General features: G+C 67.5%; 107 protein-coding genes, 1 tRNA gene and 2 pseudogenes (2 of these 110 only partly in view). 46 read left to right on the forward strand and 64 right to left on the reverse strand.

Annotated features, from left to right (window positions below; all coding sequences use genetic code 11):
- From lpxA to XAN126_RS0114445, 12 genes are all read right to left on the reverse strand, one after another.
- Nucleotides 1-790 carry the 5' portion of an acyl-ACP--UDP-N-acetylglucosamine O-acyltransferase gene (gene lpxA / locus XAN126_RS0114390; protein ID WP_024279292.1) on the reverse strand. The gene continues 17 nt to the left of window position 1, outside the view, so 790 of the gene's 807 nt are visible here — the first part of the coding sequence; its start codon is at nt 788-790; the stop codon falls past the left edge of the window.
- On the reverse strand, nt 790-1,296 hold the full coding sequence (gene fabZ, locus XAN126_RS0114395; protein WP_024279293.1) for a 3-hydroxyacyl-ACP dehydratase FabZ: 507 nt from the start codon (nt 1,294-1,296) through the stop codon (nt 790-792). The genes lpxA and fabZ overlap by 1 nt, the downstream gene beginning before the upstream one ends.
- Nucleotides 1,293-2,390, reverse strand: a complete 1,098-nt coding sequence (gene lpxD, locus XAN126_RS0114400) for a UDP-3-O-(3-hydroxymyristoyl)glucosamine N-acyltransferase (protein ID WP_024279294.1) — start codon at nt 2,388-2,390, stop codon at nt 1,293-1,295. Before lpxD ends, fabZ begins: the two co-directional genes overlap by 4 nt.
- Nucleotides 2,391-2,848: 458 nt before the next feature.
- A complete protein-coding gene (bamA, locus tag XAN126_RS0114405) occupies nt 2,849-5,344 on the reverse strand; it encodes an outer membrane protein assembly factor BamA (protein WP_024279295.1) in 2,496 nt (831 codons plus the stop codon).
- 206 nt (nt 5,345-5,550) lie between these two features.
- On the reverse strand, nt 5,551-6,708 hold the full coding sequence (gene rseP / locus XAN126_RS0114410) for an RIP metalloprotease RseP (RefSeq protein ID WP_024279296.1): 1,158 nt from the start codon (nt 6,706-6,708) through the stop codon (nt 5,551-5,553).
- Nucleotides 6,709-6,812: 104 nt separating this feature from the next.
- Entirely contained in the window at nt 6,813-7,982 is a 1,170-nt protein-coding gene (gene dxr / locus XAN126_RS0114415) for a 1-deoxy-D-xylulose-5-phosphate reductoisomerase (protein ID WP_024279297.1), read from the reverse strand.
- A gap of 10 nt (nt 7,983-7,992) precedes the next feature.
- Nucleotides 7,993-8,805: a phosphatidate cytidylyltransferase gene (locus XAN126_RS0114420; protein WP_024279298.1), complete on the reverse strand. Its 813-nt coding sequence runs from the start codon at nt 8,803-8,805 to the stop codon at nt 7,993-7,995.
- 5 nt (nt 8,806-8,810) lie between these two features.
- Nucleotides 8,811-9,623 (reverse strand): isoprenyl transferase, encoded by an 813-nt coding sequence (locus XAN126_RS0114425; RefSeq protein ID WP_029877199.1) that lies wholly within the window; start codon nt 9,621-9,623, stop codon nt 8,811-8,813.
- A 112-nt stretch (nt 9,624-9,735) separates the two neighbouring features.
- Complete coding sequence (gene frr, locus XAN126_RS0114430; protein ID WP_024279300.1) at nt 9,736-10,299, reverse strand: ribosome recycling factor; 564 nt, start codon at nt 10,297-10,299, stop codon at nt 9,736-9,738.
- 278 nt (nt 10,300-10,577) lie between these two features.
- Nucleotides 10,578-11,348 (reverse strand): UMP kinase, encoded by a 771-nt coding sequence (pyrH, locus tag XAN126_RS0114435; protein ID WP_024279301.1) that lies wholly within the window; start codon nt 11,346-11,348, stop codon nt 10,578-10,580.
- A 23-nt stretch (nt 11,349-11,371) separates the two neighbouring features.
- The gene (gene tsf / locus XAN126_RS0114440) at nt 11,372-12,295 is read right to left on the reverse strand and encodes a translation elongation factor Ts (protein WP_024279302.1); all 924 of its coding nucleotides are present in this window, start codon (nt 12,293-12,295) and stop codon (nt 11,372-11,374) included.
- A gap of 121 nt (nt 12,296-12,416) precedes the next feature.
- Nucleotides 12,417-13,421 carry a 30S ribosomal protein S2 gene (locus XAN126_RS0114445; RefSeq protein WP_024279303.1) on the reverse strand — a complete coding sequence of 335 codons (1,005 nt, stop codon included), beginning with the start codon at nt 13,419-13,421 and terminating at the stop codon, nt 12,417-12,419.
- A 284-nt stretch (nt 13,422-13,705) separates the two neighbouring features.
- Here XAN126_RS0114445 and XAN126_RS0114450 point away from each other — a divergent pair, with 284 nt between their 5' ends.
- Nucleotides 13,706-15,496, forward strand: a complete 1,791-nt coding sequence (locus tag XAN126_RS0114450; RefSeq protein ID WP_024279304.1) for an amidohydrolase — start codon at nt 13,706-13,708, stop codon at nt 15,494-15,496.
- 30 nt (nt 15,497-15,526) lie between these two features.
- Here the strand turns inward: XAN126_RS0114450 and XAN126_RS0114455 are convergent, their stop codons facing one another.
- Together XAN126_RS0114455 and XAN126_RS0114460 are read right to left on the reverse strand one after the other, a co-directional pair.
- Nucleotides 15,527-17,176: a long-chain fatty acid--CoA ligase gene (locus tag XAN126_RS0114455; RefSeq protein WP_024279305.1), complete on the reverse strand. Its 1,650-nt coding sequence runs from the start codon at nt 17,174-17,176 to the stop codon at nt 15,527-15,529.
- 186 nt (nt 17,177-17,362) lie between these two features.
- Nucleotides 17,363-18,715, reverse strand: a complete 1,353-nt coding sequence (locus XAN126_RS0114460) for an outer membrane protein transport protein (protein WP_024279306.1) — start codon at nt 18,713-18,715, stop codon at nt 17,363-17,365.
- A gap of 400 nt (nt 18,716-19,115) precedes the next feature.
- On the opposite strand from XAN126_RS0114460, the gene XAN126_RS0114465 reads away from it, so the two are divergent.
- The 6 genes from XAN126_RS0114465 to XAN126_RS0114490 all read left to right on the forward strand — a co-directional run bounded on the left by XAN126_RS0114465 (nt 19,116) and on the right by XAN126_RS0114490 (nt 26,019).
- Nucleotides 19,116-19,517 (forward strand): MerR family DNA-binding transcriptional regulator, encoded by a 402-nt coding sequence (locus XAN126_RS0114465; protein WP_024279307.1) that lies wholly within the window; start codon nt 19,116-19,118, stop codon nt 19,515-19,517.
- 210 nt (nt 19,518-19,727) lie between these two features.
- The gene (locus XAN126_RS0114470) at nt 19,728-20,873 is read left to right on the forward strand and encodes a thiolase family protein (RefSeq protein WP_024279308.1); all 1,146 of its coding nucleotides are present in this window, start codon (nt 19,728-19,730) and stop codon (nt 20,871-20,873) included.
- 10 nt (nt 20,874-20,883) lie between these two features.
- On the forward strand, nt 20,884-23,214 hold the full coding sequence (locus tag XAN126_RS0114475; protein WP_024279309.1) for a 3-hydroxyacyl-CoA dehydrogenase/enoyl-CoA hydratase family protein: 2,331 nt from the start codon (nt 20,884-20,886) through the stop codon (nt 23,212-23,214).
- 125 nt (nt 23,215-23,339) lie between these two features.
- Nucleotides 23,340-23,747: a hypothetical protein gene (locus tag XAN126_RS0114480; protein WP_155982310.1), complete on the forward strand. Its 408-nt coding sequence runs from the start codon at nt 23,340-23,342 to the stop codon at nt 23,745-23,747.
- Nucleotides 23,748-23,817: 70 nt separating this feature from the next.
- On the forward strand, nt 23,818-25,608 hold the full coding sequence (locus XAN126_RS0114485; RefSeq protein ID WP_024279311.1) for an acyl-CoA dehydrogenase C-terminal domain-containing protein: 1,791 nt from the start codon (nt 23,818-23,820) through the stop codon (nt 25,606-25,608).
- Between the two features lie 99 nt (nt 25,609-25,707).
- Nucleotides 25,708-26,019 carry an SCP2 sterol-binding domain-containing protein gene (locus XAN126_RS0114490; RefSeq protein ID WP_024279312.1) on the forward strand — a complete coding sequence of 104 codons (312 nt, stop codon included), beginning with the start codon at nt 25,708-25,710 and terminating at the stop codon, nt 26,017-26,019.
- A gap of 34 nt (nt 26,020-26,053) precedes the next feature.
- Here XAN126_RS0114490 and XAN126_RS27205 read toward each other — a convergent pair whose 3' ends face one another.
- From XAN126_RS27205 to XAN126_RS0114525, 7 genes are all read right to left on the reverse strand, one after another.
- On the reverse strand, nt 26,054-28,105 hold the full coding sequence (locus XAN126_RS27205; protein WP_024279313.1) for an acyltransferase family protein: 2,052 nt from the start codon (nt 28,103-28,105) through the stop codon (nt 26,054-26,056).
- A 215-nt stretch (nt 28,106-28,320) separates the two neighbouring features.
- Entirely contained in the window at nt 28,321-30,405 is a 2,085-nt protein-coding gene (locus XAN126_RS0114500) for an acyltransferase family protein (protein WP_024279314.1), read from the reverse strand.
- 197 nt (nt 30,406-30,602) lie between these two features.
- Complete coding sequence (locus XAN126_RS0114505) at nt 30,603-33,752, reverse strand: efflux RND transporter permease subunit (protein WP_024279315.1); 3,150 nt, start codon at nt 33,750-33,752, stop codon at nt 30,603-30,605.
- Between the two features lie 4 nt (nt 33,753-33,756).
- Nucleotides 33,757-34,932, reverse strand: coding sequence for an efflux RND transporter periplasmic adaptor subunit (locus XAN126_RS0114510; protein WP_024279316.1), 1,176 nt, complete (start codon nt 34,930-34,932; stop codon nt 33,757-33,759).
- Between the two features lie 161 nt (nt 34,933-35,093).
- Nucleotides 35,094-36,293, reverse strand: coding sequence for an aminotransferase (locus tag XAN126_RS0114515; RefSeq protein WP_024279317.1), 1,200 nt, complete (start codon nt 36,291-36,293; stop codon nt 35,094-35,096).
- 50 nt (nt 36,294-36,343) lie between these two features.
- Entirely contained in the window at nt 36,344-36,667 is a 324-nt protein-coding gene (locus XAN126_RS0114520; RefSeq protein ID WP_024279318.1) for a hypothetical protein, read from the reverse strand.
- A 121-nt stretch (nt 36,668-36,788) separates the two neighbouring features.
- Entirely contained in the window at nt 36,789-38,567 is a 1,779-nt protein-coding gene (locus tag XAN126_RS0114525) for a potassium/proton antiporter (protein WP_024279319.1), read from the reverse strand.
- Between the two features lie 145 nt (nt 38,568-38,712).
- Here XAN126_RS0114525 and XAN126_RS0114530 point away from each other — a divergent pair, with 145 nt between their 5' ends.
- The gene (locus tag XAN126_RS0114530) at nt 38,713-39,000 is read left to right on the forward strand and encodes a hypothetical protein (RefSeq protein ID WP_024279320.1); all 288 of its coding nucleotides are present in this window, start codon (nt 38,713-38,715) and stop codon (nt 38,998-39,000) included.
- A 10-nt stretch (nt 39,001-39,010) separates the two neighbouring features.
- Here XAN126_RS0114530 and XAN126_RS0114535 read toward each other — a convergent pair whose 3' ends face one another.
- The 5 genes from XAN126_RS0114535 to XAN126_RS0114555 form a co-directional block, all read right to left on the reverse strand.
- Complete coding sequence (locus tag XAN126_RS0114535) at nt 39,011-39,232, reverse strand: hypothetical protein (RefSeq protein WP_029877203.1); 222 nt, start codon at nt 39,230-39,232, stop codon at nt 39,011-39,013.
- A gap of 49 nt (nt 39,233-39,281) precedes the next feature.
- Nucleotides 39,282-39,524 carry a hypothetical protein gene (locus tag XAN126_RS0114540; RefSeq protein WP_024279322.1) on the reverse strand — a complete coding sequence of 81 codons (243 nt, stop codon included), beginning with the start codon at nt 39,522-39,524 and terminating at the stop codon, nt 39,282-39,284.
- 41 nt (nt 39,525-39,565) lie between these two features.
- Nucleotides 39,566-40,537 (reverse strand): L-histidine N(alpha)-methyltransferase, encoded by a 972-nt coding sequence (gene egtD / locus XAN126_RS0114545; RefSeq protein WP_024279323.1) that lies wholly within the window; start codon nt 40,535-40,537, stop codon nt 39,566-39,568.
- Complete coding sequence (gene egtB / locus XAN126_RS0114550) at nt 40,537-41,847, reverse strand: ergothioneine biosynthesis protein EgtB (protein WP_024279324.1); 1,311 nt, start codon at nt 41,845-41,847, stop codon at nt 40,537-40,539. Before egtB ends, egtD begins: the two co-directional genes overlap by 1 nt.
- A 153-nt stretch (nt 41,848-42,000) precedes the next feature.
- Nucleotides 42,001-42,825 carry a LysR family transcriptional regulator gene (locus XAN126_RS0114555; RefSeq protein ID WP_051460607.1) on the reverse strand — a complete coding sequence of 275 codons (825 nt, stop codon included), beginning with the start codon at nt 42,823-42,825 and terminating at the stop codon, nt 42,001-42,003.
- Nucleotides 42,826-42,913: 88 nt separating this feature from the next.
- On the opposite strand from XAN126_RS0114555, the gene XAN126_RS0114560 reads away from it, so the two are divergent.
- From XAN126_RS0114560 to XAN126_RS0114585, 5 genes are all read left to right on the forward strand, one after another.
- Nucleotides 42,914-44,044: a nitronate monooxygenase gene (locus XAN126_RS0114560; RefSeq protein ID WP_029877206.1), complete on the forward strand. Its 1,131-nt coding sequence runs from the start codon at nt 42,914-42,916 to the stop codon at nt 44,042-44,044.
- A gap of 100 nt (nt 44,045-44,144) precedes the next feature.
- Nucleotides 44,145-45,104 carry a PDR/VanB family oxidoreductase gene (locus tag XAN126_RS0114565; RefSeq protein WP_024279327.1) on the forward strand — a complete coding sequence of 320 codons (960 nt, stop codon included), beginning with the start codon at nt 44,145-44,147 and terminating at the stop codon, nt 45,102-45,104.
- Nucleotides 45,105-45,153: 49 nt separating this feature from the next.
- Nucleotides 45,154-45,354, forward strand: a complete 201-nt coding sequence (locus XAN126_RS0114570; protein ID WP_024279328.1) for a hypothetical protein — start codon at nt 45,154-45,156, stop codon at nt 45,352-45,354.
- A gap of 204 nt (nt 45,355-45,558) precedes the next feature.
- Nucleotides 45,559-45,635, forward strand: a tRNA-His gene (locus XAN126_RS0114575).
- Between the two features lie 474 nt (nt 45,636-46,109).
- The gene (locus XAN126_RS0114585) at nt 46,110-46,295 is read left to right on the forward strand and encodes a hypothetical protein (RefSeq protein WP_024279329.1); all 186 of its coding nucleotides are present in this window, start codon (nt 46,110-46,112) and stop codon (nt 46,293-46,295) included.
- 20 nt (nt 46,296-46,315) lie between these two features.
- On the opposite strand, the gene XAN126_RS0114590 is transcribed toward XAN126_RS0114585, so the two are convergent.
- From XAN126_RS0114590 to XAN126_RS0114600, 3 genes are read right to left on the reverse strand one after another with little or no spacing between them, the layout of a single operon-like run.
- Nucleotides 46,316-47,014, reverse strand: a complete 699-nt coding sequence (locus XAN126_RS0114590) for an ABC transporter ATP-binding protein (protein WP_024279330.1) — start codon at nt 47,012-47,014, stop codon at nt 46,316-46,318.
- On the reverse strand, nt 47,007-48,233 hold the full coding sequence (locus XAN126_RS0114595; protein WP_024279331.1) for an FtsX-like permease family protein: 1,227 nt from the start codon (nt 48,231-48,233) through the stop codon (nt 47,007-47,009). Before XAN126_RS0114595 ends, XAN126_RS0114590 begins: the two co-directional genes overlap by 8 nt.
- Nucleotides 48,230-49,441, reverse strand: a complete 1,212-nt coding sequence (locus XAN126_RS0114600; protein ID WP_348550921.1) for an efflux RND transporter periplasmic adaptor subunit — start codon at nt 49,439-49,441, stop codon at nt 48,230-48,232. The genes XAN126_RS0114595 and XAN126_RS0114600 overlap by 4 nt, the downstream gene beginning before the upstream one ends.
- A gap of 329 nt (nt 49,442-49,770) precedes the next feature.
- On the opposite strand from XAN126_RS0114600, the gene XAN126_RS27795 reads away from it, so the two are divergent.
- Nucleotides 49,771-50,034: a TRAP transporter large permease subunit gene (locus tag XAN126_RS27795; RefSeq protein WP_197024041.1), complete on the forward strand. Its 264-nt coding sequence runs from the start codon at nt 49,771-49,773 to the stop codon at nt 50,032-50,034.
- On the opposite strand, the gene XAN126_RS0114615 is transcribed toward XAN126_RS27795, so the two are convergent.
- The 5 genes from XAN126_RS0114615 to XAN126_RS0114635 all read right to left on the reverse strand — a co-directional run bounded on the left by XAN126_RS0114615 (nt 50,025) and on the right by XAN126_RS0114635 (nt 55,277).
- On the reverse strand, nt 50,025-51,164 hold the full coding sequence (locus tag XAN126_RS0114615) for a mandelate racemase/muconate lactonizing enzyme family protein (protein ID WP_024279333.1): 1,140 nt from the start codon (nt 51,162-51,164) through the stop codon (nt 50,025-50,027). The two genes, XAN126_RS27795 and XAN126_RS0114615, sit on opposite strands and share 10 nt — an antisense overlap.
- A 33-nt stretch (nt 51,165-51,197) precedes the next feature.
- Nucleotides 51,198-52,166, reverse strand: coding sequence for a hydroxyacid dehydrogenase (locus tag XAN126_RS0114620; RefSeq protein WP_024279334.1), 969 nt, complete (start codon nt 52,164-52,166; stop codon nt 51,198-51,200).
- Nucleotides 52,156-53,058 (reverse strand): fumarylacetoacetate hydrolase family protein, encoded by a 903-nt coding sequence (locus XAN126_RS0114625; RefSeq protein WP_024279335.1) that lies wholly within the window; start codon nt 53,056-53,058, stop codon nt 52,156-52,158. The genes XAN126_RS0114620 and XAN126_RS0114625 overlap by 11 nt, the downstream gene beginning before the upstream one ends.
- Before the next feature lie 3 nt (nt 53,059-53,061).
- The gene (locus tag XAN126_RS0114630) at nt 53,062-54,204 is read right to left on the reverse strand and encodes a mandelate racemase/muconate lactonizing enzyme family protein (protein ID WP_024279336.1); all 1,143 of its coding nucleotides are present in this window, start codon (nt 54,202-54,204) and stop codon (nt 53,062-53,064) included.
- A gap of 71 nt (nt 54,205-54,275) precedes the next feature.
- Nucleotides 54,276-55,277, reverse strand: coding sequence for a tripartite tricarboxylate transporter substrate binding protein (locus tag XAN126_RS0114635; RefSeq protein ID WP_024279337.1), 1,002 nt, complete (start codon nt 55,275-55,277; stop codon nt 54,276-54,278).
- Nucleotides 55,278-55,359: 82 nt separating this feature from the next.
- Here XAN126_RS0114635 and XAN126_RS0114640 point away from each other — a divergent pair, with 82 nt between their 5' ends.
- Nucleotides 55,360-56,076: a GntR family transcriptional regulator gene (locus XAN126_RS0114640; RefSeq protein WP_024279338.1), complete on the forward strand. Its 717-nt coding sequence runs from the start codon at nt 55,360-55,362 to the stop codon at nt 56,074-56,076.
- A gap of 59 nt (nt 56,077-56,135) precedes the next feature.
- Here XAN126_RS0114640 and XAN126_RS29365 read toward each other — a convergent pair whose 3' ends face one another.
- Together XAN126_RS29365 and XAN126_RS0114650 are read right to left on the reverse strand one after the other, a co-directional pair.
- Nucleotides 56,136-56,858 carry an ABC transporter substrate-binding protein gene (locus tag XAN126_RS29365; RefSeq protein WP_081762643.1) on the reverse strand — a complete coding sequence of 241 codons (723 nt, stop codon included), beginning with the start codon at nt 56,856-56,858 and terminating at the stop codon, nt 56,136-56,138.
- A gap of 86 nt (nt 56,859-56,944) precedes the next feature.
- Entirely contained in the window at nt 56,945-57,664 is a 720-nt protein-coding gene (locus tag XAN126_RS0114650; protein ID WP_029877210.1) for an SOS response-associated peptidase family protein, read from the reverse strand.
- Nucleotides 57,665-57,984: 320 nt separating this feature from the next.
- Between XAN126_RS0114650 and XAN126_RS0114655 the strand changes: the two genes are divergently transcribed.
- The 4 genes from XAN126_RS0114655 (at nt 57,985) to XAN126_RS0114675 (ending at nt 61,283) form a co-directional block, all read left to right on the forward strand.
- On the forward strand, nt 57,985-58,224 hold the full coding sequence (locus tag XAN126_RS0114655; protein WP_024279340.1) for a hypothetical protein: 240 nt from the start codon (nt 57,985-57,987) through the stop codon (nt 58,222-58,224).
- A gap of 449 nt (nt 58,225-58,673) precedes the next feature.
- Complete coding sequence (locus XAN126_RS0114660; protein ID WP_024279341.1) at nt 58,674-60,362, forward strand: FAD-binding protein; 1,689 nt, start codon at nt 58,674-58,676, stop codon at nt 60,360-60,362.
- Nucleotides 60,362-60,736: a 2Fe-2S iron-sulfur cluster-binding protein gene (locus XAN126_RS0114665; protein WP_024279342.1), complete on the forward strand. Its 375-nt coding sequence runs from the start codon at nt 60,362-60,364 to the stop codon at nt 60,734-60,736. Before XAN126_RS0114660 ends, XAN126_RS0114665 begins: the two co-directional genes overlap by 1 nt.
- A gap of 304 nt (nt 60,737-61,040) precedes the next feature.
- A complete protein-coding gene (locus tag XAN126_RS0114675) occupies nt 61,041-61,283 on the forward strand; it encodes a hypothetical protein (protein WP_024279343.1) in 243 nt (80 codons plus the stop codon).
- A gap of 46 nt (nt 61,284-61,329) precedes the next feature.
- On the opposite strand, the gene bla is transcribed toward XAN126_RS0114675, so the two are convergent.
- The 6 genes and pseudogenes from bla to XAN126_RS29050 form a co-directional block, all read right to left on the reverse strand.
- Nucleotides 61,330-61,821 carry a class A beta-lactamase gene (gene bla, locus XAN126_RS29370; RefSeq protein ID WP_348550909.1) on the reverse strand — a complete coding sequence of 164 codons (492 nt, stop codon included), beginning with the start codon at nt 61,819-61,821 and terminating at the stop codon, nt 61,330-61,332.
- A gap of 64 nt (nt 61,822-61,885) precedes the next feature.
- Nucleotides 61,886-62,221: pseudogene (locus XAN126_RS29375) on the reverse strand (serine hydrolase); the annotation flags it as partial.
- 96 nt (nt 62,222-62,317) lie between these two features.
- Entirely contained in the window at nt 62,318-62,986 is a 669-nt protein-coding gene (locus XAN126_RS0114685) for a hypothetical protein (RefSeq protein WP_024279344.1), read from the reverse strand.
- A 96-nt stretch (nt 62,987-63,082) separates the two neighbouring features.
- Nucleotides 63,083-63,460: a DUF5615 family PIN-like protein gene (locus XAN126_RS28350; RefSeq protein WP_155982311.1), complete on the reverse strand. Its 378-nt coding sequence runs from the start codon at nt 63,458-63,460 to the stop codon at nt 63,083-63,085.
- A complete protein-coding gene (locus XAN126_RS27805; protein WP_081762644.1) occupies nt 63,460-64,104 on the reverse strand; it encodes a DUF433 domain-containing protein in 645 nt (214 codons plus the stop codon). The genes XAN126_RS28350 and XAN126_RS27805 overlap by 1 nt, the downstream gene beginning before the upstream one ends.
- Nucleotides 64,105-64,345: 241 nt before the next feature.
- Nucleotides 64,346-64,423: pseudogene (locus XAN126_RS29050) on the reverse strand (transcriptional regulator); the annotation flags it as partial.
- Nucleotides 64,424-65,083: 660 nt separating this feature from the next.
- Here XAN126_RS29050 and XAN126_RS0114705 point away from each other — a divergent pair.
- Together XAN126_RS0114705 and XAN126_RS28360 are read left to right on the forward strand one after the other, a co-directional pair.
- Nucleotides 65,084-65,680, forward strand: a complete 597-nt coding sequence (locus XAN126_RS0114705) for a hypothetical protein (RefSeq protein ID WP_024279347.1) — start codon at nt 65,084-65,086, stop codon at nt 65,678-65,680.
- Nucleotides 65,673-65,984 (forward strand): hypothetical protein, encoded by a 312-nt coding sequence (locus XAN126_RS28360; protein WP_155982312.1) that lies wholly within the window; start codon nt 65,673-65,675, stop codon nt 65,982-65,984. Before XAN126_RS0114705 ends, XAN126_RS28360 begins: the two co-directional genes overlap by 8 nt.
- Here XAN126_RS28360 and XAN126_RS27210 read toward each other — a convergent pair.
- The 7 genes from XAN126_RS27210 to XAN126_RS0114740 all read right to left on the reverse strand — a co-directional run bounded on the left by XAN126_RS27210 (nt 65,965) and on the right by XAN126_RS0114740 (nt 69,999).
- Nucleotides 65,965-66,393 (reverse strand): hypothetical protein, encoded by a 429-nt coding sequence (locus tag XAN126_RS27210; RefSeq protein ID WP_024279348.1) that lies wholly within the window; start codon nt 66,391-66,393, stop codon nt 65,965-65,967. The genes XAN126_RS28360 and XAN126_RS27210 overlap by 20 nt on opposite strands.
- A complete protein-coding gene (locus XAN126_RS0114715) occupies nt 66,390-66,746 on the reverse strand; it encodes a hypothetical protein (RefSeq protein ID WP_155982313.1) in 357 nt (118 codons plus the stop codon). Before XAN126_RS0114715 ends, XAN126_RS27210 begins: the two co-directional genes overlap by 4 nt.
- A 61-nt stretch (nt 66,747-66,807) precedes the next feature.
- Nucleotides 66,808-67,242, reverse strand: coding sequence for a hypothetical protein (locus tag XAN126_RS0114720; protein WP_024279350.1), 435 nt, complete (start codon nt 67,240-67,242; stop codon nt 66,808-66,810).
- The gene (locus XAN126_RS0114725; RefSeq protein WP_024279351.1) at nt 67,242-67,457 is read right to left on the reverse strand and encodes a hypothetical protein; all 216 of its coding nucleotides are present in this window, start codon (nt 67,455-67,457) and stop codon (nt 67,242-67,244) included. Before XAN126_RS0114725 ends, XAN126_RS0114720 begins: the two co-directional genes overlap by 1 nt.
- A 283-nt stretch (nt 67,458-67,740) precedes the next feature.
- Nucleotides 67,741-68,508 carry a KilA-N domain-containing protein gene (locus tag XAN126_RS0114730; RefSeq protein WP_024279352.1) on the reverse strand — a complete coding sequence of 256 codons (768 nt, stop codon included), beginning with the start codon at nt 68,506-68,508 and terminating at the stop codon, nt 67,741-67,743.
- Between the two features lie 257 nt (nt 68,509-68,765).
- On the reverse strand, nt 68,766-69,026 hold the full coding sequence (locus tag XAN126_RS0114735) for a hypothetical protein (protein ID WP_024279353.1): 261 nt from the start codon (nt 69,024-69,026) through the stop codon (nt 68,766-68,768).
- Nucleotides 69,027-69,108: 82 nt separating this feature from the next.
- On the reverse strand, nt 69,109-69,999 hold the full coding sequence (locus XAN126_RS0114740) for an AraC family transcriptional regulator (protein WP_024279354.1): 891 nt from the start codon (nt 69,997-69,999) through the stop codon (nt 69,109-69,111).
- A 133-nt stretch (nt 70,000-70,132) separates the two neighbouring features.
- Between XAN126_RS0114740 and XAN126_RS0114745 the strand changes: the two genes are divergently transcribed.
- A complete protein-coding gene (locus tag XAN126_RS0114745; RefSeq protein ID WP_024279355.1) occupies nt 70,133-70,888 on the forward strand; it encodes an SDR family oxidoreductase in 756 nt (251 codons plus the stop codon).
- Between the two features lie 108 nt (nt 70,889-70,996).
- Here the strand turns inward: XAN126_RS0114745 and XAN126_RS0114750 are convergent, their stop codons facing one another.
- On the reverse strand, nt 70,997-72,430 hold the full coding sequence (locus XAN126_RS0114750; RefSeq protein ID WP_024279356.1) for an amidohydrolase family protein: 1,434 nt from the start codon (nt 72,428-72,430) through the stop codon (nt 70,997-70,999).
- Between the two features lie 278 nt (nt 72,431-72,708).
- The gene (locus XAN126_RS0114755) at nt 72,709-73,689 is read right to left on the reverse strand and encodes a quinone oxidoreductase (protein WP_024279357.1); all 981 of its coding nucleotides are present in this window, start codon (nt 73,687-73,689) and stop codon (nt 72,709-72,711) included.
- Between the two features lie 102 nt (nt 73,690-73,791).
- On the opposite strand from XAN126_RS0114755, the gene XAN126_RS0114760 reads away from it, so the two are divergent.
- Nucleotides 73,792-74,643, forward strand: a complete 852-nt coding sequence (locus XAN126_RS0114760) for a LysR family transcriptional regulator (protein ID WP_024279358.1) — start codon at nt 73,792-73,794, stop codon at nt 74,641-74,643.
- Between the two features lie 171 nt (nt 74,644-74,814).
- On the opposite strand, the gene XAN126_RS0114765 is transcribed toward XAN126_RS0114760, so the two are convergent.
- From XAN126_RS0114765 to XAN126_RS28365, 4 genes are all read right to left on the reverse strand, one after another.
- Complete coding sequence (locus XAN126_RS0114765; protein ID WP_024279359.1) at nt 74,815-75,252, reverse strand: hypothetical protein; 438 nt, start codon at nt 75,250-75,252, stop codon at nt 74,815-74,817.
- Complete coding sequence (locus tag XAN126_RS0114770; RefSeq protein ID WP_024279360.1) at nt 75,249-75,551, reverse strand: hypothetical protein; 303 nt, start codon at nt 75,549-75,551, stop codon at nt 75,249-75,251. Before XAN126_RS0114770 ends, XAN126_RS0114765 begins: the two co-directional genes overlap by 4 nt.
- Nucleotides 75,552-75,898: 347 nt before the next feature.
- Nucleotides 75,899-76,111 (reverse strand): helix-turn-helix domain-containing protein, encoded by a 213-nt coding sequence (locus XAN126_RS0114780; RefSeq protein WP_024279362.1) that lies wholly within the window; start codon nt 76,109-76,111, stop codon nt 75,899-75,901.
- Between the two features lie 126 nt (nt 76,112-76,237).
- The gene (locus XAN126_RS28365) at nt 76,238-76,525 is read right to left on the reverse strand and encodes a hypothetical protein (protein ID WP_155982314.1); all 288 of its coding nucleotides are present in this window, start codon (nt 76,523-76,525) and stop codon (nt 76,238-76,240) included.
- A gap of 5 nt (nt 76,526-76,530) precedes the next feature.
- On the opposite strand from XAN126_RS28365, the gene XAN126_RS0114785 reads away from it, so the two are divergent.
- The 10 genes from XAN126_RS0114785 to XAN126_RS0114830 all read left to right on the forward strand — a co-directional run bounded on the left by XAN126_RS0114785 (nt 76,531) and on the right by XAN126_RS0114830 (nt 85,371).
- Nucleotides 76,531-77,352, forward strand: a complete 822-nt coding sequence (locus XAN126_RS0114785) for a GntR family transcriptional regulator (protein WP_081762645.1) — start codon at nt 76,531-76,533, stop codon at nt 77,350-77,352.
- 92 nt (nt 77,353-77,444) lie between these two features.
- The gene (locus XAN126_RS0114790; RefSeq protein ID WP_024279364.1) at nt 77,445-78,635 is read left to right on the forward strand and encodes an ABC transporter substrate-binding protein; all 1,191 of its coding nucleotides are present in this window, start codon (nt 77,445-77,447) and stop codon (nt 78,633-78,635) included.
- A gap of 28 nt (nt 78,636-78,663) precedes the next feature.
- Nucleotides 78,664-79,617, forward strand: coding sequence for a hypothetical protein (locus XAN126_RS0114795; RefSeq protein ID WP_024279365.1), 954 nt, complete (start codon nt 78,664-78,666; stop codon nt 79,615-79,617).
- 1 nt (nt 79,618) lies between these two features.
- Entirely contained in the window at nt 79,619-80,554 is a 936-nt protein-coding gene (locus XAN126_RS0114800) for a hypothetical protein (protein ID WP_024279366.1), read from the forward strand.
- 181 nt (nt 80,555-80,735) lie between these two features.
- Nucleotides 80,736-81,617 carry a branched-chain amino acid ABC transporter permease gene (locus XAN126_RS0114805; RefSeq protein WP_024279367.1) on the forward strand — a complete coding sequence of 294 codons (882 nt, stop codon included), beginning with the start codon at nt 80,736-80,738 and terminating at the stop codon, nt 81,615-81,617.
- 4 nt (nt 81,618-81,621) lie between these two features.
- The gene (locus XAN126_RS0114810; RefSeq protein ID WP_024279368.1) at nt 81,622-82,623 is read left to right on the forward strand and encodes a branched-chain amino acid ABC transporter permease; all 1,002 of its coding nucleotides are present in this window, start codon (nt 81,622-81,624) and stop codon (nt 82,621-82,623) included.
- Nucleotides 82,620-83,411, forward strand: a complete 792-nt coding sequence (locus XAN126_RS0114815) for an ABC transporter ATP-binding protein (protein ID WP_024279369.1) — start codon at nt 82,620-82,622, stop codon at nt 83,409-83,411. Before XAN126_RS0114810 ends, XAN126_RS0114815 begins: the two co-directional genes overlap by 4 nt.
- Entirely contained in the window at nt 83,404-84,117 is a 714-nt protein-coding gene (locus XAN126_RS0114820) for an ABC transporter ATP-binding protein (protein WP_024279370.1), read from the forward strand. Before XAN126_RS0114815 ends, XAN126_RS0114820 begins: the two co-directional genes overlap by 8 nt.
- A gap of 15 nt (nt 84,118-84,132) precedes the next feature.
- The gene (locus XAN126_RS26390) at nt 84,133-84,978 is read left to right on the forward strand and encodes an alpha/beta hydrolase (RefSeq protein ID WP_024279371.1); all 846 of its coding nucleotides are present in this window, start codon (nt 84,133-84,135) and stop codon (nt 84,976-84,978) included.
- Nucleotides 84,979-85,371, forward strand: coding sequence for a RidA family protein (locus XAN126_RS0114830; protein ID WP_024279372.1), 393 nt, complete (start codon nt 84,979-84,981; stop codon nt 85,369-85,371). It begins immediately after the preceding gene.
- 5 nt (nt 85,372-85,376) lie between these two features.
- Here XAN126_RS0114830 and XAN126_RS0114835 read toward each other — a convergent pair whose 3' ends face one another.
- Complete coding sequence (locus XAN126_RS0114835; protein WP_029877218.1) at nt 85,377-86,009, reverse strand: response regulator transcription factor; 633 nt, start codon at nt 86,007-86,009, stop codon at nt 85,377-85,379.
- Entirely contained in the window at nt 86,006-87,385 is a 1,380-nt protein-coding gene (locus XAN126_RS0114840) for a histidine kinase (protein WP_024279374.1), read from the reverse strand. The genes XAN126_RS0114835 and XAN126_RS0114840 overlap by 4 nt, the downstream gene beginning before the upstream one ends.
- A gap of 185 nt (nt 87,386-87,570) precedes the next feature.
- On the opposite strand from XAN126_RS0114840, the gene XAN126_RS0114845 reads away from it, so the two are divergent.
- Nucleotides 87,571-88,074: a DUF2380 domain-containing protein gene (locus XAN126_RS0114845; protein WP_051460608.1), complete on the forward strand. Its 504-nt coding sequence runs from the start codon at nt 87,571-87,573 to the stop codon at nt 88,072-88,074.
- A gap of 219 nt (nt 88,075-88,293) precedes the next feature.
- Nucleotides 88,294-89,853 (forward strand): DUF1254 domain-containing protein, encoded by a 1,560-nt coding sequence (locus XAN126_RS0114850; RefSeq protein ID WP_245272377.1) that lies wholly within the window; start codon nt 88,294-88,296, stop codon nt 89,851-89,853.
- A 56-nt stretch (nt 89,854-89,909) separates the two neighbouring features.
- On the opposite strand, the gene XAN126_RS0114855 is transcribed toward XAN126_RS0114850, so the two are convergent.
- On the reverse strand, nt 89,910-90,236 hold the full coding sequence (locus XAN126_RS0114855; RefSeq protein ID WP_024279377.1) for a hypothetical protein: 327 nt from the start codon (nt 90,234-90,236) through the stop codon (nt 89,910-89,912).
- Between the two features lie 143 nt (nt 90,237-90,379).
- Between XAN126_RS0114855 and XAN126_RS0114860 the strand changes: the two genes are divergently transcribed.
- Nucleotides 90,380-90,682: a DUF397 domain-containing protein gene (locus XAN126_RS0114860; RefSeq protein ID WP_029877221.1), complete on the forward strand. Its 303-nt coding sequence runs from the start codon at nt 90,380-90,382 to the stop codon at nt 90,680-90,682.
- Nucleotides 90,683-90,686: 4 nt separating this feature from the next.
- Here XAN126_RS0114860 and XAN126_RS27215 read toward each other — a convergent pair whose 3' ends face one another.
- Entirely contained in the window at nt 90,687-91,430 is a 744-nt protein-coding gene (locus XAN126_RS27215; protein ID WP_024279379.1) for a VIT1/CCC1 transporter family protein, read from the reverse strand.
- Nucleotides 91,431-91,585: 155 nt separating this feature from the next.
- Here XAN126_RS27215 and XAN126_RS0114870 point away from each other — a divergent pair, with 155 nt between their 5' ends.
- The 3 genes from XAN126_RS0114870 to XAN126_RS0114880 all read left to right on the forward strand — a co-directional run bounded on the left by XAN126_RS0114870 (nt 91,586) and on the right by XAN126_RS0114880 (nt 94,523).
- Complete coding sequence (locus XAN126_RS0114870; RefSeq protein WP_051460609.1) at nt 91,586-92,632, forward strand: ABC transporter substrate-binding protein; 1,047 nt, start codon at nt 91,586-91,588, stop codon at nt 92,630-92,632.
- A 170-nt stretch (nt 92,633-92,802) separates the two neighbouring features.
- The gene (locus XAN126_RS0114875) at nt 92,803-93,621 is read left to right on the forward strand and encodes an ABC transporter ATP-binding protein (protein ID WP_024279381.1); all 819 of its coding nucleotides are present in this window, start codon (nt 92,803-92,805) and stop codon (nt 93,619-93,621) included.
- A 23-nt stretch (nt 93,622-93,644) separates the two neighbouring features.
- The gene (locus XAN126_RS0114880) at nt 93,645-94,523 is read left to right on the forward strand and encodes an ABC transporter permease (RefSeq protein WP_038194778.1); all 879 of its coding nucleotides are present in this window, start codon (nt 93,645-93,647) and stop codon (nt 94,521-94,523) included.
- 433 nt (nt 94,524-94,956) lie between these two features.
- Here XAN126_RS0114880 and XAN126_RS0114885 read toward each other — a convergent pair whose 3' ends face one another.
- Together XAN126_RS0114885 and XAN126_RS0114890 are read right to left on the reverse strand one after the other, a co-directional pair.
- Nucleotides 94,957-96,363 carry a sensor histidine kinase gene (locus XAN126_RS0114885; RefSeq protein ID WP_024279383.1) on the reverse strand — a complete coding sequence of 469 codons (1,407 nt, stop codon included), beginning with the start codon at nt 96,361-96,363 and terminating at the stop codon, nt 94,957-94,959.
- A complete protein-coding gene (locus XAN126_RS0114890; protein ID WP_024279384.1) occupies nt 96,353-97,021 on the reverse strand; it encodes a response regulator in 669 nt (222 codons plus the stop codon). Before XAN126_RS0114890 ends, XAN126_RS0114885 begins: the two co-directional genes overlap by 11 nt.
- Nucleotides 97,022-97,274: 253 nt before the next feature.
- Here XAN126_RS0114890 and XAN126_RS0114895 point away from each other — a divergent pair, with 253 nt between their 5' ends.
- From XAN126_RS0114895 to XAN126_RS0114905, 3 genes are all read left to right on the forward strand, one after another.
- Complete coding sequence (locus tag XAN126_RS0114895) at nt 97,275-102,401, forward strand: autotransporter outer membrane beta-barrel domain-containing protein (RefSeq protein WP_024279385.1); 5,127 nt, start codon at nt 97,275-97,277, stop codon at nt 102,399-102,401.
- Nucleotides 102,402-102,404: 3 nt separating this feature from the next.
- Nucleotides 102,405-104,498 (forward strand): tetratricopeptide repeat-containing sulfotransferase family protein, encoded by a 2,094-nt coding sequence (locus XAN126_RS0114900; protein WP_051460610.1) that lies wholly within the window; start codon nt 102,405-102,407, stop codon nt 104,496-104,498.
- 115 nt (nt 104,499-104,613) lie between these two features.
- Complete coding sequence (locus XAN126_RS0114905; protein WP_024279386.1) at nt 104,614-105,555, forward strand: NAD(P)/FAD-dependent oxidoreductase; 942 nt, start codon at nt 104,614-104,616, stop codon at nt 105,553-105,555.
- Nucleotides 105,556-105,561: 6 nt separating this feature from the next.
- On the opposite strand, the gene XAN126_RS0114910 is transcribed toward XAN126_RS0114905, so the two are convergent.
- From XAN126_RS0114910 to XAN126_RS0114920, 3 genes are read right to left on the reverse strand one after another with little or no spacing between them, the layout of a single operon-like run.
- Nucleotides 105,562-106,356, reverse strand: a complete 795-nt coding sequence (locus XAN126_RS0114910) for an ATP-binding cassette domain-containing protein (protein ID WP_051460611.1) — start codon at nt 106,354-106,356, stop codon at nt 105,562-105,564.
- 2 nt (nt 106,357-106,358) lie between these two features.
- Entirely contained in the window at nt 106,359-107,156 is a 798-nt protein-coding gene (locus tag XAN126_RS0114915; protein WP_024279388.1) for an ABC transporter permease subunit, read from the reverse strand.
- 8 nt (nt 107,157-107,164) lie between these two features.
- A complete protein-coding gene (locus tag XAN126_RS0114920) occupies nt 107,165-108,163 on the reverse strand; it encodes an ABC transporter substrate-binding protein (RefSeq protein WP_024279389.1) in 999 nt (332 codons plus the stop codon).
- Nucleotides 108,164-108,443: 280 nt separating this feature from the next.
- Here XAN126_RS0114920 and XAN126_RS0114925 point away from each other — a divergent pair, with 280 nt between their 5' ends.
- The 4 genes from XAN126_RS0114925 to XAN126_RS0114940 all read left to right on the forward strand — a co-directional run.
- Nucleotides 108,444-109,343, forward strand: a complete 900-nt coding sequence (locus tag XAN126_RS0114925; protein WP_197024043.1) for an amino acid ABC transporter substrate-binding protein — start codon at nt 108,444-108,446, stop codon at nt 109,341-109,343.
- Nucleotides 109,344-109,434: 91 nt separating this feature from the next.
- Complete coding sequence (locus XAN126_RS0114930) at nt 109,435-110,823, forward strand: ethanolamine ammonia-lyase subunit EutB (RefSeq protein ID WP_024279391.1); 1,389 nt, start codon at nt 109,435-109,437, stop codon at nt 110,821-110,823.
- Nucleotides 110,820-111,596 (forward strand): ethanolamine ammonia-lyase subunit EutC, encoded by a 777-nt coding sequence (gene eutC / locus XAN126_RS0114935; RefSeq protein ID WP_024279392.1) that lies wholly within the window; start codon nt 110,820-110,822, stop codon nt 111,594-111,596. Before XAN126_RS0114930 ends, eutC begins: the two co-directional genes overlap by 4 nt.
- Before the next feature lie 92 nt (nt 111,597-111,688).
- On the forward strand, nt 111,689-112,481 hold the 5' portion of the coding sequence (locus tag XAN126_RS0114940; RefSeq protein ID WP_024279393.1) for an amino acid permease. 710 nt of this gene lie beyond the right edge of the window; 793 of the gene's 1,503 nt are visible here — the first part of the coding sequence; its start codon is at nt 111,689-111,691; its stop codon lies off the right edge, out of view.

Here is a 112,481-nt window from a genome sequence, read left to right on the forward strand (position 1 = left end):
CGCCCCGCGCGGGATGGCAGATCGGGCGCTTGCGGTCGGCATCGATGAAGGCCACCACCGCCGCCGCGAACGCCGATTCCCCGACCATCTGCCGCACCTTATCGAGGCGCTGGTCGAACGTGCCCTCGCCAAAGAAGAGGTCGCGATAGACCGCGCGGGCCGCATGCAGGTCGGACCTGGTGAAGCCGCGCCGCTTCATGCCCACCACATTCAGGCCGACCAGCTTGCCGGCCTGCCCGAGCACGTTGGCGAAGGGGATCACGTCCTCGCGCACGCCGGTGAGGCCGGAAATCATGCACTGGGCGCCGATGCGGGTGAACTGGTGCACCGCGCACTGGCCGCCGAGGAAGGTGAAGTCACCGACGCTCACATGGCCGCCGAGCACGGCATTGTTGGCGAAGATGACGCCGTTGCCGACCGTGCAGTCGTGGCCCACATGGGAGCCCGTCATCATCATCACGCCATTGCCGATGCGCGTGATGCCGCCGCCGCCCACCGTGCCCGTGCTGGCGGTGGCGTGCTCGCGGAGCATGCAATCCGTGCCGATGACAAGCTTCGTCGGCTCGCCCTTGTAATGCACCGACTGGGGCGCGGACCCCAGAGAGGCGAAGGGAAAGACCTGCGTGCGCGCGCCGATGGTGGTGACACCCTGGATGACCACATGGGCGTGGAGCTTCACCCCTGCTTCGAGCACCACATCAGGACCGAGGATGGCATAAGGACCGATCTCGACATCATCCGCGAGCCCCGCCGGGTTTTCCACCCGGGCGGTGGGATCGATCTTCGCCACTAGTTGTTCTCCACGATCATTGCGCCGACCTTGGCCTCGGCCACCAACTCGCCGCGCACCTTGGCCTCGCCGCGGTACCACCACATGTTGCGGCGGCGGCTGATGCGGGTCATGTGGTATTCAAGCACATCACCCGGCACGACGGGCCGGCGGAACTTCGCCTCGTCGATGGTCATGAAATAGACCAGCGCGGGCTTCTCCTTGTTTTCCTTGCCCAGCACGCAGACGACGCCCGCGGTCTGCGCCATGCCCTCGATGATGAGCACGCCCGGCATCACAGGATTGCCCGGGAAATGGCCGAGGAAGTGCGGCTCGTTGGCGGTGACGTTCTTCACACCGATGCAGGAGAGATCGCCGTCGATCTGCTCCACGCGATCCACCATCAGGATGGGATAGCGGTGCGGCAGGCAGGCGAGCACCCTCTGGATGTCCGCGCTGCCAAGCACCTTGGGGGCCTCGGCCTGGGAGGCGCCGGCTTCGCCGGCTGCGCGCGTGGTGTCGTTCATTCCTGCGGTCCTTCCCCTTCCTCGTCGTCCTTGCCCCGGCGAGCGCCGGCTGCGGCGATGCGCCTGAGCGTCGCCACCTCGCGGAACCACTCACGCACAGGTTTAGCCGGCGAACCGCCCCAGCGCACGCCGGGGGGCACGTCGCCCTTCACGTTGCTGGAGGCAGCGATCTGCGCACCGGTGCCGATGGTGACATGGCCGACCACCCCCACCTGCCCGCCGAGCATCACGAAATCGCCGAGCGTGGTAGAGCCCGAGATGCCTGTCTGGGACACAACGATGCAATGGCGGCCGATCACCACGTTGTGGGCAATCTGCACCAGATTGTCGATCTTGGTGCCCTCGCCGATCACCGTGTCGGTGATGGCGCCGCGATCGATGGTGGTGTTGGCGCCGATCTCGGCATTGTCCTGAACCACCACCCGGCCGAGCTGGGGCACCTTCACATGGCCCGCAGGGCTCGGCTGATAGCCGAAGCCGTCGGAGCCGATGCGCGCACCGGCATGGATGATGACGCCGTTGCCCAGATAGGCGTGGATGACGCTTGCATCGGGTCCGATGGCGCAGTTGCGGCCGATGCGCACGTTCGGACCGACAACGGCGCCGGCGCAGATGACGGTGCCCGCGCCGATCTCGGCACCGGGGCCGATGACGGCGCCCGGATCGACCGTTACCCCATCCTCCAGCCGCGCCTTCGGATGGACCTGAGCGCCGGGCGCGACACCCTCATGGCCGAAGATCGGCAGCGGACGGAGCGCGGCCGGAAACATGCGCCGCGACACGGCAAGGAAGGCGGCGGCCGGACGCGGGGCAATCAACAGGGGCAGGCCGGCCGGAGCCTTGGGGGCAAAGCGATCGGAGGTGATGAGCGCGCCGGCGCGCACGCTGCCGAGCTTCTCCGCGAACAGGAAGGAATCGCAGAAGGCGAGTTCGTCGGGTCCGGCGGTTTCCAGCGTGCCGAGGCCGCTGATGCGCCGGGCACCAAGCTCAGCCTCCTCCGCGGAGCTCGAAGCGGCGAGCCGCGCTCCCGAGAGGGCTGCCACTTCCGCGAGGGTCAGCGGCTCCGGAAGCGGGAAGAAGAGGTCGTGACTCATGACGGATACGCCCAGACGCCGGAGGACGGAACAGGAGGTTTCACGTACGCGCCAAGGAGGCCTCCGGGCAAGCCCCAAGCACGTGCAAATCCCAGCTGGAGGTTGCCCTCAACCGGCTGCGGGGTCTGTCCTGAGTAAGACATTCCACCGGGCATGTGCCCCGCTGCCTGCGCCGCTCTGCTGCGCGGCGTTCTCCCACTCGGATGGTTCTTGGGGCAGCGCGCTCGGGGCAAGCAACGCGAACCAACGACGAAGGCGCCGTAACGCGGAAGATAGCGCGAGGGGAAAAACCTCGCAGGAGAGGCCGTGCTTGCAGGAAAGGGCTCGCGCGGTCGAAATGCGCCTCTCGCATAACGAGACCGCCTCCCCGACGCAATGCACCGGAGAGGCAGGGAGAAAATCTCATCCCGTTGGAGCTTCGGAAGCAGACGCCGCCGCAGCTCCTCCGTAGAGCCCGATCAGAAGCGGGTACCGCCCGAGAAGCGGAACGCCTGGGTCTGGTCGTAGGTTGCCTGCGAGAGCACCCAGGCATAGTCGAAGCGCAGAGGTCCGAACGGCGACTGCCAAATCAAGCTCACGCCGACCGACGAGCGGATGGTGTCGTCATTATAGACGCAGACGTTGCCCTTGGCATTCTGCGATCCAACGGGGCAGGTCACGTAGTTCGGGTTGCCGTAAAAGTTGTCGCCCTTGTAGTTCAGCACGTTAGGGAAGACGGTCGGGCCGGTGTAATCAAAGAGCGAACCGGCATCCGCAAAGATCGCACCCTTCATGCCAATATCCTTGGGCAGGAAGGCGAAGGGGAACTGGATTTCCGCAGACACACCCCAGTAGGTGGTGCCACCGAGCGCATTCAGCTGTTGGTCGGCGCAATTGTAGGCAAGGGGAGTGCCGGCATTCGTCTTCGCGCAGGGTGCAATATCGCGAGGACCAATGCCCGAGGGTGCAAAGCCGCGGACCAGATTCGGGCCCATGTAGAAGTTGTCTAGAACGTCCAGATCCTGATCGCCCCAAGACGAGACATAGCCAGCCTGTGCGCGCAGGATGAGCACGCTGTCGTACGGCAGCGGGGTGTAGTGGCGAATGTCACCCGTGGTGCGGATGAAGTTCACATCACCGCCCACGCCCGCCAGATCCTGCTTCAGCTCGGCATAGATGCCTTGTGTCGGGCTCTGGTTGTTGTCGAGCGAGTTGAAGGACAACGTGTAGCCCAACGCCGAGGTAATGGTCGCGCCCTGAGCTTCGGCATCACGAATGGCCCAGGAAATCGAGGTCGCGCAGTAGTTGTAGTAGGAAGTACCCGGATCACCATAGCCGCTGCAGAGGTTGATCGAGCGCTGATAGAGGTTGTAGCGCAGGGCCAGCGTGATCTCGTCGGTGATGGGGAGGCCGAAGCGTAGGCCGCCGCCGATCATGTTGGTGCCGTAAGGCGTGTAGCTCGTGGTCTCGGTGTTCTTCCAGTAGAGGTCGAAACCGGCCGCGAGGCGATAGCCGAGGAAGTAGGGCTCGGTGAAGGAGAATTCCGCACCCTGCGAGTACTGGCCCAGCGTACCGGAGACCTTCACGTACTGGCCGCGGCCGAGGAAGTTCTTCTCGCCCAGCGAGACCTCGCCGATGATGCCGTCCGCAGTCGAGTAACCGCCGGAGATAGAGAACTCGCCCGTGGGCTGGTCTTCCACGTCCACCGCGAGGATCACGCGATCAGGCGCGGAGCCGGGCTCGGTGGTGATCTTCACGTTCTTGAAGTAGCCGAGGTTGCGCAGCCGGCGCTCGGCCCGATCGACGAGCACGCGGTTGTAGGCGTCGCCCTCGCCGATATCGAACTCACGCCGGATGACGTAGTCGCGGGTGCGGGTGTTGCCGCGGATCTCGATGCGCTCGATGTAGACCCGCGGGCCCTCCTCAAGCACGAACGCGACGTTGATGAGCTTGGCCTGGAAGTCGCGATCGCCGCGCGGACGCACCTGGGCGAAGGCGTAGCCGGACTTGGACGCCTCAATGGTCAGGTTCTCGACCGACTTCTCGACGAGTTCGGCGTTGTAGATCTGGCCATCCTGCGCACGCACCACGCGCTTCAGGGAGTCCGCGGAGAGATCGCGGATGTTGGAGATCACGTCGACCTTACCGAAGCGGTACTGGTCGCCCTCCTCCAACGTGAACGTGAGGACATAGCCGCCGCCAGCGGGGTCGAGCTCGGCGGTCGCACCTATGATGCGGAAGTCGGCATAGCCGTTCTTCAGGTAGAAGCGGCGCAGCAACTCCTGGTCAGAGTTCACCCGGTCTGGATCATAGGCGTCTGTGGACTTCAGGAACGACAGCCAGTTGGTCTGGGTCGTAGAGATGACGTCCTTCAGCTTCCAGTCCGAGAAGGCCTTGTTGCCGACGAACTTGATGTCCTTGATGCCGGTCTTGTCGCCTTCCTTGATCTCGAAGACCAGATCGACGCGGCCGTTGCCGCGGTCGATGGTGACCGGGTTGACGCGCACGTCGCTGCGGCCCGACCGGCGATAGATCTCGATGATGCGCTGGGTGTCAGCCTGAACGACCGACTTGTTGAACGGGCCACGGGGCTTGGACTGAACCTCGCCCTCCAGCACTTCGTCCTTGATCTTCTTGTTGCCCTCGAAGACGACGCGGTTGATCACCTCGTTCTCGGCCACCCGCACCACGATGCGGCCGCCGGACTGATTGATCTGCACGTCGGAGAACAGGCCCGTGGCGTAGAGCGCCTTCCAGGCCTCGTCGATCTTGGCGGCCGTATAGGGACCGGAGCCGAAATAGGAGCGAATGGTATCCGCATCCACACGGCGGTTGCCCTCAACCACGATGGAGCTGGACTGGGCTGCGGCGGGGGACGCCACGACGAGAGAACCGGCCACCGAACCCGCCGCAACGCAGGCGGCGAGACCAAAGGCGGCGGCCAGATTTCTCAGGACCCGGAGCTTAGCAGTCATATGGTGCGCAACCTTGAAATTTCGTTGTTCTCGAACCCGCCGCCTTCCCCGGACAAACGCACCGGGCACAGGGACGGATTCTCACCCTGCGTTGCCGCTTGTACAGGCTTTTACCGCAGGTGCAAACCAAGCCGCGGCTGAAGACTGCCCTTTTCCGGGGACCGTTGCGCGCTCGCCACGACCCCGGTGCGACAAATCAAAATCCCTTACATTGCAGCAATATGCAGCACGTCGTTCCAGGTGGCGAAGATCATCAGCATAAGCACCAGCGCAAGGCCGATACGGAAGCCGATGTCCTGCGTCCGCGCACTCAGCGGGCGGCCACGGATCGCCTCGAAAGCGTAGAACAGAAGGTGTCCGCCATCCAACAGCGGGATGGGAAAGAGGTTAAGCAATCCGATAGACACAGACAGCACCGCCGCCAGGGAAAGCAGTGCTCCGATACCAAATGTCGCGACCTGCCCGGAGACCTGGGCGATGCGGATGGGGCCGCCGAGCTGATCGGCCGACTCGCGCCCGGCCACGAGGCCGCCGAGGTAGTCGAAGGTGCGGGCCACCACGAACCAGGTTTCCTGTACGCCCATGCCGATGGCCTCAACCGGGCCGAACCGCTGAGTCGTCACGTCGCCCGCCGCCAGCGAGCGCGAGATTCCCAAAAGGCCGGTGCGATGACTGTTGCCGAAGGGATCCTTGACCTCCTTCAGCTCGGGCGTGGCCGTGAGCGTGACCTGCCGATCGCCACGCTCGACGGTGAAAGCGAGCGGCTGGCCGGCGTGGGAGCCGACGATGCGCTGCATGTCGGAGAAGCTGTCCACCTTGGCGCCGTCGATCTCCAGGACGAGATCGCCGGGCTTGAACCCGGCCATTTCCGCGGCGCTGCCGGGATTGATTTGGTCCACGCGCGGTGCCGTCACCTGCTTGCCGAACACCATGAAGACGATGGCGAAGATCGCGATCGCCAACAGAAAGTTAGCGACGGGCCCGGCGGCGACGATGGCAGCGCGCCAGGCGACCGGCTTGTAGAAGAAGCTTTCGTTGCGCTCGGCGGCGGTCATCTGGGAGAGGCGCGCGGCATCGGGCGTGGACGCAGCGTCTTCATCGCCGAAGAAACGCACATATCCCCCGAGGGGCACCGCGGCGATGCGCCAGCGGGTGCCGTGCCGGTCGTTGAAGCCGACGATCTCCGGTCCGAAGCCCAGCGAGAAAGTGACGACCCGGATGCCGGCGCGGCGCGCCACCCAGAAATGGCCGAGCTCGTGGAAGAACACCACCAGCGTCAGGACGAACAGGAAAGGGATGACGTAACCGAGAAGAGTGGAGGACAGCGTGCCAAGGTTCGCACCGAGACCGGAAATCACGTCCATCATCGTTCCTCTTCTCCCGGGCGCCCGCAGGCGGGCTAACCCTACACACTTATCCCGCGCTCGCCAGCCTCGGGACACCGGCCCCGAGCGGCCGAAGACCGCTCTTAGGACGCCTTTGCGGCAAACTTGGGCAGGAGTCCGGAGGCCGTGCGGCGCGCAAGCTGGTCGGCCTCCAGCGCATCGGCGATGCTCGAAGGTGCCGGACCACCATTGATGCGGTCGAGGGTCGCCCCGACGATATCGGTGATGCCGTAAAAGCCGATCCGCCCGTCCAGATAGGCCGCGACGGCGATCTCGTTCGCCGCATTGAGGACGGTGGCGGCCATGCCGCCCTGCTTCAGCACCTCGCGGGCGAGGGCCAGCGCCGGGAATCGGGTGACGTCGGGCGCTTCGAAGCTGAGGCGGCCGAGGGCCACGAGGTCGAGCTTGCGGCAGGAGGTGGCCACCCGCTCGGGATAGGCGAGGCAGTGGGCGATGGGCACGCACATGTCGGGCAGTGCCAGCCCTGCGGTCACCGATCCGTCGATGAAGGAGACGAGGCCGTGCACCACCGACTCGGCATGCACCACGGCATCCAGCTGGTCGGCGGTGACGGAGAACAGGTGCTGGGCCTCGATCAGCTCCAGCCCCTTGTTCATGAGCGTCGCGGAATCGATGGTGACCTTCGCGCCCATGTTCCAGTTGGGATGCTTCAGCGCGTCCAGCGGCACGGCGCGGGCGATCTCCTCCCGGCTCTTGAGGCGGAAGGGGCCGCCGGAGGCCGTGAGGGTGATCTTCTCCACCGCCTTGTGGGGACCGGCCGCCAGCGCCTGGAAGATGGCGTTGTGCTCGGAATCCACCGGGAGGATTTCGGTTTCCAGCCGCGCCGCCTCGGCCATGAAGAAGGCGCCGGCGGCGACGAGGCATTCCTTGTTGGCAAGAGCGATGCGCCGGCCGGGCGCGAACGCGGCGACCGTGGGGGCAAGGCCGGCACAGCCGACGATGGCGCTCACCACCACGTCGGTATCCCGCTGCGCGGCTTCCAGTACCGCCTCGGGGCCCGCGCCGCACGCGATGCCGCTGCCGGAAAGGGCATCCTTCAGCGCCGCACCGCCAGCGGGGTCCGCCAGCGCCGCGAAGCGGGCGCCCAGGGCTCGCGCGGTCTCGGCAAGGGCTGCGGCGTCGCGTCCGCCGGCCACGGCCTCGACCCGGTAGAGGTCCGGCGCATCCGCGAGGACCTTGCGGACACTGTGGCCAATGGAGCCCGTGGCCCCGAGCACGGAGAGACGTTTCATGGGGAGCGTCCTACCACAAAAGCAGACCGGCCGCCGGATAGCCCGCATTGCGCAGCACCGCGACGACGACCGCCACCAGTGCGGCGGCGGCGAAGCCGTCCAGCCGGTCGAGCAGGCCGCCATGGCCGGGAATGAGCCGGCTCGCATCCTTCACGCCGAACAGGCGCTTAACCGCCGATTCCGCGAGGTCGCCAGCCTGGCTGACGATGCTGAGCAGGAGGGAAAGGCCGGTGAGCGGCAGCAAGGCCGGCGCGCCGGAGGCGTAGGCGACCGCGAGGCCGCAGAGGGTTCCGAGCAGCGTTCCGCCGATGGCGCCCGACCACGTCTTGTTCGGCGACACCCGCGGCCACAGCTTCGGGCCACCCAGCGCACGGCCGGTGAAATAGGCGAAGATGTCCGTCGCCCAGACGATGGCGCACAGATAGAGCACCGCGGAAAGGCCCAGCGACGAGGTGCCGCGCAAGACCACCACCGGAAGGGCCGCGCTGGCCGCCGCGAGCACCCCGAGCATGGCCCACGCGCTCTGCCGCGGCACAGCGAGGCTGCAGGCTGCAGCCCCCATCACGGCGACGCTGAAGGCCCAGGTGGGCTCGGCCATCACCGCCAGCACACCGCCGGCAACGATGCCGAGGCCGCCAAGGCCGAGATAGACCGGGCGATGATCGAGGCGCGCGATCACCGCCCATTCATTGAGAACGAGGAGGCCGGCCGCCACCCACAGCACGGCGAAGGGGATGCCGCCATACCAAGCGGTGGCGAGCACCACCGGCACGAGCACGAGGGCGGAAAGGGTGCGATGTCCGAGATCGGAGCCGAAATGCACGTGGGTCAGGGTCCGGGGCGAGGCGTCACGCCGCCGAACCGCCGGTCGCGCCGGGCATATTCGTCGATGGCCGCGATGAGGGCGGCCTTGTCGAAGTCAGGCCAGTAGATGGGCAGGAACACGAATTCCGAATAGGCGGCCTGCCACAGCAGGAAATTCGACAGCCGCTGCTCGCCGGAGGTGCGCACGATGAGGTCGGGATCAGGGATGCCGGCGGTTTCGAGCCGCTGGGAGATCATCTCCACGTCCACGTCCTCGGGCTTCACCCGCCCGGCCGCCACATCCGCCGCGATGCGCGCCACGGCAGAGGCAATCTCCTGCCGCGCGCCGTAGTTGAAAGCGACGACCAGCGTCAACCCGGTATTGGTAGAGGTCAGCGCCTCGGCATCGTCCAGAAGCTGGCGGATGTCGGGGGCAAGGCCCGCCCGCTCGCCGATCACCTTCACCCGCACGTTGGCGGAATTGAGCTCGGCGAGATCGTGCCGCAGGAAGAACTTCAGCAGGCGCATCAGCTCCGTCACCTCGGTGACGGGACGCGACCAGTTCTCCGAGGAGAAGCTGTAGATGGTGAGGAAGCGGATGCCGATTTCGCGAGCGGCGCGCACGCACCGGCGCAGCGCTTCGACGCCCCGGCGATGCCCTTCCACACGCGGCAGTTTGCGGGACGTGGCCCAGCGGCCGTTGCCGTCCATGATGACACCGACGTGCACCGGGACGCACCGGGGCGCCGCGGCGGGCGTCGGCTGACCAGCCGCCACGGGGACGGCCGACGACGTCCGGCCGGGAACAGCGGCTTCGCTCGCGGCGCGCAGGGTCATGGCTTGCTCAGGGCTCACACCTTCGTCCTCAAACCGCGTTGGCTCTCAAACCGTCGCGGCCGACCGGCTCCGGTCAACCGCGTCCCTGGCCTCCCGCCGCCGCTGTCCCCGCTCAGACGGACAGGATTTCCTTTTCCTTTTGGGCGAGCGTCTGATCGATCTCGGCGATGGTCTCGTCGGTCGCCTTCTGGACGTCCTTGGACAGGCGGTCGAGTTCATCGGAACCCATCTCGCTGTCCTTTTCCAGCTTCTTCAGCAGGTCCATCCCGTCGCGACGCACATGACGTACCGCGACCCGGGCGGCCTCGGCATACTTGTGCGCAACCTTGACGAGTTCCTGCCGGCGCTCCTGGTTGAGTTCGGGGATGCGCAGGCGCAGCACCTGGCCTTCCGTCGCCGGATTGAGGCCGAGATTCGAATCGCGGATCGCCTTCTCGACGGCGTTCACCATGCCGCGGTCCCACACCTGCACGGAGAGCATGCGGGCCTCGGGCACGGAAACAGTGGCAACCTGGTTCAGCGGCATCCGCGCGCCATAGGCCTCGATCGTGATCGGCTCGAGAAGGCTGGCCGAGGCACGGCCGGTGCGCAGGCCGCCCAGCTCGTCCCTGAGCACGCCGACCGCGCCATGCATGCGGCGCTTGAGATCGGCCATGTCGAAGGTCCCGGTGGTCATGACTATCCTCTGTCTTCAAGATCGCGGGCACGCTTCATTCGCACGGAAACGTTTCTGATTCCATGCGAATGCGCGGTTCCTGGCGGGAAAGGCGCGGCGGGAGGAACCCTGGTCGAGGTTGCGGCTTGCGCGGACATGACAGGACGGCACGGCAATTCGGTGGCCATGCCGCACGCGGCGAGACCAGGGCGATGCCCGGGCCCCAGCCTTCTGCCTGCATCCGTCGACAGCGCCCCCTGTCCTTCCGGAAAACTCAAGCCGCGATCCGTCTCGCCGGATCAGGGCGCGACGACCGTGACGCGCCCTTCTCCCATCGCCGCCGTGGCGATGGCGCCCGGCTCGCGGATGGAAAACACGATTATCGGCAACGCCGCTTCGCGGGCAAGCGCGAACGCGGCCGCATCCATCACCTTGAGGTCGCGGGACAGCGCCTCGTCGTGGGTGATGCGGTCGTAGCGGGTGGCCGAGGGATCGAGCTTGGGATCGGCGGAATAGACGCCGTCCACATTGGTCGCCTTCAGTACCGCATCGCAGTCCAGCTCGGCCGCGCGGAGCACGGCGCCGGTGTCGGTGGTGAAATAGGGATTTCCCGTTCCACCGGTGAGCACCACGATGCGGCCGCGCCGCAGGTGCCGCATGGCCGGCTGGCGGGCGTAGGGCTCGCACACCGTCGGCATGGGAATGGCAGAAAGCGTGCGCGCGGGCGCGCCGGCGGCCTCGATGGCCCGCTCCAGCGCGAGGCCGTTCATGACGGTCGCCAGCATTCCCATGTGGTCCGCGGTGGCGCGATCGAGATTCTCGTCCGCCACCCGCGCGCCGCGCAGGATGTTACCGCCGCCGACGACCACTGCCACCTCGCACCCCGCCGCGCGGGCGGCGACGAGGTCACGGGCGATGCGGGCGACGGTGGGGGGATGCAGGCCGAAGGGCTCGGCGCCCATCAGGGCCTCGCCCGAGACCTTCACCAGAATGCGGGGATAAGGCAGTCCCGGCGCCGCGAAGGGCGCCGGGGGTTCCGGATAGTCCGAGTCGTCGGAGATGGCGGTCATGGGAGCCCCCTCCCCGCCTGCGATCAGGACTGGCCGGCGGCGGCGGCCACCTCGGCCGCGAAGTCGGTCTCTTCCTTCTCGATGCCCTCGCCGAGCGCGTAGCGCACGAACGCGGTGAGCTTGACCGGAGCGCCGACCTGGCCCTCGGCCTCCTTCAGCACCTGCGCGACGGACTTGGAGCCGTCATGCACGAAGGGCTGGTCGAGGAGGGTGTTCTCCTTGAAGAAGCTCTTCATGCCGCTTTCGGCGATCTTGTCCTGCACGTTGGCGGGCTTGCCCTGGTGCTTCTCGAGCAGGATGGCCTTCTCGCGGGCGATGGTGGCCTCGTCGATGCCAGAGGCGTCGAGCGCCAGCGGGTTGAGGGCCGCCACGTGCATGGCGATCTGCCGGCCGAGGGTGGAGAGCTTCTCCACGTCGCCCTCGGACTCGAGCGCCACAAGCACGCCGATGCGGCCCTGGCCCTCGACCACGGCGCCGTGCACGTAGGACGCGATCACGCCCTTGGAGACCGTGAGCTTCACCGAGCGGCGGAGCGTCATGTTCTCGCCGATGGTGGCGATGAGCGCCGTGAGGCGGTCGGCGACGGTGACGTCCTCGCCCGGGAACTTGGCGGCGGCGACGGCCTCCAGGGAGCCGTCCGTGTTGAGGGCGACCTTGGCCACCTCACGCACGAACGCCTGGAAATCGGGGTTGCGCGCCACGAAGTCGGTCTCGGCATTCACCTCGACGGCGGCGGCGTAGTGGCCGGAGGACTCGACCGCGACCAGGCCCTCGGCGGCCACGCGGCCGGCCTTCTTGGCGGCCTTGGCGAGACCCTTCTTGCGCAGCCAGTCGATGGCAGCCTCGACGTCGCCGTTCGTCTCGGTGAGCGCGGACTTGCAGTCCATCATGCCTGCGCCGGTCTTGTCGCGCAGTTCCTTCACGAGCCCGGCGGTGATCGCAGCCATGTTCAATCCCTTCTTCTCGCGCCACGGCCGGCCACGGTGCGCCCGAGCCGGCCGTGGGGGCGCGGTGCGCCCCATTACTCTCGATTCGTTTTCAGATCTGCGACAAGGACGGTGACGGGTGTCACTCGACCTCGGCAGACATCTCCTTGGCCTGGGCAATCCAGCCGTCCACGCGGCCGGGCAGACCCACTTCCTCGCCGATGCGGTGCGCATCGACGGCGTCGAGGCCGGCGATCTGGCCGAAGTGGAACACGCCGAGATCGTTGAGCTTCTGCTCGATCTCGGGGCTCACGCCGGTGAGCTTCTTCAGGTCGTCGGCAACGCCGCGCGGACCCGACAGGGGCTCGAAGGACGACCACACGCTGGTCTCGACCGGCAGGTCCTCGACGAGCGGAGCCTCTTCGGCGCCCACGTCGTAGCCGAGATCGCTGTGGCCGCGGCCGATGCCGTCGATGGCGGCGCGGGCGATCAGGTCGCAATAGAGCTGGATGGCGCGGCCGGCGTCATCGTTGCCCGGGACCGGATAGGCGATGCCGTCCGGATCGCAATTGGTGTCGAGGATGGCCGCCACCGGGATGCCGAGGCGCTGGGCCTCCTTCACGGCGATGTCTTCCTTGTTCGTGTCGATCACGAACAGCAGGTCCGGGAGGCCGCCCATGTCGCGGATGCCGCCGAGCGCCTTGTCCAGTTTCTCCTTTTCACGGGAGAGCGTCAGGCGCTCCTTCTTGGTGTAGCCGGAAGACGCCTCGGGGGCGGCCAGCATCTCCTCCAGCTTCTTCAGCCGGGCGATGGAGTTGGAGATGGTCTTCCAGTTGGTGAGCATGCCGCCGAGCCAGCGGGAGTTCACATAATACTGGGCGGAGCGGCGGGCGGCGTCCGCCACCTGCTCCTGCGCCTGGCGCTTGGTGCCGACGAACAGCACGCGACCGCCCTGGGCCACGGTGTCGGACACGGCCTGCAGGGCGCGGTGAAGCGCCGGCACGGTCTGCGACAGGTCGAGAATGTGGATGTTGTTGCGAACGCCGAAGATGTACGGAGCCATCTTGGGGTTCCAACGGTGGGACTGATGTCCGAAGTGCACGCCAGCTTCGAGGAGCTGACGCATCGAATAGTCGGGAAGAGCCACTTTGGTATTCTCCGGTTGAGCCTCCGCGGACGTACCTTCGCCAATGGCGAATGGCACCGGATGGCCGATCTGGCCTGTGTCCGCGTGCGGAATGGGTCGGGCACATACACGAAGGATGCCCCGCAGGCAAGCGTGGCGGCTCCCGGCATCCCCCCGCTACCGCGCTTCAGGAGCCGGAATCGTGCCATGATGTGAACGGCCCGATGGTGAAGCACAGGAGAGGCCGATCGCGCGGGGCGCGCCCGGCGGGGGCCGCGCCAACTGGCAAGGACAAGGATAAGAACATGTGCCGCTTCTGCGTGGGAACCCTCTTCACGAACAAGGGCCTCTTCAGCGAGTGGTCCACCAGTCCGGCGTCCTGGCGCGAGGGTCCCTCGCGCCGCAGCTTCATGACCCTTGCCGGCGCCGTGACCGGCATAGCCGGGCTCGCCCTGCCGTCTGACGGCGCTCGAGCGCAAGTGGCGGGGGGCGCCGACATGATCTTCCAGGGCGGCACCATCCTGCCTCTTGCCGCCGCCGGCCCCAAGTCGGTCGAGGCCGTGGCCGTCAAGGGTGGCGCGATCATCGCGGCCGGCTCCGTCGCGGATATCGCCGGGCTGAAGGGCGCCGCCACGAAGATCGTCGATCTGGACGGGCGCACGCTCATGCCCGGCTTCATCGATCCGCACCAGCACAGCTGCTTCGTCGCGCTGTTCTCCGAACTGCTCGCCGATGTGGGCTATTCCAGCTATCCGACCCGCGCCGACCTGATCGGCGGCCTCAAGGCGCTCGACGCGAAGCTGCCGGCGGGCCAATGGCTGCTCGCCTACAATTTCGACAATCTGCTGCAGGGCGGCGACCTGTCCATAGCCGAGCTGGACGGCGTGTCGAAGGATCGTCCGATCCTGGTCTGGTACATCAACATGCATGACGGGGCGGCCAATTCCCCCGCCTTCCGCATCGCCGGCATTCCGGCGGACGTGGGCATGCTGCCGGGCGGGGGGCATTTCGGCCGCGGCGCGGACGGCAAGCTGAACGGGCTCATCTACGAAGAAAGCGCCCTGCTGAAATTCGTTACGCATGCGCTGCCGAAGATCACGCCGGCGATCTTCGCCAAGGCGATGACCGACTTCTTCAAGATGAGCGCCTCGCTCGGCAATACCGCGACCCATGAGCCGGGCACCGTCCAGCCGGACTGGATCGAGGGGCTGACCAAGCTCACCGCCTCGGGGACGGGCCGCCTGAGCGCCAGCCTGATGTATGACAACATGGCCGCCGGCGATGCCTACAAGGCCCTCGGCCGCGGCGCCAAGGCGGCGCTGTTTCCCGAGTCACGATTCTCGCTCTACGGCATCAAGATCGTGGACGACGGCTCCAACCAGACCAAGACCGGCGCGCAGACGATCCCCTATCTCGGCGGCGATTCGAAGGGCCAGCCCAATTATGCGCCGGCCGAGCTGAAGACCATGGTGGCGGCGATCAAGACGGCCGGCTGGCCGGTGCAGATCCACTGCAATGGCGATGCCGCCATCGACAATGCGCTCGATGCCATCGAAGCCGCCTATGGCGCCAATCCGTCGACGGGCATCAACCGCATCGAGCATGCCACCCTGGCGCGGCCCGACCAGGTGGTGCGCATGAAGAGACTGGGCGTCCAGCCGAGCTTCCTGATGAACCACGTCTATCTCTACGGCGCCGCCTACCGCGACCAGCTGTTCGGCCCGCAGCGCACCGCCTTCATGGATCCGGCCGGCGCCTGCGTGAAGGAGAGCCTGCCCTTCACCCTGCACACAGACGCGCCCTGCTCGCCCCTCGGGCCCCTGCGTCTCGTGCAGACCGCGGTGACGCGGCGCTGCGCCATCGACAATTCCATCATCGGCCCCGACCAGGCGATCGCCGTGGAGGATGCGCTGCGGGCGGTGACCTCGGCTGCGGCGGCACAGATCGGCCAGGCCGATCGCTTGGGCACGCTGGAAGTGGGCAAGCAGGCCGATCTGGTCGTGCTGGAGCAGGATCCGTTCAAGGTCGCGCCCGACGAGATCATGAAGATCAAGGTCTCGCAGACCTGGGTCGGCGGCGAGAAGATCTTCGGGTAACGGAGCGAGGCTCCCCCCTGCCGGCGGGGGTCAGCCCTGTGCCCGCTGGCGCTCCTCCTCCACCAGTTCCTTCTTGGAGAGCTTGCCCACCACGCTCTTGGGCAGGCTCTCGCGAATCTCGATGGCCTTGGGCATCTCGATCTTGGAAATCTGGGCGGAGAGGAACTCCATCAGCTCGGCCGGAGTCGCCTGCGCGTCCTTGCGCAGGGTGACGAAGGCCTTGGGCGCCTGGCCGCGATAGCTGTCGGGAATGCCGATGGCCACGGCCTCGGCCACCGCCGGATGGAGGTAGAGCGCCTCCTCGATCATCCGGGGATAGACGTTGTAGCCGCCGCAGAGAATCACGTCCTTGATGCGGTCCACGAGGAACAGATAGCCGTCCTCGTCGAGATAGCCGACATCGCCGGTGCGCAGCGCCCCGTCCACGAAGACCGCGGTGGTCTCGTCCGGGCGATTCCAGTAGCCGGCCATCACCTGCGGACCGCGCACGCACACCTCGCCTTTCTGACCGACCGGCATCATGCAGGTTGAATCGGCGAGGTCGCGAATCTCGATCACCGTCTCCGGCAGCGCGGTGCCCACCGACCCATCCTTGACGAGGCCCAGCGGCGGATTGGCGCTGACCACGGGCGAGCTTTCGGAGAGGCCGTAGCCTTCCACCAGCGGGCAGCCGGTGAGTTCCTGGAATCGCGTGCGCACATCGAGCGGCAGCGGCGCGCCGCCGGAGATGGAGAGCGTGAGGGAGGAGAGGTCCCGCTTCTCGATGCCCCCCACATTGTTGATGGCGGCATAGATGGTCGGCACGCCGGGGAACATGGTGGGCTTCTCGCGCTCGATGTCGTCGAGCAGCGACATGAGGTTGAAGCGCGGCACCAGGATGATCTCGGCACCGAGGCAAATCGGGATCAGCATCACCGTCTGCATGGCGAAGACGTGGAACAGGGGCAGCACGCCCAGCACCCTTTTCACCCCGATCCGCTCGCACTCCGCGTGCTGGACCAGCTGGCGGGCATTTGCCGACACGTTTGCGTGGGTGAGCATGGCGCCCTTGGGCACGCCCGTGGTGCCGCCCGTGTACTGGAGCACCGCCAGATCCTTGGCCGGGTCCACTTCCACCGGCTCGGGGCGCTCGCCGTGCTTCAGAAGGGACGCGTAGTCCACATGCACCCCGTCGCCGGTGCTGTAGACCGCCTTCTCCTTGCGCTTGAGCAGGTTGAAGAGCAGCCCCTTGGGAAACGGCAGGATGCCGGACATGGGGCAGACGACGATGGATTTCAGCCCCGACTCATGCGCCACCGCGAGGACGCGGGAGTGGATCAGCTTGAGGTCGGGGACCACCATGATGGTCGTACCGGAATCGCGGATCTGGTGCCTCAGCTCGCGCTCCACATAGAGCGGGCTGAAGTTCACCACCGTGCCGCCGGCCTTCATCACCGCGAAGAAGAAGATGACGGAATAGGGCGTGTTGGGCAGGCACAGGCCCACATGGGTGCCCTTGCGCACGCCCATGGCCTGAAGCCCTGCCGCCACCTTGTCCACCGTGGCGCCGACCTCGGCATAGGTCCACTTGCGGCCGAGGAAGCTCAGGGCCGGCTTCGCGCCATGCGCCGCGACGCTGCCTTCCAGAAGCTCGGGCACGGGCGAGATGGCGATGGCCGCCGCATCGGTGCGATGGAGCATGATGTCCCTCCTGCGCCGGCGCTCTTCTGTTTTCTTGGGCAAGCCGGCGGCGTCATCTCCGACGTTGGATCAGCAACGCCGTGATTCAAGAATGCTGGCGCGCGATTGCGCCAGAAAGGCGGTTTGTGCCGGGTCGACTGAAGCGGAAACCGGCGGCGCGGACGCCGCCGGGGATCGCGCTAGGCCCTACTTGGTGATGAGGGCCGCCGCCTGCGGTGCGTCGAACTTGTAGCGCAGGCCCACCGAGACGATGTCCACGTAGCCGTTGCTCACCTGGCCGACCAGCGTTCCGCGCAGGGCGTTGGCCGGATCGGCCGGCGTGAGCATGATCGGGCTCGTCTCGCCGAAGATGTGGGTGTAGGCGAAGTCCGCCGAGAACTGCGACGTGAAGTTGTAGGTCAAGCCGCCCGAGAGCCAGAAGCGGTTGGTGTCGGGCAGGCGCGGCGAGCGGGTGGCATCGGGCACGGGCGTCAGCTCGTAGCCAATGCCGGCGCGCAGGGCGAGCTTGGGGTCCCACTGGTACTCGACGCCGCCGGAGAAGAACCAGCCGTCGTTCCACTGGAGGTCGAGCGTGCTGACCGGCAGGCCGAAGGCCTTCACCGTCAGCTCCTGGACCGTCGACCAATTGGTCCACTCCACCGTGCCGAGCACAGTCCATTGGGCATTGAGCTTGGAGCGGAACGAGGCGGTGATCTGATCGGGCAGCGTCAGGCCGGCCGTCGCATTGACGCTCTTGACGGGCACGATATTGGCGACGGACACGTCCAGCATGCCGTTGAGGGTCTGCGAGATCTGCGACTTGTAGCCGATGCCGAGCGTGGTTCCGGGCGCCAGCGTGAACAGCACGCCGAGATTGATGCCGTAGCCGATATCGTCGCCGTTGATCTGGGCATAGAGATTGTTGGACGGCGGCGCGAAGCCCGCGAACTGCGCGTTGGTGAGCTTGGCGTTGATGTAATTGATGTTGAGGCCACCGCCGATGGTCATCCAGTCCGTGAGCTTGTAGGCCACCGAGAGCTGGGCGTTCATGTCGAAGATGCTGCTGGTGCAGCCGTAATACCGGCCGGACCAGCTGCACGGCGCGTCGGTGACGAGGCCGAAGGGCGAGGTCAAGCCGAAGCCGATCGCCCACTTGTCCCAGGCATAGGTGGCGAAGAAGGTCGGCAGCGTGCCGTTGTCCACGATATCGCTGACGCCGGCATTCCCGAGGCTGGCGCCGGTGATGGGCGCAGTCGCCGAGAACACGTCAATGGAGGCGTGCGGCGCAATATAGGTGACATTGCCTTCCACGTTCAGCCCCGGATTGAAGCTGATGGCCGCGGGGTTCCAGGTCATGGCGGCGAGGCCGTCGCCGCCGGCCGCCGTGCCGGCGAAGGATGTGCCCTGATAGTAGGAGCTCTGCTCGCGAAGCCCGAATCCGCCGGCATGGGCGGCGCCGCTCGCCAAGACGGCGGGAATCGCAACGGCGGAAATGGCAAGCACCGGAGCCACGCGGCGTGGCCAATCGCGATTGGCCCTGGCCCACTTGTGCATCGTCATGAAGACCCCCTCCTAGGCTGAATTCCTCCGGGCCCGGCACGCTGCGGTGCACTATACGTTTTATCGGTGCCCTATACGTCATCCAGCATGCCGCTCGCGAATGATCCGTCAACCGGCTTCCTGCAACGTAGTGGGCCAAGACGTTGGGGAAATCGGCAAGCGTTGCGCCGATGCAACAGTGGCGAAACGGAAGCGCTGCTGTCCAGAAAACTCGCCGGCCGCAGGGACACTATCCACCAGCTTGTGGCGCTCCCTGGCTCACCGCTTGTGAAGACGCCCCCGCCGCGTCATCTGCCAAACGGGTCTTGCGGAGAAGGTCAAAGCATGTATCTTCGGGGCGACTGGGTGACGTATAGGTGAACCGGTGGCATCCTCTGGCAAACGTGGCGGCGCGTCCGCTTTGACCGACACGTTCTTCACCGTCACGCAGCTGGCGCGGGACCTCTCGGTCACGCCGCGCACCATCCGATTCTACGAGGACAAGGGGCTCATCACCCCGCGTCGCGCCGGCACCATGCGCGTCTACACCAAGCGCGACCGCGCCCGCATGGCGCTGATCCTGCGCGGCAAGCGCCTCGGCTTCTCGCTGCGCGAGATCAAGGACTATCTCGACCTCTACGACCTCGACCCGAGCCAGAGCGAGCAGATTCGCCTGCTGCTGAAGCAGGTCCAGGACCGTCTCGAGATGCTGGAGGACCAGCGCCTCGCCCTCGAGGAAACCATTATCGAGCTCAAGGATATCGAGGAGCAGGCCCTGTCTGCCCTCGCCAGCGAGACCGGCGACCAGAAGGCCGCCGGCTAGGCCCACGCCAGCCGGTCCACGGGGCCGGGTCGAGCGCAGGCCATTCCGAGTTTTTCGTGGGGCTTTCCCGGGCGGATTTTTCATTCGCGTGGATCGACCCATCACGCCCGAACCGCCGCGCCAAGCGGTGGCGCAAATGATCGAAACCCGCCGCTCGAAAAGCGGCGGCCGACAACAATGGACAGGCAGGAGATCCCAATGAACGCGCCGATGCGCAACGTCGTGATTGCAGGCTATGCCCGCTCGCCCTTCACCCTTGCCAGGAAGGGTGAGCTGGCGCGCGTGCGCCCCGATGATCTCGCAGCCCAGGTGGTGGCCGATCTCGTGGCCCGCACCGGCGTGAAGGTGGAGGACATCGAGGACCTGATCGTCGGCTGTGCCTTCCCCGAGGCCGAGCAGGGTTTCAACGTCGCGCGCCTCATCGGCATGATCGCGGGGCTCCCGGAGAGCGTCGCCGGCGTCACGCTGAACCGCTTCTGCGGCTCCTCCATGCAATCGGTCCACAACGCGGCCGGGCAGATCCAGCTCGGCGCGGGCGAGGTGTTCATCTGCGCCGGCATCGAGAGCATGAGCCGCGTGCCCATGACCGGCTTCAACCCCATGCCCAACCCCGCGCTCTACAAGTCCATGCCCCAGGCCTACATGGGCATGGGCGAGACCGCCGAGAACGTCGCGGCCAAGTGGCAGATCACCCGCGCCGATCAGGACGCCTTCGCCCTCAAGAGCCACCAGAAGGCGACGAAGGCCGAGGCGGAAGGCCGCTTCAAGGACGAGATCGTCGCCATCAAGGCCAACGGCAAGGTCAACAAGACCGTGGATCAGGACGGCTGCATCCGCCGCGACGCGACGGCCGAGGCCCTCGCCGCCCTCAAGCCCTCCTTCGACGAGCAAGGCACGGTAACGGCCGGCACGGCCTCTCCCCTCACCGACGGCGCCTCCGCCGTGCTGGTGTGCACCGAGGACTACGCGCTGAAGAACGGCCTTACTCCCCTCGCCCGCATCCGCAGCGTGGCGGTGGCGGGTTGCGCGCCGGAGATCATGGGCATCGGCCCCGTCGCCGCGACCAAGAAGGCGCTGGCCCGTGCCGGCATCGACGTGTCCGAGATCGAGGTGGTGGAGCTGAACGAGGCCTTCGCCTCCCAGGCCCTCGCCTGCCAGCGGGAGCTCGGCATCAAGGACGAGGTGTTGAACCTCGACGGCGGGGCCATCGCGCTGGGCCATCCCCTCGGCGCCACCGGCGCGCGCATCGTCGGCAAGGCGGCCTCGCTCCTGAAGCGGGAAGGCGCCAAGTACGCCCTCGCCACCCAGTGCATCGGCGGCGGACAGGGCATCGCCACCATCCTCGAGCGCGTCTGAGGAGGGCCGGATGTCCTTTGAAATCAAGAAGGTCGCCGTCATCGGCGCCGGCGTCATGGGTGCCGGCATCGCCGCCCATGTGGCCAATGCGGGCGTGGAAGTGCTGCTCCTCGACATCGTTCCCGAGGGGGCGGCCAACCGCAACGCCGTCGCCGAAAAGGCGGTGGAGAAGCTGCTGAAGGCCGATCCCGCGCCCTTCATGTCCAAGGCCGCGGCGAAGCTCGTGAAGCCGGGCAACATCGAGGACAACCTCGCCGACATCGCCGATTGCGACCTCATCATCGAGGCCATCATCGAGCGGCTCGACCTCAAGCAGGCGCTCTACGCGAAGATCGAGGCCGCCCGCCGACCCGGCTCGGCGGTGTCGTCCAACACCTCGACCATTCCGCTGGCGGACCTCACGGCGGGCCTGCCCGAGAGCTTCCGCCGCGACTTCCTCATCACTCATTTCTTCAATCCGCCCCGCTACATGCGGCTGCTGGAGATCGTCTCTGGGCCGGAGACGAATGCCGACACGGTGGCCGCCGTCGCCCGCTTCGCCGACGTGAAGCTCGGCAAGACGGTGGTGATGTGCAAGGACACCCCCGGCTTCATCGCCAACCGGCTGGGCACCTACTGGCTGCAGCTGGCGGTGGGCGAAGCCTTCGCGCTGGGCATGAAGGTGGAGGATGCGGACGCGGTGATGGGCCGGCCCTTCGGCTTCCCCAAGACCGGCGTGTTCGGCCTCATCGACCTCGTGGGCCTCGATCTGATGCCCCACGTGCAGGGCTCTCTGAAGCGGGCGCTTCCGGCCACGGACCCTTTCCACGCAACGCTTCGCGACGAGCCGCTGATCGAGAAGATGATCGCGACCGGCTATACCGGCCGCAAGGGCAAGGGCGGCTTCTATCGCCTCAACCGCGAGGGCGGGCAGAAGCTCAAGGAAGCCATCGACCTCTCCACCGGCGCCTATCGTCCGCAGGCGAAGGCCCAGGTGGCGGAGCTGGAGGACGGCGGCGGCCGGGATCTCTTCGCCCTCCTCTCCGCCCCCGGCGAAGGCGGGCGCTATGCCCGCGCGGTGATGGTGCGCACCCTCGCCTATGCCGCGCGGCTGGTGCCCGAGGCAGCCGATGACATCGTCTCCATCGATGATGCCATGCGCTTGGGATATAACTGGAAATCCGGTCCGTTCGAGCTGATCGACAAGATTGGCGCGGCGCGCCTGATCGACCTTCTGAAGGCGGATGGGGAAGAGGTGCCGCCGCTGCTGGCGCTCGCCGCCGACAAACCCTTCTACCGGGTGGAAAACGGCCAGCGACAATACCTTACGCTGGATGGCACCTACCGCGACATCGTCCGGCCAGAGGGTGTGCTGCTGCTCGCCGACATCAAGCTGAAGTCTCAGCCGCTGGCCAAGAATGGCTCGGCCGCGCTGTGGGATATCGGCGACGGCGTCGTGTGCCTGGAATTCACCTCCAAGAGCAATTCGCTGGATGAGGGCATCATCACGATGCTCGCCAAGGCGCTGAAGCTGGTGAAGGACAAGTACAAGGCACTCGTCATCTATAACGAAGGCTCGAACTTCTCCGTCGGCGCCAATCTCGGCCTCGCCCTGTTTGCCTGCAACATCGGCGCCTTCGGCGAAGTCGAGAAGCTGGTGGCCACGGGGCAGAAGACCTATCAGGACGTGAAGTACGCGCCCTTCCCGGTGGTGGCCGCGCCTTCGGGCCTCGCACTCGGCGGCGGGTGCGAGATTCTCCTGCATGTCGGTGCGGTTCAGGCCCATGCCGAGAGCTATATCGGGCTTGTCGAATGCGGAGTCGGGGTTCTGCCGGCATGGGGCGGGTGCACCGCCATGCTGGAGCGCTGGGCGGCCGACCCGAAATTCCCTAGGGGACCAATGCCGGCCCCCTCGAAGGTCTTCGAGACCGTCTCCACCGCCACCGTCGCCAAGTCCGCCGCCGAGGCGAAGGAGTTGAAGTTCCTGCGCGAGGGCGACGGCATCACCATGAACCGCGACCGGCTTCTTGCCGACGCCAAGGCGAAGGCCTTGGCGATGGTGGAAGGATACGCGCCGCCCAAGCCCGTGGACTTCTTCCTGCCCGGCCCCTCCGGCAAGGCGGCCATGGACATGGCGGTGGAAGGCTTCGCCAAGAAGGGCCTCGCGACCCGGCACGACAAGGTGGTGTCCGCTGCCCTCGCCGAGGTGCTCACCGGCGGGGACGCGGACCACATCGCCCCGGTGCCGGCCGCGCGGGTGCTGGAGCTGGAGCGGGAGGGCTTCATGAAGCTCATCCGCACCGAAGCCACGCTCGACCGCATCGAGCATATTCTCGAGACCGGTCGGCCGCTGAGGAATTGATGAGCGGAGCAATGCGACAGTGGGCTCATGCCGCCGCCGCCTGTCTGGCTCTCTCGGGGCCAGCGCTCGCGCAGCAGGACAATCCGGCAGGCCTTCCGCCGGAGCAGGTTCGGCAAGAGCTCGCTATGATCGATGCGGCGCTCAAGGCTGGGCTGCCGCTTGATCCCGCAGCCCGGTCCCATCGGTTCGACCCAGAAGAAGCCACTCGCCTCTTCTCGGGCAAACGATGGACCTTCGTCACGATGCATGTGGAGTCTTGGTACGATTTCTTTGCGGACGGCCGCCTTCGAACGACCAACCTGCCCTCCCCTCCCTACTACGTGCCGAAAACGGTCAGGGTGGGAAAATGGTCGATCGACGAGGATAAGCTCTGCCTCATCTTCGCGGAAACAGGGAAAGCCGAAACGCGCACGTGCATCGTCGGCTACGTGGTGGGGAATGCCATAGCCCTCGGAGCCACGGACAAGAACAATCCACCGAAGGGCATGCTGTTCGGAGTCTTAGGATCGCCCGAAGCTATCCCTGACGAATAGTTCGCCTCAAGGCTTGGCCGCAGCAAGCGGCATTCGAAAACGAAATCCATTAAGTTCGGGAGCCAACGCCATGCAGGTCTATACCCCCCCGCTGCGCGACATGCGCTTCGTCCTCCATGAGCTGCACGGCAGCGCGGAGCTGAGCACCCTCAAGGGGCTGGAGGAGCTTTCGCCCGATCTCATCGATGCGGTGCTGGAGGAGGCGGGCAAGTTCGTCACCGAGGTGCTCGCCCCGCTCAACCAGTCCGGTGATCTTGAGGGCTGCACCTATGAGAACGGCGTGGTGCGCACGCCCAAGGGCTTCAAGGAAGCCTACACCGCCTTCCGCGAGGGCGGCTGGAACGGCATCGCCTGCGATCCGAAGTACGGCGGACAGGGCCTGCCGGCGAGCGTGAACAAATTGGTGGAGGAGATGCTCTGCTCGGGCAACCTTGCCTTCGGCATCTGCCCCGGCCTCACCCACGGCGCCTATCAGGCGCTGAAGGCCTATGCCTCCGAGGAGTTGAAGGAGCGCTTCCTGCCCAAGATGGTGGATGGCGTGTGGTCCGGCTCCATGTGCCTCACCGAGCCACAGTGCGGCACCGACCTCGGCCTCGTGCGCACCAAGGCCGAACCGCAGGCGGACGGCTCCTACAAGATCACCGGCAACAAGATCTTCATCTCCGCCGGCGAGCAGGACATGACGGAGAACATCGTCCACCTCGTGCTCGCCCGCCTGCCGGACGCGCCCAAGGGAATCAAGGGCATCTCCCTGTTCCTGGTGCCCAAGTTCCTGCCGAAGGACGACGGCTCGGTCGGCCCGCGCAACGGCGTGCTGTGCACCGGCATCGAGCACAAGATGGGCATCCACGGCTCGTCCACCTGCCAGATGTCGTTCGACGAGGCCACCGGGTGGATCGTCGGCGAGCCCCACAAGGGCATGCGCGCCATGTTCGCCATGATGAATTCGGAGCGCCTCTCCGTGGGCACGCAGGGCCTCGGCCTAGGCGAGGCCGCCTATCAGGCGGCGGTCGTCTACGCCAAGGAGCGCCTGCAGGGCCGCTCGCTGACCGGTACCAAGCATCCGGACAAGCCGGCCGATCCCATCATCGTGCATCCGGACGTGCGCCGCACGCTCATGACCATGCGCGCCTACAACGAGGGCTGCCGGGCGCTCGCCGGCTGGGTCGCCCGTGCTCTCGATCTCATGGAGAGGGCGGAGGACCCGGAGGAGCGCAAGCGCGCCGAGGATTTCACGGCGCTGATGACGCCCATCGTGAAGGCGCTCTTCACGGATCTTGGCTTCGAGGCCACCTCCATGGGAATGCAGGTCTATGGCGGCCACGGCTACATCCGCGATCACGGCATGGAGCAGTACGTGCGCGACGCCCGCATCGCCATGATCTACGAGGGCACCAACGGCGTGCAGGCGCTGGACCTCGTGGGCCGCAAGCTGCCGGCGCACATGGGCCGCTACCTGCGCTCCTTCTTCCATCCCGTGCTCAACTACATGGATGCGAAGCTGGACGACGAGAATCTCGGCCCCCTCATCACCCCCCTCTCCAAGGCCTTCGGCGCGCTCCAGCTCGCCACTGCGCACATCGCCGAGAAGGGCCTGAAGGACCCGGAAGAGGCCGGCGCCGCCGCGACGCAGTACCTGCGGCTGTTCGGGCTCGTGGCGCTGGGCTACATGTGGGTGCGCATGGCGGAAGTGGCCTACGAGAAGCGCGTCTCCAACCCGGACGACGCCGCCTTCTACGATGCCAAGATCGTCACCGCGCGCTTCTTCATGGAGCGTATCCTGCCGGACGTGGCGGCCCTGTGGGGTTCCATCAAGGCCGGCAAGGGCGCCATGATGGCGCTCGATGAGGCCATGTTCTGAATACCGCGCGCCGCGGCGGATGTTGCCGCGGCGGCTTTCCTTTCTCCTCCGCCCCCCGCTTCTGAAGCCCGGGGGACGGACGCCTGCCAGGAAGACCCAATGGCCGATCTCGCCTCCCTCGTCGAAGCCATCCGCGATCGCGCCGAAGCCCTCTCCGAGCTGGGCTACAAGGTGCGCTTCGACCTCAGCGATACCGGCGAGGCCATCCTGCTCGATGCCACCGGCGGCAGCGTCGAGGTGGGCGAGGGCTCGGGCGAGGCGGATGCGGTGCTGAAGCTCTCCACCGACACGCTGGACAAGCTCATCACCGGCCGCATCGGGCCGATGATGGCCTTCTCCACCGGCCGGCTGAAGGTGGAAGGCTCGCAGGGCGTCGCCCTGAAGCTTGCCGGCCTGCTCGACAAGGACTGAGCCGGGGCCGGCAGGCCCGCAGCCCATTCTCTCCTCAGTCGTTCGCCGTCGCGGTGGTCGCCCCGCCGGCGGCGAGCGCCTGCATCAACGTCTGGCGCAGCGCCTTGTCCTCGGCGGCATGGCGCGCGCCGGTGACGGAGAGGTGGTCGCCGTCCACATAGAAGAAGCGCGTGCCCTCCCCGGCGGTGCAGCGATCATCCCGGCAGAAGATGTCCGCCATGCGGAAGGCCGAGACGCCGGGATGCCGGCTGGCCGTGGCCGCGATGACCTCGTTCGCCGGGCCGATGAACTTGACCGCCTTGGCGAGCGGCTGGCTCATGCAAGCCTCGGAGCCGCCCGTCAGGTTGAACTCACGGGTTGCGACGCATCCGGCGGGAGCCGGCTTGTATTCGGGAGACTGGCCCAGCACAATCACCTGCGGGCCCATCGTGTGCAGTTCGGTGACGGTGCGCTCCATCATGTGCGCGAACACACGCTCGCTTGAGACGCGGTCGCGGGCGGCGCCGCCCGGAACCTCGTCGCTGACCAGCGCAAAGCCGTTGCCGGCCCGGGTCGTCCAGAGCGACCAGCGGCTCACCAGCACCACCACCTTGGGCTTGACGCGGCGAATCTCGTCCATCACGGCGTTGACGTAGCTGGCGCAGACGTTGCCGTTGTTGTGCTCCTGCCGGGCGACGCCGCCCACGAGCGGCGGGCAGCCGGCCATGGTCTGGAGCCGCGCGGTGAGACCCATTTTTTCCACGACTTCCGCGAGGCCGAGGAAGGTCGCGCCCGCATGGGAATCGCCCCACACCAGCACGTCGTAGCTGCCCTTGGCCGCGCCCGGCCCTGTCGCGCACAGGGCGATGGGCTGCATCTGGTCGGGGGTCCAGAAGCGCGCGTTGTTGTTGCACCGGCGCTGGAAGGCGCTGCGGTCGTCGGCCGCCGCCTCGGCCGCCGCCCCGAGCGGGGAGATGGGGAACACGCCCCGGCCGACCTTCTGGAGCGCCAGGGCGACACCCACCGTGAGCAGGATGGCGCAGGCCCCGGCGCCGATGCGCATCAGCCGTCGCCCGCCCAGCGCGCTGCCGCGCCGGAGCGGCGCCTCCACATATTTCAGTGACAGGCCGGAGATGACGCCGGCCACCAGGATCACGATGCCGGATTCGATATAGGTGGTGTGCCGCCCCTTCCAGATCGCGATGAGCACCAGCATGGGCCAGTGCCACAGATAGAGCGCGTAGGAGATGCGGCCCACATAGACCATGCCCTTCAGGCTGAGCACGCGGGCGACGACGCCGTTCGGCGCGAAGCCGCCGGACATGATGATCGCCACCGCGCCCAGCACCGGCGGCAGGGCCCACAGGCCGGGGAAGACGGTTTCCTTGCCGAAGGCGAACACCGGGACGACGATGGCGAGCGCCCCGGCGATGCCGAGCCATGACGCGGCCTTCTCCGGCAGGCGCGGCAGCGTGACCATGGCGAGGAGCGATCCCGCCAGGAGTTCCCACGCCCGGCTCTGCAGCAGGAAGAAGGCGGCCGACTGCTCGCTCTCCACGATGCTCTCGGCATAGGCGAGCGAGCCGAGCGCGATGAGGGCGAGCACCCCGACCGCCAGCTTGCGCCCGCCCAGCTTCATCAGCACGAACAGGACGAGCGGGAAGAAGATGTAGAACTGCTCCTCCACCGCCAGCGACCATAGGTGCAGCAGCGGCACCTCGTCGGCGGCGGGGCCGAAATAGTTGAGCAGGCCCTCGAAATGGATGTTGGCGAAGAACAGGGCCGAGGGCACCAGCGTGCCTGCATAGCCCTGCATCTGCCGCGGCATCAGGATGAGCGCGGCGAACAGCGTCGTCACCGCCATCATCAGGAACAGCGCGGGGAAGATGCGGCGGATGCGGCGGTCGTAGAAATCCACCAGCGAATAGGTGCCCGCCGTCATCTCCTGATGGAGGATGGACGTGATGAGAAAGCCGGAGATGACGAAGAAGACGTCGACGCCGATATAGCCCCCGGTAAAGGGCGGAATGCGTGCATGGAACAGAACCACGCTCCCGACGGCGATGGCCCGAAGGCCGTCGATGTCGGACCGGTAGGCCAGACTCATCCTGGTGTCCTTGATCGGCGCGCCCGACGCGCACGCCCCCGCGAGGACCGCTTACCGACAAAATCCGGCTGGGGCAAATCGCGCGGAAGCCTGCCGCGCCGCCCGTCCGGGGCTGACGCAACGTTCGCCGCCGCTCCGGGCGGCCACGCTCCAGCTCAGGGAAAGCGCCGCCGCAGGGGGTAGGCGGAAACCGGTGGGACGGCCGGTCGCCCCGGTCAGTCCTTGACCGTCGCCGGGGCGAGCGCGGCGCTGGTGTTGCCGCCCTCGCCCAGCGCCTTGAGCAGGGCCGCGCGTAGCGCCGGGTCCTGGCTCATGTGGTGGGCGCCGGTGGCGGAGAGGTGGTCGGCATCCACATAGAAGAACTTCTCGCCGTCGCCGGCACGGCAGGTCCCGTCGCGGCAGAATACGTCTGACAGCAGGAAGGTGGTGGTGCTGGGGAAGCTCGTCGCCGCCTTGGCGATCATCTCGTTGCCGATGCCGAGCACCTTGTCCGCCGCCGCGCTCGGCAGCTCGAGGCAGTTGCCAAGCTTGCTGCGGTTGTAGAACTCCTTCTCGGCGACGCAGCGGCCGGGGGAGCGGCCGAATTCCGGCGTCTGCCCCACCAGGACCACGTGGATGCCGAGGTCGGAAAGCTCCTTCAGGGTGCGGTCCAGCATGTGGGCAAACACCTTCTGGCTCACCTCGCGCGATCGCACGCCGCCGCCCGGCACCTCGTCGGAGGTGAGGGTGAAGGCGGGGCCGGCCTTGCTGGTCCACATGGCCCAGCGGCCCACCAGCACGGCGACCTTGGGCTTGATGCGGCGGATTTCCTGAAGCACCTCGGCGTTGAAGGCGGTGCAGGTCCAGCTCGGCATGTCGTCGCGATGGGCCTGTCCGCCGATCAGGGGCGGACAGCCGGCCATGGTCTGGAGTCGGGCCGTGTGGCCGAGGGCAGCCACCTGCTCGGCGATGCCGATGAAGGAGGCGCCGGCGTGGGAATCGCCCCACACCACCACGTCATATTCGCCCTTGGCCGCGCCCGGCCCCACCGAGCAGGCCGAGGCCGGGTTCAGCGCGGCGGCGCTGAAGCCCTTGGGCGAGTTGTTGCAGGAGCGGCTGAAGGGGCTCCTGTCCTCCATGGCAGCCTCGGCGCGCGCGCCCAGCGGGGAGATGGGGTAGAAGCCGCCGCCCAGCCGCTCGAACAGCACGCCCACGGCCAGCGTCATGGCCATGGCCATGATGCCCGCCGCGAAGCGGCCCCGGCGCTTGCCGCCCAGCGAGCCGGCGTGGCGCAGCGGCGTCTCCACGTATTTCAGCGACAGCGAGGCGAAGATGAAGGCGACGATGAGCATGCCGCCAGCTTCGAAATAGGTCAGCGCGCGACCCATATAGGTCTTGCCGAACACCAGCAGCGGCCAGTGCCAGAGATAGAGCGCGTAGGAGATGCGCCCCACATAGACCACCTTCGGACGGCTAAGCAGGAAGTTGGCGTAGCCGGCCGGATTGATGGTGCCGGCATAGATCACTGCCGCCGTGCCGAACACGATGGGCGCGGCGGAGAGGCCCGGGAAGGTCATGTCGTGGCTGTAGGCGAAGACTGGGACCACGATGGCGAGGAGCCCCGCCACGCCGATCCAGTTCGCCGTCTTCTCCGACACCTTCGGCATGTGCACCAGCGCGAGCAGCGCGCCGACCAGCAGTTCCCAGGCGCGGCTCTGCAGCAGGAAGAAGGAGGCGGTGGGCTGGGTGCGCGCGCTCAGCTCCGCATAGACGCCGGAGACGACGGCGATGATGAGGAAGCCGAGGATCGCCATCCGCCGTGGGCCCAGCGCGACCCGCCCGCCGGTCTTGAGGAAGGCGAACATGAGCAGCGGGAAGAAGATGTAATACTGCTCCTCCACCGCCAGCGACCACAGATGGAGCAGCGGCGTCTCGTCGGCCTGGGGGCCGAAATAGTTCATCAGGCCCTGGAAGTGGATGTTGGCGTAGAACAGGGCCGAGGGAACGATGGATTGCGCGAACAGCACCATCTGCCGCGGCATCAGCAGGAAAGCCGCAATGAAGGTCGTCACCGGCAGCACGACGAACAGCGCCGGGAAGATGCGCCGGATGCGGCGGTCGTAGAAATCGACGAGCGAGAACTCGCCCTTCATCATGTCGTTATACAGGATGGAGGTAATAAGGTAGCCAGACAGGACGAAGAAGATATCGACGCCGATGAAGCCGCCGCGAAACGGGGGAATGTGGGCGTGAAACAGCAGCGCCACCACGACCGCGACGGCGCGCAAGCCATCGATATCCGGCCGATACTTCAGATTCATGCCCGCCCCCGGATCATGGCGCGCGGCCGCCCGCGCGCAAACCTCGCCTCAGGCGGGATAACAAAGCGGCGACGTTGGGGCAATTCCTCGCAAGGCGAGGAATGGTCACGGTTCCTTAATCATTTTGTCATGGGGCGCAGGTGCAACACCTGGAGGTAGCACCTACGGGCATACGCGTGGTGGTCGCAGAAGCCCCCCTACTCCGCCGCCATCCGCTCCGGCGGCACGGGATGCGCGGGAGGGGCCTTCTCCTCGTGCCGCCCGGAAACGGCGTGGTGCACGATGGCGTCCAGCCGGTCGAGATAGAGGTAGACCACCGGCGTGATGAAGAGCGTGAGCAGCTGCGACACCAGAAGGCCGCCCACCACGGCGACGCCCAAAGGCTGGCGCAGCTCGGAGCCGGCGCCGGCGCCGAGCGCGATGGGCAGCACGCCGAAGATGGCGGCGAGCGTGGTCATCATGATGGGCCGGAACCGCAGCAGCGCCGCCTCGCGGATGGCGTCCTGCGCCGCCGCCCCGGCGCGCCGACGTTCCAGCGCCACGTCGATCATCATGATGGCGTTCTTCTTCACGATGCCCACCAGCATGATGATGCCGATGATGGCGATCACCGACAGCTCCATGCCCGCCGCCATCAGGGTCAGCAGCGCGCCGATGCCGGCGGAGGGCAGGCCCGAGAGAATGGTGATGGGGTGGATGAAGCTCTCATAGAGCACGCCCAGCACGATGTAGATCACCACCACGGCGGCAAGGATCAGCAGCGGCTGGTTGGAGAGCGAATCCTGGAACACCTGCGCGGTGCCCTGGAAGCCGGTGATGACGCTGTCCGGCACCCGCGCCTCGGCGGCCGCCGCATTGATCTCCTCCACCGCCTGTCCCAGCGAGGTGCCCGGCGCGAGGTTGAAGGAGATGGTGACGGATGGCTGCTGCTGCTGGTGCTGCACCGAGAGCGGGCCGACCGTGCGTTTGATGTTCGCGACCGTCTCCAGCGGCACCACATTGCCGGAGGTGGTGCGCAGATAGACGCGGCCGAGGTCGCTCGGGTCGCGCTGGAAGATGGGCTGCACCTCGGCGATGATCGGGAACTGGTTGGTGGGCGTGTAGAGCGTCGCGACCTGGCGGGTGCCGAACTGGGTGTAGAGCGCATCCCGCAGCTGCTGCTCGGTGATGCCGAGGGCCGCCGCCTTGTCCTTGTCCAGCACGATGGTGAGCTGGGGATTGGTGATCTGAAGGTCGGAGGTCACGTCCCTCAAGCCGGGAAGCGTCGCGAGGCGCTGCTCCATCTGCTGGGCGAAGGCGTAGAGCGTGTCGGTATCCGGGCTCTGCAGCGTGTACTGGTACTGGCTCTTGGAGGCGACTCCGCCCACGTTGATGTTCTGCACCGCCTGGAAGAAGACGTTGACGCCGGGCACCTGCGCGACCCGCTTCCTCAGCCCCTGGATCACGTCATTGGCCGATCCCGTGCGCTCGCCCGGCGCGGTCCCCCGGGGCTTCAGGGCGATAAAGAGACGGCCCGAATTGGTCGTGCGGCTGCTGCCGGTGGCACCGGCGGTGGAGACAACGTAGTCCACGGCCGGATCGGCGCGCACCGCGTCCGCCACCTGCGTCTGGCGCTCCACCATGGCGGCGAACGAGCTGTCGGTGGCTGCTTCCACCGTGCCGGTGATTAAGCCGTTGTCCTCCTGCGGGAAGAAGCCCTTGGGGATGACGATGTAGAGATAGACCGACAGGCCGATGGTGACGAGTGTCACCACCAGCATGAAGGGCTTGTGCCTCAGCACGAAATCGAGGCTCACGCGGTAGGCATTGAGCCAAGCATCGAACATGCGCTCGGTGACGCGGAAGAACCAGCCGGGCTTCTTCGAGTGGTCCACCGGCTTCATCACGCGGGCGCACAGCATGGGCGTGAGCGTGAGGGAGACGAAGCCGGAGACGAGGATGGCCACCGAGATGGTCACCGCGAACTCGCGGAACACCCGGCCCACCACGCCGCCCATGAACAGCACGGGGATGAACACTGCCACCAGCGACAGCGTCATGGAGATGATGGTGAAGCCGATCTCCCGTGAGCCGCGCAGCGCCGCGCGGAACGGGCTCTCCCCCGCCTCCACATGGCGATAGATGTTCTCCAGCACGACGATGGCGTCGTCCACCACGAAGCCGACACAGAGCGTCAGCGCCAGCAGAGTCATGTTGTTGATGGAATAGCCGAAGCCCCACATGGCCGCGAAGGTGGCGATGATGGACAAAGGCAGTGCCAGCGAGGGGATGATCGTCGCGCGCACGTTGCGCAGGAACAGGAAGATCACCAGCACCACGAGGACGATGGCCTCGAACAGGGTCTTCTGCACATCTGCGACCGCCTCGCGGATGGAGACCGAGCGATCGTTCAGTACCTCGATGTTCACCGAACCGGGAAGCTGGGCGCGGAACTGGGGCAGGCGGGCGCGGACCTCGTCCACCACCTGAACGGTGTTGGCGTCCGGCTGGCGGACCACGGCCAGCCCCACCATGCGGCGCTCGTTGAACCAGCTCGCGACGCGCTCGTTCTCCACGCCGTCGGAAACGACGGCGATCTCCTCGAGCCGCACCACCGAGCCGTCGCGCGCCTTCACCACCACCCGCCGGAACTGGGAGGCGTCCGCCTTGGGCGTGCCCATGTCGATGGTCTGCGCCTGCTTTGGCCCGGAGACGATGCCGAGCGGCGTGTTGGAGGCCGCCGCCTCCACCGCGCGCTGGATGTCGTCGGACGAGATGTTGCGCGCACCGGCGGCCGCGGGATCGACGCGGATGCGCACCGCATATTTCTGCGAGCCGAAGACCTGCACCTGCGCCACGCCGGGCAGCTGGGAGATCTGCTGGCCGATCAGCGTGTCGGCATATTCGTTCACCGCCGACAGCGGCAGGGTGTCCGAGGAGATGGCGAGAAGGATCACCGGCGCGTCGGCCGGATTCACCTTCCGGAAGCTCGGCGGGGTCGTCATCTCGTCCGGCAGCGCGCGCTGGGCGACGGAGATGGCGGACTGCACGTCGAGGGCCGCCGCGTCGATGCTGCGGTTCAGGTCGAACTGCACCGTGATGGAGGTGGAGCCCTGGGTAGACGAGGACGTCAGCGAGGAGATGCCGGCGATGGTGGCAAGCTGGCGCTCGATGGGCGTTGCCACCGAGGTCGCCATGGTTTCCGGGCTCGCGCCGGGCAGGACGGCGATGATGTTGATGGTGGGGAATTCCACCCGCGGCAGGGCTGCGACGGGAAGCTGGCGATAGGCGAACAGGCCCGCCACCACGAGCGACAGCATCAGCAGCGTCGTCATCACCGGGCGGCGGATGCACAGTTCGGAGAACATGGGCTCAGCTCCCGGTGGCCGGCACGGCGGTGCGGGTGCGCACATTCACCCGGCCGCCCTCGCGCAGGGAGAGCTGGCCATCCGTCACCACCGTCTCGCCGCCGTTGAGCCCCTTCGAAATGACGGTGCGCCCGTCCACCGTGCGCGCGACGGTGACCGGCCGCACATGGGCGATGCTGTCGTCCACGATGAAGACGAACGGGCCGTCCTGCCCGTTCTGCACCGCCTCGCTCGGCACCGCTACCACGTTGTCCTCGATGCGCAGCGTCACCGTCACCGCGCCGAGGGCACCCGGCCACAGGCGCTCGTCGGCATTGGGGAAGATGGCGCGGGCGGTAAGGGTGCCGGTCTGCGGCTCGATGGTGTTGTCGATGACCGCCACGGTGCCGCCCGAGACGGTCTCTCCCGTGCCCTGGAAAGTGAAGGATACCTTGGCATCCTTCGCCGCGCGGAGACCGGCGATGTAGCGCTCGGGCAGGCCGAAGGCGACATAGATGGGGGCGAGCTGGCGCACAGTCGCCAGCGTGTCGTCCACCCGGATCACAGTGCCGGGACGCACCGAGGACACGCCGATGCGGCCGGTCGCGGGGGAGCGGATCTCGTAATAGCCGCGCTGCACCTTGAGCGCCGTCAGGTTGGCCTCGTCCTGCGCCACAGTCGCCTTCTGCACGTCGGCGGTGGTGCGGGCATCGTCCACCTGCACCTGCGAGACGGCGTTGCGGGTGGCGAGGCCCGCATAGCGCTCCACGTCGCGCAGGTTCTTTTCCAGCTGAACCTTGTCGCGATTGAGGGTCGCCTCGGCCTGGAGGATCTGCGCGTCGATCACCCGCGGATCGAGCTGATAGAGGAGGTCGCCCTCCTTCACGGTCGCGCCGTCGGCGAAGCCCACCTTCTCCACCGCGGCGGCGACGCGCGAGCGCACCGGCACCGTGACCATGGATTCCACCGTGCCCAGCGCCTCGACCCGCACCGGCAGGGAGGTGCGCTCCGCCTTGCCGGCGAGCACCGCGATCACGCGCGGCTGCGGCGCCGCCTTCTGGACACCCGTGCCGAGCCACGGCTTCTTGTCCCAGACCCAAGCACCGCCGCCGAGGACGGCCAGAAACAGGACTGCGAGGACAAACTTGCGGCCGGCCGATCCGCCGCTCTTCCCGCTATCCGGTGCATTCTCGGCTGGCATGAACGTCCTCGATACTCCGCAGCGTCAGACCCGTTCGCGCCGCGATGCAACAACAATTCAGCGCTCTGGTCCAATTAAGCTTTTGTCACGCCTTGCGCGATGAACGAGAGCGTAATGACGCATTCGTGAACAGCCAAGCCCGCGCTTGACTTGACCCTGGGTCAGAACTTGCGCGTGAGGTCGGCCAGATGCGCCAGCGCCCGGTCGATGGTGGCATCGTGCTTGGCGAAGCAGAAGCGCACCACGCTCTTCACCGCATCCTCCGCGTAGAAGGCGGAAACCGGGATCGCCGCGACCTTCCGGGTCTTCACCAGATCGAGGCAGAAGGCCTCGTCGTCGAAGGCGTTGGGCTCGCGGGCGTTTCCCTGGGCGGCGAGGTCGATGGAGAGGAAATAGGTGCCGCGCGAGGGCAGCACCTCGAAGCCAAGCCCCTTCAGCCCCGCCGCGAGGCGGTCGCGGGAGCGCTGGAGGCCGGCGCGCATGGTGGTGAAGTAATCGTCCGGCTTGCCGAGCCCATAGGCCACCGCCGCCTGCAGGTTCGGCGGCGTGGTGAAGGTGAGGAACTGGTGCGCCTTGGACAGCACCTTCATGAGATGCGGGGCAGCAAAGACGAGGCCGACCTTCCAGCCGGTCATGCCGAAGATCTTGCCGGCGGAGGAGATCTTCACGGTGCGCTCGCGCATCCCCGGGAGCGCCATCAGCGGCTTGAACGTAAGGCCGTCGAACACCACGTGCTCCCACACCTCGTCGCACACCGCATAGGCGTTGAAGCGCACGCAATAGTCGGCGAGGAGCTGCATCTGGGCGCGGTCGTAGACGACGCCGGTGGGGTTCTGGGGATTGTTGAACAGGACGAGCTTGGTGCGCTCGGAGAACACCTGGTCCAGCTTCTCCGGCGTCATGGCCCAGGAGGGCGGCTCCAGCCGCACGAGGCGGGGGATGCCCCCGGCCCTCTGCACCAGCGGCAGATAGGCATCATAGAGCGGCTGGAACAGCACCACCTCGTCGCCCGGCTCGATGAGCGAGAAGAGAGCGCCGGCCAGCGCCTCGGTGGCCCCAGACGTGACCATGATCTCCGCGTCGGGATCGAGTTCCAGCCCCTGCCAGTGGCGATAGTGCGCGGCGGCGGCGCGGCGCAGCTCGGGCAGGCCCATCATGGGCGGATACTGGTTCCAGCCGTCCACCACCGCCTCGGCCGCCTTGCGGCGCACGTCCTCGGGGCCGGGATCGTCCGGGAAGCCCTGGCCGAGGTTCACCGCCTCATGGGTGCGGGCGAGCCCGGACATTACCTCGAAGATGGTGGTGGGCAGCCCGGCATAGATGGGATTGAGCGGACGGGGCGTAAATTGCGGGTGGGACATGGGAAATTCGCGATTTAAAGGGAGCGGACAAAGGGTCTGGCCCGCGCCCTTTAGACCCTTCCGTCTTCCTGCGGAAGTCCGGTTGAGACCGCCGCCTCGCCCGGCATCAGCGGCTTCAGGGCCGCAAGCAATGCCTCCGGCGTCACCTGCCCCATGGGCATCAGCACCTTGGCAGCCTCGGTGCGGCGACCGGGGCGCATCACCAGCACCACCGTCTCGGCTCCGCCGCAGGCCGGATCACCGCAGGAAATCTCGGAGACGGAGACGGTCGCCTCCTCCTCCAGCGACAGGGTGGTGCGCACCAGATCCGCGAGGGTCCGCGAGGCATCGAGGGCAGGCCCGGCCTCGCCGCGGCGGCGCATGAACAGTCGCATCCAGTGGATCTCCGTGTACCGACGACTTCAACGGCGGCCCTGTTTCGCCCGCGCTCGCGGCATGAACATGACGGTGGCGCGACTTTGGTGGCGCGACTTCGCCCACCGGTCCGTCATCCACCTATTCGTCGTCCTCGTCCTGCTCCGGGGGAAAGCCGAGCAGGCGTCGGACACGGGCGATGGAGCGCTTGAGCCGGCCCGCCTCCAGCCGCAGCACGGCATAGCTCACCCGCCCGTCCGTCACGCCGCGCACCTCGATCACCGCATGCCCGTAGGCGATGCGCATGCCCGGTGCCGGCTGGTCGTCGGAGCGGTCGGCGAAGGCGTCGGCGATGGTGAGGCCGAGTTCGCTGTCCGGCACGGCGAGGCCGTAGAAGCTGGCGAGATCGCCGAGCCGCACCTCGCCGACGAAGGGGAAGGCGGCGCTGTCGTCCAGCGGGGTGGTCTCCTCGGGGCGGAACATGCGGTCGAGCTGGTGGACGCGCTTGGGCGGCGCGAGCAGGTAGCCGTAATCGCCGGCCTTGAGCGTGCCGGCCGCCTCCGGCGTCAGCGTCTCGTTGGCCCGCACCACCATGACGAGGCGCGCCCAGGAGGGCAGCTGCGCCTGCCCCACCGCCGGCGTGCCGGCCATGACGGGATAGGCCACCAGCTCCATTTCCGTCTGCCCCGGCAGGTCGATCTCGAAGCGCCGCACGCCGGGATCGGGATCGGACAGCGCCACGTCGAGCCGCCGCGCCGCGTAGCCCATGGTCCATCCGTGCAGGATCAGCGAGACGACCACCACCGCGAAGGCGACGTTGAAATAGACCTCGGCCATGGGCAGGTGCGCCAGCATGGGGATGGTCGCGAGGAAGATGGAGACCGCGCCGCGCAGGCCCGCCCAGGATACGAACAGCTTCTCCTTCAGCGAGAAATGGAACGGCGCGAGGCAGGCGAACACCGCTGCCGGCCGCCCGACGAGAATGAGGAACGCCGCCACCCCCAGCGCCGGCAGCGCGTACTGCATGATCTTGTTGGGGGATACCAGCATGCCCAGCATCACGAACATCACGATCTGGCAGAGCCAGGTGATGGTATCGAGAAACGATGTGATGGAGGCGATGGCGCGCACCGGCCGGTTTCCCACCACCAGCCCGGCGAGATAGACCGCGAGGAAGCCCGAGCCGTGCAGCAGCGAGGTGACCGCGAACAGCAGCACCGCCACGCCCACCACCATCACCGGATGGAGGCCGCCCGGCAGGTCCACGCGATTGAGAAGCGCCACCAGCGCATAGCCGCCGGCGACGCCCAGCACCGCGCCAACCACCATCTCGCGCAGCGCACCGAACACCACCATGAGGCCGGGGTCGGCCAGGTGGCTGGTGAGGAGCTCCACCAGCAGAACCGTGAGGAACACCGCGGCAGGATCGTTGGTGGCCGACTCGATCTCGATCACCGAGCCCACCCGCCGGCCGAGATGCAGCCCCTGCGCCCGCACGAGGAACAGCACCGCCGCGGCGTCGGTGGAGGCGACGATGGCGCCCACCAGCAGGGCTTCCATCCAGCCGAGGCCGAGAAGCGGCGCGGCCACCAGCGCCACCAAAGCGGCGGTGAAGGCGACGCCCACCGTCGAAAGGCCCACGGCGGGCAGGATGGCACCGCGCATGGACGCGACCCGCATCCGGAGGCCGCCGTCAAACAGGATCACCGCCAGCGCGGCGGACCCCACCATGTAGGTGGCCCAGTAGTCGTCGAAATGGATGCCGCCCGGCCCGCCCTCGCCGGCCGCGACGCCCACGGCGAGGAACACCAGCAGGATGGGCGCGCCGAAACGGGCGGCGAGCAGGCTGGAAAGCGTTCCAACAACAACCAGCGCCGCAACCACGAGGAGGACAATATTAGAGACGACAACCGATCCCATGTGCTTCGAAAAGCCCCACCCCCTCGAATCCAGAACGCCACAGTAGCGCGACGATCGTCTAAGGCGTAAGGTTCCTAGTGTCGCGGTTCCGAATTACCAATTCTGTACTACGGACGGACCGATCCGGGGGCGGAAAGGGACGAGAATGACATCCAGCGGCACCCCCAACGCCTATCTGGTCATGGCGATGGTAAACGAGGAGGGGAACCTCCTCCTCCAGAGCGAAACGATCTGTTTCGATCGCGACCTTGCCTTCTCCATCGCGGATGATGAAGGCGACCATTGCACCTGGGTGGGGGTCTATGCCCTCGATGCCGACGGCCGGAGCATCCAGAACGGCGCCCTCTATTCCAGCGGCTCCCTGCACGCCTTCGGCACGTCCAGCCGTGGCTACGGCATGGGCAGCGCGCAATCGAGCATGACGCTCTCTTAAATCGCTTCGATCAGCCGCCGGATCGATCCGCGGCGAGTCGCCCGTTGATGAAGGCCACCGCCTCGAACGGCGAGGCCACGCGCACAAGGCGCACGCGCCGGCTGCCGCATAAGTCGCAGCGCAAGGTGTTTCCCCGGATTTCGCTGGTGTCCTCAAGCCGCCCATCCTCGGACCGTGAGGAGAGGATGGAGCGGCGGTGGCAGCGGTCGCATTCGGCGCAGATCATCAGCATAGGATAACCGCCGATCACGGTCACATGATGGCCGCATTTGCGAACGTCCTCACAGCAGCGCGCGGACCTCGAAGAAACGTCGCACCTGCTGCTCGGCGAAGGCCACATCCTCCGGCCGTCCCGCCTCGGCCGCGCCGATCAGTGCCTTGAGGGCGCTGTCCAGCTCCGGGCCTTGCTCGCCCTCTGAGAAGCGCTGGAGCAGCACGCGGCCGCAATCGCCGAGCGTCGCCATCCACGACCCGTCGTGGAGCCAGATGGGGCGGAGGAGTTGGGTTTCCCAGAAGCGTGCCATGGTGGAGGATTAACGGGGCCGGAGGCCGTTTGTTTCCCGGCTCAGACCGCTTCAAGCACAGCAACGGCGAACCAGCTGCGCGGATCGGTCCAGAGCGCCCCCTGCCGCCAGCCGGCGGCCTGCGCCATGCCCATCAGCCGCGGAGCCGCATACTTGTAGGAATTCTCCGTGTGGATGGTCTCGCCGGGGGCGAAGGTGAAGCGCGCGCCATCGAGCAGGACGGTCTGCGCCGCACGGCTCTCCAGATGCATCTCGATGCGACTCTCCGCTTCATTGAACAAAGCGCGATGGTGGAAGGCGGCGAGGTCGAAATCGGCACCCAGCTCGCGATTGATGCGCGTCAGCAGATTGAGGTTGAAGGCGGCGGTGACGCCCTGATGGTCGTCATAGGCGGCTTCCAGCACCGCGCGTTCCTTCGGCAAATCGAAGCCAAGCACCAGCGCCGCGCCAGCGCCCAGCGACTGCCGCGCATGGGTCAGGAATGCCTCGGCCTCCGCCGGCGTGAAATTGCCGATGGTCGAGCCGGGGAAGAAGCCGATGCGCCGACCGCCCTCACCGAGGTGAGGCAGTTCCAGAGGCCGGGTGAAATCACCCTCCACCGGCGTCATGGCGACGGTCGGATAGTCCCGCGCCAGCGCGGCGACGGCGGCGCGCATGTGCGGGCCGGAAATGTCGAGGGGCACATAGGCGGCGGGCCGCTCCAGCGCATCGAGCAGCAGGCGCACCTTAACGCTCGATCCCGACCCGAACTCGACGAGGCTGGCGCCCGGCCCGGCGATGGCGGCGATGTCGCCCGCATGGGCCTTGAGCACACCGAGTTCGGTGCGGGTGGGATAGTATTCCGGCAAGCGGCAGATGAGATCGAACAGGCGCGAGCCGGCCTCGTCATAGAAATACTTCGGCGCAAGCTGCTTGGGGCTGGCGGACAGCCCCTCGATCACGTCGGCGCGGAAGACGGCGCGCTCGGGGGTCTGCGGGCTCAGTTCGGCGCGAACAAGGGTCGAAGCGCGCATCAGGCATCCTCGGCAAGGCGCAGGCTGGCAAAGGCCCAGCGCTGGTGGGGATAGAAGAAATTGCGGTAGGTGGCCCGGGCATGGCCTTCGGGCGTGGCGCAGCAGCCGCCACGCAGCACCATCTGCGACGACATGAACTTGCCGTTGTATTCACCGAGCGCGCCCGGTGCGGGGCGGTAGCCCGGATAGGCCACATAGGGGCTCTGGGTCCATTCCCAGACATCGCCGAACATCTGCGCGGGCAGATCGTCGGTGGCTGCCGGAAGGGGGCGCAGCGCGCCGCTGTCGAGGAAGTTGCCGGCGACGGGGAGGCCCCGCGCGGCGACTTCCCACTCGGCTTCCGTGGGCAGCCGCTTGCCGGCCCAGCGGGCAAAGGCGTCGGCCTCGTAATAGCTCACATGCACCACCGGCGCGGCGGGATCGAGCGGGTTAAGGCCATTGAGCGTGAAGGCCTGCCAGTCCCCGTCGTGGCTTTCCCAATAGAGCGGCGCCTCATATTCCCCCGCCTTCACCCGCGCCCAGCCATCCGCCAGCCACAGGTCCGGCCGGCGATAGCCGCCGTCCTCCATGAAGGCGAGCCACTCGCCGTTGGTCACGGCGCGGGAGGCGAGGCGGAACGGGCGCAGCAGCACCTCGTGGCGCGGGCCCTCGTTATCGTAGGAGAAGCCCTCCCCCGCGTGCCCGATCTCGAAGATGCCGCCGGGATAATCGATGAAGGCGAGCGGCCGGGCCTCGGCCGTCATCGCCGGGCTGCCGGGCCGATAGGCGGGGCGCAGGGGATTGGCGGCGAACAGGTGCAGGATGTCCATCAGGATCAGTTCCTGATGCTGCTGCTCGTGGTTGATGCCGATCTCCACCAGCGGTGCAAGGCGGGCGTAGGTCTCCTCGCCCGCGCCAGCCAGAAGATCGGTCATGGCGTGGGTGACATGCCGGCGATAGTCGGCCACCTCGGCCACGGTCGGGCGGGTGATGAGCCCGCGCGCGAAGCGGGCGTGGCGGGGGCCGGCGGCCTCGTAATAGGAATTGAAGAGGAAGGCGAAGTCCGCGTTGGCGACCTTGTAGCCCGGCAGGTGAGGCACCAGCAGGAAGGTCTCGAAGAACCACGAGACATGGGCGAGGTGCCATTTGGTGGGGCTGCAATCCGGCATGGATTGCACCGTCTGGTCCTCGGGATGGAGATCCCGCGCCAGCGCTTCGGTCTGTCCCCGCACCTTTAAGAAACGAGCGATGGCGGCGCCGCGCCCGGTGTCCCCGGTGGCGGCGGATGAGGAAGGCTGCGGCATCGCGAGCGGGTTCCAGGGCTTGTTCATTGTTCCTCGCTCGACCGGTTCGACCTGAACCGCCTCCCACTTTAACGCCGGAGCGCGCGTGTGGTTTCTACGGCCGTGTTCGTGCGGCGGACCTTCGCCGTTACACCCGCCCTGCGCACGATCTTGCGAGGCGATGGAAAAAGGCGCCCCTGCTCACGCGACGGCGAGACCGATAAGGGCATCGATGGAGCGGCGGGACGGGCTCGCGGGACGGAAGAGCGCCAGCGTGCGCACAAGGCCCAGCCCGGCGGGAAGGGAGCGCGTCTCCACCTCCCCCGCCCGGCGCCAGCGCTCCACCGCCGCTGCCGGCAGAAGCGTGCGTCCCAGCCCGGCGGCGACGCAGCCCATGATGCCGTCCAGCGTCCCAAGCTCCAGCACAGGCAGGTCGCCGAACGTTTCGGCGAAGCGCGCGCGGTAGCAGCAGCCCGCCCGGAACACGACGGCTGCCGCCTCCGAAACGCCGCCCACCGGCAGCACCTCCACCAGCTCTTCCTCGAACAGCGGCACGCTGGCGAAGCGCGCTTCCGCCGCCTCCTCCGCCACGAAGGCGAGATCGATGTCGCCCCGCCCGAGAGCCCCAACCAGCTCGCCGCTGGTGCCGGTGGTGATGGACAGGCGCAGGTCCGGCAGCTTCGCCCGCACCGCCTTCAGCAGCGGCGGCAGGCGGACGGCGGCGGTGGTTTCCATGGTGCCAAGCCGCAGCGGCGGGAAGGCCTCGGCCGCCGAGCGCAGCCGCTTCTCGGCCTCCTCCGACAGGCGGACGATGCGGGCGCCATAGTCCAGCGCGAGCACGCCGGCGGCGGTGGGCACCATGCGCCCGTCGATGCGCTCCACCAGCTTCTGACCGAGCCGGTCCTCCAGCTTGCGCAGGCGGGTGGTGACGTTGGACTGCACGCAACCGAGGCGCCCGGCGGCGCGGGTGACGCTGCCGGTCTCGGCCACCGCTTCGAGGAAGCGGAAATCGCGCAAATCCATCATCAGAAGTGAACGATAATATCAGAATGTTTCAATTTCAATGATTGGTGGAAGCGCGATAATGGCGGCCACCTCGCGGGAGACCGACGCCATGACAGACACCCTCGATGACGAAGCCGCCGCCCGCTGGCCGGACCGGCGCATCCTCGATCTGTTCGGCATCGCCCATCCCATCCTGCTCGGCCCACTGGCCGGTCCCGGCTCGCCGGAACTCGCCATCGCCGTGGGCTCGGCCGGCGGCCTCGCCTCTTTACCCTGCGCCATGTACGGGACGGACGATCTGAAGGCGGCGGTGGCGAAGATCCGCGCGGGGCTGCCGGGCAAGCCGCTCAACCTCAACTTCTTCTGCCACACCCCGCCGCAGGATGCCCCGGCGCGGGCGCTGCGCTGGCGAGCGCGGCTGGCCGACTATTATGTCGAGGCCGGGCTGGACCCCGCCGCGAGCACGCCCTCCCCCTCCCGTGCCCCGTTCGACGATACCTTCTGCACCGTGGTGGAGGAGGTGCGCCCAGAGGTGGTGAGCTTCCATTTCGGCCTGCCGGCGCCGGACCTCGTGGCCCGGGTGAAGGCGACGGGGGCGAAGATCATCTCCTCCGCCACCACGGTGGCCGAAGCCCGCTGGCTGGAGGACCACGGCTGCGACGCCATCATCGCCATGGGCTTCGAGGCCGGCGGCCATCGCGCGCTCTTCCTCGGCGGAGACTATTCGCAAACGCCCATCAGCTGGCAGGACGTGGCGCGGCAGGTGGGCACCTTCTCCCTCGTGCCGCAGGTGGCGGATGCGGTGAAGGTGCCGGTGATCGCCGCCGGCGGCATCGCCGATGCGCGGGGCATCGTGGCGGCGCTGGCGCTGGGGGCGTCCGCGGTGCAGATCGGCACCGCCTTCCTGTTCTCGCCGGAAGCGAAGGTGCCCGCCGTCCACCGCGCCGCGCTTGAAGCCGCGACGGACGAGAGCACCGCGCTCACCAACATCTTCACCGGCCGCCCGGCGCGCGGCATCATGAACCGCGTCATGCGTGAGATCGGCCCCATCGCGCCGGAGGCGTCGGCCTTCCCCACCTCCGGCGGCGCCCTCGCCCCGCTGCGCGCGAAGGCCGAAGCCGAGGGCCGGGACGATTTCACCAACCTCTGGTGCGGCCAGTCCGCCGCCCTGAGTCCGCGCCTGCCGGCAGCGGACCTCACCCGCAAGCTCGCCGCGGAGGCACTGGCGCGGCTCGCCTGAGCCGCCGCATACGGACACCATCTCCCGCACCGCAGCGAAACTGGCCTCCCGTTTGCACCGCCTCTCTCAGCGTTCCTGTGCGGATGGTTTGGAGGATGCGATGTCGGACGATGCCCTGAGCCCGGTGATCGTGGCCAAGAAGACGATCGAGGCCGAAAACATGGCCTCCTTCGAGCTGATCCCCGCCGAAGGCGGCGAGTTGCCCGCCTTCACGGCCGGCTCCCATGTGGATGTGAGCATCCCCGGCGGCCTCGTGCGGCAGTATTCGCTCATCAACAGCGAGAGCGAGCGCCATCGCTACGTGATCGGCGTGTGGAAGGACGCCAACAGCCGCGGCGGCTCCAAGGCCCTGTTCCAGCAGGTGAACGAGGGCGACCGCCTCGCCGTCGGCACCCCGCGCAACCGCTTCGCCGTGCCGCGCGACACCAAGCGCGCGCTGCTCTTCGCCCGCGGCATCGGCGCGACGCCCATCCTCTCCATCGCCGATCATCTCAAGGCGAAGAACATCCCCTTCGAGTTCCACTACCTCTTCGCGGGCGGCTCGCCGGGCGCGTTCAAGCCCACCATCGAGGCGTCCGCCTTCGCCGCCAATACGAGCTTCTATTTCGAGGCCCTCGAGCCGCGCCTCAACCCCGCGAACCTGCTGGCGGACCGGCCCGACGACACGCACCTCTTTCTGTGCGGCGTGGACTGGTGGCTCGACCCCATCATCGCCAGCGCCCAGCAGAAGGGCTTCGGCGTCAACCGCATCCATGTGGAACGCTTCACCGGCAAGGCCCCGCCTCCGCTGCTGGACAAGGTGTTCGATGTGAAGATCGCCTCCACCGGCAAGGTCATCAAGATCCCCGGCGACCGCTCCGTCTCCACCGCCATGGAAGAGGCCGGCGTGAAGATCCCCACCTCCTGCGAGCAGGGCGCGTGCGGCACCTGCAAGGTGAAGGTGCTGGAGGGCGAGGTGGACCACCGCGACAAGCGCCTCAAGCCCGAGGAGAAGGAACAGGGCTGGTTCCTGGCCTGCGTCTCGCGTGCCAAAGGCGACCTGCTGGTGTTGGATTTGTGACAATTCCGCTTCGCGCTTGCTGCCCCCGGGCGACGGAAGGACAAGACCCATGGTGACCGAGGAAGATGTCTGGCGCACCGCCTTCATCATCGCCGAGCAATATGGCCCGGAGGGCGTCGCCTTCGCCCACCGCATGGCCGAGAGCTTCGAGATGGGCGGCAAGGTGGAGGCGCATCGCACCTGGGTCTCCATCATGACCAAGGTGGAGGAGCTGGTGCAGGACGAGGACGCCCCGTCCCGCGCCAATTGACGACCAGCAGCGGGCCTGTGCCGCGGCAAACCCGGCGCAAGCCCGCACCGGAGCTCGGTTTCACCCCGCGCACAATGCCGCTGTTGCCAGCGGCTTTCCCCGTCCACAATGCCGCTGTGGCCAGCGGCTTGCGCCCCCTTGAAATTGCGGAGCACCCCGCGTAGGTTCCGCCCTCTCTTCGGCGCCCCGGTGCGCCGGAGCCGTGCAGGTGTAGCTCAGTTGGTTAGAGCGCCGGTCTGTGGAACCGGAGGTCGGTGGTTCGAGCCCACCCACCTGTACCATTTAAGCCATTCAGAAACATAAATAAATAGTCCTATTTGCCCGAGTCTAGTTCGGTACCGGAAGCATCGAGTCGCCACCGAGTCGCCACGCCAGCAATTGCCTGCGCCCTCTGCGGATGCGCAGCCCTTCCGGCTCCACCTTGAACTCGACGCAATGATTCCCCCTCCCCTACGCGCCTCCCACACCCGGTTGAGGATCTGCGCGGTGGCCCTCACCGACATCCATCTCATGCTGCCGGAGACAGAGACCGAGAGCGTGCTGAAGGTGAACCTCGACCAGGACGTGGCGGCGACCCTGAGCAGCTTGGAGCGGCCCCACCCTTGAGCGGCCCCTTCGGGAGGGCGCAGCTTCGGTGGCCCCGACACCAGCACCGCTCAAGAAATTAAGTTTATGATTGAACGAAGTGAGAGGATGTCATTTCAGTTGCGTGTGGTAACTTGGTATCTTGCTCGCATGCACGACGGGAGGTCGTCATGATCGGTCTGGTGATCGGGATTTTGATTATCGTCGTTGTCGGCGCGATTCTGTTCTGGGTCATCGACAAATTCTGCACGGACGGCCGGCTCGCGCAGCTTCTCAAGATCCTTGTTGTTCTGGTCTGCCTGGGGGCGATCATTTCCCGGCTGCTGCCGATCCTCGGCTATCCGGCCTTCTTCTAGGGCGGGACATCACACCCTGATCAGCCAGCCGGCTGCCGCGCCGCAGTGATCCGACCGTCCACCACCTCGACGATGCGGTCGCACTGCCGGGCGAGGTCCATATTGTGGGTGACGATCAGGAAGGTGGTCGCCCGCTCGCGGTTGATCTGCCGCATCAGCTCGAACACCGCATTGGCCGAGGCCGTATCGAGATTGCCCGTGGGCTCGTCCGCGAGAACGAGGGTGGGGTCCATGGCCAGAGCGCGGGCGACGGCGACGCGCTGCTGCTGCCCGCCGGACATGTTGGTGGCCCGGTTGTTGCGCCATTTGCCGAGGCCGACCCGGTCCAGCAACTCGGCGGCGCGCTCTTCCATCTGGCGGTCGGGATGGCCGCGGTCCACCAGCATGGGCATCATCACGTTCTCGGCCGCGGTGAAGGCCGAGATCAGATAATGATACTGGAACACGAAGCCGATGGTGTGGCCCCTGAGCTTGGTCAGGGCCGCGTCCGGCAGGTCGGTGGTGTCCTCGCCGTTGATGAGGAGCCGCCCGGACGTGGGCCGGTCCAGCAGCCCGATGATGTTGAGCAGCGTGCTCTTGCCGGAGCCGGACGGCCCCATCAGGGCGACGAATTCGCCGGCGCGGATGGCGAGGTCGATGCCGTGCAGCACCTCCACCTCCACCGACGTGCCGACATTGTAGGACTTGCGGATCTGGTCGAGGACGAGCACGTCAGCCACGGATCGCCTCCACCGGATCAAGGCTTGCCGCCCGCACCGCCGGGGCGACGCCCGCCGCGACGCCGGTGAGGGTGGCGATCGCCGCCGCGGCGACGAAAAGGCCGGGCTCCAGCACCAGCGGAAACAGCTCGGTGCCGTCCACCTGCCGGGCCAGATGGTGCCACAGCATCAGTGCACCGGCGCCGAGCACCGAGCCGACGAGGGAGCCGAGGAAGCCGAGCACCCCGCCCTGGATGAGGAAGATCTGCAAAATCTGCCGCCGCGCGGTGCCCATGGCCCGCAGGATGCCGATGTCCTTGGAGCGCTGGATCACCGAGACGATCAGCACCGCGGCGATGCCGAAGGCCACCGAGAGTGCCACGAACAGGCGGATCAGCGTGTTGGAATTCTGCTGCGCCCGCACCGCCGTGAAGAACTGGGCATTGGTTGCGATCCAGCTCTCCGCCTGCACCGGCAGGCTCGCCTCGATCTCCTGGGCGATGGTCTCGGCGGCGTAGATGTCCCTCACCGTCAGGTCGATGGTGGTCACGCCACCGATGAGGTTGAGCAGGCTCTGGGCGGTGCGCAGCGCCACGAAGGTGTTGCGCTGGTTGGCGCCCTTGTTGCCGAGGTCGAATATGCCGGTGATGGTGAGGATGCGGCTGCGCGCCTCGGCGGAGGTGACGTTGAGCTTGTCGCCCACCGTGGCGCCGAGGTCCTTGGCCAGCTCGGTGCCGATGAGGATGTCGTCGGTGCCCAGCCGCAGCTCGCCGGCGACGATATAGTCCGGCACCCGCACGATCTTGAAATACTGCTCCGGCTCCATCCCGGTGAGGGTGATGGAGCGGCTGGCGTCGCCCCGCACCGCCAGCATGGCGCCCGAGGCGGTGGGGGCCGCCACAACCACATCCGTCCGCGCCCGCATGGCATCACGGATGGCCTGCCACTGGTCGATGGAGAGGACACGCTGCGCGGGGCGCTGCACCACCGCCGCCTCGAACACGCCCTCCCCCCGCCGCAGCGGCCGGGCCACCTCGTCGGGCGGCAGCAGCTGGATCTGCGGCTGGGAGGTGAGCACCCGCTTGATGAAATTGGCCTGGAGCCCGGCCAGCATGGCCGACATGAAGACGATCACCCCCACGCCGATGGCGATGCCGCTCAGGATGAAGGTGGTCTGCATCCGCCCCTCGGCGAGGAAGCGCAGCGCCGCGATCCAGGCGAAGGGTAGCCAGCGTTTCACGCCTGCACCGGCCGGATGCGCTGGCCGGCCCGCACGCCGGACGAGAGCGGCAGCACCATTTCCCCGGGGTCGACGCCCTCCAGTATCTCCGCATACTCGCCTGCCCGCAGGCCGATGCGCACCTTCTGCACCCGCGCGCGGCCGTCGCGCACCACCAGCACCCAGGGCGCGGCGGAGGTCGCGTCATGCACCGTGCGTGCCGGAACGATCACCGCCGCAGCCCGGCGGTCCACCGCGATGTCCACGGAAACGGTCATGTCCTGCCGCAGGTAGGCCGGAGGATCGACCACCGTCAGCTTCACCTCCACCGAGGCGCGGGTGATGTCCACGGAGGGGTTGATGTAGGTCACCGTGGCTGCGAAGCGCTGGTCGGGATAGGCATCGGCCGAGGCCAGCGCGGTCTGGCCGAGCTTCAGCAGGCCGAGATTCTTCTCGTCGATCTGCAGAACCAGCTGCATGTCGCCGGCCGGGGCCAGCACCAGCAGCGCCTTCCCCGCCTGGACGACGGCGCCGCGCTCCACGTTACGGGAGATGAGGACGCCGGCGCGCGGGGCAGTGATGGTGGCGTAGCCGAGGCGCGCCTGCACCATTTCGAGGTTGGCGCTGGCCTGGTTCAGCTGGGTCTCGGCCATCACATAGTCGCTGCCGCCCGGGCTGGAGGTGTAGACCTGAAGCTCGGCGGTGCGCACCTGCGTGCGGGCCACATCGATATTCTTCGTGGCGTCGTCGAGCGTGACGCGCGTGCCGGCGCCGGTCTTGGCGAGCTGCTGGGCGCGATCATATGCGGCCTCGGCATTGGCAAGGTTGGCCTTGGCCTGCTTCAGCGACTCCTCGGCGGCGGGGCGGGTCAGCTCCTTCATCTGGCGGACGCGGGCCTCCGCCTGCGCTTTCGCGCCCTCGGCCTGCACTTCGAGGGCCTTCAGCTCGTTGGTTTCGAGGGCGACGAGGGGCTGGCCCTGGATGACGGTCTGCCCTTGGTCCACCAGAACCTCCCGGACCATCCCTGTGATCTGGCTGCCGATCTCGACGCGGAACGCAGTCTCCACGTGCCCGCTCGCCACCACGGTCTTCACCAGCTCGCCGCGGGTGACGGGATAGGCGACGACCTCCGGCCCCAGCAGCCAGCGCGTGAGCGCCCAGGCGAGGGCGGCGGCGAGCAGCAGGGCGCCGCCGATCTGCCATTTGCGACGCCATACCACTTGCGCAATCCGGCTTCGCGCCGGGCGCTTTGGGACAAGGCGATGATCGGCCAGGTGCGTCTGATCCACCGCAATTCCCTACCCGCGTCCGGCCCCCGCCGCATTGCGCTCGATCATGAACGGGCCACGTGACCGGTCGCGTCCGGTCGGGGAACGTGCCTGACGCCTCATGACTCGTGCTCCGTGAAGTCCAAAGCCGCGAGTGGTCGATCCCATCAGTATGCTATCATGGCGCCGTCGGGTCAGAAGGCCGGCTCACCTAGCCCAGCGCTGCGAGCACCATCCCCGCCACACCACAAGCCGCGAGGGTGGGAAGCATCCCGAGCCTGAGCCGGAACATGGCCAATATGGCCATCGCGGAGAGCGCAGCCACAGGCGCGGCGGGGGCATCGGCGCGCGGGACATGCCCGTTTTCGCCGTGGGCCATGGGCATGGGCCTGTTCGCGCCGCCATTCGGTGTCGGCTACTGCGCCGCCTGCGCCATCAGCCGCATCAGCCCGGATGCGGGCATGAAGCCCATCGTGGGCTACATGATCGCGCTGCTCATCAGCCTCATCATCGCCGCCTCTGCGCCGTGGATCTCCACCGGCTATCACACGTAGCACGGGCCTTCGATGAGCGGATGGGCGGCGAGGAAAGCCTCGTCCACCTCGATGCCGAGGCCCGGCCCCTCGCGGCAGGTGACGGCGCCATCCGGCGCAAGCTGGTACGGCAGGCCGCAGACCTCGTCGCGGAACGGGTTGTGGTGGGCGACATCGCCCTCGAAATAGCCGGGATTGTCCACCGCGCACATCAGGTGCAGCGTCGCCACCATGTTGATGCCGGTAGCGGAGGTGTGCGGGTTCACCGACATCTTCCAGGCGGAGGCCAGCACCGCGATGCGGTGACACTCTGTGATGCCGCCGGCCTTGGAGAGATCCGGCTGCACGAAGGCGACGGCGCCGTCCGAGATCAGGCGGGAGAACTCGAAGCGGGTATAGTGGTTCTCCCCCGCCGCCAGCGGCACGGTGCCGAGCTTCGTGGCATCCAGATAGCTGCGATAATCGTGCGGCGGGAACGGCTCCTCGAACCAGCCCACCTTCGCCGCCTGATAGGCCGGCATCACCCGGCGCACGTCGTCCAGCGAGCAGCCGGTGTTGCCGTCCACGAGGATGTCGATGTCCTCACCCACCGCGGCGCGCACCGCCTCCACCCGCGCGATGTCGCGGCGCGGCGTGTCGCCCACCCGCAGCTTCAGGGCGCGATAGCCCTGCGCCACGTAAGATTGGGCCTCCTCCGCCAGCGCCGCCGGATCCTGCCAGCCCAGCGAGATGCCGCCGGCATAGGCCTTGATCTTCCTCGGCGCGCCACCGAGGAGCCGATGGACGGGGGCATTCATCGCCTTGCCGCGGATGTCCCACAAGGCGATGTCGAGCCCGCTCAGGGCCAAGGCGGCCGCGGCGCCCATGCCGTGGCTCGCAAGCTGCATGCGGTAGACCTTCTGCCACACGCCCACCACGTCCAGGGCATCCATGCCGAGCACCAGCTCGGACAAGGTGGTGTCGATGAGCTTTGCCACCGCGCCGGGGCAGCGGCCGTGATGGGCCTCGCCCCAGCCGACGAGGCCTTCGTCCGTCTCCACCCGCACCAGAACGGCATCCCGCTTCACCGCCCGGCCGATGCCCAGCGTGACGTTCTTGCCCTCAGGCACGCGGAAGGAGACGGGGACGGCACGGATGGAGGCGATGCGCATGGGGCTCTCTCGGTTCTAATCTGGCGGCGCGGATCAGGCGCGCGCGGCGCGATAGTCGGGATTGACGAGGTTCTTCGGCTCCCCGCCCTTGAGGATGCGCAGCACCTCCTTGGCGGCGCCGATGCTCATGGCCCGCATGGAGGTGGCGGTGATGCCGGCGAGGTGTGGCGTCATCAGCAGGTTCGGCAGGTCGAAAAGCGCGCTGTCGGGCGGCACCGGGTGGGTGTCGTAGACATCGGTCACCGCGCCCGCGATCCATCCCGCCTTGAGGGCGGTGAGGAGCGCATCCGTATCGACGATGGGGCCGCGCGCCGGATTGATAAGCACGGCAGAGGGCTTCATGCGCGCCAGGAGCCGCCCGTCCACCAGACCCTTCGTCTGGGGCGTCAGCGGGCAGGCGATGACCACCGCATCGCTCTGGACGAACAGGGTTTCGAGATCGACGACCTCGACGCCCTCCACCGCCCCGCCGGAGCGGGACGTGCCGACGACGCGCATGCCGAACCCGGCCCGCGCGATGGCTGCCACGCGCTGACCGATGGCGCCGAGCCCGATGATGCCGAGGGTCGAGCCCGCAATCTCGCTGGTGCCGTCTCCCAGCGCACGCGCCGGGTTCCAGCCATCCGCCCGCAGCCGCCCGTCGATCTGCGCCAGCGGCCGGCGCAGGTGGAAGAGCGCGGAGAACACATATTCCGCCACGGTCTGGGTGTTGCTGCCCGGCAGGTTGGCCACGGGGATGCCCCGCGCGGTGGCCGCCGCGACGGGGATGAAGTCGAGCCCCACTCCGTGCCGCACCACGCCCTTGAGGCGGTCCGCGCCGTCGAAGGCATCGTCCGGGAGCTTGGCGCGCACGATCACCGCATCGGCGGCGCGGGTGAGGCGGCGCAATGTGTCGTCGGACGTATCGGGGCCGACGACGATCTCGGCATGCCCCTCCAGCAGCGCGGCGCCGTCCGGGTGGAGCGCATTGGTGGCGAAGACGATGGGCCGCTCATTCGCCATAGGGCGCACCTTCCACGATGGGATTGACCAGAGTGCCGAGCCCCTCGACGCGGGCGCGCACCACCGAGCCGGGCCGGAGCCAGGCGGGCGGCTTGCGCATGCCGGCAACGCCGGCCGGCGTGCCGGTGGCGATCACGTCCCCCGGCTCCAGCGTGTGCGCCTGCGACAGGCGGGAGACGAGATCGGCGATGTCGAACACGAGATCGGAGGAGACGCCCTCCTGCAGCCGCGCGCCGTCCACCTCCAGCGAGAGCGAAAGGGCGTGGGGATCGGCGATCTCGTCGGCGCTGGCGAGGAAGGGGCCGAGGGGGCCGAAGGTCGGCAAATTCTTGCCGCGGGTGAACCCGCCGTCGCGCTTGATCAATTCGCTGGCGCTGATGTCGTTGAAGACGGCGTAGGCGGCGACATGGGAGAGCGCATCCTCCCGCGCCACCTTCTCCGCCCGCCGGCCGATGACGGCGGCGATCTCCACCTCATAGGTGCAGCCGCCAATGTCCGGCGGCAGCAGGATGGGCGCGCCCGGCCCGACCACGGTCGAGGCCTGCTTCATGAACAGCACCGGTTCGGCCGGCGCCGCCATGCCCCGCTCGGCCAGAGCATCGCGATAATTGAAAGCGAGCGCGTAGATGCGCGGCGGCACATAAGGCGCCAGCAGGTCCACCTCTTTCAGCGGCAGGCGCGCCGCATCGGCGAGGCCATGGGCGGCGATGCGCGCGACAATCTCGGGCAGGCCCGCGAGGATCAACGCATGGACATGGGCGGCGACACCGCGGAGAGCATCGGCCATGGCCGGATGGGCGAGGTCGAACACCACGTCATCGACACCCGCGCCATCGCCCTCAAGCACGCCCGCGCGGTCTTCGCCGGCGTGGCGGAAGCTCACGAAACGCATGGCTCAGCCCACCCGGTAGCGGTCGATGACCGAGCGATCGATCTCGATCCCGAGGCCCGGGCCGGTGGGGATCTTCACCCGGCCGCGCTCCTGCACGATGGGCTCCTTAGCGAGATGGTCGCGGAAGGGGTTCTCGCACTGCTCGAACTCCAGCAGCGGCTCGAACGGGAACAGGCTCGGCGGCTGGTCGGCGAGGGAGCCGAGGAAGTGCAGCGTCGCGGCGATGCCCACCGCCGACCCCCAGGCGTGGGGCACGCACTCGACGCCGTGGGTGGAGGCGAGGGTCGCGATCTTCTTGCACTCGGAGAGGCCGCCGGCGGCGCACACGTCCGGCTGCACGATGTCCATGGCCTTGCGCACGATGGCATCGCGGAAGCCCCAGCGGGTGAACTCGTTCTCGCCACCGGCCACCGCCATGTCGAGGGCCCGGGAGACCTCCACATAGCCGTCGATATCCTCCGGCGAGATGGGCTCCTCAAACCACTCCACGTCCAGCTCTTCCAGCTTGCGGCCGAGGCGGATGGCGACGGGCACGGAGAAGGCGTGGTTGGCATCCACCATGAGGCGGATGTCGGGGCCGATGGCGTCTCGCACCGCCTTCACCCGCTCGTAGTCCTTGGTGATGTTGCCAAGGCCGATCTTCATCTTGATGGCCTTGAAGCCCTCATCGACATAGCCGGTGGCTTCCTCCACCGCCTCGCCCACCAGATTGTCGAAATCGATGAAATAGAGTCCGGTGGCGTAGCAATCCACCTCGGTGCGGAAGGCGCCGCCGAGCAGCTTGTGCACCGGCTTGCCGCAGCTCTTGCCGATGATGTCCCACAAGGCGATGTCGATGCCGCTGATGGCGGCGATGGACATGCCCTTGTTCCCGTAGTCCTTGATGCGGTTGTAGAGGTCTTCCCAGATCACCTCCACGTCGAACGGGTCGCGGCCGAGGATGCGCGGGCCGAACTGAGTCTCGATGAAGGCCTTGGCGACGGCGGAGGGGCCGTAGCACTCGCCCCAGCCGACGATGCCGTCCGCCGTTTCGATCTCCACCAGGCAGGTACCGCGGGTCTTGTAGAGCCAGCCCCGCGAGGAGGTGAACGGCTTTTCCACCGGCGCCGCCATGACATGGGCCCGGACACTCTTGATGACGCTCACGTCGCGCCCTTTCTGCTGGGATCGGGAAGGAAGAGGGCGCGGGCGATGAGACGCCAGCGCGTGTCGGTGCGCTATTCCGCGCCCTTGAACACCTGAGTGGCGACCGCGTTCAGCGACTTCTGGACCGCGTTCACCTCGGCATCGAGCGCGTCGCCGGTGAGGTCGTCCACCAGCACGCCGTTCTCGGCCGCGAAGGTCTTGAAGCGCGGGTCCTGGATGGACTTGCGGAAGGCCTCGACCAGCGTCTTGCGCACCTCCGGCGGGATCTTGGCGGGCGCGACGATGTAGGCCATCTGCACCACCGGACCGTAGGGGAAGACGTCGTAGCCCTTCTCCTTCATGGTCGGCACGTCGGGGAAGACGGAGAGGCGCTGATTGTCGAAGATGGCGATGGGCTTCACCTGCCCTGCCTTGATCTGCGCGATGCTCTCGGACGGCTTCAGCACCGCCGCGTCGATCTGGCCGCCGGCCAGGTCGGTGATGACCTTGGCGCCGCCGGGATAGGGCACGTTCACATAGTCCACGCCCGCCGCCTTGGCGGTCATGGTCGCGAAGATGTGGTTGATGTTGTAGCTGCCCGGCGTGCCGATGGTGATCTTGCCGGGATTGGCCTTCATCTGCGCCACGAAGGCATCCACATCCTTCGCGCCGTCGGTCTTCACCAGCAGCATCAGCGGATCGCTCGACACGCGGGCGATGCCGGTGAACTGGTCGTTGCGCAGGGGCGTCTTGTTCTGGGCGATCATGGACAGGGTGGACGAGGTGCCCATGCCGATGGTGTAGCCATCGGGATTGGAGCCGGCGACGCGGCCCATGCCGATGGTGCCGGTGCCGCCGGGCACATTGTCCACGATGATGCGCACGCCGTTCTCGGCGAGGATCGGCGCCAGCACGCGCGCCGCGATGTCGTTGGAACCGCCGGCGTTCCACGGAACGATGAGGCGCACCTCGCGGCTCGGGAACTTGTCCTGGGCATTGGCGCTCCCGACCGACGCGAGGAGGACCGTCCCCAGCGTCGCTCCGAGGGCCAGGGCCGGGGCAAATCCCCGGGCGAGGGCAAGGCTGTGCTTCATTGGCGCGTCTCCCTTTTGTTGTTTGTTATAACAAACGACATATAAGCTGCTTGTCAACGCGCTTTTCCGGTGCTCCCCTTGGATGATGGACACCAACGCGACCGTCGCCGACCGCAACCTCTCCCGGCTCTCCCGCGAGCCCCTGTGGGACCGCGCCCATGCGCAGCTGCGCGAGGCGCTGCTCGCCGGGCGGTTCGAGCCGGGCAGCGCGCTGGTCCTGCGCCAGCTGGCGGAGACGTTCGGCACGTCCATCACCCCCGTGCGCGATGCCATCGCTCGGCTCGTCGCGCAGGGGGTGCTGGAGCAGGGGCCGCGGAATTCCGCGCTGGTGCCAGACCTGCGCAGGAGCGCACTGGTCGACATCACGATGGTCCGCTGCGAGCTGGAAGGCCGCGCCACCCGCGAGGCGGCCGCGAAGGCGACGCCGGCCGACATCGACGCGCTGGACGCCCTGCTCGCGGACATGCGGGGCATGATCGCGAGGCGCGCCCTCGACGCCTATCTCGACGTCCACCGCCGCTTCCATTTCGGCATCTATGCTCTGGCCGGCATTCCCATCCTCGACGAGATGATCGAGAATCTGTGGCTGCGCTGCGGGCCGATCCTGTCCTTCGTGGTGCCCGAATATGTGGTGCTGCTGAAAGGCACCGACCATCACCAGGCCGCCCTCGATGCGCTGCGCCGCCGGGACGGCCCCGCGGCCGAGGCGGAGATCGTGGCCGACATCGAGGAGGCCGGGCGCTATCTCCTCAGCCTCGCCGATCCGACCGGCCGCATCCGGCGGCGCGTTCCGGCCTGACAGACAGGCCTGCGTGCGATGTCAGAGGGCCGCGCCGAGGCTCCGGCGCGCGTCCCGGCTCAGCTCTTCACCATCAGGCAGTTGCTCTCGGCGATGGGACGGAAGGCGTCCTTGGCGGGGAAGGTCTCGACGAGGTTGTAATAGTCCCACGGCCCCTTGGACTGGTCCGGCGTCTTCACCTGGAACAGGTACATGTTGTGGATGTGCCGGCCATCGGCGCGCACCTGGCCCTTGCCGAACAGTGGTTCGTCGGAGGGCACCTCCTTCATCTTGTCCACCACCGCCACGCCGTCGGAGGCTCCACCCACGGCCGCTACGGCGTTGAGGTAATGCAGGGTGGGGGCACAGGCCCCGGCATGGAGCACGCTCGGGTAGCGCCCGTCGTTGCGCGGCGCGAAGCGCTTGGTCCATGCTCGGGTGCCCTGGTTCAAATCCCAGTCGAACGATTCCGTGAACTGAAGCCCCTGCGGCACCTTGAGCCCCAGCGAGTGGACGTCGGTGACATAGAGCACGGTGGCGACCTGGCGCTGCAGGCGGAACTCGCGATTTGGGGGCGGGCGGTGGTTTGGTCGGCGCGGTGGCCGAGCAATATGTAGAAAGCGCAAAATGCTGAGGGCGGTCCGCCTCACTTCATCGGGGCACTGGGGGAGTGATCTCCTTACGGTGCCAAGCCGGCCGCACCTGAACCTTGCGGCTCCCGCATGCTGAACACCGGAAGTGCCGCGCGAGCCATGGCACCGTCTCCCCATCGCCCCAGCTGTCCGCCAGCGCGTCGGCCTCATGGTGGCAGGCGATGCAGAACGCGGTCACATGTCGCACACCGTTCTGCCTCATGTTGGCGAGGTCCATGGGTGCGGCTGGAGGCGGCTTAGGCGCCATCCTTCTTCGCGCCTCTCGCGACGATCTGGAGAGCGTCCGCCGGAAGGGGACGCTGCAGCGCTTTGGCGTCCTCCCACGGCGCCGCCATCCACAACTCGATTTCCTCCGGTTCCGTGAGGATCACCGGCATCGCCTTCGGGTGGATGCTGGCGACGGGCTCGCTCGGCTCGGTGGTGAGGAACCCAAACAGGTCCGCGGTCTTGACACCCATCTTCATCTTGCGGACGCAGGTCCATCCCAGCGTCCAGATCCCGGCGAAGAAAGCGAGCGGGCGCGCCTCCGAGAAGGCGAACCACACATCTCCGCCAGCGGCCTTGTTGAACTCGCTGAAGCTCGTGAACGGCACGACGCAGCGGTTCGCCGGGCCGAGCCAGTGCTGCCAGTGCTTGCTCGACGTGTTGCGGATGTTCGTGGTGCCGCTGTCCGGCTCCAGGCGCAGCAGCTCCTTGAAATCGACAGGCTGGCCCTTGGCCTCCAGCTTCGCGGCGCGCTTCTTCGCCGCTTCCATTAGCGCCAATTGGGAAGAGGGCATCCCCCAGCGCGCCATGGCAATCTCGCGCACGCCATCCGTGCCCGTGCGCACGATGGGGGCCTCATAGTCCGGGAAGATGCCTGACTGCGGCGGCAGATTGCCGGCGAGGTTCCGCGTCGCCCGCACCAGATCGATGATCGCCTGGACGTTCGAGGTGTGGCTGTAGAGGTTGCACATGGGCCGAGGCTACGGCACAGCGCCGGGCCAGCGCCAGCCCCTATATCTCGTGGCTGTTCTCTTTTTGTTCTCATGGAATCCATAGGCGCAGATCAGCGCCGGAGATGACCATGTCGAGCGAGCCTCAGCCCGCCGAGCGAGACCCTTTTGACGTCAGCGATGCCGAGATTGAGGAGGCTTTGGCGGCCTGCGACGGGGATCCCCAGGCGACCATCCGCGCTCCTCGTCGGGCAAGCCTACCTTGAGCACGAGATGTCTCGCCTCCAGGCGGACGCGTCGTCCGGCTTCCGCCGGCGCGGCCACGCGCTGGGAGACGGAGCATGAGGCGCAAGGGCGAGTTCAGCCGGATGCACTTGGAGCGGGACTATCCCTTTCAGGTCGCCATCCATCCGGACTTGGCACGGGATATTTCCCAGTTGCGCTTCTATCCATCCATCGCGCCGCGCAGGAAGACCATGTTGCTGCGCGGGGAGCACCGCGTCGTCGTGTGCTTCGGCAATGAGGATGAGGCCCGAGCCTTCATGCGCCATTCGCAAGGGGAGTTGGTGCGCTGCGGCTAGGCGAGGGCGCGTTCAGCTTTTTCCCGAGCATCAGGGCCGAGGCCAGTGACACGCTGTCATCCACCGTCGAGGATGATCCACGTGGCGGCGTGCGTGACCCGGCCAGACGCGTCGCGCCGGGCGAAGCCACAGGCGGGTGCCTTTGGCTGGACGCGGCATCGCCTCCTCATCTCCTCGTTATCTTGCAACGCCTTCCTTTGACGTCAGCCGGCCCTCCTGTCCGCGGCTACCCAATCTGCGTCTTGCAGTGGTGCTGGACGACGATTGAGGAGCCGGCGCATCTTGAAAGGATGTGCCTGCCGAAATATTGGCGGTGCACGGTGAAGAGGCATTATGCTCCGGCAGATGCAGCCCGCCGTCTCGGGACACGACCGCCCCAACGTCCGCTCGGCGGCCGCAGTTTGAGAGCAGGGCCGATCTCGATGAAAGGCACGACCGTGGCAATGGATATGGTCCATCTCGAAACCGACATTCTGGTGATCGGCTCCGGCGCCGCGGGCATGATGGCAGCGCTGGAGGCCAGCAAAGATGGCGCCAGCGTCATCCTCGCCGACCGAAGCCTCATCGGGCGCAGCGGCGCGACCATTATGGCGCAGATGACCGTGGCGGTGGCGCTCGGCTCACAGACGCCGGATTCCTGGGAGCATCATCTTGCCGACACCCTCGCCGCCGGCCGCGAGCTCTGCGACGTCTCCCTCGCCCAACTGGTGTGCGAGGAGGGCCCCCGCGACATCCTCCAGCTCGACGCGTGGAAGGTTGGCTGGGCGCGGAACGACGACGGCTCCATCCGGCAGGCGCTGGCGCCGGGTCACGACCGGCCTCGCTGCGTCTACGTGGACTTCCTCTCCACCGGCCCGGCGGTGGCCAAGACCCTTCGCGGCCGCGTGCTGCGCCAGAAGGAGGTGACCCGCATCGGTGACCTCTACATCACCGACATCCTCGTGACCGACGGCGTCGCCACCGGCGCGGTAGGCTTCTCGCTGGCCGACGGACGGCCAGTCGCGGTGAAGGCCAAGGCGGTCGTGATCGCCACCGGAGGCCTCACGCGACTTTACCAGCGCAACAGCGCATCGGCCAACATGGGCGGCGACGGATACGCCCTCGCGCTGCGCGCCGGTGCCGAGCTGACAGACATGGAGTTCGTGCAGTTCTTCCCCATCGGCCACCTTGCCCCGCGCCTTGTAGGCATGGACCCGATCATGTGGGACCCCTTCCGCTACAAGCTCGGCGGCCGCCTGCTCAACGCCGAGATGAGCGAGTTCGTGAACGACTACGGCAACGAGGAGGCCGGCACTTATAACGTGACGCGCGACCGCGCCACCTTCGCCATCCTCTCCGAGGTGAAGGCCGGCCGCGGCACCCCGGCGGGCGGCGCCTATCTCTCCTTCCAGCACATCCCGGCGGAGACGCTGAGGGCCTCGTTCGGACCGGTCATCGACCGGCTCGCCGCCAACGGCATCGACCTCACCCAGATGCCCATCGAGGTGGCCCCCATCGCCCACTACCACATGGGCGGGGTGAAGGTGGATGCCCAGATGCGCACGAGTGTGCCGGGCCTGTTCTCCTGCGGCGAGGCGAACGGCGGCGCCAATGGCGCCAACCGCCTCTCCGGCAATGCCATCACCGAAGCCTTCGTATTCGGCCGTACCGCTGGCCGCACCGCGGCGCTCCATGCGAGCGCTGCCGGCAATGCCGACGCACCGGTGCCGGCCGGCGCGCTCGACCTCGTTGCCACCGTGACGTCGGATGACGGCGAGAACTACGCCGCCCTCATCGCCGATCTGCAGCAGATCATGGCGGTAAATGTCGGCCCGTTCCGCACCGAGGAGGGCCTTCGCACGGCGCTCACCGGAATTGCGGGCCTCAAGGCGCGCCTTGGCGCGCTGCCGCCGGGCACGCCCGGCCCATACAACATGGCGCGGCTCGACTGGTTCGACTTGCGCTCCATGCTTGTCGTCGCCGACGCGGTGACGCGCTCCGCGCTCGTCCGCAAGGAGAGCCGCGGCGCCCACCAGCGTGACGATTTCCCCGCCATGGATCCCGCCTTCGTGCTGCACCACACGATGAAGCTGGCGGGAGAAGACATCGTTCTTGACCGCGCCCCGGTCGAGGGCTGCACCCTCTGCGAGGTCGCCTGATGCGTGAGACCGCCACCCTGATCGTCCGCCGCGGCCATGCCGGTGAGGATTGGCGCACCTCGACCTATGAGGTGCCCTACACGCCCGGCCAGTCCGTGCTGGACGGGCTGCGCTTCGTGCGCACCAATCTCGATTCCGCGCTGTCTGTCCGCCATTCCTGCATCAACGCCAACACCTGCAAGGAGTGCATGATCATCGTCGACGGCAAGGTGGATTATGCCTGCACGGCCCGCCTAGAGCCGCGCGAGATGGTGCTGGAGCCGCTGGGCAACAAAGCACACCTGCGCGACCTAGTTACCGAGATCACGCCCCCGGACGAGCGCTTAGAGCATGCGCTTAAGGCGGGCGTCGGCAAGGTCGTGGTGGGCGCCTGAGCACGACCGCCGCGTCAACCAGGCGCAGGCGTGTGGGCTACCGAGTTCGTCGCCCCGTGGGACTGGCGAAAAGGCGCGCGGTGAAGGACCAGCCTTGGACGTCGCCGGATGCGCCCCGCTGGAAGCGATGGGCCGGGAGCGTGATCCTGGCCTTCTGCATCATTGGGGCGTGGATACTGCTTCTCCTCGAGCCCATCGTTCGGCTTTGGCGCTGGTGGTTCGGGGTCTGACGCTCCGGCACCGTCGAACGTGTTCACCGCCGGTGATAGTCTCTTGTCATCGGCTTCGTCCGTGGGAGGGAATCATGAAGACGCTCGCGATCGCGCTCGCCCTGCTGTCGCTTTCTGCCGTCGCTGCTTCGGCGGACACCTGCGTCGCCAACGCTGACGCGAAGAAGCTCGCCGGCGCGGCGCGTACCAGCTTCCTCACCAAGTGCCAGAAGGACGCGGACGCGGCGTGCAGCACCCAGGCGGCCGACAAGAAGCTTCACGGCGCCGCCCAGACCAGCTTCACCACGAAGTGCGTGATGGACGCTGTAGGGCAGTGACGGTTAATGCTGGCCGCAGCAGTTTCACGTTCGCTCCGGCCGCGCGTCAGCCGTCCAGGGTGGCGACGGCGCGGGCGACTGCAGCATGGATCCCGTTGCGCCGGGCGTCGTCGCCGGGCGCCTGCGTGAGGTAGGAGGCGATGACGAGCGGCGGGCGTCCCGGCGGCCAGATCACTGCGACGTCGTTGCTGGTGCCGTGGCTGCCGGAGCCGGTCTTGTCGCCCGCGCGCCAGTCCGCCGGCAGACCGGCGCGGAGCTTCGCGGTGCCGGTGGCGCAGGCGATAAGCCAGCCGTTCAGGCGCTCACGCGATGCGGCGCTCAGGGTGATGCCGGTCGAAAGGCCCAGCATGTCGCGCGCTATGGCGGCGGGGGTGGTGGTGTCGCGCGGGTCGCCGGGCGTCGCTTGGTTGAGGTCGGGCTCCACCCGGTCGACCCGGGTGCTCGCGTCGCCCAGCGTGCGGACGAACGCGGTGAGCGCCAGCGGGCCGCCTAGAGCCTCCAGCAGCAGATTGGCCGCCGTATTGTCGCTGACCGTCACCGCCCGCCGCGCACAGGCCGGCGATAGTCATCTCTCCGCCCACATGCCGCTTCGCCACCGGGGCGTAGGAGAGGATATCCGCATGCGCCACGGGGATGCGCCGCTCCAGTTGTTCCGTGCCGGCATCGACCCGAACGAGGATGGCAGCGGCGGCGAGGGCCTTGAAGGTGCTGCAAAGGGGAAAGCGCTCCTCCGCGCGATAGCCCGCGGACGCACCGGAGCCCGTCAGCACCGCGACTCCCAGCCGCCCGCCGCTCTCCACCTCGATGGCCGCAAACGCCTGTTCGAGGCCCGCCAGCCCGGCAGGCTCCGCCCACGCGGGGGAACGGCGCGTCGACGCTAGCATCGCAAGAGCGGCAGCTGGAGCACGCCGGAAGAGGAATGAGCGTCGTGTCGTCATGGGGGCGCCTGTCGGGATGCGCGTAGGGTCGGCGCTTGATGGACCGACATCGGGCCGGCGGCAATGCTGGCCGGATGGCGTCCTGGTTGCGGCGCGTCACGCCTGTGGCGGCGGGGCGTTGCCGGGAGTCGTGTTGCGGCTGCGGCTACGCCACACGCAGAACATGCCCATCCCGGCGAGGAGCCACGCGAGGAGAGGGTGCCAAAAGGGAAACAGCAGCAGCGTCAGTAGGTGCGGGGGTGGTCCTGCCACCTGGACGGGTTGGGCGAACACCACCCCTTTCAACGAGAGTGTCCCGGGCCACAGCAGGCCCTGCATTGGCTCTCCACCCCCCGTAAACGGGCGCTGCGGCGCTGCGACGGAGCCATCCGGATTGAAGAATTCGACTTCCCTGGTGCGCCTCGAAGCGAGGGCGATTGCTCCCTCCCGGGTCAGGCCGAGGGCAAACTGCCCGCCGCCGTTGTTGGCGAACCAGCCATTTAGGAAGCGGCCGTCACGGTCGTATCTCTGGATTCGCGCGAAGGGCATGGACGCCGTGACCGTGGTCGAGTCTGGTCCCGCGATCGCTTTCGTGTCGAAGAAGGCCGGAAGCTCCACATGGTTCAGCAGGTCGCCGGTGGAGGCCAGAAGAAAGGGGCCAAAGAAGCCGAGGCTGCCGAGGACGAGCAGGACGCCGCACCACACATGACCGGCGCGGCCGATACGCAGTGCGTCTCTCCACCAGACCGCAAGCAGGATCAGCGGGAGCAGCACCATGAACCACATCACGGATCCTCCCTTACGGATCTCCCTTCACCCAAAGCGACCGGCGTTGGGATGTCGGGTGCTGGCAGAAGTGGGTCGGCCTGCCTTGGATTGACCTCAGCAAGTAACCAAGATCTTGTCTTTAGCAATTCGGATCGTGATGGGAGAGCCATTGGCTCTAGATACGGAAAATTCAACGAAGTCCAAGACGGCCTTCAATCGAAGGGCGCTATCTGGCTCCGGGCAACTAAATCCGATCCGGCTCAATTGTCTAAAACGAGGCTTCATGAACCGCTGATGATGAAAATCTTTGTCCCAGCTGATGAGTATTCGACCGGAGCGGATGGCTGCTTCCGCCACCACGGGATCAGCGGCATCGATCGCCATGACATCACGAACTCGAGCCACATCATGGCCGCCGGAAAGTAAAAGATTCCCAACAGAATCTGGAACATTGACGTCAGTCAGAAAGGGTATAACCATCCGTCGCTTCATCAGGCGGCGCTGATATCTACTTCATAGGTGGCAGCGGCTTCAATATCGGCAATGCTTAATGATGGAAACTCCTTTATAATTCCGTCCGTCGAGCATCCAGCGGCAAGGTATCTTTTAACAATGGCAACCGGTATTCTAGTTTTATTGAAAACTGGCTGATTTTCCATCACGAAGCGGTCGCTGACAATTTTTCCAGCATCGCCCGGGTCGCGCTTGTTCAGAAGTCGGATTGCCTTCCGAGTGTCGGTGGCGGCAATACGAAGTGGTATGTCAAATACCCTTTGGCCACTGAGTACCTCCTTCCGCTCTTTTGAGCGCGGATCGTCAAAAACAACTTTTCGCCCGAGGACATAAAGAGTGGTCGCCGTCCATTTGGCATCACCAAACTCGGCAAGTTTTTGCGAAACCTTCTTCAGATGCTGGAGGGATACGTGGTGCGTGTTCCTCAGTTGGCCGAGCACTCGCAGGGCGACAATGTCTCTAAACGAATAGACTCTGCTGTGGGGCAGGTGGCGGTTGTCGGGCGCGTAGCTCGGTCGCAGAAATCCCGACCGATCCCATTCCCGCAGTTGCCAAACCGACAGACCCGAGAGCCGGGCGGCATCGTCTTCCCCGAAGGCCCCAATGACGGTGCTGTCCTCCATCTCGGGCCTCCTTTCTGAGTTCGCGTAACGGTTGAGTGTCGCGACAATGAATGCAGCGAGAAGCCGCCAGCGTCAAATGAAGATGGCGGCGTCGGAGCGCCGCGACCGTCATCATTGCCAAATTGGCGGTTCCGCGTTTCAGGGTGCCCCGCATCGCGCAATATCAGCGGCTATTTCCAGGGCGGTGTGCACACGCGGACGCGGGAACCTGCTTTCCGGAGAAGCGGAGCAGTCTGGGTGGTCACCCGCCCTTCCTCAACCTCACACCCGGCCCCTCGCCGTTCTCCGCCACGAATATCACGCCGGCGGCATCGAGGGCGCGCGGGTCTGAATATCAATCACGGGGGCGCAGGATTCGCAAATTCTGGAACTTAGCTTCTGTCTTTGCGCAGCCCCAACATTTCATGGTGCTTATAGACCATTTTTTCAATCACATCTACCCGATCATACAACTCGTTGAAGTTGGAATCGCCATCGAAACTTCGATCTAATCTAGACAATATCTCTGCATTGACTGAGCGCCCATTCTCGGCGGCTGCCTTGGTAATTCGATCTTTGAGTTCTGAAGGAAGCCGAAGCTTCAGCTGGGGATCTTCGCGAGACATGTCAGCACGATGCACCACCGTGGTGTTGACATCAATGGATCACGGTGGTTACGGTACCACCGTGGTTAACTATGGTTTATCCAATGAGAAAAATCGCCCATCAGATCAAACTCCGCGTCCCCCCCGAAATGAAGGATTGGATCGAGCGGCAGGCCGGGCGCAATGGCGCCTCGCTCAATAGCGAGATCATCAGGTGCATACGGGAGCGAATGGACCGGTTGGTTAACGACACAACCGAGAACGAAACGGCGGTGGAGCCACAGGCCTAGGAAACCTGCTCCACCGCCGTTTTTGAACCCACCATCAGAACATGAGAGCCAACGATGAGTAAAACTTTGAATACCTCAGCCCGCGCTGGCGGGGAAGTCCCCGGCTTGCCCACTGCCCAGAAGCCCGTCGATCCGGTCATTGCGCTGATCGCCCAATGGCGAGACGCTCGCGCCGAGCTCGCCTCACGACCCCCGACCAATGCCGAAAGCTGGCATGACGCCTACGGGTGGAGGGTCGATGACGATCTGAACCAAGCTCCCTCGGCACAAAGTCTCGAGGGGGCCATCGCGGCACTGGAGTTGGCCCAGATTGAATCCGACTTCGCGCCCGCGCTGGTCCGGTCGGCACTCGGCTTCCTGAAGACGTTCACCGCTCCGGTCGAGCGGCCGGCGACGCGCTCTGAGATGGAGGCCTACCGCGAGTGGCTGTTCATGGAAGGGCGCCTGCTCGGGATGGAGCTCTATCCGGAGATGGGGGACGATGCCGATCGCGTCATCCCCTGCAACACAGGCGTGGGTGAACTCCATCTGCCACCCTGCGGCTCCTGGAGGAAAATAGCGAAGCCGTCGTCGCGAGCAGTGCGAATTCTTACGGCTGTCGGCGCGAACTTGGAGAAGATCGCCCGCTGCGGAGAAAAGGGCCACGGCATATTGTGGGGCGCCGAGGCGACCGAATCGGAAGACGAGGCCCGCCATGGCTGATCCGATCTTCGCCGCCATCGCAGAACACCAGCGCCGCCGGGCCGAGCATGAAGCGGCATTCGACACCGCGGGCGAGGCCGAACTGTCGAATTGCCCCGACGGCCCTCTTGCTGCCGAAGCGGGCGCCACCCGCATAATGATGGCGCTGATGTCGCTGGCGAGAAGCCAGGCGCCTCGCCGATCCCTTTCACCCTTTCGGCAGCCGAGCGCACGGCGCGAGAGCGGCTTCCAGCGCCGGCGGACTTCGGCTCGGATGCGGTTGCGCATACCGTTCTCAGCGTCGGTCACTCCGCGGCCTCCCTGATCTCGTGGACAGTTTCGGCTGCGGCAGCCTCGGCCGCCGCTTTGGCTTCTCGCCTCCGGTTGCGGCCGGGCAGGCGCTGGAAATCCTGATCGGTCCATCGGCGCATTTCTCCGCCGGCCAGCGGAAGAACAAGCTGATCGGGATCGGGAATGGGCGTCGGCGCGGGCCGGCGCGCCTCCAGCACGGCCAGTTCCAACCCGAGGGCTTGAAGGAGGAGCGCCATGGAGACTGGGCCGAGCCGCCTGCCGCTGTCGCGATCCCATGCCTCCAGCTTGCCCGTGTACCCGTCCTGCAATCCGGAGCGCTCGTCCACTTCCATCTGCGTGAAACCGAGCGCCAGCCGTCGCGCTTTCAGCACATCCATGAGCTGGCGGTAGTCGCGGCAGATGGCGAGCGGCTCCAGGATCATCCCTTTCGCACCGCCTTCTCTGCCATGGCGGAAACAGCGCGCGGCGTGGCGCAGTCCGGGCAGGGCAGGACGCTCCCTAGATCCTCCGGCGCGCGTGCAAGATGCTCGGCGGTGAGGTCCGCGAACGCCATGTGCGCGACGACGCGGCAGCCCGGGCACCAGGCCGATAGCCGGTTGAAGCCGAAGCCGGCGAGATAAGAGAGCGAGATGCCAGCGGCGCTGGCCGACGCTTCAACTCGCGGGGCTGCGGGCCGGGGCGCACGAGGCTTCCGATCGAGCGCCGGCAGGGGCCGCGCGAAGCTGGTCTCGGGATCCCAGCGCTTGCGGGGCGCCCCCCAGTTCATCCGGGTCATCGCGCGCTTCGCAGCTGTGCGAGCCAATAAGAGCTTTCCAGGAAGATGGGCCGCTTCGCCCTCATCGCTTCATCCCGCCATAGCCAATCTTCGCCATGCCGGTGACGGCGTCGAGCCCACCTCCAACCAGCGCCATGTTCGCGGCCGAGCGTCGGAATGCGGCTTCATCCAGCTTGGCGTTCGCTTCCATGTTCAGGTTGTCCACCCGAATGCGCCTTTCGCGATCGGACACCCGCCGCTGCTCGTCCATGATGGCCTGCCTCGTCGGGCTATCCAGCCCCACGCCGGCCGAAGCGCTCTGCGAACTGATGTTCGATAGCGTGCGGTTCAGCTCTTCGCGCAGGGCAGTGTCGGTCTGCGCGGCCTGCGTCTTTGCCACCATGGCGTCGCGCTCGGCGATCACCGCGGCATAGCGTTGGGCTTGAGATTCCCCATAAGCCTTGAAGCCGGACGATGCTCCGGTCAGCGCGGCGAGGGCAAGGGTTTCGGCACCCATCAGATGTGCTCCTGAGAGGTGCCGAAGCGACCGATGTTGGCGAGGACCCGACTGAGCTCTTCAACCAGCGTCCCCTCGCGCGGAGGTGTCACCTGGGCATCGGCGAAGCGGGGAATATTACTCGGGCGGGCGAGGTGCGCGGGGAACGGCGCGGCGGTCGCGACGCCCCGCTCCTCCGGCGCCTGCATGTTGTGGGTGCACGCATCGCTCGACATGACGTTCTCCCGGCTCCGGCCTGGCAGGCCCGGAGCGCGAACGAAGGGGGTCGCAGAGCGACCGCCGGAGCCGAGAGAATTCGAGATCGGTGGCCGCGCTCACCCGCTGCCAGCAGGTGCTGCAGAGGAGGCTAGGCGCCCCGGAATTTGCGGCAACGCACCGGGTTTGCTGCCGCCGGCCAGGGGACCAAGCGCCAACTTCGACGAACATGGATTACGACGAGAAGAGCCCGCCGGTTAGGGCGGGCTCCATACTCGCATGTTGGCGACTATGTCGGGATGATCAGGCAGCCCGGGGGCTGCTCAGGAGGCGAGGCAAGTATGCAAGCGCCGCGGCGTCACGGCTCCGAAAGTAGTCCCGCGCGTGCTTTGGAAGCCAATCTTCCCGGAAGTGGCGGCGGAAGTGGTGCAGAAGCTCGTCGGGGTACGCCTTCGCTCGAATGCGCCGCCCGTCTTCATAGGCGTGCCAGTAAGTAGGCAGCGCATCGGTATCGAGGCCGTGTTCATCACGGAGCCACTTGCAGAACATGCGCCCCATCGAGATATCTGGCAGCATGCTTTCGGGCAGTGTGTACCCCATCGACTCCATAGGTCCGATCAGAAGCGTAGTCATCTCCATGAGGATGGAGAAATGCCCAATCGGCACCGCACTCTGGTTCGCGATGTACCGTCGCAAATGATAGGGCATCTCGGGGCGAGCGGCAGGCGTCTTGCCGGACATCCAATCAAACACCCAGCCACTGACTTCAACAGCGAACTCAGGCGATAGCCATTGGGCAAGGTGGATCGCGACCCGTGGGTGGACCCAAGTGCCCTGCAAGTGCGGCTGCCCACCCACAAGTGATTGAATTAATTCCGCCCTCGGTATTCCGAGGGCGGCCGAAAGGGCCTCCGCGAACTCTTTTGCTGCAGGCAACTCCCAGTAACGCGACCACGGCCTACCCGCGGCTCGACACATCGCAGTGGCATTAATGTACCCATCGCCCGGCCGCTGATGGATTAGGGCGCCCTGGCTTTTGTGGGTGATGAGGTTGTTGAAATCATACTGCATAAGGACATCCTTATATGTCCCTGCAGAACCCGCTTGACAGCGCGCCGAAGGCGAACCTATGGTCCCCTTGTTCACATCGATGCGCCGCAGAGAGCTTGCAAGGGCACTGCGGTTACGAGGGGCCTCCACCTGGCAGTGGGGGCCTTTCTCGTTTGTGCTGACGCACAACCTTAAGACGATGCCACAGATTCGGTTGCAGCGGAAGCGTCGCCGCGCCCAATCCCCATAACCCTCACATATCGCTTGATAGTTGTCGGCTACTCCACCGCGCCGCCATCTTCAAACTCATCAGGGATCGTGCCGTAACGCGCGATCAGCACCGGATCGCTCCATTCCCCCAGCGCCAGGTCGAGCGACGAGCGCGACCATGCGATGACGCCGAGCTTCGATCCGCAGGCGGCCTGCGCGCGGGCCTTGGCCTGGGCGGCGCTCTGGCAGGAGACGGGCTCTTCCGCGACCGGGAAGCCATCAACTTCGATGAACGTCTGGACGACGTGGATGGTGGTTGCGTCACTCATACGACCTTCCTCTCATGCAGCTGCATTCGGCGGACTCGGACGCGCAGAATGCGGTTGGGTCCGCCCCGGGAATCAGCTGCCCTCAGGCCGCCACCGAGCCCCTGCGCCGCGCGGCCTCGATATCGCGCACCGGCGGCGCGCCGAACATGCGGCCGTACTCCCGCGTGAACTGCGGCACGCTCTCGTAACCGACCTCGAACGCAGCCGAGCTCGCGCTCATGCCCTCCCACAGCATGAGGCGCCGCGCCTCGATCAGCCGCAGCTGCTTCTGGAACTGGAGCGGCGAGAGGGAGGTCACCGCGCGAAAATGCTCGTGGAAGGAGGAGGTGCTCAGCCCTCCCTCAGCGGCCAGACGCTCTACCGGGAGCCGCTGCCGAAATTCAGTTCGCAACACGGCCACCGCGCGGGCGATGCGGTGGACATGGCCGTCCGGCACGCCGAGGCGTCGGATCGCCGAGCCGTGACGGCCCGCCAAGAGCCAATAGTGCATCTCCCGCACCAGCTGCGCGCCTAGCACCGGCAACGACGCCGGGCGCTCGAGCAGGCGCATCAGCCGAAGCGCCGCATCGGCCACCTCCGCGTCCGTGGGATCGATCCGGACCGGGGCATGGTCCACCTCTTCCGCTGCCGACATCTCCGCCACGAGCCCCGAGATTACGGCGGGGTCGAGCTCCAGCACCAGAGAAAGATAGGGTGCAGCCGGGCTCGCGCGGGTGATCTGGCTCACCGTCGGCACGTCAGCCGTGATAAGGAGGGACTCGCCGGCGGAGAAGGCGAAGCCCTGATTGCCCTGCGTCACGTGCTTGCTTCCCTGCAGCACGAGGCAGACCAAGGGGCGCGAAATGTCAGCGATAAGGTCGCTTGGCGCGGTGGCCCGCACGGTGGCAAGCCCCGAGATCGGCGTTGCCGCGATTCCTTGGGCATTGGCATGCGCTTCCGAGAAGCGGCGGACAGCATCGAGCAAACCGGTCATGCGGCAAACGTAGCCCGGACTTCCCGCCGACGCACCCCCTTTCGGAGGATTAGGCAAAGAACGCCGAGCATTCGGCAACCGCCGCCGCGTCGTCGGGGCGATAACCGTCTCATCCAACAAACGGCGACGGACCATGACCAAGATTGCCCTTGTCACTGGAGCCAGCCGCGGCCTGGGCCGCAACACCGCGCTCAGCATCGCCCGCCACGGCGGGGACGTGATCGTCACCTTTCAGAACCGCGCCGAAGATGCTCAGGCGGTGGTCAGCGAGATTGAGGCGCTGGGCCGCAAGGCCGTCGCGCTAAAGCTCGACACCGGCGACGTGGCGACCTTCCGGGATTTCGCCGAGCACCTACGCGCCGCCCTCGCCGAGGCGTGGCAGCGCCAAACCTTCGACCACCTCGTGAACAATGCCGGCCACGGCGATTATGCACTCATCGGCGAGACCAGCGAGGCGCAGTTCGACCGGCTGGTCAATGTCCACTTCAAGGGCGTCTATTTCCTCACCCAGACCCTGCTGCCGATGCTCGCGGATGGCGGCCGGATCGTGAACCTCTCCTCCGGCCTCACCCGCCTGTCCTATCCGGGCTACGCCGCCTATGCGGCGGTGAAAGGCGCGGTCGAGGTGCTGACCCGCTACATGGCGAAGGAACTCGGCGCGCGAGGCATCGCGGTCAATACGGTCGCGCCCGGTGCGATCGAGACCGACTTCGGCGGCGGCGCGGTGCGGGACAATCCCGAGCTGAACAGGAGCTTCGCCGAAATGACCGCCCTCGGCCGGGTCGGCCTGCCTGACGACATCGGGCCGATGATCGCCAGCCTCCTCTCCGAGGACAATCGCTGGGTCAACGCGCAGCGCATCGAGGTGTCCGGCGGCCAGGGAATCTGACGGCCGGCGTGGTGAAAAGTCGGCCGGTGGCTTCGTATGATCACCGGCCCACTGCCCCCAATGTCCAACCGTCTGATCACCCCGGACAGCCTCCGGGCCTTTCTGGCACTACTGAAGGGTGTTCTTGTGGACCTGGCCGTCCTTCATCACCACGGAGAGGTTCTTGGCGGGATCCTCCAGTAGCCGGATATCGGCGACCGGATCGCCGTTCACCACCAGGATGTCCGCCAGCGCCCCGGCCTCGATCACGCCCAGCCTGCCGTCATAGGGGGAGCGCAGCCCGGAGAGCGCTAGCAGGTCCGCGTTCACGGCCGTGGCGATTCGCAGTGCCTCCGCGTTCGAGTACCAGTTGGCGAGATGGGTCAACATCACGCTCTGCCGGGGTGCAAGCTCGGAGGAGAATAGCAGGTCCGAACCCCAGGCCGCCTTGATGCCGAAGCGTCGGATGAAGTCGTAGACCTTCGGCGTGCCGGCGAAGAGGCGCTCGGCGCGCTCCGCCGCCGGGCCTGTCAGCGTGCCCGTATCGGCCGGGGTGAGAAAGGGCTGCATGGAGAGCCAAACGCCCTTCTCGACGATGGCCTGCGCCGTGGCCTCGTCCATCAGGTGCCCGTGCTCGATGCAGGTGGCGCCTGCCCGCAGCGCCCGCTGGACGGTCTCGGGCGCATAAGCGTGCACGGCGACATAGGTGTTCCAGTCGCGCGCCACCGCCACCGCGGCGCGCAGTTCGTCCTCGCTGAAGGTGGAAGTGTCGAGCGGGCTGCGAGGTGAGGACACCCCACCGCCGCCCACCACCTTCACCTGCGAGGCGCCTTGCAGCAGTTGCTCCCTGATCCGCTGCTGCAGTCTACCGGCATCATCCGCGATCGCCGCAGCGCCCATGCGCTCGCTCAGGGAAAGCCGGTCGCCGTCGCGAGGGATCTCCGATGGCATGCGCAGATCGCCATGACCACCCGACGTCGTGATCATCGCGCCCGAGGGGAAGATGCGCGGGCCGGCGATGATCCCGCTGTCGATCGCCTGCCTGAAGGAAAAGACGGGTCCGCCCATATCGCGCACGGTGGTGAAGCCGCGCAGCAGCGTCCGCCCGGCTTCCGCCGTGGCGGACGCGAAGATGATTCCGGGGTCGCCGGCCAAAAGGACGTTCAGCGGGACGGCGGCGTAGATCGCGTGCCAGTGCGCGTCGATCAGGCCCGGCATCAGAACGCGGCCGTCGCAGTCGATCACCTGCGCGCCGTCCGGAGCCGGGTTCATGGCGATGTCGACCGCGGCGATGCGATTGCCCTCCGCCAGGACCTGGGCCGGCACGAGGCCCGTGCCTGAGCGTCCGTCGAACACCCTGGCTCCCCGGAACAGGATGCGACGCGGCGCCTGCGCCGAAGCCGCGCCACTGGCCAAGCCGGCAACGGCGGCAACGGCCCCGGCGAGGAAGTGCCGCCGCGAGAACGCGCCGAGACGCCGCGTGGCTTGCCGCAGCGCCGGATCGCAGCAGCTGCACCCGTTCGAACCCGCGAGGTGGCCGTATCTTCTGCCCAGTCGCAGCATGACGCTTGCTCCTCGCCCGCGCAGGGTGGCAGCCATTCCGCCGGCATGCGGGCGCGAGAGTGGCCTCTTCGTAGGGCGCGAGCAACCGCCGCCCTGCCGCTCCGCTCGAACCGCCCCTGAGAAGGAACAAGGCAGCATCTATATTCCGGACATTTCTCCAGCCTGAAAAATTTCCGACCCGGGAGCTTTTTGGAGCCGGCCGCCGCGCTGGCCCGGAAGGCGGAGGACACGACTGCGGTCCGACAATGGGCGAAGCTGGCGCTTTGTTCCGACGAAGCCTACGGCACCAGCAGCAGCGATCCAGTGGTTTCGCCTCGCTCGAGCATGATGTGGGCATCGGCGACGCGGGCGAGCGGCAACTCAGCGCCGATCGTCACAGGCAGGCCGGCCACGAGCTCGCCGAACAGCTCTTTCGTTGCCTGCCTGTAGGCAGGGAGATCGGCCGCGTAGGTGAACACGCTGGGCCGGCTGATGGCCAGAGAACGCCGCGGGCCAAGCTCCGTCAGAGGCAGATCGGGCAGCGCACCGGAAGCCTGGCCGATGCTCGCCACCATTCCGAATGGATGCACGGCATCCAGCGTGCGCGCGAGCGTCTCGCCCCCGATGCCGTCAATCGCGAAATCCACGCCGCATCCCTCGGTCAGGCGGCGGACCTCGGCGACGAAATCTTGCTCCCTGTAGAGGATCACATGGTCGGCGCCTTGGGCGAGGGCCAGATCCGCCTTGGCGGGCGAACCGGCAGTGCCGATCACGCGCGCTCCAAGCCGCTTCGCCCATGCGGTCACTAGCAGCCCCAGCCCGCCGGCGGCGGCGTGGACAAGTATGGTTGTGCCGGCTCCCACCGGAAACACGCGGCGCAACAGCATGTGGGCGGTGACCCCTCGCAGCATGGCCGCTGCGGCGATACGGTCGTCAACCGCATCTGGAATCCGGACGAGCCGGCTCGCTGGAATGTTGCGGGCCTGCGCATAGCCCCCCAATGGCAAGCCGGCATAAGCCACGCGATCGCCTGCCGCTACCTCATGTACATCCGAGCCGATTTCCTCGACCACGCCTGCGCCCTCCACGCCCAGCACGGCCGGCATTTCGCCGACCGGATAGAGGCCGGTGCGCTGGTAGATGTCCACGAAGTTCACGCCCATCGCGGTGTGGCGAATGCGGACCTCTCCCGGCCCCGGAGCGGCGAGGGTTCGGGTTGCGGCTCGGAAGCATTCGACGCCGCCGGGCGCGGTCAACTCTATGGCGAAGGTCGTGGTCATCGCGGATCCCCTGTGAGGTCGCGGAGACCCTAGCCACGATGGGTCCGGGCAGAAATTCCTGCTAAATGCACACTATCTGGGGATTTTTGCGCAGATGTGGCGATGCTGAACTGGGACGACCTCCGCTTCTTTGTCGAGCTGGCGCGGTCCGGCAGCCTGTCCAAGGCCGCGCGGCAGCTCGATGCCGACCATTCCACCGTCGCCCGGCGCATCGCCGCGCTGGAAGAAGCGCTCGCTCTGAAGCTCTTCGATCGCTTGCCGCGCGGATATGCACTCACCGAGGACGGGGAGAGGTTGCTGGATCGCGCAGGCTTGGTCGAACAGGCAGTGCACGGGGTGCAGCGCTTCGCATCCGGCGCCGCGCCGGGGATCGTCGGGCGGGTCCGGATCAGCGCGCCGCCTGCGCTTGCGAGCCACTGGCTGGTGCCACGCCTCGCACCACTGCTCGCTCGCCATCCCGGCCTCAAAGTCGATGTTTCCGGCACACCTGCCGCCGCGCGCCTGTCACGGAACGAGGCGGACCTTGCACTTCGCCTGTCGCGACCGCAGGAGAAGGGGCTCGTGGCCCGACGCCTGGGCGACCTTGCTTATGGGCTCTATGGAGCACGGGCTTATGTGGAGGCGACGCCGGAACCGCGCCGCGTCTACCTGGGCTATGATGAGGAACTGGCCCGCTCCCCGCAGCAGATCTGGCTCGAAACGGTAGCGCAAGGGCGTCCCATCGTGTTTCAGAGCAACGATCTCTCCAGCCTCATCTCGGCAGTGCGCGCGGGCATGGGCCTCGCCGCTCTCCCCCACGTGCTGGCAAGGCAGGACGATCTAACTTGCGTGATGGAGGGCGAGGTCTCGCGGGAGCTATGGCTCGTGGTTCACCCCGATCTGCGGCGGGCGGCCCGCGTGCGGGCGGTCATGAACCATATCGTCGAGGTGTGCCGCGAGCTGAAGGACCGTTGAGCGCAGGCGGCGCCGACCTTCCGGGACGGTTTCCGAGCCAGAAAAATCCTGAACCCCGGATCGTTTTCGGGCCTGTTGCGTGGGTGAGGTACCTGCGCCTCACTCGGCCGCCGTTTTTGCCCCCCACCCCCTCGCTCCGGCCCGCCGGCCGGCTCGACACCCCCCCGGGGGTCATGCCCATCCCAAGGGCGTCCGGTGGACCAGCAACGGCCGGCCGCCGAAGAACGACGCTGGATTGTCCACCTGATCTGCGCCCAACAGATCGGCGCGGCCGGCCGCCGTCGCGAACTCGGACGGCTGATCGACGGGCCATGCGACGTGATCGACGAGCCAGCGTTCGCCGTGCTCGATCTCCAGCACTTCGACAACCCCCGCCAGTTCACCAGCGGGATCGATATGAAACCGCCGTGGCGGCGGCGAGAATGCGCAGCGTGCCAGCGTCAATGAACCGGCGAATGTCTTGACGATCCGCAGGTCGAGCGCCTCACCGGCGACGAAGTCGCGAAGCTGCTCGAAATCGTCAGCCGCTGCCTCGCCGACACCGCAGCCGGCGAGGATGAAGTCTCCGAGGTCACGTGCGATTGCGCGGTCGGGATGAGCGGCCGTCATGCCCGACCCCCATCAGTGCGCCAGGCCGCGCAGAGCCGATTGAACTCGCGGAGGAAGAGCAGGCCGACGAAATCTCGAAAGCCTCCAGCGAGATCCTCTCCGCCGGCCTCGCCGCGCGGGTAAACGGCCCCGGCGCAGTTGCGAACCGCCAGCAAGGCGCGATCGCACACCTCTTGGTCGGTCATTCCCGACAGCTCGCCGTGAGGGCGCAGGCAGTGCCCAAGCAGGGACACTGCGGCCTCGCGGGCAATCTGGTTGGCAAGCGCGACGTGGTCATCCATTTCGGGAGGAGCCGTCATGGCGCGCCTCCCGTCCGATCGACCACGAGCCAGCCGGCGCGCTGGTACTGCAGGGCAAGCCATTGAAGATCGCGACGCGAGAAGGAATCTGCCACGACGGCGCTCTGGCCGTTCTCGTCGGTTGCTTCGAGCCAGAACAGACGTCGGCCGCGGGTGCCATCGCCCGACCCGGCCACGAGCCCGCTATCCAGCACTACGCGCGGCCGGACCTGGCGACGGGGCGTGCTGGTGCGTTGAACGATAGATGGGGAGAGGGGAAGCTCCGAGACATCACTAATCGCAGTGGTCAATCTCGGAGCCCCGCGGCCGTTCCCACCGGTCGCGGGGTTTGCCGTTTTCGGCATCGCTCACGCCGCCCGGCCGGCGTCCGAGGTGGAGGAGCGCTTTCGGCTGTCCAGCCACGTCCCAAGATCACCGGGGTCATAGACGACCCTTTTGCCAATCTTGGCGAACACCGGGCCACCGCCGGTGAGGCGGAGCTTGTTGAGGGTGCTCACGCTCACCCCCGCGACCTTAGCTGCCTCCTCGACCTGGAGCATTCGGCGCAGCTCTGCCGACATCGTATAACCTCCTCAGCCTGCCTGCCATTTGCGGCAACTGGGAAGATCATGGGCGCAAGATCAGCGTGCGTCGTGCGGACAAAAATCGAGCTCATTTTCCTCCTTAGAGTTATCCCCGGAGGAAATTCAGTTCGAATTAATTCCGGCCTCCGAGAGGAACAAGTCTACCAGCCTGCCCCAGGCCGTCGCCTTGTCGGCAGGGGAAGGGAAATTTTTGTCGACCATGTCTTGGGTCTCGATCAGGGCCGAGTCGTTGGCAACGCGAGGCTTGGTCGTTTGCGCTTCTGCGCGCGCTCCACCGGCACGGGTGAAGAAAGCTGTTGCGTGAAATGTATGCTTGATCATACATTCATATAAAGCCGACTGAAGCGTGCTTCGGCCGGGTCCCAGCGAGCGCGATTGCGCCAGGGTCACGCACCATGTCCGAGACGTTGACAAGCGTTGCCGCACTGGATGCCGAGGGGCCTTTCCCGCCCCTCGATCGCGCCTCCCCTTTGCCGCTCTACGCCCAGATCAAGCAGCGACTCATCGGCCTGATCCTCAAGTGGGACCAGGGCGACCGGCGCTTCTTTTCGGACGAGCAGCTCTGCGCCATGTTCTCGGTCAGCCGGGACACCGCGCGGCAAGCGGTGGCGGAGCTTGTGCAGGAGGGACTGCTCACCCGCAGCCGCGGCCTCGGCACGTTCGTCTCCGTGCGCAAGCTGGAAGAGCGCTTCAATCCGGGCATGGATTTCCTGAACCAGTGGGCCGCCACCGGCATGCCCATGCAGGCGACCGTGCTGGCCTTCGAGCGCATCGCGGCGGACGAGACCATCGCCGCGAGCCTTGAGACCGAAGTCGGCGCGCCGGTCCTGTTCATCAAGCGCTTGCGGGCCGCGGCGCGCGTGCCGCTCGCCATCGACTATCGCTATCTGCCGGCCGACCTCACCGCCGACTGGACGGAAGAGGCGGTGCATGGCTCGCCGCTCCACCGCCTGTGGCAGAGCGTCGATCTCAAGGCCGGTGACTTCACCATCGAGGCCGGCGTCGCCGGGCCGGAGGAGGTGGAATATCTGCACCTCTCCAAGGGCGCGCCGGTGCTGATCCGCACCCTGAGCTATCGCGACGCCACGGGCCGCCTTGCCCTGTCCGGCCACACGGTGCACCGCGCCGATCTCGTGCGCTATTCGCTCAGCGTTCCGCTCTCCCGCGACGGCGCGCCGCCGGCCGAGATGGACCGCAGCGGCGTCCACGACGACTGACCGCCGCGCCCGCCGCCGTTTCCGCTCCGGGCATGGCGTCCGGGGCACCGTGAACAAGGCGCGAAAAAGCGCCCTTCCAGAGGAGGCCAGAAGTGCAGTTCGGACGACGCAGCTTCCTGAAGATGGTGCCCGCCGCCGCCCTCGCGGCCACCGGCACCGGGACCGTGGCAGGCCTCTGGAGCAGCGCCGCCCGCGCCGCCGAGCCGCTGCGCGTGGGCTCCATCCTTTCCGTGACCGGCCCGGCGGCCTTCCTCGGCGAGGACATGAAGGCGGGCCTCGAACTCGCGGTGGACGAGTTCAATGCCGCCGGCGGCATGGGCGGCCGCAAGATCGAGTGGACCTATTACGACGCCGAGAGCCAGACCCAGAAGGGCATTACCGCTACGCGCCGGCTCATCAGCCAGGACAAGGTGGAAGTGATCCTGAGCGGCGGCAACATGAGCGGCATCGCGCTCGCGATGGCGCCCATCACCAACGCCGCCAAGGTGCCCTTCATCTCGTCGGAGGGCGCGCTCGCCATCGTCACGCCGGTGGCCGAGCGCCAGTATGTGTTCAAGAGCACGGTGGACGATGGCGACGTGCTGGAGCGCATCGCCGACTATCTCGACAAGAAGAAGATCAAGAAGGTGGCGCTCATCGCCGATACGTCCGGCTTCGGCCAGGGCGCGGTGGGGCAGATGAAGATCGTCGGGCCGAAGCGCGGCCTCGACGTGATGTACGAATCCTTCGCCCCCTCCGACACCGACATGATGCCCCAGCTGACCCGCATCCGCGATGCCGGCGCGGAGGCCATCATCTGCTGGACGGTCACGCCCGCCGGCGTCGTCTTCCTCAAGCAGGCGCAGCAGCTCGGCCTCGACAAGAAGACGCTGATCCACAGCTACGGCTTCGTCTCGGCGGACTACATGAAGCTCGCCGGCGATGCCGCCAACACGCTCCTCCTCGCCAGTCTCAAGCTGCCCGTGGGCGACCAGCTGCCGGACAGCGACCCGCTCAAGGCCGGCATCCTCAAGCTGATGAAGGCCTATGAGGCCCGCTTCAAGCGTCCCGCCAGCATCTATGCGGCGGAATCCTACGACGCGGCGCTGCTCGCCCGCGAATCGCTGAAGAAGGTGGGGGGCGACGTCTCCAAGCTCACCCAGGGCATGGAGCAGATCAAGGATTTCCCCGGCATCTCCGGCGTCTTCACCTTCTCGCCCGAGCGCCATTCGGGGCTCTCGAAGCAGGACATCGTGCTGGTCAACTGGCGGGACGGCCGCTTCAACCTCGCCGACTACGCCTGACGCGAAACACCAACGGGAGGAAACAGCCATGGCCCTTTCGCGAGACATGTCCGCCGAGCAGGCGTTCGAGGTGGTCCAGACGCTGCTGGACGCCCCCGAGGACCGCTTTCCGCTGACCTTCAATTCGGACCTGCCGCGCATCCGCGAGCTGTTCCACGCGGCGACGCGGAACCAGTGGGACCCCAAGACCGACGTGGACTGGGACCAGCTCGATCCCTCCAAATATACCGAGGAACAGCGCTACGCCGCGCGGCTCTACTGGAGCCGGCGGGCATGGAGCGAATACGGCGCCATCTCCGAGAGCCCGGCGCTGCAGGTGCGGTTCGGGGTGGAGAACCGCCCCTCCGACATGCAGCTCTTCTTCACCATCCGCTCGCAGGAGGAGGCGCGCCACGCCGAGGCCTGCCACGCCATGGCCGAGAAGCTGGGCGGCTATATCGAGAAGCCGGTGCAGCAACTCTTCGAGGGCTCGGTCTCGACCCACGGGGTGCGCCGCGCCGCGCTCAATGCGGACGTGCCGCTGGAAGGCATCATCGCCGCCCTTGTCTGCACGGCCGAAGAGATCGCCTTCGACGTGTTCAAGCACCTGAACGACGTCACCCATGATCCCGTCGCCAAGCAGATCGTGCGCTACATCATGCGCGACGAAAGCCGGCACTGCGCTTTCGGCTGGTACTTCCTTGAAGCCATCTGCGAGCAGCTCACCCCCGGGCAGAAGAAGATGATCGAGGATGCCGTCATCACCATGATGGAGAAGGTGGAGCTGAACGGCTACCACAGCGCGTGGCTGGCGCCAGAAAACCCGGCCTCCAACGCCGAGGTGGAGGCCGACCGCATCACCTACGAGGCGGGCCTCGGCTCCACCGTGGAAGAGGTGGAGAAGCCGGTATTCATCGCCACCGTCCAGCGCATCCGCGAGCAGATGCGCGCCCTCGGCATCGAACTGCCCCCGTTCACGCATCCCAAGCTCGGGACCATTTGACATGCCGCTTCACGCCACGCGGGCCGAGCCCTCTTTGCCGCCGGTGCGGCTGCTGGTCGAGCGGCGCTTTCCGCTCGAGATGAACGTCACGCTGCCGGACATCCGCGCCCTCTACGACACGGGCAAGGCTGGCCGCTGGAACCCGCACCGCGACGTGGACTGGAGCGCGCTCAAGCCGGAGAGCTATCCGGACGACGTGCGCGCCGCCGCCCGCCGCACCTGGAGCCGGCGGGTCTGGACCGAGGCCACCGGCCTCACCGAGACCCCCGCCCTCATCGTTCGCTTCTGCATGGAAGTGGGGCGGGAGATCGATCCGAAATTCTATCTCACCACCCGCAACACCGAAGAGGCGTGGCACGTCGAGTGCTACGACCGGATCGCCGAAGCCTTCGGCGGCCGCCTCGCCCGCCCCGCGGCCAAGGCCTATGAGGCGGTGTTCAATCGCCACCTGCATCGCCGGGTGATGGATGCGGGCCAGTTGCTCGACGCCTACGTGGCGACCCATGCCGCCTTCGAGGACGGGCTGGAACTGGAACTGGCCAAGGCCTGGCGCGCGGCGGCGGCCAACCCGGCCGTGCAGTCCGTGCTCGACCATGTCATCGCCGACAAGGAGCGCCACGCCGCCTTCGGCTGGCTCTATCTCGCCGCGAAGGCGGAGGGCTGGAGCAAGGAGGCGCGCGAGACCATCGCCACCGAGCTGTCCGACTATGTGCGGGACGTGGTGCTGAAGGGCTATCACTGCCCGTGGCTCGCACCCGAGCACGCCGCGGCCGAGGCGGAAGCCGACGCGATCACGGCCGAGGCCGGCCTCGGCGGCGCGCCGCGCGCGGCGGAGGAGGATGCGCTCGCGACGTTCGCCGGCAACGCCCGTGCCCGCCTCGCGGAACTCGGGGTGATGGTGCCCCTGTTCGAGACCAACCGCATGCGCAGCTTCTGATCCCTCGGACGTCTCGTTCCGAGGAAACGGGCGGGCCCTGCGCCCGACCCGGACCTGTCCCGGCCGTCCGCGCCCATCGGGGGGAAGCCCTGATCCTTCCGGAGCGCGGCGGCCGGGACTTTCATCCCCTCCCCGGAGGGATAGTCACCCAGAGAGCTGCCAAAGGCCGCCCTTCACACCCATGCAGACCGCAACCGCCCTCCTCCAGGTCCTGTCATCCGGCATCGGCACGGGCGCCGTCTATGCGCTGGTGGCGCTCGGCTTCAACGTGGTCTTCAAGAGCACGGGCGCGATGAATTTCGCGCAAGGCGAATGGGTGGTCATGGGCGGCATGGTCACCGCCCTCCTCATCGGCGCATTCTCCAGCATCGGCCTCGCGGTGGTGACGGCAGTGGTGCTGGTGGGCATCGTCGGCCTGCTCTCCGAGCGGCTCACGGTGCAGCCATTGAAACGGCCGGACGCCCTCGTCATCACCCTCGTCACCATCGGCCTCTCCATCGTCAGTCGCAGCCTCGTCATGCTGGTGCTGGGCAAGAAACCGGTGGGCTATGCCGGCTTCTCCGGCAACACCGCGCTCTCCTTCGGTGGGGTGAGCATCCAGAGCCAAACGCTGTGGATCATCGCCATTACCCTCGCCTTCCTGGTGGTGATGCACGCCTTCTTCGAGCGCACCATCCTCGGCAAGGCGCTGCGCGCCGCGGCGGCGGACCGGGAAGCGGCGGCCATCGTGGGCGTGAATGTGGGAAGCACCGTGCTGCTCTCCTTCGGCATCGCGGCGCTGGCGGGCGCACTCGCCGGGGCCATCGTCACGCCGCTCACCCTCGCCTCCTACGACCAGGGCGCCATGTTCGGCTTCAAGGGGTTCAGCGCCGCCATGCTGGGCGGGCTCGGCAGCCTGCCGGGCGCCGTGGTCGGCGGGCTGGCGCTGGGGCTCCTGGAGGCGTTCGGCAGCTTCTACATCTCGTCCGACTTCAAGGATGCCATCGCCTTCGCCGTGCTGCTGCTCATCCTGTTCGTGCGCCCCTCCGGCCTGCTCGGCCGGGCCGACATCGTGAAGGTGTGAGGCCATGGTGAGCATCGAGGCGAAGACCGGACCGATGACCCACAGCCGCCTGCCCCGGCGCGGCCTCTCCCGCCATGCCCGGCTTGCGCTGGTGTGGCTGGCGCTGGCGGCGGTGCCCTTCGTGGTGCCAAACGCCTACTGGATCTCGCTCGCCAACCTCGCCCTCATCAATCTGGTGCTGATCGCCTCCCTCAACCTGCTTATGGGCTATGGCGGCCAGATCTCCCTCGCCCACGCCGGATTCTTCGGACTCGGCGCCTATGCGAGCGGCATCCTCAACGTGCGCTACGGCGTGCCACCCTGGGCCGGGTTGCCGGCGGCCGCCATCGTGGCGGGGCTGGGCGCGCTCCTCATCGGGATTCCCGCACTGCGGCTGCGCGGGCACTATCTCGCCATGGCGACACTGGGGTGGAACGCCATCCTCGTTGTCTTCTTCACCCAGCTGGTGGGGCTCACCGGCGGGCCCAACGGCCTCCTCGGCGTCGAGCCCTTCTCGTTCTTCGGCCATGCGCTGGACACCGAGGCGAAGGCCTTCCCGCTCGCCTGGGCGGTGGCATTTTTGGTGATGCTCGCCATCTCCAATCTCCTCGCCTCGCGCATCGGCCGCAGCATAAGGGCGGTGGCGACCAACGAACTGGGCGCGCAGTCGCTCGGCATCGACAGCTTCCGCACCAAGCTCGCCGTGTTCGTGCTCAGCGCCGGCATGGCCGGCATCGCCGGCAGCCTCTATGTGCACATCAACCAGTATGCCTCGCCGGAAACCTTCGGCATCGCCCCCTCCATCATGCTCCTCGTCATGGTCGCCATCGGCGGGGCGGGCACCTTCTACGGGCCGATGCTGGGCGCGCTGATCTACACCGCCGTGCCGCAGATCCTGCTCGATTATGAGGATGCCGAGCTAATGCTGTTCGGCCTCGGCCTTCTGGTGGTGCTGATCCTCTTCCCCCGCGGCCTCGCCGGAATCCCCGCGGCTCTGGCCGGCCTTGTGCGCAGGAGGCGGGCATGAACACGCCGCGCAACACCGGCGATCTTCTGGAGGTCGAGAACCTCACCTGCCGCTTCGCTGGCGTCACCGCCGTGGACGATCTCTCCTTCCGCGTGAAGGCCGGGGAGATCAAGGCGGTGATCGGCCCCAACGGCGCCGGCAAATCCACGCTGTTCAACATGATCGCCGGTGTCACGCGCCCCACCGACGGCACTATCAAGTTCGACGGTGCGCGCATCGATCGCCTGCCGACCCACGCGCGCGCCCGCCGCGGCATCGCCCGCACCTTCCAGAACCTGCAGATCTTCCGCGAGATGAGCGTGCTGGAGAACGTGATGGTGGGCCGCCATCTGCGCGGCCGCGCCACCACCCTGTCCGCCCTCCTCCACATTCCGGCCGTGGGCGCCGAGGAGCGGGCGATGGAGGCCACCGCCATGGCCCTGCTGGAGCGCTTCGGGCTTTCCGGCAAGGCCACCGTGCCGGCGGGGTCGCTGGCCTTCGGGCAGATGAAGGTGCTGGAGCTGGCCCGCGCCCTCGCCTCCGAGCCCCGCCTCCTGCTGCTGGACGAGCCCGCCGCCGGCCTGCCCCATGCCGAGGCGGACAAGATGGCCGAGACTATCCGCGACCTCAACCGCGACGGCATGACCGTGCTGCTGGTGGAGCACAACATGCGCATGGTCATGTCGCTCTCCCACGACATTCTGGTGCTCAACAACGGCCGGCGCATCGCCGAGGGGAGGTCGGAGGAGGTCCGCCGCCACCCGGAGGTGCTCTCCGCCTATCTCGGCGAGGAGGCGGCCGATGCTTGAGGTGGAAGGCCTCGTCGCCGGCTATGGCGGCACGGAAGTTCTGCACGCGGTTTCCCTGAAGGTGGCGCGCGGGCAGTCCGTCTGCCTCATCGGCGCCAACGGCGCCGGCAAGACGACCCTGCTGCGCACCCTCGCCGGCCTCATCCGACCCACCGCCGGGCGCATCTTCTTCGAGGGGGCGGACATCACCAATCTCTCCACCTCGGCCCGGCTGTCGCGCGGGCTGGCGCTGGTGCCGGAAGGGCGCCGCGTGTTCGCGCCCATGACGGTGGAGGAGAATCTGGAGATGGGCGCCTTCCGCCGGCTGTGGCCGCGCCGGGCGCAGGGCGTCGCCGCCGATCTCGACATGGTGTTCGCCCTCTTCCCGCGCCTCGCCGAGCGGCGGCGGCAGGCGGCAGGGCTGCTCTCCGGCGGCGAGCAGCAGATGCTCGCCATCGGCCGCGCCCTCATGGGCCGCCCGCGCCTTCTTCTGCTCGACGAGCCGTCCATGGGTCTCGCGCCCAAGGTGGTGCAGGAGATATTCGCCACCATCCGCCGGCTGAATGCCGAGGGCATGTCCCTCCTCATCGCCGAGCAGAATGCGAGCATGGCCCTGCGCAGCGCCGCCCACGGCTATGTCCTCGCCGAGGGGGCCGTCGTGCGCGACGGCGCAGGCGCCGACCTGCTCCATGACGACGGCGTGCGCGCCGCCTATCTCGGCCTGTGAGTTTTCGGAAATCCCATGCCGCATACCCTCATCGATCCCGCGCTCGAAGCCGAATACGCCCTGCGCCGTCGGCATCCCGAGCGCGAGAGCGTCTATGACGGCCACCGCCGCCTCGGCGCCGCGCTGCGCGCCACCGGCGGCTGGCGGCTGGACCAGCGCTACGGCCCGGGGCCGCGCTGCCTGCTGGATGTGTTCCCGGCAGGCGAAGGGGCGCCGGTGCTGTTCTTCATCCATGGCGGCTACTGGCGGGCGCTGGACAAGTCGGACGTCTCCTTCATCGCCGGTCCCTGCATGGCCGCTGGGGTGACGCTGGTGGCGCCGGGCTATGATCTCGTGCCCGGCGTGCGCGTCGCCGACATCGTGGACGAGATGCGGCTCGCGCTGCGCTGGGTGGTGGACACCCTCGCCCCGTCCCGCATCGTCGTGGCCGGCCATTCGGCGGGCGGGCAGCTCGCCGCCATGCTGGCGCTCGATCAGGCCGAACGGGGCGACGGCCCCATCTGCGCCGTCGCCGGACTGTCCGGCGTGTATGACCTGCGCCCCCTGCGGCACACCTCCATCAATGCCGACCTCCGCCTCTCGGCACGGGAAGCCGCGGCGATGAGCCCGCTGCTGCGCCTCGGCGATCTTCCACCCGGCGTGCGGCTGATGCCGCTCCTCTCCGCCGTGGGCGGAGACGAGACGGACGGCTTCAAGCGATGGAGCCGCGATTTCGCCGAGCTGTGGGGCGCGCGCGGTGGCGCCGTGCAGCGCATGGAGCCGGCGCGTCGCAACCATTTCACCCTACTCGATCCCCTGGCCGATGGCGCCGATCCGCTCACCCGCGCGATCCTCGCCCTCGCCCGCCCTTCGGAGGCCTGAATGTCCGTTCTCTCGCCCGTGCTCGCCACTCCGGCCGATGCGTCCCTGCCCTACAGCCCCGCCGTGCTCGCCAGCGGCGCGGTGCGCACGCTCTACATTTCGGGACAGGTGGGCATCAATGCCTCCGGGCAGGTGCCGGCCGATTTCGAGGGGCAGGTGCGCGCCGCCTTCGCCAATCTGGAACAGGTCCTTGCCGCCGCCGGCATGGGGCTCGGAGACCTCGCCAAGGTTACGGCCTTTCTTACCGATCCGGCCGACTACGCCGCCTATGGGCCGCTGCGCACGGAGCTGTTGCAGGGTCACAAGCCGGCCTCGACCCTGGTCATCGCCGCCGCCCTCGCCCGCCCCGAATGGCGGTTCGAGATCGAGGCCGTGGCGGTCGCCGCGGCCTGATCTCCTCAGGCCGAAATCCCCTGCCGCAGGGCCAGGAGCGTCAGTGCGATGTCCGACTGGACGCCGAGCTTGGCGCGGATCTGGGAGCGGATGTTGGCCACCGTCTTGGGGCTGAGGTTCAGGGTCTCGGCGATATCGTCGGTGCCCTTGTCGGCGAGAAGCAGCCGCAGCACCTCGAACTCGCGCGGGCTCAGCACCTCGGCGACGGCCGGAGTCTCCTTGAGGCGGGAGAGCGCGAGTTCGTGGTCGATGTCCGGGCTCAGCGCCATGCGGCCGGCGAGCACGTCGCGCACCGCGCCGATCAGCACCTCGGGCGGGCTGCTCTTGGTGACGTAGCCCAGCGCCCCGGCGCGGATGGCCTGTACCGCAAAGGCGGCGTTCTGGTGCATGGTGAAGACGAGGATGCGCGCCGCACCCTCCCATTGCCGGATGCGCCGGATGGCCTCCACGCCGCCGAAGCCGGGCAGGGACAGGTCCATCACCACCAGATCAGGCTGGGCCTGCTTGAACAGCCGGTAGGCCTCGGCCCCCTCCCCCGCCTCCGCCACCACGGCGAGGCCGGGCTGGCGGTCCAGAAGGGCGCGGTAGCCCTCGCGCACCACGGCGTGGTCGTCCACCAGCATGATGCGTTGGGTCATGATGCTGCCTTCCCGGCCGGGAGCGGAAGCTTCGCGCGCAGTAGAAGGCCGCCGCCGGGGGCGGTTCCGATGGACAGTTCGCCCCCCATGGCGGCCACGCGCTCGCGCATGCCGAGCAGGCCGAAGCCGTCCGCCGCCGGCGCCTGGGAGCCCCGGCCGTCATCCTCCACGGTGAGCGTGACGGCACCACCCGCCGGCCGCGGTTCGCGCGCGAGGACGAGTTGCACGCGGGAAGCGCCGGCGTGCTTCGCGGCATTGGTGATGGCCTCCTGCGCGATCCGGTAGAGGCCGGCGGCGAAGGCCGCCTCCAGCGGATCGAGCCGGCCGGAGACATCGAGGCTGAAGCGGGTCGTGGCGCCAAGCCGGCCGTTCCAGCCCGCGACCAGCCCCTCCAGGCTGGCAACGAGGCCGAGTTCCTCCACCTCCGGTGGCCGCAGGCGCAGGAGCGCGCCGCGCAGGGCCTGCATCATGGATTGTGCGGTGCGGCCGATGCTCTGGCATTCTGGTACGAGGGCCGGGCAGTCGCGTGCCGCCGTCTGGCCGGCAAGCGCCGCCACCGCGCCGATGGCGGCGAGGCTCTGGCCGAACTCGTCGTGCAGCTCGCGGGCGAGGGACCGCCGCTCCTCGTCCTGCACCGCGATCAGCCGGCGCGTGAGGCTGCGGCTCTCCGCCAATGCCGCTTCGAGGCGCCCCGCCAGCGCATTGAACACCTGCCCCACCGCCGACAGCTCGGCGAGATCGAAGGCCGGCATGCGGGCGGAGAGGTCGCCATGGGTCAGCCGGTCCAGCCCGTCGCGGATGGTGCGGGTGGGCCTGAGCGCCCGCGCCAGAGCGAGATAGACCAGTGCGCACAGCACCAGCAGCATGACCGCAACCAGCGCGGCGAGGCGGCTCACCTCGCGCCACGCTTTCCCCGCCAGCGTTTCCGGGGCGAGGCTGACGGTGACGACGCCTTCCGCCGCCCCGCCCACCTCCACCGTGCGCTCGACCGTACCCCGCGCCCCGAACAGGCGGTCATAGAGGCGCTGGAACAGCTCCGGCGTACGCCCGTCGTCCGGCTCGGCACCGCTGCACAGGCGCTGCAATCCGTCGGCGCCGGCAGGACGGAAGGCGATGCACAGGCCGGGCGCCATCAAGGCCGGCGCAAGGCGCTGGAGATCGGGAAACACGCCGGGCGCGCCGCGCACCCACTGCATCTGCTGGCGCTGGAACGCGAGATCGCGGGCCATCAGATCGGCGATGCGGGCCACCTGCGCCTCGCCCGCACGCGCGCCGTCGAGGAGTAGCCAGCCCACCGCCCCGGCGAGGCACAGCGCCATCAGCGCGGCGATCTGGAGGGTCAGCCGGAGCTTGAGGTCGAGCCGGTAACGGGTCATCGGTTCACTCGCAGGCGGGCACCGGGGCGGCCACGATGCCGGTGCAGGACCTTAGGGACGCCAGCGCGCGGGCGGAAGATCGCGGGCGCACGTCGGGAAATCTTCCCGGCCCCCGGCGTGAACCCGTCTCTGGCCGGCGGGCGGTGTCGGCGGCACGCTCAGGCCATCAGACCGGAGACACGACCATGGCGCTGCGCCCCTTCCCGCTCCTGCCCGCCCTCGCCGTTCTCGGCACACTCGCGAGCGGCGCCGCCGCTGGCGGGGAGGCACGCGGCGTGGCGATCATCGATTTCACCTACAGCGATTCCTCCGGCGAGCCGCGCGACCAGACCGCCGAGCATCAGGCGCGGGTGAAGGCCTTCATGGCCGCCCTCGCCACCGACCTGGCCTCTGGCGGACGCCTGCGCGTGGTGACGCCGGACTGCGATCCCGCACCCTGCACGCTCACGGCCGGCGCGGTGCCGGAGCTGGCCGAGGCGGCGAAGCAGGCCGGCGCCGACCTGCTCGTGGTCGGCGGCATCCACAAGATGAGCACGCTGGTGCAGATGGCCAAGGTGGAGGTGGTCGCGGTGAACGCCGGCCGTGTGGTGTTCCAGAAGCTCTACACCTTCCGGGGCGACAATGACGAAGCATGGCGCCGCGCGGAATCCTTCATCGCCGGCCAGATCCTCACCGTGCCGCAGGATTGAGCCAGGCTCCCGGATGGCCCCGGCAGCCGTCCTTTGCGGCACGCGCCATGCTGCTTGGGCAGGAGATGTTCAAGCACTGCCTTGACCACTAATGTCGCGGCTCTGCATTGGGAGGAGCCGATCGTGGAACTCGGACCGTTCAAGAACAGCCTTCCACCTTCGCTGCGCGCCTTGGCCGTGGCGGGTGCTCTGGTAGCGGGTGCGTTGCTTGTCTCGGCGGTGGCGCAGGCCGAGGTGCCGGCCAAGGTCGTCGAGCAGCTCGGCGCGCCGGCCTCGATCAGCACAGGCTTCGGGCCGCTGACCTTCAAGGACGGCGTGCCGACGGTGGAAACCGCCGAGAAGACCTACGACATCCTGGATTTCAACCAGGCGCTCGCCGCCTACAACAACAGCTTCCGCGGCGCCTCGGCGCTCGCCATCGTCAAGGGCTTCGAGACCATCGGCGCCAAGCCCGGCGATGTCGTCATCTTCTCGAAGCTGATGGATTCCCATTCGCTGTTCCTGACGGCCAACGCCGACACGGTCTACTACCTGACCGGACTCGACCTGAGCAAAGGCCCGGTCGTGGTCGAGCAGCCCTCCGACGCGGTGGGCACCATCAACGACATGTGGTTCTCGTGGATCATCGACATCGGCGGGCCGGGGCCGGATCGCGGGCTCGGCGGCAAGTACCTGATCGTCGGGCCGGACTATGATGGGCCCCTGCCGGAAGGCGGCTATTTTATCGGGCGCTCGAAAACGAACCTCGCGCTCTATGCGGCGCGGGCCTATCTGAAGGACAACGACCCCAAGCCCGCTGTCGAGAACATCAGGAAGACCATGAAGGTCTATCCCTACCAGCCGGGCGCCTACGGTTCGAGCCTCGCCCAGGCGCTGGACGGGAAGGTCCGCATCGCCCCCGAGCCCAAGATCCCCGAGACCAAGTTCATCGAGGGCAGCGGCCTGTCGTTCAACACGATCCCGCCCAGCGACATCGGCTTCTTCGAGCTGATCAACGAGAACGTCCAGATGCAGCCGGCGACCAGCTACGACGTGGAGCTGGCCGGCCAGCTCGCCGCCATCGGCATCGTCCACGGCAAGCCGTTCAATCCCGATGCGCGGATGAAGAAAATCCTGTCGGACGCGGCGACCTTCGGGCAGGCGACCGGGCGGGCACTCAACTGGCGCTATGCGATGAAGCACCCGGACTGGGCCTATTACAAGGACTCCAGATGGGGCAGCATGCTGTGGCAGGGCGGCGCCTTCTTCGAGACGCCGCCGCCGGTCTTTGAGGCGGGCGTATTCAAGCCCCTGCCGCCGACCGGCGCGCGGACGCTCGATTCCCGCACGGCCTTCTATTACGGCTACACGCTTGATTCCCCCGGCATGATCATGCGCATGCCGGGCATCGGCTCGCAGTATCTGATGAGCTTCCTCGATCCCGAGGGGAATCCCTTCGACGGCGCGAAGACCTACAAGGTGGTGCTGCCGCCGCACATCCCGGCGGCGGCCTTCTGGTCGCTCACGCTCTACGACAACCAGACCCGCTCGATGCTGCAGACGCCCCAGAGCTATCCCCGCGCCGGCAGCCAGGGCTATCCCTCCCCAGCGGCCGAGGCGGCGGCGGACGGCACGACCACCATCTGGTTCGGGCCGACCCAGCCCCAGGGCGTCGCGCGCGCCAACTGGATCCAGACCATGCCCGGCAAGGGCTGGTTCACGATCCTGCGTCTCTACAGCCCGCTGCCGTCCTTCTTCGACAAGAGCTGGCGGGTGGGCGAGATCGAGGCCGTGAAGTAACCACTTTGGCCCGGGGGCGCCCTGCCTCCCGGGCCGGTTTCCAACCTATGGCGGTCTCAGCGCCCGCGCTGGTCCCAGCGGCCGCCCATGGTGTTGACGAGGTGGACGTAGTCGAACAGGTCGCTCAGCATGAAGTGCCGGTTCTCGATGGTGGTCATGTGCGCCACCGTGTGCGGGTCGCCTTCGAGATAGCGGAAGGCCGTGGTGCGGAATTGCTCCGGCAGGGCCAGATTGAACGGTGAGGGCTGGGTCAGCATGCGGCAGATCTGGTCGAAGAGCAGGCGGAAACGCTCGTCCTCCGGGTCCATGTAGACGTCTCCGAAATCCGCCTTGTAGCGTCCGAAGAGCGCGAGATAGTCGTCGGCGTCCGGCTTCTGCTGCATGGGCCTGCCCTTGGTTCCTCTGGCGCGCAGGGAAACAAATTCGATGCCAGAAGAGGCGACGACGTGTGGAACGGACATTAAGCCGCGGCCCAGCTTCCGCCCCATCGTCATGGCTTAGGATTGCCCGAGCCGGAGGGCCGGGGATGGCAGGGAACGACGCAATCATCGAGGTCAGGCAGACCGCCGGCGGCGAGCCGCTGAAATTCGCCGTCACCGTCCGCGACACGGCGGGCGAGACGCAGCACGTCGTCACCATGGCGCCTGCGACGTGGCAGGAACTCACCGCCGGGGCGCAGACACCGGCCACCTGCGTGGAAGCCGGCTTCCGCTTCCTGCTCCACCGCGAGGCCAAGGAACATATCCTCGCCCGCTTCGACATGGACGTGATCGGCCACTATTATCCGGATTTCCGCGCCCGCTTCCCGGACTATCTGAGAAGCGCCTGAACCCTCAGGAGAGCAGACGCCCCACCAGCACGCCCGCCGCGGCGGCCGAGGCGGCGATGGCCAGCGTCTCCCCCGTGGCGCGCACGATAGAGCGCTTCGCCACGATGCCGCGGCCAACACCCAGCGCCAGCAGCAGGATGGTGGTCAGCACCAGCGAGACGATCCGCGCCTGATCCATGGGCAGGAAGGCGAAGGGCAGCACCGGGGTGAATCCGGCGAACAGGTCCGAGACGAACATCCAGAAGGCATGCGAGGTCGGGCTGGCGCCGTCGTCCGCCTCATCGAGTTCGGAGCGCAGGCCGAGGGTGGCGCGCGGCGCGCGCTTTAGCGCCTCCGCCACCTGTGCCACGTCCGCCGCCGCCATGCCACCGCGTGTGAGGGCCGCTGCGACGGTGTCCACCTGCGCCGCGGCCTCCGTCGCATCCACCGGCCCGTTGCGCCGGGCGCGGCGGGCGTCACGCACCGATTCCGCATCGAGATAACTGCCCGCCATCATGGAGACGGCCGCAGCAGCCGCGCCGGTGGCGCCGGCGATCAGCACCGCGCGGGGATCGTTGGTGCTCATGGCCACGCCGAAGACGAGGCCGAAGATGGAGACGGTACCGTCCTCCATGCCGAACACCACATCGCCGATGGACGCCTTGAGCGAGGCAACGACGCGCGACGGCAGCGACATGATGCGTTTCTCCAGCCCGATCCCGACAGCCTCGCTGCTCATGACACGGCCGGCAAGCTGACGAAAGGGCATTCCGATTCCTTGAGCGTTCCTTTCCGGAATGAAAGCCGACTGAAAGCTGAAAGGGTTTATCCGTGTTGGCGTGGAGAAGCCGGCCGTCTCATAAGCGCCGCAGGTCCACCACCAGGAAACGCGGGCGCAGGGCGCCCTCACGGGAAGGGCATCACATGCTGAAATCCTCTGCTCGCATCCTTGCGCGCGGCCGCCTGAAGGCGCTCGCCGGCGCGGCCGTCATCGCCGCCGGCCTGCTCGGCCCGGTTGTCGCCCATGCCGAGAAGCTGACCATCATCGTCGGCGGCATGGAAAAGCAGATCTACCTGCCCGCCGCCCTCACCAATGCTCTCGGCTACTTCAAGGATGAAGGGCTCGAGGTGGAGCTGATAAACTCCCGCGCCGGTGTCGAGGCGGAAAACGAACTGCTCGCCGGCGCCGTGCAGGGCGTGGTGGGCTTCTACGACCACACCATCGATCTTCAGGCCAAGGGCAAGTTCATCACCTCCGTGGTGCAGTTCAGCCAGGCGCCCGGCGAAGTGCAGATGGTGGCGACCAAATATGCCGACCAGATCAAGTCGCCGGCCGATTTCAAGGGCCATACGCTGGGCGTGACCGGCCTCGGCTCCTCCACGGACTTCCTCACCCGCTATCTCGCCTTCAAGGGCGGGCTGAAGCCGGGCGACTATTCCCTGCTGCCGGTGGGCGCGGGCAACACCTTCATCGCCGCCATGAAGCAGGACCAGATCCAGTCCGGCATGACCACCGAGCCGACCATCGGCCAGTTAGTGAAGATGGGCGTCGCCAAGATCCTCATCGACATGCGCACGCCGGAGAAGACGGTTGCGGCCCTCGGCGGCCTCTATCCGGCCGCCTCCTTCTACGTGCAGGCGAGCTGGCTGGAGAGCCATCCCGCCGAGGCGCAGAAGCTCGCCAATGCCTTCGTGCGCACCATGCGCTTCATCGCCAGCCACTCGGCGGCGGAGATCGCGGAGAAGATGCCGAAGGACTATTATGTCGGCGACAAGGACCTCTACATTCAGGGTCTCGCCGAGGGTAAGGCGCAGTTCACGCCGGACGGCCGCATGCCCGCCGGTGGTCCCGAGACGGTACTGAAGGTGCTGCAGGCCTTCTCCAAGAACGTGCAGGGCAAGGCCATCGACCTGTCCAAGACCTACACCACCACCTACGTGGACAACGCCGCCAAGACGCTGGGCAACTGACGCTCGGCAACTGATCCCGCGCGCCCCCTCTCCCGCTTGCGGGGGAGGGTTCGGCACCTGACTCATCCCCGAAAAGAACTGAGGTCGCCGCGCCCCGTGCCGGCGGCGGGAGGAAACGCATGTCCCTTCAAACCCTCGATCCCGCCCGTCCGGCAGCGATCCCCGGCGTGATGGCCGCCGCCGGCCTCGGCCCCGCCATCGAACTCGACAATGTGACCCGCCGGTTCCTGACGCCCAATGGCAAGTCCATGACGGCGCTGCGCGATTTTTCCATGACAGTGGATCGCGGCGAGTTCGCCTGCGTGGTCGGCCCCACCGGCTGCGGCAAGTCCACGACGCTCAATCTCGTCACCGGCCTCGCCAAGCCCAGCGCGGGCGAGGTGCGGGTGATGGGCGCGCCGGTGGACGGCATCCACAAGGACGTGGGCTTCGTCTTCCAGGCGGATGCGCTCTTCCCCTGGCGCTCGGTGCTCGACAACGTGGCCGCCGGCCCGCTCTATCGCGGCCTGCCCAAGACCGTCGCCTATGAGAAGGCGCGCGACTGGATCGCCCGCGTCGGCCTTACCCGCTTCGAGAGCCATTATCCGCACCAGCTGTCCGGCGGCATGAGGAAGCGCGTGGCCCTCGCGCAGACCTTCATCAACGAGCCGAAGATCCTGCTCATGGACGAGCCCTTCTCGGCCCTCGATGTGCAGACCCGCACCAACATGCAGGACGAGCTTCTGACCCTGTGGTCGGGCTCCGGCGCCTCGGTGGTGTTCGTCACCCATGACCTGGAAGAGGCCGTCGCCCTCGCCGACAAGGTGTATGTGCTCACCGCCGGCCCGGCCACGGTGAAGAGCGTCTACACGATCGATCTGCCGCGCCCGCGGGTGATGGCGGAAATCCGCTACGACGCCGCCTTCGTCGAGCGCTGCCGCACCATCTGGGACGACCTGCGCGAGGAAGTGCAGATCGGCCAGCAGCGCACCCTCGACACCGGCCACTGAACGGGAGGAACGACAACATGACCATGCAGGCAGACGCCGCTTCCGCCCCCTTCGCCGCCGCCCGCGCGGTGCCCACCGAGGCCGAGATCGAGGCCAAGGCCCGCGCCCGGCTGAAAGCCCGCCGCGCCCTCGTCATCTCGCTGCGCATCGCCATTCTCGTCGCCGTGCTCGGCATCTGGGAGATCGGCGCCCTCACCGGCTTCATCGATCCGTTCTTCTTCGCCAGCCCCTCCGGTATCGCCGAGCAGATCTGGGTGTGGATGACGGAAGGCACCTCGCAGGGGCCGCTGTGGGTGCAGATCATGGTGACGCTGGAGGAAACCATCCTCGGCTTCTTCATCGGCGCCGTGGGCGGCATCGTGTGCGGCATCGTTCTGGGCCGCAACAAGCTGCTGGCGGACGTGTTCTCCATCTACATCAAGATCGCCAATTCCATCCCGCGCGTGGTGCTGGGCTCGATCTTCATCATCGCGCTGGGCCTCGGCATGGCGTCAAAGGTGGCGCTGGCGGTGGTGATGGTGTTCTTCGTGGTGTTCGCCAATGCCTTCCAGGGCGTGCGCGAGGCCGACCGCGCCATGATCGCCAACGCCCAGATCCTCGGCGCCTCGCCCTTCCAGATCACCACCTCGGTTATCATCCCTTCGGCCATGAGCTGGATCCTGGCCTCGCTCCACGTCTCCTTCGGCTTCGCGCTGGTGGGTGCGGTGGTCGGCGAGTTCCTCGGTGCCAAGCAGGGCGTCGGCCTCCTGATCGCCACCGCGCAGGGCGCGTTCAACGCCAACGGCGTGTTCGCGGCCATGATCATCCTCGCGGTGGTGGCGCTGGTGATGGAATTCCTCATCACGTTGGTGGAGAACCGTCTCGTGAAGTGGCGCCCGGTGCCCTACAGCGAGCAGAATTGACCAGACGGCACAGCCGCAGGCAAACAGCATCCCTTGCCCGTCTGATCCCGCATGACCTACCTTCGGCTTCATGGCATCGCCAGAGCCAAAGAGAACCATGCGGGATCTGTTATGGAGGAGCTGGGTCGGCATATTTACGAGGCGTCGAAACTATCGGTTCTCGACGCCGCATATTATCTGGCGAGGTGCTCCAAGTCCTATTATTATGCAGCAAGCAACCCCGAACTTTTTCATTGGCTAAAACGTGCCCACCCCTCAATTGAAACCGACGCGTTACACAAATCCATTCTTTATGTTGATAATTTCGATCGAGATTGCGATAAGTGCTTTCAGTATACAGAATCGTCGCTTGTTGACGACGTGCATGTTGCAGTCGAAAAAGCAGCCCAGCTAAATCCAGGATTTAGCAAAGAGACGTTAGACAGAGCAATTCTCAGGATGTGTCGCGCACTGAGATAGCCGTCAGCCCCCCCACCCCCTGCAGCCGCATCTCCACCCTCAGCCCCCCAGCCGCCGCCGTACCAAGAACGAGCCTGCCGCCGGCGCCATCCACCACCTCGCGCACGATGGAAAGGCCGATGCCGGAGCCCTCCCCCGCCGTGCCCGGAACCCGGTAGAAGCGCTCGAATACCTTGTCGCGCTCCTCGGGCGGAATGCCCGGCCCGGAATCCTCCACCACCAGCACCGCCTCGTCTGCCGTCCCATCCACCGTCACGGTGACGGTGCCGCCCTTCGGCGTGTAGCGCAAAGCGTTCTCCACGAGGTTCACCACCGCCTCGCGCATCATGGCACCATCGCCGCGCGTGACGGCGGGGGCGTTCACGTCGAGGCCGAGGTCGATGTCCCGCTCCACCGCGAGATGGGCGAGCCCCTCCAGCACCTGCCGGGCCGACTGGGCGAGATCGATATCCTCGTCGCGCGGGCGACGGCTGCCCGGCTCGGCGCGGGACAAGGTGAGGAGCTGGGCGGCGAGGCGGGCGAGGCGGCGGGTGCTCTCCTCGGCGCCCGCCAAAGCCTCGGCGCGCTCGGCCGCCTCCCCGGTGCGGCGGGCAAAGGCCACCTGCGTGGAGAGCAGCGCCAGCGGCGTGCGCAGTTGGTGCGCGGCATTGGCGACGAAGCGGCGCTGCGCCGCCATTTGCCCGGCGACGCGGCCCATATAGGTGTTGAGCGCGGCCACCAGCGGGCGCAGCTCGCTCTGCACGGCATGGTCCGGCAAGGGGGAGAGATCGTCCCGCCCCTTCTCCATCACCGCCTCGCGCAGCCGCATCAGAGGCGCCAGCCCCCGGCCGAGGCCGATGATGACCAACACGCCGGCCGCCACCAGCAGGATGAGCTGCTGGCCGAAATTGCCCACCCACAATTCCCGCACCATGGCCGCATGGCCGGCAAGCGTGACACCCACCACGACAGTCACCCGCGCGCCATCGGTGGCGCCCACCAAAGGATAGGAAAGGGCCGCGAGCCTGAGGTCGCTGCCGCGATAGCTGCCAGTGAAATGCACCGGCGCGCTCGCCTTCGGCAGTGGCTCGGGCAGCGGCAGATCGGGATAGCCGGTGAGCAGCCGGCCTGCGGCGGTGTCCACCCGGTAGAACACCCGGTCCCGGTGGCCGGTGTCGAACATCTCCAACGCCACCGGCGGGACGATGGCGTCGATGACGCCGCGGTCGATGCGCACATCCTCGGCGATGGCGCGGACGGAGGCGTCGAGGGTGCGGTCGGTGACGAGATCGGCGGTGGCGCTCGCCTGCCGCCAGCTGGTGAAGACGTTCACCGCCACGAGGCCCGCCAGCGGCAGTAGCAGCCATCGCAGGAGCTGGAGGCGGAGGCTGTCAATGCGCATGCTGCAACAGATAGCCGAGTCCGCGCAGGGTCACGATCCGCACGTCGGAGCCCTCCAGCTTCTTGCGCAGACGATGGACATAGATCTCGATGGCGCTGGGGTCGGCGAGATCGTCAAGGCCGAAGATGCTTTGCGAGAGCTGCGCCTTGCTCACCGTCTGCCCGGCCTTGATGAGCAGGGCTTCCAGCACCGCATGCTCGCGCGGGGTCAGCGCCAGCGGCTCGGCGGAAAGGCGGAACAGGCGGGTGTTGGTGTCGAAGGCCAGCGTGCCGCAGGTGATGACCGGGTCCGGCCGGCGCGCCGAGCGGCGCAGCTGCACGCGGATGCGCGCCTCCAATTCGGCGATGTCGAAGGGCTTGGCGAGATAGTCGTCCGCCCCCTCGTCGAGGCCCGCCACCCGCCCGTCGAGGCTGGCGTTGGCGGTGAGAATGATGACCGGCACCGCATTGGCCCGGCCGCGCAGGCGCTTCAGAAGCTGCATGCCGCCCATGCCCGGCAGGCCGAGGTCGAGGATGACGAGATCATAGGTCTCAAGGCTCAGCGCGTGGTCCGCCGCCTCCCCGTCGTTCAGCACATCGACGACGAAATTGTCCCGCCGCAGGATCTTGGCGAGCCAGTCGGCAAGCTCGTGATTGTCCTCGACCAGCAGGAGACGCATGAAACGGGAGCCCCGCCGCCCCCGGCGGCGACACCCCAGTCTCGCCGTGCGGCTGGGGACGATCAAGTGCGCAGGGGCAGCATTTCCTGCGTGCACCGCAACACCTTAACCAAGGCCGCGAACGCTTCGGAATGGTGGCTGACAACCGCCAGCCAAGCGTTGCGCTGAGGCCGAATCGGGAGGTAACTTCCGCAAGGTTTTCACTCGTCCGTCCTGCAACCAAAGCTGCCCCGCCGTCCCGGGAGAGGTGCGCATGTCCCGCCTGCTTGCGACCAGCCTGCTCGCCTCGACCTCTCTGCTGGCGCTCGCGCTGGCCGGCCCGGTGGCCCGTGCCGGTGACTATGTGATCCCCTCGGGCACGGTCGTCGCCGCCCCGGTGGTGGTGAGCACCTCGACGCCCGGCGCGCCCTTCGGCAGCGTCATCAACCAGGGCGGCATCGTCTATTCCGAGACAGCGAAGAATTCGTCCTTCGCGCTGACCGGGGACAGCGCGGCGCTGTCCCTCGGCATCGTCAATTCCGGCACCGTGAGCGTGACGCAGTCGCTCACCAAGCTGGGCATCCATAGTGGCGGCACCCAGCCCACCGCCACGGGCGAGACCAAGGGCATCGTGCTCTACGGCACCAGCCCGCTCTCCGGCAGCATCTTGAACAACGGCACCGTGCGGGCGAACCGCATCATCAATGCCGCGCCCGTGGTGAAGACGAGCAGCGCGGTCGCCATCGGCGAATATGCCGAAGGCGTCCACCTGACGAATTACCTCGGCGGCGGCATCGTCAATTCCAACAGCGGCGTCATCGACGTCTCCAACGACGTGACCGCCACCTTCAGCCCGTCCGACACCATCAGCGCGATGACGCTGACCACGACCATCTACGCCACCGGCGTGATCGCCGAGAGCTCCGCTGCAGCGAACAGCATCTCCAATGCCGGCTCGATCTCGGCACGGGCGCGGGGCGCCATCACCGAGAAGATGGTGACATCGTCGGCCGCCTGGCTGCTGGCCGCCGCCACCGCCCGCGCCATCGGCATCGAGATGACCCAGCTCGGGGCTCCCATGCCTCCCGGCGTGTCCGGCGCCACGGTGGTGAATTCCGGCATCATCGACGTGGTTGCATCCATCACCCACACCACCGACTTCAACGTCTCCACCACGCTCAACATCCCTCCGGCCCGGCTGATCGAATCGAGCGCCGTCGTCTTCGCCGCGGGCGTGAACACCAGCGAAGTCCAGATCACTAGCTTCCAGAACACGGGCACCATCTCGGTCGCCGGCACCGCCGTGACCGTCTCGGCAGGCAGCGTGAGCACCTTCAGCACCGCCGAGTTGGTGAACTACAACGATCCCAAGAGCCCCAAGACCAACCCGGAAATGGGCTCGGTGGGCGGCTCAGTGACGGCCTATGGCGTCTCCTTCGCCAACGGCAGCCTGGGCGACCTTACCAACAGCGGCAGCATCGACGTGACCGGCGTGGCCGACACCACCACGAGCGCGTCCGCCTCCGCACTCGACAAGACCCGCGTCGCGCAGCAGAATTTCGCGGCCGTCGCCCTCACGGGCATCAATGTGGCCGTCGACACCCTCACCGGCCCCGTCGTCAACAGCGGCGTGGTGAACCTCTCGGCCACGGCCTCACTCCAGAGCCAGTCGACAGCCAGTTCCGACGGAGCGCCGACGAAGAAGAAGGCCGAGGTAGCGGCGAGCGGCTATCTCTACACCCACCTCGCCGGCATCAGCGTGGTCGCCAGCGGATACGCCGCCAGCGACTACAGCGCCACGGTGCGCAATTCCGGCGTCATCAAGCTGACCTCGAAAGCCACCGGCTCGCAGTCCGGCCTCGCTTTGTCGGAGCGAGAAGCGGAAGCCAACGTCACCTACAGCGCCGGCGCGAACTTCCTCTCCGGCGCCCTGCTCTTCGCCACCAATTCCGCCGCGGGCGTCTATATCAGCGCGCCGAACGTGGCCGAGGTGACGAACTCCGGCGTCATCGACGTCTCCTCCACCTATGCCTCCAACCTTTCCGCCACCGCGGGCGGCGGCAGCAAGACGGCGACGGCGACGGCGGCCTCCGGCGTCTCCTCCTTCAACAGCTTCGGCCTCAACATCACCGAAGTGGCGGGCGGCCCCTCCACCGGCACGGTCGCGACCACGGGCATCACCAATTCCGGCACCATCGCCCTCGCCTCCGCCGTGGCGCTGACCAACGTCGCCGCGGTGAACGCAAGTCCCTCCGACGGCGCGGCGGTGGCCTCGGCGCTAAGCCAGTCCACGGCGCTCAGCACCGTGCCCGGCCTCGACGGCGCCATTGCCGCCAGCTACGGCATCTATGCGAGCCTCGACGGGCTTGCCGGCAACCTCACCAATTCCGGCGTGATCTCGGTCGATCAGGCGCTCACCATCGCCACCGTCAGCTCGGCCGCCGGCGCGAGCGCACAGGCCACCTCCGTCGCGGACGGGCTGTCGCTGGCCATGGGCATCCTCGCCTTGCCCGGCCAGGTCAGCGGATCGCTGGTGAATTCCGGCGCCATCACCGCCGTCGCCTCCGGCACATTCGGCGCGGTCGCGAGCACAACGGCGGGAAGTGGCGAGGCCGAGGCGAAGGCGGACGCCACGGGCATCGTGCTCGCCAGCGGCATCGTCGCGTCGACGGACGGACTGGCGGGATTTTCCAACAGCGCGACGGTGCTTTCCCAGGCGAGCGCCACCACCTCGGTCTCCGCCGTCTCCAGCGGCACCGGAGAGGTGAAGACATCGGCCCGCGGCGTCGGCTCGGCGCTGGCGCTGGGCGTCATGCTGTCGGGCACGCAGAAGATCTCCGGCGACGTCACCAACACCTCCATCATCGGCGCGACCGCGCTGTCCAATGTCACGGCATCGGGCAAGGGCGGCACGGTTTCCAAGGATGCGACGGCCGTCTCCTCCGCCTTCGGCCTCTTCACCGCGGCCGGCGCGGGCATCGGCGGCGATCTCGTCAACACGGGCACCATCGGCGGCATCGCCACCGCGAACGCCACCGCCAGCGGCGGCACGGCGGATGCCTCCGCCTTCGCCTATGGCCTTGCCCTCGATGCCACCGGCGGCGTCGGCGGCAGCATCGTCAATTCCGGCATCGTGGTCGCCACCGCATCGGCCGGCGCCACCGGGGCCAGCACCAGCGCGAAGGCCGTCGCCGTGGGCCTCCAGATCGCCTCCGGCACGGTGGGTGGCGCGCTCGCCAACACCGGCGCCATCGCCGCACAGGCGACGGGCACCGACGCCGCCGCCATCGGCATCGCCATCGGTTCCACGATCGACGGCACGGCCCTGGGCGCGGCGCAGGTGACGACCCTCGACACCCTCAAGGTGGACACCGCCCTCGCCACCGCCGGTGCGGTGACGCTGACCGGCGGCCTCGTAAATACGGGCGGCATCACCGCCACCACCGGCGCCACGGGCAGCGCCACCGCCATCAAGGTGGCGGGCGGCAGCAGCATCGGCACGCTCACCAATCGCGGCGGCATCTACGCCATCGAGGGCAACAACGCCGGCATCGCCATCGACCTGACCGGCGAGGGCTCCGCCACCCGCGTCCTGCTGCAGGATGGAACTGTTTTCGGCGATCTCGCGCTCTCCTCCACCTATGCCGACGCCATCACCTGGAGCGGCGGCACGCTGAACGGCGACGTGCTCGGCGGCGGGCTCGGCAGCCTTACGGTGCTGGCCGGGGCGGATACGAGCTTCGTCTATTCCGGCACGGTGGAGAGCCTCGCGAGCGTCAACGTCGGCGGCGACGGCACGCCGGTGAGCCTCGCCTTCATCGGCACGGCGGTGGGCATCGGCACCTTCGCCGTGAAGGATCAGGGCACGCTGATCCTCACCGCCGACAGCGCCATCGAAGCCAAGTCCTACACCCAGGCCGCCGGCGGCACGCTGGGCGTCTATCTCTCCCCGCAATGGACCGCCGCGCCCATCGTCGCGACGAGCGCGCAGCTCGACGGCACGGTGGCCGTGCTGGGCGCCACGGGTATCCGGGCGAAGACCACGAGCTACGATCTCGTCTCCTCATCCGACATCTCCGGCTCCTTCGCCGACGTGACCACCCCCAACAGCCTGCTCTCTGCCGCCGTCACCTATGATGCGGACGGGGCGACGCTGGTGCTCACCCGTAACGCCACCACCTCCCTCGCCGGCCTCTCCCTCGCGGGTCGCTCGCTGGCGGCGGGCATCGATCTCAACTACCAGCGGCTCTCGCTCTCCTCGCCGCTGAGCCCGGTGCTGGACAGCTTCTATGTCGGCACCGACGGGCAGGTCGCGAACCTCCTCAACCAGATGTCCGGTGCGCCTCTGGCCGATGCGAAGACGGCCGGCATGGCGACCTTCGGCACCATCAATGGGCAGATCAGCCAGCAGCTCGCCGCCACCCGCGGCACGGGCGCCCTGCCCAGCGGCGGCAGCGCGCTCCTCTCCTATGGCGCGGGCGAGGTGAACCTCTCCGGCAACGCTTATGCCGCGACCGGTTCCGCGTCCGGAGCCTCCAGCCCGTGGTCCACACTCTCGCCGGCCGCCGCACCGGCGCCGCAGAACGGCGTGTGGCTGCGACCGTTCGGCAACTGGGGCAGCGCTGACACCGGCAACGGCACGGTCTCCAGCTCCGGCGGCGGCGTGCTCGGCGGCATCGAGCGGGCGTTCGGCGACGATGCGCGCGGCGGCGCCGTCTTCAGCTACCAGACGGCCAATCTCGGCTTCACCACCCCCGCCTCGGGATCGGTGGACCAGTGGACCGCCTCGCTCTATGCGGAGAAGCAGTGGGGCGCCTTCTACGCCAATCTGTTCGGCACCTACGGCTACCAGACCTACGACATGAGCCGCTCCATCGCGTTCGGCGGCACGCTCTTCACCGCGCGCTCGAACTTTTCGGGCAATGCGGGCGCGGTGGTGGGCGAGGCAGGCTATGACTATGCCTATGCCCCCGGTGCCAAGCTTGAGCCCTATCTCCGCCTCGCCTATGCGGCGCTCGGCACCGACACCTTCGCCGAGCGCGGGGCCGGCGTGTTCAACCTGAACGTTGCCGCCGACACCACCCAGTCGCTGCAATCCACCCTCGGCCTGCGCGTCATCCAGCCTCTGTCCCTTTCGACCCTGCCGGTGACGCTGCGGCTGGAGGCGGGCTGGCAGCACGAATATCTCGACACGGGCGCGAGCCTCGGCGCCGCCTTCCTGTCCGACAGCACCATCGCCTTCAACATCCTGTCGGGCGGGCCGAGCGATCTGGCGCTCGCGGCCGCGGGTCTCTCCTTCGCGCTCACGGCCAATATCGACGGCTACCTCGAATATCGCGGCAGCTTCGGCGACGGCTATTCCAACAGCACGGCCTCGGCACAGCTTCGGCTGCGGTTCTGAAGCATGGTCGCGGATCGCGGCGGGCCGCTGCCGACACTGGAGCGGGCGTGGGAGCTCTACCGCGCCGGCGACCTGAGCGGGGCGGAGGCGGTGGCGCGGGCCATCGTCCAGCGCGCCGTTCTGGGCGAGCAGGCGGCAACCGCCGAGGCGGCGCACCTCGTCGGCGTCATCCTCGCGCAGACGGGCCGCACGGCCGAAGCCGTCACCTTCATGGCGTGGGCGGCCGGGGCCGATCCCGGCCGGGCCTCCTACCACAGCAATCTGTGCGAGATGCGCCGCCAGACCGGCGACCGGACCGGCGCCGTCGCCGCCGGGCGCGCGGCGGTCGCGGCCGATCCCGCCTATGCGGCCGGGCACAACAATCTCGGCATCGCCTTGTTCGAGACCGGCGCGCTGGAGGAGGCCATCGCCTGCTACGGCCGGGCCATCGCGCTGCGCCCCGCCTTTGCCGAGGCCCACAACAATCTCGGCAACGCCTTGCGCGCCAAGGGCCTGCCAAGCGAGGCCATAGCCGCCTTCCGTGCCGCGCTGGCCCAGCGCGGGCATTATCCGGAAGCCTGGAACAACCTCGGCAATGTCCTGCGCGAGACGGGCGACTTCCGCGAGGCGGACGCCGCCTTCCACACCGCCATCGCCCAGCGGCGGGACTATGTGGAGCCCTACAATTCCCTCGCCTTGTCCCTGTTCGCGCAGGAGCGCAGCGAGGAGGCCTTCGCGGTGCTGGCGCTGGCCATTTCGGCGGCGCCCGAGCGGCCGGAGCCGGCCTTCTATCTGGCGCAGGGCCTGCTCAACGAGCGCAAGGCGGAGGGCGCGCGCTCGGCCTGCCAGCGGGCGCTGCGCGCCAACCCGCACCATGTGCCAACCCTCGTCCTCCTCGCCCGCATCCTGCGCGATCTGGAGCGCGGCGACGAGGCGATGGACGCGGCCCGCCGCGCTCTGGCCCTCGCCCCCGATGATCTCGACGCGCTGAACGTGCTCGGCCTGCTGCTGATGGAAACCGGCGACCTGCGCGGCGCCTGCGCCCTGTTCGAGCGGGCGCTGGCGAACGATCCCGCATCGGTCAACAGTCGCATCAACCTCGTCGCGGCCCGCAAGGTGCGGCCGGATGAGGATATGGTGACGGCGCTGGAGAGTGCACTCTCAGCCGAGACCGGCGAAGCCGAGCGCATCCCGCTCCATTATGCCCTGGGCAAGGCCTATGACGACCTCGGTCGCCACGCCGAGGCCATGGACCAGTTCATCGCCGGCGCCCGGCTGAAGCGCGCGCAGCTGACCTATGACGAGCCCGCCGCGCTCGCCACCTTCGAGCGCATCCGGGCCATCTTCACCCCCGCCTTCATGGCCGAGCGCGCGGGGATGGGGGATGCGCACGCGCGGCCGATCTTCATCGTCGGCATGCCGCGGTCGGGCAGCACGCTGGTGGAGCAGATTCTCGCCAGCCATCCCGCCATCCAGGGTGGCGGCGAGATGGACCTGTTCCACCGCGCGGTGAACCGCATCGACCAGGCCTTCGGCGGCATGGTCCATTATCCCGAGCTGATGCATCTCATCGAGCGGCCGGAGATGGCCGAGATCACCTCCGCCTATCTCGACGCCCTCCCCGCCCGCGCCCCCGGCAAGCGGCTGGTGGCGGACAAGATGCTGAACAACTACTTCTACCTCGGCCTCATCCACATCCTGTTCCCGCGCGCCGTCATCATCCATTGCCGGCGCGATCCGGTGGACACGGCCATCTCCTGCTTCTCCAAGCTGTTCCGCGACGACCTGCCCTACAGCTACGATTTCGCCGAACTCGCCCGCCACCATGCCGCCTATGCCGGGCTGATGGCGCATTGGGAGCGGGTGCTGCCGGAAGGCACCATCCTGCCCATGGATTACGAGGCGGTGGTCGCCGACATCGAGGGCGTGGCCCGCCGCCTCATCGCCGCCTGCGGGGAGGGGTGGGACCCGGCCTGCCTGAAATTCCACGAGACAGAGCGGCCGGTGCGCACGGCCAGCATCACCCAGGTGCGCGAGCCGCTCTACGCCACCTCGGTCGGCCGCTGGCGGCGCTACGGCCCCGCCATCCAGCCGCTGCTGGACGCGCTGGGGCGCTGAGACATCAAGGCTTGTTCCGGCGCAGCAGCCTCTGACACCCTTCCTAGCCGCGGACGGCAGCCTCGCATAAGCTGCGGCAGGCGCCCATTGGTGCGCTGGCTGGATCGGGAGCGGCATGTTCGACGCGGTCATCATCGGCGGCGGTCCGGCCGGGGCGTCGTGCGCGCTCTGGCTGAAGATGCTCGGCTTCCGGCCCTGCATCGTCGAGCGCCGGCCGGTGCTGGGCGGGCTGGGAAACGACAATCCCTATCCCAACCAGTGGATCGCCCCCATCCGCGACAAGACCGGCATCGAGATTGCCGCCGAGGTCGACCGCCACATGCGCGACCACGACATCGTCTGTCGCACCGGCGAGGCGGTGACGGAGCTGGAGGTGGTGCCCGGCGGCTTCCGCATCACCACCGCCACCGGCGAGATGGCGATGGGGCGCGCCTGCGTCCTCGCCACCGGCGTGCGGCCGGTGAAGGGCGGGTTCACGGCCTCGGAGAACATCATCATCGGGCCGGGCCAGACCCTGTTCAATGCGGACTTCGAGGGGCGCTCGGTCGCCATCCTCGGGGGCGGCGACAATGCGTTCGAGAACTACATCTTCGTGCGCAAACGCGGTGCCGCCCGCGTCACGCTCTTCGCCCGTACCATAAGGGCGCGGCGCGAGTTCCTGGAGAAGGTGCCACCGGCGGACGTGCGCATCGGCCCCTATCCGGTGGAACCGGACGTGCCGGCGGTGGCGGGCGAGCGGTTCGAGCGGTTCCTCGTGCTCTATGGCTGGGAGCCCTATCTGCCCTACGCGCGCCGCTTGGGCCTCGCGCGGGATGCCCGCGGCTTCGTCGAGACCAGCCTCGATTGCGAAACCTCGGTGCCCAACCTCTACGCCATCGGCGAGATCGCGCAGCGCATGCATCCGTGCTGCGTCACCTCCATGGCCGACGGGGTGGTGGCCGCCAAGGCCATCCAGCGCACGCTGGAGCAGGACGCCGTGGCCCGCTTCGCTGAACGCGTCCGCCGCGCCGCAGCCGATGCGGCACCCACATCCGTGCACAAGCCGCGCATCAAGTAGACGTCCTCAGGAGGCGGCCGCCGTGGCTCTGCCCGCGAGAGAGAGCCGCTCGCGGGCACCGGAAACCGCAAGACACGATGCCTCGGGCGCGGCGAGGGCGGCCGCGATTTCGGGCCGGCGCAGGAGCGCGGCGGACGCCTCATAGGCCGCACCGACCGACGCGAGCATGGGCGCCTGCGTCACCTCCGCCACCACGCAAGCGGGGCGCGGGGAGAAAACGACGATCCGGTCGGCGAGGCGCACCGCTTCGGTCACGTCGTGGGTGACGAACAGCACCGCCGCCCCTGCCCCTTCCACCTCGGCCCGCAGCAGCGCCTGGAGATCGTGGCGCAGGCCCACGTCGAGGGCGGAGAACGGCTCGTCCATCAGCACGAGGTCCGGCGAAAGGGCGAATGCGCGGGCGATAGAAACCCGCTGCATCATGCCGCCCGAGAGCTGGGACGGGCGCTTGTCCAGATCCCGCACCGAAAAGCCGAGGCGCAGCAGGATCGCCTCGGCGATGGCGCGGCGCTCGGTCTTGCCCATTCCCGCCGCCTTGAGGCCGAAGGCGGCATTGTCGCGCGCATCCGCCCAGGGCAGCAGGCGCGGGTCCTGAAACACCATGGCCACGCGACGGAAGCCGTTCTCGACCCGTCCCGCGGTCGCCCGCTCAGCACCGGCTGCGATGCGCAAAAGACTGGTCTTGCCGCATCCCGACGGCCCGAGCAGCACCACGAGTTCGCCCGCGCCGATATGAAGGTCGATCCCGGCGATGATCTCGGCCTCGCCGAACCTCAGCCTCAGGCCGCTCAGGGATAGCATCCTCATGCCTCCACCGAGACGGGTGCCGGATGCCCTCTCCCCGCCCGTCGACGCCGCAACGGCGCGAGGAGCAGGGCATCCGCGAGGATCAGTGCGGCGATCGCGAGGACGATCCACGCCATGGTTTCCGGCAGGTCGAAGTGGGAGCGCGCGGTGGCGATGCCGCCGCCCACCCCGTCCGCGCCGCTCAACACTTCCGCCATCACCGCAACCTTGAAGGAGAAGGCCAGCGCGGTGGCGACGGCCGGGATGAGGAAGTCCGCCAGCGCCGGCAGGACCAGATCGGTGAAGCGCATGAGGGCAGGCGCGCGATAGAGCTGCGCCATCTCGGCGAGCGCGCGGTCCCGGCTTCGGACACCCTGGAGCGTGGCGATGAACAGGATAGGCGCGACGGTGATGGCTACGGTGAAGGTGGCGGCCGCGCCGCCAGGCCCGAACCAGAGCAGCGCCAGCACCACCCAGGCGATGGGCGGCGTGCCGAGGAGCGCGGTGAAGACGGGATAGGACATGGCGCCCACGGGCAGCACCAATCCCCCCGCCACGCCTAAAAAGAAGCCGGCCGCGCCCCCCGCGGCGCAGCCGGCCAGAGCGTGCACCAGTGTCGCCAGCAGTGCCGGCCCCGCCTTTCCGGTGGTGACGAGCCGGACGACGGCCTCCCCTGTCTCCGCAAGGCTCGGCAGCACGAACGGCCCGAAGGCCGTGGCCCCCCATTGCCACGCACCGGCCAGAGCCAAGAGCCCCGCCGCCCCCCAGAGCGTGGAGAGGAGCGCGGGAGTGAGCGTGCGTGCCTGAGCCGCCATCGCGATGCTCAGAAGTCGAGATAGAAGCTGTCGGGCGGCAGCTTCCCGGCCAGGGCCTCCGGCTGGAAGGAGAGCAGCGTCTCGTAGAAGGCGACGAGGCCCGGCTTCAGCTTTGCCGCCGGCTCGGCGACCACATTGAAATGCGAGAGCGCGCTGGCGAGAATGGGCGCCTTCATGTCCATCTTTTCCTCGCCCAGCTGGCCGGCGGCGGCGGGATCGGACAGCACCCAGTCGCGGGCACCGGGCAGGCCGGCGGCCAAGGCCTTGAGGAGTTCCGGGCTCTCCTCGATCAGCCGCTCATGCACGGCGATGCCGGCCATGGGCAGGCCGAGGCCGCCGTGCTGCTTCTTCCAGTCGTCCTGAAGGCTGATGGCACGGTTGAGCGTGCGGCCCTCCTTCTTCGCCATCATGATGGCGGCGGTGGCCGGCGGCTCGGAGAGGATGGCCGTGGTGGCCCGCCCGGCGGCGAGCATCTGCGCCGCCTCCATGGGGGTGCGCACATAGGTGATGGTCATGTCCTTGTCCGGGTCCATGCCATAGCCGCGGGCGATGGAGCGGAAGACGAGGTCGGGCATGTCGTTCTTGAAGAAGCCGACCAGTTGCTTGCCGGCGAGATCCTTGAACGAGGTGATGCCCGCGTCGGACGAGATGACAAACAGATGGCCCATGGAGAGGATGGCGAACAGCTTCAGCGGCAGGCCGCGATTGGCGAGGTTCGCCGGAACATGGGTCGGAGTCGTGAACAGGCTGGTGCGGCCGGAGACGATGGCGGCGCGCAGTTCGTCGGTGTCGCGCCACAGGCGGAAGGTGGCGTCGGGTGCTGTCGCGTTGAGGGCACCGGACTGGAGCAGGCGCAGCAGCACGATGGTGGAACCGTTCGGCGCACCGAGAATCTCCAGCCCCTTCGCCGGCGCTGCGAGCGCCGCGCCCAGCGACGCGGCGGATGCCCCGGCCGCCGCGGCGGCGATGGCGCCCAACATGCGGCGCCGGTTGAGCAATACGGTCATGTCCAAATCCCCGGCAGAAAAAGCCGGCGCGGCCGGCCAAGCTATATCCGAATCAATATAGCAATTTCGCATCCGCACAAAGGCAAGTCGGCTGCGGCGGAACGGCCGCAGGTGGGAGAGCCGAGGTGGGCGCGAAGATCATCGGCAGGGCGGGAGGGTTGCTTTCGCGCCACAATGCGCGCCAGCTTCCTTCAGCAACCGTCGAAGTCCTTGGCCGCGCACGGCGAGCCGGGCAAGATCAGGCGAAATGGACCGCGGGGGGCGGCACAAGGGGGCGCGGATGGGTCGGGAGATCGGGCTGGAATTCAGCTCAAGCATCAGGTTCGCGGGACTGCGGGCGGCGATGATCGTCGCCGGGCTTGCCGCCCTCCTGCTCGCGTTCGGCGCCCCGGCCGGCGCGCAGACACTGGACCGCCTGGCAAAGGGTGACCCCTTCCGCATCGGCTATCGCCAGTTCGCCCCGCCCTATTCGTACGCTGCGAGCAACGGCCAGCCGGCGGGCTACATCGTCGATCTCTGCCGCGAGGTGGCGGACGCGCTCAAGCGCTCCCTCAAGCTGCCGAATCTTCCGGTTGAATACGTCAAGGTCTCGGCCGAAGACCGCTTCGAGGCGGTCCGCGACGGGCGCATCGACATCCTGTGCGAGCCCTCGTCCATGACCATGTCACGGCGGGCGCTGGTGGACTTTTCCCTCCCCACCTTCCTCGACGGCGCAGGCGTCGTCACGCGCGGTTCGGCTGTCAAAGGGCTGGAAGAGCTGCGCGGCAAGAAGGTCGGCGTGCTCAAGGGCACCACGACCGAGGAGACGCTGCGCTCCACCCTCGCGCAGATGGGCATCACCGCCACCATCGTCACCGTCACCGATCATCCGGACGGGCTGAAGCAGCTGGCCGACGGCAAGCTCGACGCCTATTTCGGCGACCGGGGCATCCTCAACTATCTGATCGCCAATACCGCGTTCGGCAATCGCCTCAGCCTCTCGGACCAGTATTTCACCTTCGAGACCTACGCGCTCGGCCTGCCGCGCGGCGACCAGGCATTCCGTCTTCTGGTGGACACCACCCTCGCCGACCTCTACCGCACTGACCGCATTCGCGACATCTATGCCAAGAGTTTCGGCAAGTTCCCGCCCGACCAGTTCCTGAACGCGCTGTTCGTCATCAACGGCGTGCCGAAATAGACAGGGCTTTTCCCCGAAGGCATATTTGTTGCTTATCGCGAGGGCCTGAGGACGCGGCAGATGCGCCGCGCCCGCCCCACCGGAGCGCGCCATGGCTCACGTCCATCGCATCGGAGCGAAGTCCTTCGTCTTCTCCGACCTCAAGGACCTGATGGCCAAGGCGACGCCGCCGCGGTCGGGCGACATGCTCGCCGGCATCGCCGCCGCCACGGCCGAGGAGAATGTGGCGGCGCGCATGTGCCTCGCCGACCTGCCGCTCAAGACCTTCCTCGCCGAGCCGCTCGTTCCCTATGAAGGGGACGAGGTGACGCGGCTCATCCTCGACAGCCACGACAGCCCGGCCTTCGCGCCGGTCTCAGCCATGACGGTGGGCGACTTCCGCGACTTCCTGCTCTCCCCTGCCGCAACGCCGGAGGTGCTGGCGGGCCTCGCGCCCGGCCTTATCCCAGAGATGGCGGCGGCGGTGTCCAAGATCATGCGGAATCAGGATCTGATCCTCGCCGCGCGCAAGTGCCGGGTGGTGACGCGCTTCCGCAACACCATCGGCCTGCCCGGCACCATGGCGGTGCGCCTCCAGCCCAACCACCCCACCGACGACGCAGCCGGCGTCTCCGCCGCCATCCTCGACGGCCTGCTCTACGGCTGCGGCGATGCGGTGATCGGCATCAATCCCGCCTCCGACAGCGTCCCGGTCATCGACCGGCTGCTGAAGCTGATGGACGAGATCATCTCGCGCTTCGAGATTCCCACCCAGAGCTGCGTGCTCACCCACATCACGACCTCGATCGCGCTCATGGAGCGCGGCGCGCCGGTGGACCTCGTGTTCCAGTCCATCGCCGGGACGGAGGGAGCCAACCGCTCCTTCGGCATCGACCTGAAATTGCTGGCCGAGGGCACCGATGCGGCACGGTCGCTCAAGCGCGGCACGGTGGGGCAGAACGCCATGTATTTCGAGACCGGCCAGGGCTCGGCCCTCTCCGCCGGCGCGCACCATGGCGTCGACCAGCAAACGCTTGAGGCCCGCGCCTACGGCGTCGCCCGCGCCTTCGATCCGCTGCTGGTGAACACGGTGGTGGGCTTCATCGGCCCGGAATATCTCTACGACGGCAAGCAGATCATCCGCGCCGGTCTGGAGGACCATTTTTGCGGCAAGCTGCTCGGCGTGCCGCTGGGGGTAGACGTCTGCTATACCAACCACGCTGAGGCCGACCAGGACGACATGGACACGCTGCTGACCCTGCTCGGAGCGGCGGGCGTCACCTACATCATGGGCATTCCCGGCGCCGACGATGTGATGCTGAACTATCAGTCCACCTCCTTCCACGATGCGCTCTACGTCCGCGAGGTACTGGGGCTGAAGCGCGCGCCGGAATTCGAGGCGTGGCTGGAGAAGATGGACATCACCGGCGCGGACGGCCGCCTGCTGCCTGCCGACGCCGGCAATCCCCTGCTCGGCTATGTGGCGGAGCACGCGGCATGATCGCGCGCGATCCCTGGTCGAAACTCGCCCGCCACACCCCGGCGCGCATCGCGCTGGGCCGCACCGGCGCGAGCCTGCCCACGGAGGAGGTGCTGCGCTTCGCCCTCGCCCATGCGCAGGCGCGCGATGCGGTGCACACCCCGTTCGATGCGGCGCGGGTGGAAGAGGAGGTCCGCGGCCTCGGCTTTTCCACCCTGCGCGCCGAAAGCGCGGCGCAGGCGCGGGACGTCTATCTGCGCCGGCCGGACCTCGGCCGCCGTCTCTCGGACGAAAGCCGTGCCCGCCTTGCTCAGGCGGCGGGCGAGCCGGTGGACCTCGTACTGGTGGTGGCTGACGGCCTGTCCTCGGCAGCCGTCCACGCCCACACGCTCCCCTTCCTGGCGGCGTTGAAGGCGCGCATTACGGACGCCGGCTGGACCACCGCGCCCGTGGTCATCGCCTCGCAGGCGCGGGTGGCGCTGGGGGACGAGGTGGGCCATTTGCTGAAGGCCCGCGCGGTCGCGTTGCTAGTGGGCGAGCGACCGGGCCTCTCCTCGCCAGACAGCCTTGGCCTCTACCTCACCTACAATCCCAAGCCCGGCCGATCTGACGCTGAGCGCAATTGCATCTCTAACGTGCGTCCGGAGGGTCTTGCCTACGATCTGGCCGCCTTCAAGCTCGCCTGGCACATTCGCGAGGCATTCGCCCGCCAGATCACTGGCGTCGAACTGAAGGACGAGAGCGATCTCCTGCTCGAAACCGGCCTGCCGCCGTTGCATCTGGGCGCGAGCTGACGGTTTTTGTCCGCGCCCTTGGGGAATGGCAACAAAGTTGCCTCTAGGGCAAGCGCGCCGGACCTTACCCCGGTGCAAGCGGAGGGCTGGGCATGGCCGAAGGCAGCAAATCCGGCGTCACCTACACCACGGTTGATGTTTCCTATTTCGAGCAGCGGGCCCTGAAGCGGCACGCGCGCGTCTGGTCGCTCTGGGCGCTCGGCGTCGGGGCGGTCATCTCCGGCCATTTCTCGGGCTGGAACCTCGGCATCGCCTCGGGCGGCTGGGGCGGCATGTTCATCGCGGCGGTCATCATCGCCATCATGTATCTCGGCCTCACCTTCTCCATCGCCGAGATGTCGCCGGCCCTGCCCCACACGGGCGCCGCCTATTCCTTCGCGCGCACCACCATGGGGCCGTGGGGCGGCTTCGTCACCGGCCTGTGCGAGAACGTGGAATATGTCATCACCCCGGCCGTGGTGGTGTCCTTCATCGGCTCCTACATGGGCTCTATCTTCGGCACGCCACTGGCGTTCCAGCCGGTCTACTGGATCTTCGGCTACATCATCTTCGTGGGCCTCAACATTGCCGGCGTGGAACTCTCCTTCCGCGTGACGCTGGTGGTGACGCTGGCGGCGCTGGCCTGCCTCGTCGCCTTCTGGGTCAGCGCCATTCCGGTGGCCAACTTCTCCCGCTGGGCGCTGAACATCGGCGTCGGGCCGGACGGCACGGCGGTGGAGCTGCCCAATGGCGGAGGGCCGTTCCTGCCCTTCGGCATCGGCGGCGCGCTGGCAGCCCTACCGTTCGCCGTCTGGCTGTTCCTCGCCATCGAGCAATTGCCGCTGGCGGCGGAAGAATCGGTGGATCCCAAGACGGATATGCCCAAGGGCATCATGCTGGGCATGG

Source organism: Xanthobacter sp. 126 (assembly GCF_000526175.1).
Taxonomy (GTDB): domain Bacteria; phylum Pseudomonadota; class Alphaproteobacteria; order Rhizobiales; family Xanthobacteraceae; genus Xanthobacter; species Xanthobacter aminoxidans.

Coding starts and splice junctions, on each gene's coding strand:
- fabZ (WP_024279293.1), bottom strand. CDS start 1,296: ATGAACGACACCACGCGCGCAGCCGGCGAAGCCGGCGCCTCCCAGGCC.
- lpxD (WP_024279294.1), bottom strand. CDS start 2,390: ATGAGTCACGACCTCTTCTTCCCGCTTCCGGAGCCGCTGACCCTCGCG.
- bamA (WP_024279295.1), bottom strand. CDS start 5,344: ATGACTGCTAAGCTCCGGGTCCTGAGAAATCTGGCCGCCGCCTTTGGT.
- rseP (WP_024279296.1), bottom strand. CDS start 6,708: ATGGACGTGATTTCCGGTCTCGGTGCGAACCTTGGCACGCTGTCCTCC.
- dxr (WP_024279297.1), bottom strand. CDS start 7,982: ATGAAACGTCTCTCCGTGCTCGGGGCCACGGGCTCCATTGGCCACAGT.
- XAN126_RS0114425 (WP_029877199.1), bottom strand. CDS start 9,623: ATGACCCTGCGCGCCGCGAGCGAAGCCGCTGTTCCCGGCCGGACGTCG.
- frr (WP_024279300.1), bottom strand. CDS start 10,299: ATGACCACCGGGACCTTCGACATGGCCGATCTCAAGCGCCGCATGCAT.
- pyrH (WP_024279301.1), bottom strand. CDS start 11,348: ATGACCGCCATCTCCGACGACTCGGACTATCCGGAACCCCCGGCGCCC.
- tsf (WP_024279302.1), bottom strand. CDS start 12,295: ATGGCTGCGATCACCGCCGGGCTCGTGAAGGAACTGCGCGACAAGACC.
- XAN126_RS0114450 (WP_024279304.1), top strand. CDS start 13,706: ATGTGCCGCTTCTGCGTGGGAACCCTCTTCACGAACAAGGGCCTCTTC.
- XAN126_RS0114455 (WP_024279305.1), bottom strand. CDS start 17,176: ATGCTCCATCGCACCGATGCGGCGGCCATCGCCATCTCGCCCGTGCCC.
- XAN126_RS0114460 (WP_024279306.1), bottom strand. CDS start 18,715: ATGACGATGCACAAGTGGGCCAGGGCCAATCGCGATTGGCCACGCCGC.
- XAN126_RS0114470 (WP_024279308.1), top strand. CDS start 19,728: ATGCGCAACGTCGTGATTGCAGGCTATGCCCGCTCGCCCTTCACCCTT.
- XAN126_RS0114475 (WP_024279309.1), top strand. CDS start 20,884: ATGTCCTTTGAAATCAAGAAGGTCGCCGTCATCGGCGCCGGCGTCATG.
- XAN126_RS0114480 (WP_155982310.1), top strand. CDS start 23,340: ATGATCGATGCGGCGCTCAAGGCTGGGCTGCCGCTTGATCCCGCAGCC.
- XAN126_RS0114485 (WP_024279311.1), top strand. CDS start 23,818: ATGCAGGTCTATACCCCCCCGCTGCGCGACATGCGCTTCGTCCTCCAT.
- XAN126_RS0114490 (WP_024279312.1), top strand. CDS start 25,708: ATGGCCGATCTCGCCTCCCTCGTCGAAGCCATCCGCGATCGCGCCGAA.
- XAN126_RS27205 (WP_024279313.1), bottom strand. CDS start 28,105: ATGAGTCTGGCCTACCGGTCCGACATCGACGGCCTTCGGGCCATCGCC.
- XAN126_RS0114500 (WP_024279314.1), bottom strand. CDS start 30,405: ATGAATCTGAAGTATCGGCCGGATATCGATGGCTTGCGCGCCGTCGCG.
- XAN126_RS0114505 (WP_024279315.1), bottom strand. CDS start 33,752: ATGTTCTCCGAACTGTGCATCCGCCGCCCGGTGATGACGACGCTGCTG.
- XAN126_RS0114510 (WP_024279316.1), bottom strand. CDS start 34,932: ATGCCAGCCGAGAATGCACCGGATAGCGGGAAGAGCGGCGGATCGGCC.
- XAN126_RS0114515 (WP_024279317.1), bottom strand. CDS start 36,293: ATGTCCCACCCGCAATTTACGCCCCGTCCGCTCAATCCCATCTATGCC.
- XAN126_RS0114520 (WP_024279318.1), bottom strand. CDS start 36,667: ATGCGACTGTTCATGCGCCGCCGCGGCGAGGCCGGGCCTGCCCTCGAT.
- XAN126_RS0114525 (WP_024279319.1), bottom strand. CDS start 38,567: ATGGGATCGGTTGTCGTCTCTAATATTGTCCTCCTCGTGGTTGCGGCG.
- XAN126_RS0114530 (WP_024279320.1), top strand. CDS start 38,713: ATGACATCCAGCGGCACCCCCAACGCCTATCTGGTCATGGCGATGGTA.
- XAN126_RS0114535 (WP_029877203.1), bottom strand. CDS start 39,232: ATGCTGATGATCTGCGCCGAATGCGACCGCTGCCACCGCCGCTCCATC.
- XAN126_RS0114540 (WP_024279322.1), bottom strand. CDS start 39,524: ATGGCACGCTTCTGGGAAACCCAACTCCTCCGCCCCATCTGGCTCCAC.
- egtD (WP_024279323.1), bottom strand. CDS start 40,537: ATGCGCGCTTCGACCCTTGTTCGCGCCGAACTGAGCCCGCAGACCCCC.
- egtB (WP_024279324.1), bottom strand. CDS start 41,847: ATGAACAAGCCCTGGAACCCGCTCGCGATGCCGCAGCCTTCCTCATCC.
- XAN126_RS0114555 (WP_051460607.1), bottom strand. CDS start 42,825: ATGATGGATTTGCGCGATTTCCGCTTCCTCGAAGCGGTGGCCGAGACC.
- XAN126_RS0114560 (WP_029877206.1), top strand. CDS start 42,914: ATGACAGACACCCTCGATGACGAAGCCGCCGCCCGCTGGCCGGACCGG.
- XAN126_RS0114565 (WP_024279327.1), top strand. CDS start 44,145: ATGTCGGACGATGCCCTGAGCCCGGTGATCGTGGCCAAGAAGACGATC.
- XAN126_RS0114570 (WP_024279328.1), top strand. CDS start 45,154: ATGGTGACCGAGGAAGATGTCTGGCGCACCGCCTTCATCATCGCCGAG.
- XAN126_RS0114585 (WP_024279329.1), top strand. CDS start 46,110: ATGATCGGTCTGGTGATCGGGATTTTGATTATCGTCGTTGTCGGCGCG.
- XAN126_RS27795 (WP_197024041.1), top strand. CDS start 49,771: ATGGCCAATATGGCCATCGCGGAGAGCGCAGCCACAGGCGCGGCGGGG.
- XAN126_RS0114615 (WP_024279333.1), bottom strand. CDS start 51,164: ATGCGCATCGCCTCCATCCGTGCCGTCCCCGTCTCCTTCCGCGTGCCT.
- XAN126_RS0114620 (WP_024279334.1), bottom strand. CDS start 52,166: ATGGCGAATGAGCGGCCCATCGTCTTCGCCACCAATGCGCTCCACCCG.
- XAN126_RS0114625 (WP_024279335.1), bottom strand. CDS start 53,058: ATGCGTTTCGTGAGCTTCCGCCACGCCGGCGAAGACCGCGCGGGCGTG.
- XAN126_RS0114635 (WP_024279337.1), bottom strand. CDS start 55,277: ATGAAGCACAGCCTTGCCCTCGCCCGGGGATTTGCCCCGGCCCTGGCC.
- XAN126_RS0114640 (WP_024279338.1), top strand. CDS start 55,360: ATGATGGACACCAACGCGACCGTCGCCGACCGCAACCTCTCCCGGCTC.
- XAN126_RS29365 (WP_081762643.1), bottom strand. CDS start 56,858: ATGAGGCCGACGCGCTGGCGGACAGCTGGGGCGATGGGGAGACGGTGC.
- XAN126_RS0114650 (WP_029877210.1), bottom strand. CDS start 57,664: ATGTGCAACCTCTACAGCCACACCTCGAACGTCCAGGCGATCATCGAT.
- XAN126_RS0114655 (WP_024279340.1), top strand. CDS start 57,985: ATGAGGCGCAAGGGCGAGTTCAGCCGGATGCACTTGGAGCGGGACTAT.
- XAN126_RS0114660 (WP_024279341.1), top strand. CDS start 58,674: ATGGTCCATCTCGAAACCGACATTCTGGTGATCGGCTCCGGCGCCGCG.
- XAN126_RS0114665 (WP_024279342.1), top strand. CDS start 60,362: ATGCGTGAGACCGCCACCCTGATCGTCCGCCGCGGCCATGCCGGTGAG.
- XAN126_RS0114675 (WP_024279343.1), top strand. CDS start 61,041: ATGAAGACGCTCGCGATCGCGCTCGCCCTGCTGTCGCTTTCTGCCGTC.
- XAN126_RS0114685 (WP_024279344.1), bottom strand. CDS start 62,986: ATGTGGTTCATGGTGCTGCTCCCGCTGATCCTGCTTGCGGTCTGGTGG.
- XAN126_RS28350 (WP_155982311.1), bottom strand. CDS start 63,460: ATGAAGCGACGGATGGTTATACCCTTTCTGACTGACGTCAATGTTCCA.
- XAN126_RS27805 (WP_081762644.1), bottom strand. CDS start 64,104: ATGGAGGACAGCACCGTCATTGGGGCCTTCGGGGAAGACGATGCCGCC.
- XAN126_RS28360 (WP_155982312.1), top strand. CDS start 65,673: ATGGCTGATCCGATCTTCGCCGCCATCGCAGAACACCAGCGCCGCCGG.
- XAN126_RS27210 (WP_024279348.1), bottom strand. CDS start 66,393: ATGATCCTGGAGCCGCTCGCCATCTGCCGCGACTACCGCCAGCTCATG.
- XAN126_RS0114715 (WP_155982313.1), bottom strand. CDS start 66,746: ATGACCCGGATGAACTGGGGGGCGCCCCGCAAGCGCTGGGATCCCGAG.
- XAN126_RS0114720 (WP_024279350.1), bottom strand. CDS start 67,242: ATGGGTGCCGAAACCCTTGCCCTCGCCGCGCTGACCGGAGCATCGTCC.
- XAN126_RS0114725 (WP_024279351.1), bottom strand. CDS start 67,457: ATGTCGAGCGATGCGTGCACCCACAACATGCAGGCGCCGGAGGAGCGG.
- XAN126_RS0114730 (WP_024279352.1), bottom strand. CDS start 68,508: ATGCAGTATGATTTCAACAACCTCATCACCCACAAAAGCCAGGGCGCC.
- XAN126_RS0114735 (WP_024279353.1), bottom strand. CDS start 69,026: ATGAGTGACGCAACCACCATCCACGTCGTCCAGACGTTCATCGAAGTT.
- XAN126_RS0114740 (WP_024279354.1), bottom strand. CDS start 69,999: ATGACCGGTTTGCTCGATGCTGTCCGCCGCTTCTCGGAAGCGCATGCC.
- XAN126_RS0114745 (WP_024279355.1), top strand. CDS start 70,133: ATGACCAAGATTGCCCTTGTCACTGGAGCCAGCCGCGGCCTGGGCCGC.
- XAN126_RS0114750 (WP_024279356.1), bottom strand. CDS start 72,430: ATGCTGCGACTGGGCAGAAGATACGGCCACCTCGCGGGTTCGAACGGG.
- XAN126_RS0114755 (WP_024279357.1), bottom strand. CDS start 73,689: ATGACCACGACCTTCGCCATAGAGTTGACCGCGCCCGGCGGCGTCGAA.
- XAN126_RS0114760 (WP_024279358.1), top strand. CDS start 73,792: ATGCTGAACTGGGACGACCTCCGCTTCTTTGTCGAGCTGGCGCGGTCC.
- XAN126_RS0114765 (WP_024279359.1), bottom strand. CDS start 75,252: ATGACGGCCGCTCATCCCGACCGCGCAATCGCACGTGACCTCGGAGAC.
- XAN126_RS0114770 (WP_024279360.1), bottom strand. CDS start 75,551: ATGACGGCTCCTCCCGAAATGGATGACCACGTCGCGCTTGCCAACCAG.
- XAN126_RS0114780 (WP_024279362.1), bottom strand. CDS start 76,111: ATGTCGGCAGAGCTGCGCCGAATGCTCCAGGTCGAGGAGGCAGCTAAG.
- XAN126_RS0114785 (WP_081762645.1), top strand. CDS start 76,531: ATGTCCGAGACGTTGACAAGCGTTGCCGCACTGGATGCCGAGGGGCCT.
- XAN126_RS0114795 (WP_024279365.1), top strand. CDS start 78,664: ATGGCCCTTTCGCGAGACATGTCCGCCGAGCAGGCGTTCGAGGTGGTC.
- XAN126_RS0114800 (WP_024279366.1), top strand. CDS start 79,619: ATGCCGCTTCACGCCACGCGGGCCGAGCCCTCTTTGCCGCCGGTGCGG.
- XAN126_RS0114805 (WP_024279367.1), top strand. CDS start 80,736: ATGCAGACCGCAACCGCCCTCCTCCAGGTCCTGTCATCCGGCATCGGC.
- XAN126_RS0114810 (WP_024279368.1), top strand. CDS start 81,622: ATGGTGAGCATCGAGGCGAAGACCGGACCGATGACCCACAGCCGCCTG.
- XAN126_RS0114815 (WP_024279369.1), top strand. CDS start 82,620: ATGAACACGCCGCGCAACACCGGCGATCTTCTGGAGGTCGAGAACCTC.
- XAN126_RS0114820 (WP_024279370.1), top strand. CDS start 83,404: ATGCTTGAGGTGGAAGGCCTCGTCGCCGGCTATGGCGGCACGGAAGTT.
- XAN126_RS26390 (WP_024279371.1), top strand. CDS start 84,133: ATGCCGCATACCCTCATCGATCCCGCGCTCGAAGCCGAATACGCCCTG.
- XAN126_RS0114830 (WP_024279372.1), top strand. CDS start 84,979: ATGTCCGTTCTCTCGCCCGTGCTCGCCACTCCGGCCGATGCGTCCCTG.
- XAN126_RS0114835 (WP_029877218.1), bottom strand. CDS start 86,009: ATGACCCAACGCATCATGCTGGTGGACGACCACGCCGTGGTGCGCGAG.
- XAN126_RS0114840 (WP_024279374.1), bottom strand. CDS start 87,385: ATGACCCGTTACCGGCTCGACCTCAAGCTCCGGCTGACCCTCCAGATC.
- XAN126_RS0114845 (WP_051460608.1), top strand. CDS start 87,571: ATGGCGCTGCGCCCCTTCCCGCTCCTGCCCGCCCTCGCCGTTCTCGGC.
- XAN126_RS0114855 (WP_024279377.1), bottom strand. CDS start 90,236: ATGCAGCAGAAGCCGGACGCCGACGACTATCTCGCGCTCTTCGGACGC.
- XAN126_RS0114860 (WP_029877221.1), top strand. CDS start 90,380: ATGGCAGGGAACGACGCAATCATCGAGGTCAGGCAGACCGCCGGCGGC.
- XAN126_RS27215 (WP_024279379.1), bottom strand. CDS start 91,430: ATGCCCTTTCGTCAGCTTGCCGGCCGTGTCATGAGCAGCGAGGCTGTC.
- XAN126_RS0114870 (WP_051460609.1), top strand. CDS start 91,586: ATGCTGAAATCCTCTGCTCGCATCCTTGCGCGCGGCCGCCTGAAGGCG.
- XAN126_RS0114875 (WP_024279381.1), top strand. CDS start 92,803: ATGGCCGCCGCCGGCCTCGGCCCCGCCATCGAACTCGACAATGTGACC.
- XAN126_RS0114880 (WP_038194778.1), top strand. CDS start 93,645: ATGCAGGCAGACGCCGCTTCCGCCCCCTTCGCCGCCGCCCGCGCGGTG.
- XAN126_RS0114885 (WP_024279383.1), bottom strand. CDS start 96,363: ATGCGCATTGACAGCCTCCGCCTCCAGCTCCTGCGATGGCTGCTACTG.
- XAN126_RS0114890 (WP_024279384.1), bottom strand. CDS start 97,021: ATGCGTCTCCTGCTGGTCGAGGACAATCACGAGCTTGCCGACTGGCTC.
- XAN126_RS0114895 (WP_024279385.1), top strand. CDS start 97,275: ATGTCCCGCCTGCTTGCGACCAGCCTGCTCGCCTCGACCTCTCTGCTG.
- XAN126_RS0114900 (WP_051460610.1), top strand. CDS start 102,405: ATGGTCGCGGATCGCGGCGGGCCGCTGCCGACACTGGAGCGGGCGTGG.
- XAN126_RS0114905 (WP_024279386.1), top strand. CDS start 104,614: ATGTTCGACGCGGTCATCATCGGCGGCGGTCCGGCCGGGGCGTCGTGC.
- XAN126_RS0114910 (WP_051460611.1), bottom strand. CDS start 106,356: ATGCTATCCCTGAGCGGCCTGAGGCTGAGGTTCGGCGAGGCCGAGATC.
- XAN126_RS0114915 (WP_024279388.1), bottom strand. CDS start 107,156: ATGGCGGCTCAGGCACGCACGCTCACTCCCGCGCTCCTCTCCACGCTC.
- XAN126_RS0114920 (WP_024279389.1), bottom strand. CDS start 108,163: ATGACCGTATTGCTCAACCGGCGCCGCATGTTGGGCGCCATCGCCGCC.
- XAN126_RS0114925 (WP_197024043.1), top strand. CDS start 108,444: ATGGGTCGGGAGATCGGGCTGGAATTCAGCTCAAGCATCAGGTTCGCG.
- XAN126_RS0114930 (WP_024279391.1), top strand. CDS start 109,435: ATGGCTCACGTCCATCGCATCGGAGCGAAGTCCTTCGTCTTCTCCGAC.
- eutC (WP_024279392.1), top strand. CDS start 110,820: ATGATCGCGCGCGATCCCTGGTCGAAACTCGCCCGCCACACCCCGGCG.